General features: G+C 72.6%; 93 protein-coding genes, 1 tRNA gene and 3 pseudogenes (2 of these 97 running past the window's edge). 45 read left to right on the top strand and 52 right to left on the bottom strand.

The genetic code is table 11. From position 1 onward, the window contains the following. On the bottom strand, positions 1-455 hold the 5' portion of the coding sequence (locus AC0VY3_RS06805) for a methyltransferase domain-containing protein (RefSeq protein ID WP_475549208.1). It extends 613 nt beyond the left edge of the window; the window shows 455 of its 1,068 coding nt (coding positions 1-455); the start codon lies at positions 453-455; the stop codon falls past the left edge of the window. Positions 456-575: 120 nt separating this feature from the next. Between AC0VY3_RS06805 and AC0VY3_RS06800 the strand changes: the two genes are divergently transcribed. From AC0VY3_RS06800 to AC0VY3_RS06785, 4 genes are all read left to right on the top strand, one after another. Further along, positions 576-980 (top strand): globin, encoded by a 405-nt coding sequence (locus AC0VY3_RS06800; RefSeq protein WP_030077640.1) that lies wholly within the window; start codon positions 576-578, stop codon positions 978-980. 233 nt (positions 981-1,213) lie between these two features. After that, positions 1,214-4,504: an FtsX-like permease family protein gene (locus AC0VY3_RS06795; protein WP_475549207.1), complete on the top strand. Its 3,291-nt coding sequence runs from the start codon at positions 1,214-1,216 to the stop codon at positions 4,502-4,504. A gap of 1 nt (position 4,505) precedes the next feature. Further along, positions 4,506-7,376, top strand: a complete 2,871-nt coding sequence (locus AC0VY3_RS06790) for a hypothetical protein (protein WP_103508800.1) — start codon at positions 4,506-4,508, stop codon at positions 7,374-7,376. Further along, a complete protein-coding gene (locus AC0VY3_RS06785) occupies positions 7,373-8,395 on the top strand; it encodes an ABC transporter ATP-binding protein (RefSeq protein WP_475549206.1) in 1,023 nt (340 codons plus the stop codon). The genes AC0VY3_RS06790 and AC0VY3_RS06785 overlap by 4 nt, the downstream gene beginning before the upstream one ends. Positions 8,396-8,446: 51 nt before the next feature. On the opposite strand, the gene AC0VY3_RS06780 is transcribed toward AC0VY3_RS06785, so the two are convergent. From AC0VY3_RS06780 to AC0VY3_RS06750, 7 genes are all read right to left on the bottom strand, one after another. Next, positions 8,447-9,148, bottom strand: a complete 702-nt coding sequence (locus AC0VY3_RS06780; RefSeq protein WP_475549205.1) for a DUF8010 domain-containing protein — start codon at positions 9,146-9,148, stop codon at positions 8,447-8,449. After that, positions 9,145-9,567: an acyl-CoA thioesterase gene (locus AC0VY3_RS06775; protein ID WP_030077631.1), complete on the bottom strand. Its 423-nt coding sequence runs from the start codon at positions 9,565-9,567 to the stop codon at positions 9,145-9,147. The genes AC0VY3_RS06780 and AC0VY3_RS06775 overlap by 4 nt, the downstream gene beginning before the upstream one ends. 5 nt (positions 9,568-9,572) lie before the next feature. Continuing rightward, positions 9,573-11,237: an energy-dependent translational throttle protein EttA gene (ettA, locus tag AC0VY3_RS06770; protein WP_103508797.1), complete on the bottom strand. Its 1,665-nt coding sequence runs from the start codon at positions 11,235-11,237 to the stop codon at positions 9,573-9,575. A 125-nt stretch (positions 11,238-11,362) separates the two neighbouring features. Further along, positions 11,363-12,850 (bottom strand): Cys-Gln thioester bond-forming surface protein, encoded by a 1,488-nt coding sequence (locus AC0VY3_RS06765; RefSeq protein ID WP_475549204.1) that lies wholly within the window; start codon positions 12,848-12,850, stop codon positions 11,363-11,365. A gap of 197 nt (positions 12,851-13,047) precedes the next feature. Further along, complete coding sequence (locus AC0VY3_RS06760; protein WP_103508795.1) at positions 13,048-13,509, bottom strand: single-stranded DNA-binding protein; 462 nt, start codon at positions 13,507-13,509, stop codon at positions 13,048-13,050. Positions 13,510-13,621: 112 nt separating this feature from the next. Beyond that, entirely contained in the window at positions 13,622-15,556 is a 1,935-nt protein-coding gene (locus tag AC0VY3_RS06755) for a YfjP family GTPase (protein WP_475549203.1), read from the bottom strand. Continuing rightward, entirely contained in the window at positions 15,553-17,196 is a 1,644-nt protein-coding gene (locus tag AC0VY3_RS06750; protein ID WP_103508826.1) for a dynamin family protein, read from the bottom strand. The genes AC0VY3_RS06755 and AC0VY3_RS06750 overlap by 4 nt, the downstream gene beginning before the upstream one ends. A 306-nt stretch (positions 17,197-17,502) precedes the next feature. On the opposite strand from AC0VY3_RS06750, the gene AC0VY3_RS06745 reads away from it, so the two are divergent. Beyond that, positions 17,503-17,575 (top strand) — tRNA-Arg (locus AC0VY3_RS06745). Between the two features lie 94 nt (positions 17,576-17,669). On the opposite strand, the gene AC0VY3_RS06740 is transcribed toward AC0VY3_RS06745, so the two are convergent. The 4 genes from AC0VY3_RS06740 to AC0VY3_RS06725 form a co-directional block, all read right to left on the bottom strand. Next, positions 17,670-18,425, bottom strand: coding sequence for an ABC transporter permease (locus tag AC0VY3_RS06740; protein ID WP_103508825.1), 756 nt, complete (start codon positions 18,423-18,425; stop codon positions 17,670-17,672). Beyond that, positions 18,422-19,402 (bottom strand): ABC transporter ATP-binding protein, encoded by a 981-nt coding sequence (locus tag AC0VY3_RS06735; protein WP_258047129.1) that lies wholly within the window; start codon positions 19,400-19,402, stop codon positions 18,422-18,424. The genes AC0VY3_RS06740 and AC0VY3_RS06735 overlap by 4 nt, the downstream gene beginning before the upstream one ends. Positions 19,403-19,484: 82 nt before the next feature. Continuing rightward, a complete protein-coding gene (locus AC0VY3_RS06730; protein WP_103508824.1) occupies positions 19,485-20,183 on the bottom strand; it encodes a response regulator in 699 nt (232 codons plus the stop codon). Then, positions 20,180-21,355, bottom strand: a complete 1,176-nt coding sequence (locus tag AC0VY3_RS06725) for a sensor histidine kinase (protein ID WP_103508823.1) — start codon at positions 21,353-21,355, stop codon at positions 20,180-20,182. The genes AC0VY3_RS06730 and AC0VY3_RS06725 overlap by 4 nt, the downstream gene beginning before the upstream one ends. Positions 21,356-21,709: 354 nt before the next feature. Here AC0VY3_RS06725 and AC0VY3_RS06720 point away from each other — a divergent pair, with 354 nt between their 5' ends. Both AC0VY3_RS06720 and AC0VY3_RS06715 read left to right on the top strand, forming a co-directional pair. Continuing rightward, positions 21,710-22,585: a peptidoglycan-binding protein gene (locus tag AC0VY3_RS06720; RefSeq protein WP_103508822.1), complete on the top strand. Its 876-nt coding sequence runs from the start codon at positions 21,710-21,712 to the stop codon at positions 22,583-22,585. 288 nt (positions 22,586-22,873) lie between these two features. Then, positions 22,874-23,464: an N-acetyltransferase family protein gene (locus AC0VY3_RS06715; RefSeq protein WP_475551648.1), complete on the top strand. Its 591-nt coding sequence runs from the start codon at positions 22,874-22,876 to the stop codon at positions 23,462-23,464. A 3-nt stretch (positions 23,465-23,467) separates the two neighbouring features. Here AC0VY3_RS06715 and AC0VY3_RS06710 read toward each other — a convergent pair whose 3' ends face one another. From AC0VY3_RS06710 to AC0VY3_RS06695, 4 genes are all read right to left on the bottom strand, one after another. Continuing rightward, positions 23,468-23,935 carry an anthrone oxygenase family protein gene (locus AC0VY3_RS06710; protein WP_475549202.1) on the bottom strand — a complete coding sequence of 156 codons (468 nt, stop codon included), beginning with the start codon at positions 23,933-23,935 and terminating at the stop codon, positions 23,468-23,470. Between the two features lie 153 nt (positions 23,936-24,088). Further along, positions 24,089-25,693 (bottom strand): vWA domain-containing protein, encoded by a 1,605-nt coding sequence (locus AC0VY3_RS06705; protein ID WP_475549201.1) that lies wholly within the window; start codon positions 25,691-25,693, stop codon positions 24,089-24,091. A gap of 214 nt (positions 25,694-25,907) precedes the next feature. After that, complete coding sequence (locus tag AC0VY3_RS06700) at positions 25,908-26,819, bottom strand: ABC transporter permease (protein ID WP_103508818.1); 912 nt, start codon at positions 26,817-26,819, stop codon at positions 25,908-25,910. Further along, positions 26,816-29,470, bottom strand: a complete 2,655-nt coding sequence (locus AC0VY3_RS06695; protein WP_475549200.1) for an alpha/beta fold hydrolase — start codon at positions 29,468-29,470, stop codon at positions 26,816-26,818. Before AC0VY3_RS06695 ends, AC0VY3_RS06700 begins: the two co-directional genes overlap by 4 nt. 144 nt (positions 29,471-29,614) lie before the next feature. On the opposite strand from AC0VY3_RS06695, the gene AC0VY3_RS06690 reads away from it, so the two are divergent. After that, positions 29,615-30,052, top strand: coding sequence for a GNAT family N-acetyltransferase (locus AC0VY3_RS06690; protein ID WP_475549199.1), 438 nt, complete (start codon positions 29,615-29,617; stop codon positions 30,050-30,052). A gap of 69 nt (positions 30,053-30,121) precedes the next feature. Beyond that, positions 30,122-30,838 (top strand): annotated as a pseudogene (locus tag AC0VY3_RS06685) (phosphatase PAP2 family protein); the annotation flags it as partial. Here the strand turns inward: AC0VY3_RS06685 and AC0VY3_RS06680 are convergent. The 8 genes from AC0VY3_RS06680 to iolC all read right to left on the bottom strand — a co-directional run bounded on the left by AC0VY3_RS06680 (position 30,800) and on the right by iolC (position 40,286). Continuing rightward, on the bottom strand, positions 30,800-31,513 hold the full coding sequence (locus AC0VY3_RS06680; RefSeq protein WP_242743016.1) for a response regulator: 714 nt from the start codon (positions 31,511-31,513) through the stop codon (positions 30,800-30,802). The pseudogene AC0VY3_RS06685 and the gene AC0VY3_RS06680 overlap by 39 nt on opposite strands. Continuing rightward, positions 31,510-32,937, bottom strand: a complete 1,428-nt coding sequence (locus AC0VY3_RS06675) for a sensor histidine kinase (RefSeq protein ID WP_475551647.1) — start codon at positions 32,935-32,937, stop codon at positions 31,510-31,512. The genes AC0VY3_RS06680 and AC0VY3_RS06675 overlap by 4 nt, the downstream gene beginning before the upstream one ends. 125 nt (positions 32,938-33,062) lie before the next feature. Beyond that, on the bottom strand, positions 33,063-33,683 hold the full coding sequence (locus tag AC0VY3_RS06670; RefSeq protein ID WP_475549198.1) for a DUF4291 domain-containing protein: 621 nt from the start codon (positions 33,681-33,683) through the stop codon (positions 33,063-33,065). An 82-nt stretch (positions 33,684-33,765) separates the two neighbouring features. After that, positions 33,766-35,268 (bottom strand): CoA-acylating methylmalonate-semialdehyde dehydrogenase, encoded by a 1,503-nt coding sequence (mmsA, locus tag AC0VY3_RS06665; protein WP_103508812.1) that lies wholly within the window; start codon positions 35,266-35,268, stop codon positions 33,766-33,768. Positions 35,269-35,309: 41 nt separating this feature from the next. Continuing rightward, positions 35,310-37,304, bottom strand: a complete 1,995-nt coding sequence (gene iolD, locus AC0VY3_RS06660; RefSeq protein WP_475549197.1) for a 3D-(3,5/4)-trihydroxycyclohexane-1,2-dione acylhydrolase (decyclizing) — start codon at positions 37,302-37,304, stop codon at positions 35,310-35,312. After that, positions 37,301-38,221 carry a 5-deoxy-glucuronate isomerase gene (iolB, locus tag AC0VY3_RS06655; RefSeq protein ID WP_103508810.1) on the bottom strand — a complete coding sequence of 307 codons (921 nt, stop codon included), beginning with the start codon at positions 38,219-38,221 and terminating at the stop codon, positions 37,301-37,303. The genes iolD and iolB overlap by 4 nt, the downstream gene beginning before the upstream one ends. Then, the gene (locus AC0VY3_RS06650; protein WP_475549196.1) at positions 38,218-39,129 is read right to left on the bottom strand and encodes a Cgl0159 family (beta/alpha)8-fold protein; all 912 of its coding nucleotides are present in this window, start codon (positions 39,127-39,129) and stop codon (positions 38,218-38,220) included. The genes iolB and AC0VY3_RS06650 overlap by 4 nt, the downstream gene beginning before the upstream one ends. Then, a complete protein-coding gene (gene iolC, locus AC0VY3_RS06645) occupies positions 39,126-40,286 on the bottom strand; it encodes a 5-dehydro-2-deoxygluconokinase (protein ID WP_475549195.1) in 1,161 nt (386 codons plus the stop codon). Before iolC ends, AC0VY3_RS06650 begins: the two co-directional genes overlap by 4 nt. 146 nt (positions 40,287-40,432) lie before the next feature. Here iolC and AC0VY3_RS06640 point away from each other — a divergent pair, with 146 nt between their 5' ends. Beyond that, a complete protein-coding gene (locus AC0VY3_RS06640; RefSeq protein ID WP_103508807.1) occupies positions 40,433-41,368 on the top strand; it encodes a sugar phosphate isomerase/epimerase family protein in 936 nt (311 codons plus the stop codon). Between the two features lie 24 nt (positions 41,369-41,392). Here the strand turns inward: AC0VY3_RS06640 and AC0VY3_RS06635 are convergent, their stop codons facing one another. Then, positions 41,393-41,914 carry a DinB family protein gene (locus AC0VY3_RS06635; RefSeq protein WP_181010837.1) on the bottom strand — a complete coding sequence of 174 codons (522 nt, stop codon included), beginning with the start codon at positions 41,912-41,914 and terminating at the stop codon, positions 41,393-41,395. A gap of 224 nt (positions 41,915-42,138) precedes the next feature. Between AC0VY3_RS06635 and AC0VY3_RS06630 the strand changes: the two genes are divergently transcribed. After that, complete coding sequence (locus AC0VY3_RS06630; RefSeq protein ID WP_010064909.1) at positions 42,139-42,330, top strand: helix-turn-helix transcriptional regulator; 192 nt, start codon at positions 42,139-42,141, stop codon at positions 42,328-42,330. Positions 42,331-42,375: 45 nt separating this feature from the next. Here AC0VY3_RS06630 and AC0VY3_RS06625 read toward each other — a convergent pair whose 3' ends face one another. Both AC0VY3_RS06625 and AC0VY3_RS06620 read right to left on the bottom strand, forming a co-directional pair. Continuing rightward, positions 42,376-43,140 carry a class I SAM-dependent methyltransferase gene (locus AC0VY3_RS06625; protein WP_475549194.1) on the bottom strand — a complete coding sequence of 255 codons (765 nt, stop codon included), beginning with the start codon at positions 43,138-43,140 and terminating at the stop codon, positions 42,376-42,378. A 229-nt stretch (positions 43,141-43,369) separates the two neighbouring features. Then, the gene (locus tag AC0VY3_RS06620; protein WP_475549193.1) at positions 43,370-45,694 is read right to left on the bottom strand and encodes an MMPL family transporter; all 2,325 of its coding nucleotides are present in this window, start codon (positions 45,692-45,694) and stop codon (positions 43,370-43,372) included. A gap of 158 nt (positions 45,695-45,852) precedes the next feature. Here AC0VY3_RS06620 and AC0VY3_RS06615 point away from each other — a divergent pair, with 158 nt between their 5' ends. The 3 genes from AC0VY3_RS06615 to AC0VY3_RS06605 all read left to right on the top strand — a co-directional run bounded on the left by AC0VY3_RS06615 (position 45,853) and on the right by AC0VY3_RS06605 (position 49,519). Beyond that, positions 45,853-46,575: a TetR/AcrR family transcriptional regulator gene (locus tag AC0VY3_RS06615; RefSeq protein ID WP_475549192.1), complete on the top strand. Its 723-nt coding sequence runs from the start codon at positions 45,853-45,855 to the stop codon at positions 46,573-46,575. Positions 46,576-46,745: 170 nt separating this feature from the next. Then, positions 46,746-47,063, top strand: coding sequence for a heavy-metal-associated domain-containing protein (locus AC0VY3_RS06610; protein ID WP_103510439.1), 318 nt, complete (start codon positions 46,746-46,748; stop codon positions 47,061-47,063). Between the two features lie 98 nt (positions 47,064-47,161). Beyond that, on the top strand, positions 47,162-49,519 hold the full coding sequence (locus AC0VY3_RS06605; protein WP_475549191.1) for a heavy metal translocating P-type ATPase: 2,358 nt from the start codon (positions 47,162-47,164) through the stop codon (positions 49,517-49,519). Between the two features lie 585 nt (positions 49,520-50,104). Here the strand turns inward: AC0VY3_RS06605 and AC0VY3_RS06600 are convergent. Continuing rightward, positions 50,105-51,403, bottom strand: coding sequence for a citrate synthase (locus tag AC0VY3_RS06600; protein ID WP_030085548.1), 1,299 nt, complete (start codon positions 51,401-51,403; stop codon positions 50,105-50,107). Positions 51,404-51,618: 215 nt separating this feature from the next. Continuing rightward, positions 51,619-53,844 (bottom strand): SF1B family DNA helicase RecD2, encoded by a 2,226-nt coding sequence (gene recD2 / locus AC0VY3_RS06595; RefSeq protein WP_475549190.1) that lies wholly within the window; start codon positions 53,842-53,844, stop codon positions 51,619-51,621. A 154-nt stretch (positions 53,845-53,998) separates the two neighbouring features. On the opposite strand from recD2, the gene AC0VY3_RS06590 reads away from it, so the two are divergent. After that, positions 53,999-54,619, top strand: a complete 621-nt coding sequence (locus AC0VY3_RS06590) for a hypothetical protein (RefSeq protein ID WP_475549189.1) — start codon at positions 53,999-54,001, stop codon at positions 54,617-54,619. 629 nt (positions 54,620-55,248) lie between these two features. Here the strand turns inward: AC0VY3_RS06590 and AC0VY3_RS06585 are convergent. Next, the gene (locus tag AC0VY3_RS06585; RefSeq protein ID WP_475549188.1) at positions 55,249-55,572 is read right to left on the bottom strand and encodes a hypothetical protein; all 324 of its coding nucleotides are present in this window, start codon (positions 55,570-55,572) and stop codon (positions 55,249-55,251) included. A gap of 85 nt (positions 55,573-55,657) precedes the next feature. Next, positions 55,658-55,888 carry a hypothetical protein gene (locus AC0VY3_RS06580; RefSeq protein ID WP_475551797.1) on the bottom strand — a complete coding sequence of 77 codons (231 nt, stop codon included), beginning with the start codon at positions 55,886-55,888 and terminating at the stop codon, positions 55,658-55,660. Here AC0VY3_RS06580 and AC0VY3_RS06575 point away from each other — a divergent pair. Then, a pseudogene (locus AC0VY3_RS06575) lies at positions 55,828-56,139 on the top strand (Scr1 family TA system antitoxin-like transcriptional regulator); the annotation flags it as partial. The gene AC0VY3_RS06580 and the pseudogene AC0VY3_RS06575 sit on opposite strands and share 61 nt — an antisense overlap. A gap of 183 nt (positions 56,140-56,322) precedes the next feature. On the opposite strand, the gene AC0VY3_RS06570 reads toward AC0VY3_RS06575, so the two are convergent. Both AC0VY3_RS06570 and AC0VY3_RS06565 read right to left on the bottom strand, forming a co-directional pair. Further along, complete coding sequence (locus AC0VY3_RS06570; protein ID WP_475549187.1) at positions 56,323-56,970, bottom strand: peptidoglycan recognition protein family protein; 648 nt, start codon at positions 56,968-56,970, stop codon at positions 56,323-56,325. A gap of 116 nt (positions 56,971-57,086) precedes the next feature. After that, a complete protein-coding gene (locus tag AC0VY3_RS06565; RefSeq protein ID WP_475549186.1) occupies positions 57,087-57,968 on the bottom strand; it encodes a lysozyme in 882 nt (293 codons plus the stop codon). 250 nt (positions 57,969-58,218) lie between these two features. On the opposite strand from AC0VY3_RS06565, the gene AC0VY3_RS06560 reads away from it, so the two are divergent. From AC0VY3_RS06560 to AC0VY3_RS06550, 3 genes are all read left to right on the top strand, one after another. Then, positions 58,219-58,926, top strand: a complete 708-nt coding sequence (locus AC0VY3_RS06560; protein ID WP_475549185.1) for a bleomycin resistance protein — start codon at positions 58,219-58,221, stop codon at positions 58,924-58,926. 402 nt (positions 58,927-59,328) lie between these two features. Then, on the top strand, positions 59,329-59,721 hold the full coding sequence (locus AC0VY3_RS06555; protein WP_219821355.1) for an RNHCP domain-containing protein: 393 nt from the start codon (positions 59,329-59,331) through the stop codon (positions 59,719-59,721). A gap of 22 nt (positions 59,722-59,743) precedes the next feature. Beyond that, the gene (locus AC0VY3_RS06550) at positions 59,744-60,163 is read left to right on the top strand and encodes an RNHCP domain-containing protein (RefSeq protein ID WP_164617456.1); all 420 of its coding nucleotides are present in this window, start codon (positions 59,744-59,746) and stop codon (positions 60,161-60,163) included. Positions 60,164-60,219: 56 nt separating this feature from the next. On the opposite strand, the pseudogene AC0VY3_RS06545 reads toward AC0VY3_RS06550, so the two are convergent. From AC0VY3_RS06545 to AC0VY3_RS06530, 4 genes and pseudogenes are all read right to left on the bottom strand, one after another. Next, positions 60,220-60,336, bottom strand: a pseudogene (locus AC0VY3_RS06545) (mycothiol transferase); the annotation flags it as partial. Between the two features lie 231 nt (positions 60,337-60,567). Continuing rightward, positions 60,568-61,416, bottom strand: a complete 849-nt coding sequence (locus tag AC0VY3_RS06540; protein ID WP_475549184.1) for a sugar phosphate isomerase/epimerase family protein — start codon at positions 61,414-61,416, stop codon at positions 60,568-60,570. After that, positions 61,413-62,564 (bottom strand): dihydrodipicolinate synthase family protein, encoded by a 1,152-nt coding sequence (locus AC0VY3_RS06535; RefSeq protein ID WP_475549183.1) that lies wholly within the window; start codon positions 62,562-62,564, stop codon positions 61,413-61,415. The genes AC0VY3_RS06540 and AC0VY3_RS06535 overlap by 4 nt, the downstream gene beginning before the upstream one ends. A gap of 40 nt (positions 62,565-62,604) precedes the next feature. After that, positions 62,605-63,756 (bottom strand): Gfo/Idh/MocA family protein, encoded by a 1,152-nt coding sequence (locus AC0VY3_RS06530; RefSeq protein ID WP_475549182.1) that lies wholly within the window; start codon positions 63,754-63,756, stop codon positions 62,605-62,607. Between the two features lie 109 nt (positions 63,757-63,865). On the opposite strand from AC0VY3_RS06530, the gene AC0VY3_RS06525 reads away from it, so the two are divergent. The 6 genes from AC0VY3_RS06525 (at position 63,866) to AC0VY3_RS06500 (ending at position 74,404) form a co-directional block, all read left to right on the top strand. Continuing rightward, complete coding sequence (locus tag AC0VY3_RS06525; RefSeq protein WP_103510460.1) at positions 63,866-64,984, top strand: LacI family DNA-binding transcriptional regulator; 1,119 nt, start codon at positions 63,866-63,868, stop codon at positions 64,982-64,984. A gap of 114 nt (positions 64,985-65,098) precedes the next feature. Continuing rightward, positions 65,099-65,614, top strand: coding sequence for a hypothetical protein (locus AC0VY3_RS06520; protein WP_103510461.1), 516 nt, complete (start codon positions 65,099-65,101; stop codon positions 65,612-65,614). A gap of 167 nt (positions 65,615-65,781) precedes the next feature. Beyond that, positions 65,782-69,027 carry a type 2 lanthipeptide synthetase LanM family protein gene (locus AC0VY3_RS06515; RefSeq protein WP_475549181.1) on the top strand — a complete coding sequence of 1,082 codons (3,246 nt, stop codon included), beginning with the start codon at positions 65,782-65,784 and terminating at the stop codon, positions 69,025-69,027. Positions 69,028-69,101: 74 nt separating this feature from the next. Continuing rightward, positions 69,102-69,299: a hypothetical protein gene (locus AC0VY3_RS06510; RefSeq protein WP_103511089.1), complete on the top strand. Its 198-nt coding sequence runs from the start codon at positions 69,102-69,104 to the stop codon at positions 69,297-69,299. Positions 69,300-69,378: 79 nt separating this feature from the next. Further along, the gene (locus AC0VY3_RS06505; protein ID WP_103511090.1) at positions 69,379-72,312 is read left to right on the top strand and encodes a helix-turn-helix transcriptional regulator; all 2,934 of its coding nucleotides are present in this window, start codon (positions 69,379-69,381) and stop codon (positions 72,310-72,312) included. 199 nt (positions 72,313-72,511) lie between these two features. Continuing rightward, positions 72,512-74,404: an AfsR/SARP family transcriptional regulator gene (locus tag AC0VY3_RS06500; RefSeq protein ID WP_258047298.1), complete on the top strand. Its 1,893-nt coding sequence runs from the start codon at positions 72,512-72,514 to the stop codon at positions 74,402-74,404. On the opposite strand, the gene lanKC is transcribed toward AC0VY3_RS06500, so the two are convergent. The 4 genes from lanKC to AC0VY3_RS06480 all read right to left on the bottom strand — a co-directional run bounded on the left by lanKC (position 74,391) and on the right by AC0VY3_RS06480 (position 78,961). Beyond that, complete coding sequence (gene lanKC / locus AC0VY3_RS06495) at positions 74,391-77,051, bottom strand: class III lanthionine synthetase LanKC (protein ID WP_475549180.1); 2,661 nt, start codon at positions 77,049-77,051, stop codon at positions 74,391-74,393. The genes AC0VY3_RS06500 and lanKC overlap by 14 nt on opposite strands. 11 nt (positions 77,052-77,062) lie before the next feature. Further along, on the bottom strand, positions 77,063-78,334 hold the full coding sequence (locus AC0VY3_RS06490) for an MFS transporter (RefSeq protein ID WP_475549179.1): 1,272 nt from the start codon (positions 78,332-78,334) through the stop codon (positions 77,063-77,065). A gap of 227 nt (positions 78,335-78,561) precedes the next feature. Next, a complete protein-coding gene (locus AC0VY3_RS06485; RefSeq protein WP_181010725.1) occupies positions 78,562-78,717 on the bottom strand; it encodes a hypothetical protein in 156 nt (51 codons plus the stop codon). An 82-nt stretch (positions 78,718-78,799) separates the two neighbouring features. Continuing rightward, positions 78,800-78,961: a hypothetical protein gene (locus AC0VY3_RS06480; RefSeq protein WP_170994579.1), complete on the bottom strand. Its 162-nt coding sequence runs from the start codon at positions 78,959-78,961 to the stop codon at positions 78,800-78,802. 333 nt (positions 78,962-79,294) lie between these two features. Here AC0VY3_RS06480 and AC0VY3_RS06475 point away from each other — a divergent pair, with 333 nt between their 5' ends. The 9 genes from AC0VY3_RS06475 (at position 79,295) to AC0VY3_RS06435 (ending at position 90,145) form a co-directional block, all read left to right on the top strand. After that, entirely contained in the window at positions 79,295-80,479 is a 1,185-nt protein-coding gene (locus AC0VY3_RS06475; RefSeq protein ID WP_475549178.1) for a radical SAM protein, read from the top strand. A 137-nt stretch (positions 80,480-80,616) separates the two neighbouring features. Beyond that, entirely contained in the window at positions 80,617-81,300 is a 684-nt protein-coding gene (locus AC0VY3_RS06470) for an iron-containing redox enzyme family protein (RefSeq protein WP_258047092.1), read from the top strand. Further along, the gene (locus tag AC0VY3_RS06465) at positions 81,297-81,515 is read left to right on the top strand and encodes an aroma-sacti cluster domain-containing protein (RefSeq protein ID WP_103508274.1); all 219 of its coding nucleotides are present in this window, start codon (positions 81,297-81,299) and stop codon (positions 81,513-81,515) included. Before AC0VY3_RS06470 ends, AC0VY3_RS06465 begins: the two co-directional genes overlap by 4 nt. A 92-nt stretch (positions 81,516-81,607) precedes the next feature. After that, on the top strand, positions 81,608-84,907 hold the full coding sequence (locus AC0VY3_RS06460; protein ID WP_475549177.1) for an adenylate/guanylate cyclase domain-containing protein: 3,300 nt from the start codon (positions 81,608-81,610) through the stop codon (positions 84,905-84,907). 3 nt (positions 84,908-84,910) lie between these two features. After that, a complete protein-coding gene (locus AC0VY3_RS06455) occupies positions 84,911-85,864 on the top strand; it encodes a S8 family peptidase (RefSeq protein ID WP_475549176.1) in 954 nt (317 codons plus the stop codon). Continuing rightward, on the top strand, positions 85,848-86,465 hold the full coding sequence (locus tag AC0VY3_RS06450) for a GAF domain-containing protein (RefSeq protein ID WP_103507328.1): 618 nt from the start codon (positions 85,848-85,850) through the stop codon (positions 86,463-86,465). Before AC0VY3_RS06455 ends, AC0VY3_RS06450 begins: the two co-directional genes overlap by 17 nt. Before the next feature lie 76 nt (positions 86,466-86,541). Next, positions 86,542-87,330 (top strand): sugar phosphate isomerase/epimerase family protein, encoded by a 789-nt coding sequence (locus AC0VY3_RS06445; RefSeq protein WP_103507329.1) that lies wholly within the window; start codon positions 86,542-86,544, stop codon positions 87,328-87,330. A 194-nt stretch (positions 87,331-87,524) separates the two neighbouring features. Continuing rightward, positions 87,525-89,357 (top strand): glycoside hydrolase family 3 protein, encoded by a 1,833-nt coding sequence (locus AC0VY3_RS06440; RefSeq protein WP_475549175.1) that lies wholly within the window; start codon positions 87,525-87,527, stop codon positions 89,355-89,357. Positions 89,358-89,482: 125 nt separating this feature from the next. Next, positions 89,483-90,145: a hypothetical protein gene (locus AC0VY3_RS06435; RefSeq protein ID WP_103507331.1), complete on the top strand. Its 663-nt coding sequence runs from the start codon at positions 89,483-89,485 to the stop codon at positions 90,143-90,145. 78 nt (positions 90,146-90,223) lie between these two features. On the opposite strand, the gene AC0VY3_RS06430 is transcribed toward AC0VY3_RS06435, so the two are convergent. The 3 genes from AC0VY3_RS06430 to AC0VY3_RS06420 all read right to left on the bottom strand — a co-directional run bounded on the left by AC0VY3_RS06430 (position 90,224) and on the right by AC0VY3_RS06420 (position 96,164). Further along, positions 90,224-91,708 carry a S28 family serine protease gene (locus tag AC0VY3_RS06430; RefSeq protein WP_103507332.1) on the bottom strand — a complete coding sequence of 495 codons (1,485 nt, stop codon included), beginning with the start codon at positions 91,706-91,708 and terminating at the stop codon, positions 90,224-90,226. Between the two features lie 159 nt (positions 91,709-91,867). Next, positions 91,868-92,233: a hypothetical protein gene (locus AC0VY3_RS06425; protein ID WP_475549174.1), complete on the bottom strand. Its 366-nt coding sequence runs from the start codon at positions 92,231-92,233 to the stop codon at positions 91,868-91,870. A gap of 151 nt (positions 92,234-92,384) precedes the next feature. Further along, positions 92,385-96,164 carry an ABC transporter ATP-binding protein gene (locus tag AC0VY3_RS06420; protein ID WP_475549173.1) on the bottom strand — a complete coding sequence of 1,260 codons (3,780 nt, stop codon included), beginning with the start codon at positions 96,162-96,164 and terminating at the stop codon, positions 92,385-92,387. Positions 96,165-96,429: 265 nt separating this feature from the next. On the opposite strand from AC0VY3_RS06420, the gene AC0VY3_RS06415 reads away from it, so the two are divergent. Then, on the top strand, positions 96,430-96,795 hold the full coding sequence (locus AC0VY3_RS06415) for a hypothetical protein (RefSeq protein WP_475549172.1): 366 nt from the start codon (positions 96,430-96,432) through the stop codon (positions 96,793-96,795). An 81-nt stretch (positions 96,796-96,876) separates the two neighbouring features. Here the strand turns inward: AC0VY3_RS06415 and AC0VY3_RS06410 are convergent, their stop codons facing one another. The 3 genes from AC0VY3_RS06410 to AC0VY3_RS06400 all read right to left on the bottom strand — a co-directional run bounded on the left by AC0VY3_RS06410 (position 96,877) and on the right by AC0VY3_RS06400 (position 101,195). Beyond that, complete coding sequence (locus AC0VY3_RS06410; RefSeq protein ID WP_475549171.1) at positions 96,877-98,559, bottom strand: thiamine pyrophosphate-binding protein; 1,683 nt, start codon at positions 98,557-98,559, stop codon at positions 96,877-96,879. Continuing rightward, positions 98,556-99,545 (bottom strand): agmatinase, encoded by a 990-nt coding sequence (speB, locus tag AC0VY3_RS06405; protein ID WP_103507337.1) that lies wholly within the window; start codon positions 99,543-99,545, stop codon positions 98,556-98,558. The genes AC0VY3_RS06410 and speB overlap by 4 nt, the downstream gene beginning before the upstream one ends. 138 nt (positions 99,546-99,683) lie before the next feature. Continuing rightward, positions 99,684-101,195 carry a sodium:solute symporter family protein gene (locus tag AC0VY3_RS06400; RefSeq protein WP_475549170.1) on the bottom strand — a complete coding sequence of 504 codons (1,512 nt, stop codon included), beginning with the start codon at positions 101,193-101,195 and terminating at the stop codon, positions 99,684-99,686. A gap of 104 nt (positions 101,196-101,299) precedes the next feature. Between AC0VY3_RS06400 and AC0VY3_RS06395 the strand changes: the two genes are divergently transcribed. From AC0VY3_RS06395 to AC0VY3_RS06380, 4 genes are all read left to right on the top strand, one after another. After that, positions 101,300-102,955, top strand: coding sequence for a PucR family transcriptional regulator (locus AC0VY3_RS06395; protein WP_475549169.1), 1,656 nt, complete (start codon positions 101,300-101,302; stop codon positions 102,953-102,955). Between the two features lie 117 nt (positions 102,956-103,072). Continuing rightward, the gene (locus AC0VY3_RS06390) at positions 103,073-103,342 is read left to right on the top strand and encodes a DUF1905 domain-containing protein (protein WP_457656713.1); all 270 of its coding nucleotides are present in this window, start codon (positions 103,073-103,075) and stop codon (positions 103,340-103,342) included. Positions 103,343-103,596: 254 nt separating this feature from the next. Beyond that, on the top strand, positions 103,597-103,980 hold the full coding sequence (locus AC0VY3_RS06385; protein WP_103512446.1) for a hypothetical protein: 384 nt from the start codon (positions 103,597-103,599) through the stop codon (positions 103,978-103,980). A 35-nt stretch (positions 103,981-104,015) separates the two neighbouring features. Continuing rightward, positions 104,016-104,657: a hypothetical protein gene (locus tag AC0VY3_RS06380; protein ID WP_103512445.1), complete on the top strand. Its 642-nt coding sequence runs from the start codon at positions 104,016-104,018 to the stop codon at positions 104,655-104,657. Positions 104,658-104,806: 149 nt separating this feature from the next. Here AC0VY3_RS06380 and AC0VY3_RS06375 read toward each other — a convergent pair whose 3' ends face one another. Further along, positions 104,807-105,574 (bottom strand): transposase, encoded by a 768-nt coding sequence (locus AC0VY3_RS06375; RefSeq protein WP_475549168.1) that lies wholly within the window; start codon positions 105,572-105,574, stop codon positions 104,807-104,809. A gap of 192 nt (positions 105,575-105,766) precedes the next feature. Between AC0VY3_RS06375 and AC0VY3_RS06370 the strand changes: the two genes are divergently transcribed. From AC0VY3_RS06370 to AC0VY3_RS06360, 3 genes are all read left to right on the top strand, one after another. After that, on the top strand, positions 105,767-106,603 hold the full coding sequence (locus tag AC0VY3_RS06370) for an alpha/beta fold hydrolase (RefSeq protein WP_103512443.1): 837 nt from the start codon (positions 105,767-105,769) through the stop codon (positions 106,601-106,603). Positions 106,604-106,858: 255 nt separating this feature from the next. Further along, the gene (locus AC0VY3_RS06365; RefSeq protein WP_258047363.1) at positions 106,859-107,335 is read left to right on the top strand and encodes a hypothetical protein; all 477 of its coding nucleotides are present in this window, start codon (positions 106,859-106,861) and stop codon (positions 107,333-107,335) included. Between the two features lie 118 nt (positions 107,336-107,453). Beyond that, the gene (locus tag AC0VY3_RS06360; RefSeq protein WP_475549167.1) at positions 107,454-108,404 is read left to right on the top strand and encodes a class I SAM-dependent methyltransferase; all 951 of its coding nucleotides are present in this window, start codon (positions 107,454-107,456) and stop codon (positions 108,402-108,404) included. Positions 108,405-108,429: 25 nt separating this feature from the next. Here the strand turns inward: AC0VY3_RS06360 and AC0VY3_RS06355 are convergent, their stop codons facing one another. Both AC0VY3_RS06355 and AC0VY3_RS06350 read right to left on the bottom strand, forming a co-directional pair. Beyond that, positions 108,430-109,005: a DinB family protein gene (locus AC0VY3_RS06355; RefSeq protein ID WP_475549166.1), complete on the bottom strand. Its 576-nt coding sequence runs from the start codon at positions 109,003-109,005 to the stop codon at positions 108,430-108,432. 199 nt (positions 109,006-109,204) lie between these two features. Next, a complete protein-coding gene (locus AC0VY3_RS06350) occupies positions 109,205-109,915 on the bottom strand; it encodes a GOLPH3/VPS74 family protein (RefSeq protein ID WP_475549165.1) in 711 nt (236 codons plus the stop codon). A 230-nt stretch (positions 109,916-110,145) separates the two neighbouring features. Here AC0VY3_RS06350 and AC0VY3_RS06345 point away from each other — a divergent pair, with 230 nt between their 5' ends. Next, positions 110,146-111,072 (top strand): alpha/beta hydrolase, encoded by a 927-nt coding sequence (locus AC0VY3_RS06345; protein ID WP_475549164.1) that lies wholly within the window; start codon positions 110,146-110,148, stop codon positions 111,070-111,072. Here the strand turns inward: AC0VY3_RS06345 and AC0VY3_RS06340 are convergent. After that, positions 111,056-111,643 (bottom strand): GNAT family N-acetyltransferase, encoded by a 588-nt coding sequence (locus tag AC0VY3_RS06340; protein WP_475549163.1) that lies wholly within the window; start codon positions 111,641-111,643, stop codon positions 111,056-111,058. The genes AC0VY3_RS06345 and AC0VY3_RS06340 overlap by 17 nt on opposite strands. A 69-nt stretch (positions 111,644-111,712) precedes the next feature. Here AC0VY3_RS06340 and AC0VY3_RS06335 point away from each other — a divergent pair, with 69 nt between their 5' ends. Continuing rightward, the gene (locus tag AC0VY3_RS06335) at positions 111,713-112,207 is read left to right on the top strand and encodes a hypothetical protein (protein WP_475549162.1); all 495 of its coding nucleotides are present in this window, start codon (positions 111,713-111,715) and stop codon (positions 112,205-112,207) included. Positions 112,208-112,258: 51 nt separating this feature from the next. Here AC0VY3_RS06335 and AC0VY3_RS06330 read toward each other — a convergent pair whose 3' ends face one another. Further along, positions 112,259-112,894, bottom strand: a complete 636-nt coding sequence (locus AC0VY3_RS06330) for an NIPSNAP family protein (RefSeq protein ID WP_475549161.1) — start codon at positions 112,892-112,894, stop codon at positions 112,259-112,261. A 73-nt stretch (positions 112,895-112,967) separates the two neighbouring features. Between AC0VY3_RS06330 and AC0VY3_RS06325 the strand changes: the two genes are divergently transcribed. Further along, on the top strand, positions 112,968-113,585 hold the 5' portion of the coding sequence (locus AC0VY3_RS06325; RefSeq protein ID WP_475549160.1) for a helix-turn-helix transcriptional regulator. Its footprint extends 417 nt past the window's final position; the window shows 618 of its 1,035 coding nt (coding positions 1-618); the start codon lies at positions 112,968-112,970; the stop codon falls past the right edge of the window.

Here is a 113,585-nt window from a genome sequence, read left to right as displayed (position 1 = left end):
GGGCCGGTGCCGATCTCCAGGACCGTGTCCCCGTCCCGTACGTCGAGGGCGTCGAGCATCAGGGCCATCAGGGACGGCTGGCTGGAGGACGAGACGAGTTCGCCGTCCTTGAGCCGGGTGGCCAGCGCCCCGTCCGCGTACACGCCGCGCAGCCAGCGGGAGCGCCGGCCGGGGTCGGGGTCCTCGCCCCAGAGGCGTTCGTAGCCGCCGATTCCGTACTCGTAGTAGAACGGCACGAACAGATGGCGGGGCACCTCGGCGAAGGCCGTACGCCAGGCGGGGTCGGCGAATCCGCCCCGCGCGGCGATCTCCCGCACCAGGGCCTCGCGCGCCGCGTCCGCCTCGGCGTCGCGGACGGGCGCGTCGTGAGCGGGCCCGTCGCGGACGGGCGGGGAGGGGCCCTGCCGGTGCGCACCCGAGTCTCCTGGGTCTCCCCTGCCTCCCGCGTCTGCCATGTCTCCCATCTCTCCACTGTCCTGCGCCGGAGCCGCGCGGGCGAGCGGCGGACCGGGAGGTTCCCGGCCCTTGGTCCTAGGACCCCTGTCCTCGGCCGGTGCGTCTGCGACCATGGACGGGTGACTGAGATTCCGCGCGACACGCTTCAGGAGCAGACCTTCTACGAGCAGGTCGGCGGCGAGGCGACCTTCCGGCGCCTGGTCCACCGCTTCTACGAGGGCGTGGCGGGCGACGAGCTGCTGCGGCCGATGTATCCGGAGGAGGACCTGGGCCCGGCCGAGGAGCGGTTCGCGCTGTTCCTGATGCAGTACTGGGGCGGCCCGCGCACCTACAGCGACCACCGGGGGCACCCGCGGCTGCGGATGCGGCACGCGCCGTTCCGGGTGGACCGGGCGGCGCATGACGCCTGGCTCGGCCATATGCGGGTCGCCCTGGACGAGCTGGGGCTCGCTCCCGAGCACGAGCGGCAGTTGTGGGACTACCTGACGTACGCCGCCGCCTCGATGGTGAACACCGCGGACTGATCGGTTCCGGGCCGCGGACTGATCGGTTCCGGGCCGCGGCCCGACGCGTTCCGGACCGCTGCGCGACGATCCGTGACCGGACAACTCCGGAATTCGGCGTTCCAACCCCGCATAACGATCACGATCGCATCAAGGTGCGGGGGCAAGCGGTTACCAGAACCTGTTGCCTCTGAAAGCATCACCGGTACGCCGGGGGGCGTGCGCATGCGGTGTTTCCGGGGCTGGGGGATCAGGTGACGGGTTTCGTCCTTCTGCGGGTGAGGGCTCATCGCCTTCTGCTCTCCGCGGCGGTGCTCGCCGTCCTGCTGACCACATCCGTCCTGGCCGCGCTCACCGCGTTCTCCGGTTCCGTGGGCGACGCGGCCCTGCGTCACACGCTCACCCACGGATCGGCCGCGTCCGCCGCCCTGGTCGTCTCCGCTTCGGTGGACCACGAGAAGCGCACGGAGGCCGACGACGCCGTCCGCAAGGCCTCCCGTGACGCGTTCGACGGGCTGCCCGTGACCGTGGGGAAGCTGGAGAGCTCGGGGTCGTACGCACTGCCGCGGAGCCTCCAGGACCCGGCCGCCCGGCGCGGCGAGCCGGACCTCACCCACTTCGCCGCCCTCGACCGCGGCCGGGTGCGGATCACCGAGGGCAAGGCGCCCGCGGCCCCCGACGGCGCCGGACCCGTCCAGGTCGCGCTGCCCGTCGTCGCCGCCGAGGCCCTGAAGCTGAAGCCGGGCGCCCGGCTCACCGTCACCGACCGGCTGCGCGACAAGAAGCAGCGGGTCCTGGTCACCGGCGTCTACGAGGCCGCCGACCGGTCCGACCCGTACTGGCAGCTGGATCCGCTCGGCGGGCGCGGGGTGCGCAAGCTGGCGTTCACGACGTACGGTCCGCTGCTCACCGACCCCTCGGTGCTCGCCTCCGGGTCGCTCGGCGAGGGCGAGACCTCCTGGCTGGCGGCCGCCGACTTCGCCACGCTGACCACCGGCTCCATGGAGGGGCTGCGGAATACGTCGGCACAGGCCCCGAAGGCGCTGACGGCCGCACCGGTCTTCGCGTCCGGTGTCACCGCGCGCACCTCGCTGCCCACCGTGCTCGACCAGCTCGACCGGGCACTGCTGGTCTCCCGTTCCACGCTGATGATCGTCGCGGTGCAGCTGGTGCTGCTCGCCGCGTACGCCCTGCTGCTGGTGGCCCGGCTGCTGAACAGCGAGCGCGACGGGGAACGTGAACTGCTGCGGGCCCGGGGCGGTTCGCGGGGCCGGATCACCTCGTTCGCCGCGATCGAGGCGCTGTTGCTCGCGGTGCCCGCCGCGGTGGTCGCCCCGCTGCTCGCGGGGCCGCTGACCGGGCTGCTGGCCGAGCGCAGCGCCCTGTCCCGGATCGGGCTGAAGGTCGGGGAGGCCTCGACCGGGACCGTGTGGCTGGTCTCGGCGGCCGTCGCGCTGGCCTGTGCGCTGGCGGTGGTGGCCCCGTCGCTGACGGCCGGGGCGAGCGGCCGCAGGTCCCGGGCCGCTGCGCTGCCCGGTCCGGTGCGGGCGGGCGCGGACCTCGGGCTGCTGCTCATCGCGGCGGTGGCGTACTGGCAGCTGGACCGGCAGTCCGGCAGCGGGGCGCTCACCGGCGACCGGACGGGCAACCTCGGCATCGACCCCCTGCTGGTCACCGCCCCCGCGCTGGCGCTGCTCGCCGGAACGGTCCTCACGCTGCGCCTGCTGCCGCCCGCCGCGAAGCTCGCCGAACGGCGTGCGGCCAAGGGCCGGGGGCTGCCCGCGGCCCTGGCGGGCTGGCAGTTCAGCCGCCGCCCGCTGCGCGGGGCGGGTCCGGTGCTGCTGCTGGTCCTGTCGGTCGCGATGGGCATGCTGGCGATCGGACAGAGCGCCTCCTGGAACCGCTCGCAGTCCGACCAGGCCGACTTCGGCTCCGGCGCCTCGGTCCGGCTGGTGGGCGGGCACGGCGGCGGTGCGGCGACGGCCGGCTCCTACAGCGCCCTGGACGGGGTGCGGCAGGCGGCGCCCGCCTACCGGGCGGACGTGGAGGTCTCCGGCGGGCGGATGGCCGAGGTGCTCGCCCTGGACACGGCCCACGCGGACGAGCGGATGCTGATGCGCTCCGACCTCACCGACAAGAGCCCGCGCCGGGTGTTCGAGACCATCGCCCCGGAGCGGGCCGCGCGCCCCGGGCTCGTACTCCCGAAGGACAGCACCCGGCTGAAGCTGGACGTGCGGATCGCCACGGTGCCGTCGAAGGGCTCCGGGGCCGTCGCGGACACGGGCACGGCGCCACCGGTCGTCACCGTGCTCCTGGAGGACCGCTACGGCCTCCCCTACCGGGCCCTGGCCGGTCCCGTGCCCCTGAACGGCCGCCCGGTCGCCGTGTCCGTACCGGTGTCGGCGACGGGCGGTCTGGCCGTGACCGGCATCGAGGTGGACGGCGAAGCGCCGTACGGCCACGCGCAGCAGCGCCGGGTCTCGGTGAGCGACGTCCGGGTGGTCACCGGCTCCGGCGCCGAGCTCCCGGTGCCGGCGAGCGGATCGGTGCGCTGGGACGCGGCCATGACGCTCACCGAGTTCGGTGAGGGCCGGCCGGGCAGACCGCCGGTCCGCAACGGCACGTCGGGCCTGCCGGACTTCACCTACGACACCGGTACCAACAGCGAGGACACCTGGGAGCTGACCAGCGGCCTCCTGCGGATCACCGCCGCCCGGCCGAAGGCCACGGCGGTCAAGGCCGTCGCCACGGACGCCTATCTGAAGAGCACCGACGCGAAGCTGGGCGACGAGATCGACGTCACCCTGGCCGGGAACACCATCCGGGTGACCCTGGCGGAGTCGGTGCGCCGGCTGCCGACCACCGAGGCCGCCGAGTTGTCCGGGACCGCCGACCCGGCGACGCGCGGCGGCGCGCTGCTGCTGGACCTCAAGGCCGTCACCGAGGTCCTGGCCCACCGGCCGACCGCCACGATCGAGGCGAGCGAATGGTGGCTGAGCACCGCCCCGGGTGACGCCGCGAAGGCGGCCGCCGCCCTGCGCGCCCTGCCGGACACCGACCCGGCCCAGGTGCTGGTCCGCGCGGAGGCCGCCCAGCAGCTGGTCGACGATCCGCTGGGGGCGGGACCGCAGGCGGCGCTGCCGGCCGTCGCGGTGGTCGCCGCCGCGCTGGCGGCGGTCGGCTTCGCGGTCAGCGCCTCCGGGTCCCGGCGCGAACGGTCCGCCGAACTCGGTGTGTTGCGGGCGCTCGGTGCTCCGCGCCGCCAGCTGGCCCGCATGATCGCCGCCGAACAGGGGGTGCTGATCGCCCTCGCACTGCTGATCGGGCTCGGCATCGGCACGGTGCTGACCCGGGCCGTCGTCCCGCTGATCGTGCTGACCGGGCAGGCGAACCGGCCCGTTCCACCGGTGCTGGTCGACCTGCCCGCCGGGCAGGTCGCGGCGCTGCTGGCCGGGGTCGCCGCCCTGCCGCTCGTGATCGTCGCGACGATGGCGCTGCGCCGCGGGGACCCGGCGGTCTCGCTGCGCCACCAGGGGGACCACTGATATGAGCAACGACAAGCGGGCGGCCTCCGCCCCGTGGATCCGTACCCGGCTGCGCACCGCGCCCGGTGCGGCGACGGCCCTCGCGGTGCTGGTGCTGGTGACGGCGTTCCTCGCCGCGGCGTTCCCGCGGGCGGTGGACGCGTACGAGACGAAGGGGCTGCGCCACGACATCGCGACGGCGGACGCGGGCCGCAGCACCGTGGAGATCGCCCGCCCGCAGCCCGGTCTCGAACTGCCGCAGGAACAGCGGGAGGCCGAGGCGCGGAGCCCCGAACTGGCGCGGGTCGGCAAGGCTCTGCTGAAGGCCCTGCCCGCACCGCTGCGCGCCGACACCTCGTCGGTCGCGTACGGCGTGCGCACCACGAAGCCGATCGTCGCGAACGAACCCTGGCTGCCGCGGCCCGATGCGAAGCCGCCACAGCTCACGTATGCGGCGCAGTCGGGGCTGAAGGACCACGCGACGCTGTCCTCGGGCGCCTGGCCCACGACGCCGGGCGGGGTGACGGCGGACTCCCGTGCGGTGCAGGGCGCGGTCACCGAGGAGACGGCGGCCGAGCTGAAGGTGAAGGTCGGCGCGACCATCACGCTGCCCACCGCGGCACAGGAACCCGTCACGGTGACGATCACCGGCATCGTGGCTCCGCGTGATCCTCAGGGCAGCTACTGGTCCACCGATCCGCTGCTGCGCAGCCCGTCGCTGGTCCCGGACCCCACGGACCCTTTCCCGGTGCACTTCTGGACCGGCACCGTCCTGCTGGCCGAGGACGCCGGTCCGGTGCTCCTGAGCACGGCCGCCGAGCCTGTCCTCTTCTGGCGGATCCCGCCCGACCCGGCAGGGCTGACCGGCCCCGACGGTTCCCGGCTGACGTCCGCCATCGCCTCGCTGGAAAGCGGCCCCGGGCTGCTGAAGGTGCGGAGGATCGCCGGGGACACCGCGGTGGTCGGCACCGGACTCGGCCACATCGTGGAGTCCAACGCGCGGATGCGCGACGCGATCGGTCCGGTGATCGCGGTCGCCGGCCTCGGCATCGGCTCCGTGGCCGCCGTCGTCCTGCTGATGACCGGCGCCCTGATCGCCGCCCGCCGCCGCGACGAGCTGGCGCTGATGCGCTCGCGCGGCGGTTCGCTGCGCGGCATCGGCGGCCGGCTGCTCGCGGAGACCGCGGTGGCCGTGCTGCCCGCGAGCGCGCTCGGGCTGCTCCTCGCGGTGCTGCTCGTGGGCGAGGGCCGGTGGCGGCCCGCAGCGCTGGCCGCGGCGGGCGTCGGCCTCCTGGTGTGCGTCGCCCTGCCCGTACGCACGACGCTCCAGCACGTCCGGCCCACGTTGCACGGCGCCCGCGAGGACATGGTGAGCGCCCGGCCCTCGCGCCGACGGACGGTGGCCGAACTGACCCTGCTCGTCCTGGCGGTGGGCGCGGTGACGGCGCTGCTGCGTCGCGGTACGTCGACCGGGGGTGGTACCGACCTGCTGGTCAGTGCCGCGCCCGTCCTGGTCGCGCTGATCGCGGCGCTGGTGCTGGTACGGCTGTATCCGCTGCCCCTGCGGCTCGCGGCCCGGCCCATGGCCCGGCTGCGCGGGGCGATCGGCTTCCTCTCGCTGGCCCGCGCCGGCCGGTCATCGGCCGGCGGGGCGCTGCCGCTGCTGGCGCTGCTGCTGGCGCTGGCCACGGCGGCGTTCGGCGGTTCGGTGATCGCGGGCATCGGCGACGCACGGGACGACGCGGCACTGGCGTCCGTGGGCGCGGACGCCCGGGTCAGCGGCATGGGTGAGCGGGCGACGCTGCCGGACGAGCTGGTCCGCACGGTGAGCGGGCTGGACGGCGTGCGGGACGCGGCGCCGGTACGGGTCGAGTACAGCGTGGCGATGCCGGAGGCGGCGGCCGGCGACGACGCCGGTACGGGCACGGACACGGCTGCGGATGCGGGTACGGGCACAGCCGGCGACGACGCGGCGGACGCGGGCGACGCGGCGACCGCGGCCCTGGTGGGCGTCGAGCCCGCCTCGTACGCCCGGCTGGCCCGTACCCACGGGCTGCCCGCCTTCCCGGCCGCCCGGCTGCAGGCCACCGGCCCCTCGGCCCCACTGCCCGAGGGCACGGAGGCCGGACCGGAGCGGATCCTTCCGGCCATCGCCTCTCCGGCGGTGGCGGCCCGTCTGGGCAAGGAGCCGCGCACGGTCCGGACGCTGTCCGGAGACTTCCGGGTCCAGGTCGTGGGGACCACCGCGCACGTCGCCGCGGTCTCCTCCACCGACTTCCTGATCGTGAACGCAGCTTCGCTGGAGCAGAAGGCGCCCACCACCCTGCTCCTCGCCGGCGCACCGGACCCCGAAAAGCTGCGCGCGGCCGTCGACGAGAACGGCGGGAAGTTCGTCGTACAGCTGCGTTCCGAGGAGCGCGCGCGGTACGTGAACACCCCGATGCAGGCCGGGGCCGAGCGGATCTACCTCGCGGCGGTCGCGGCCGGCGCCGGATACGCGCTGCTGGCCGTCCTGCTGTCGCTGCTCCAGACCGCGCCGGAGCGCAGGACGCTGCTGGCACGGCTGCGCACGATGGGGCTCACCACCGCACAGGGCAGGCGGCTGCTGGCCTTCGAGGCGACGCCGCAGGCCCTGCTGGCGGCGGGCGGCGGGCTGTTCACCGGCTGGGCGACCATCGCCCTGCTCTCCCCCGGCGTCGATCTGGTCCCGCTGGCGCTCGCCGGCGTCGCCGGGTCGGACACCGGCCCCGTCGCGCTGCGCACCGACCTCTGGTCGCTGGGGCTGCCGGCCGCGGGGGTCGTGGCGCTCGCGGCGGCGGTCGCGGGCGTGCAGGCGTGGTGGGCGAGCCGCCGCGGATCGATCACCGAACTCAGGGCAGGAGACTCCCGATGACCTCGTCCACCGAGACGGCAGACACGGCCCGCACGGCCGGAACGACGCTGGCGGAGCTGGAGCAGCGGGCCGCGGCCCGCCGGGACCGCCCTTCCTACGGGCACGACGCGCTGATCGCCTGCGACCGGGTGGTGCGGATCTTCACCACGGACGGGGTGGAGGTGCAGGCGCTCCAGGGGCTCGATCTACTGGTCACCGAGGGCGAGTTGATGGCTCTGGTGGGGGCGTCGGGCAGCGGCAAGTCGACGCTGATGAACATCCTGGCGGGCCTGGACGTGCCGACGGCCGGCTCGGCGAAGGTCGCGGGCTGCGATCTGCTGTCGATGGGCCCGAAGGAACGGCTGCGCTACCGCCGGGACGTGGTCGGGTTCGTCTGGCAGCAGACCGCCCGCAATCTGCTCCCGTATCTCTCCGCGATCCAGAACATCACCCTGCCCATGCAGCTGCGCGGAGGTGGCGGCAAGCGCGAACGGGCCGCCCGCGCCGAGTCGTTGCTCACCATGCTGGACATCGAGGACTGCCGCGACCGGCGGCCCCAGCAGCTGTCCGGCGGGCAGCAGCAGCGGGTGGCCATCGCGGTGGCGCTGGCCAACAACCCGTCCGTGCTGCTCGCGGACGAGCCGACCGGTGAGCTGGACTCGGCCACCGGGGAGCAGGTCTTCGCCGCGTTCCGGCGCGCCAACGAGGAGCTGGGCACCTCCATCGTGATCGTCACCCATGACCAGGCGGTCGCGAACGAGGTGCGGCGTACGGTCGCCATCCGCGACGGCCGTACGTCCTCCGAGGTGCTGCGCCGCACGGAGGTGGACGCGGCGACCGGCCAGGAGTCGCAGGTGGCGCGGGAGTACGCGATGCTCGACCGGGCGGGGCGGCTCCAGCTGCCCGCGGACTACACGCAGGCGCTGGGCATGGAACACCGGGTGCTGCTGGAGCTGGAGCAGGACCACATCGGCGTCTGGCCGGACGCGCACGGCGCTCCGGAGAAGCCGGAGCGGTCTTCGGACCCGCGGGAGAAGTAGCGGCGGAGGCGACCGGCCCCCGCCGATCGGTCCGTCAGCCGGTTCGGCGGTTCAGCCGGGCTCGACCGACAGGCCGAGCCCGCCGAGCCCGCCGGCCGGGTCGCGGCGCAGCGCGATCGAGCCGAAGGGCGTCCGCAGCCGCAGCCAGCCGCCCGCGGAGAGCAGCGAGACGGGGAAGTCCGGGTCGGGGCGCAGGAAGCCGAGGGACTGTGCGGCGTGCACAGCGCGCAGAGGCAGGTCCGTGGCGCCGACCGGCCGGGACCAGATCTCGCGTCCGATCCGGTCGCGTTCGGCGCGGGTGCGCAGCTCGTCGGGCAGCGCCTCGTCCCGCGTACGGAATTCGGCGACGGCCGTGTCGAGGGCGGCGCGCAGAGTGTCGGGCCCGGGCAGCCCGGTCTGTTCCCGCCAGGGCCCGCGGGGCGGCAGGACACCGGTCCAGGGCGGCCCGGTGACCGGGGCGGGCAGCGCACCGGCCCGCTGTCCGGAGCCCTCTCCGGAGACGTCGAGGGACTCCAGGAGCTCCCCGGCCGACACCGTGACGTCGAGCGTCTCGGGGCGGTCCAGGCGGGCGGTGCGGATGGCGAGGACCTCGAAGGAGGGCGGACGGCCGAACACGGCCAGTGCGTCGCCGCCGCCGGCCTGCAACCGGACCGCGGCGGCCCGGTCGTAGTGGAGCAGCCGACCGAGGAAGGCGGCGAGATCCGCCGCCTCCCTCGCGTCGGCGAACTGCAGCGACTGCACGGGCACGGTCATGCCGCGGCGGGCTCCTCTGCGAGGTACTGCTGGAGGAAGAGCTTCTCCTCGGCGGAGATCCGCCGGGGCCGCTCCGCCGCCAGGTCGTACGGCACGACGACGGTCGAGGCGCGTACGTACACCTGGTCGGCGTCCTTGATCTCATAGGCGATCGTCAGGGACGCGGCGCCTATCTTCGTGACCCACGACTCGACGGTCACCGGCTCGTGCCGGTGGACCAACGGCCGTACGTAGTCGATCTCGTGCCGGGCCACGACGGACCCGCCGGAGAACGACGGCGAACCGTCCCCGGGCGCCAGCCGGAACATGAAGTCGATGCGCGCCTCCTCCAGGTAGCGGAGGAAGACCACGTTGTTGACGTGGCCGAAGGCATCCATGTCCGACCAGCGCAGGGGGCAGCTGTAGAGGTGACGAGCCAAGACGATCAGCCTCGCGTGAGCTTCTTGTACGTGGCACGGTGCGGACGGGCCGCGTCCGCGCCGAGACGCTCGACCTTGTTCTTCTCGTACGACTCGAAGTTGCCCTCGAACCAGTACCACTTGGAGTCACCCTCGTAGGCGAGGATGTGCGTGGCGACGCGGTCCAGGAACCAGCGGTCGTGGGAGATGACCACGGCCGCACCGGGGAACTCCAGCAGCGCGTTCTCGAGCGAGGACAGGGTCTCCACGTCGAGGTCGTTGGTGGGCTCGTCGAGGAGCAGCAGGTTGCCGCCCTCCTTGAGCGTCAGCGCCAGGTTGAGGCGGTTGCGCTCACCACCGGACAGGACGCCGGCCGGCTTCTGCTGGTCCGGGCCCTTGAAGCCGAACGCGGAGACGTAGGCGCGGGACGGCATCTCGACCTGGCCGACGTTGATGTAGTCCAGCTCGTCCGAGACGACGGCCCAGAGGGTCTTCTTCGGGTCGATGTTGGCGCGGGACTGGTCGACGTAGGAGATCTTGACCGTGTCGCCGATCTTGACCGAACCGCTGTCCGGCGTCTCCAGGCCCTGGATCATCTTGAACAGCGTGGTCTTGCCCGCGCCGTTCGGACCGATGACGCCGACGATGCCGTTACGGGGAAGCGTGAACGACAGGTCGTCGATGAGGACCTTGTCGCCGAAGGCCTTCGAGAGGTGCTCGACCTCGACGACGATGGAACCGAGCCGCGGGCCCGGCGGAATCTGGATCTCCTCGAAGTCCAGCTTCCGCATCTTGTCGGCCTCGGCCGCCATCTCCTCGTACCGGGCGAGGCGGGCCTTGGACTTGGTCTGGCGCCCCTTGGCGTTCGACCGCACCCACTCCAGCTCTTCCTTGAGCCGCTTCTGGCGCTTCTCGTCCTTGCGGCCCTCGACCTTGAGGCGGGTGGCCTTCTTGTCGAGGTAGGTGGAGTAGTTGCCCTCGTAGGGGATCGCGCGGCCGCGGTCGAGCTCCAGGATCCACTCGGCGACGTTGTTCAGGAAGTACCGGTCGTGGGTGACGGCGACGACGGCACCCGAGTACTTCGAGAGGTGCTGCTCCAGCCAGTTCACCGACTCGGCGTCCAGGTGGTTGGTGGGCTCGTCGAGGAGGAGCAGGTCCGGGGCCTCGATGAGGAGCTTGCAGAGCGCCACGCGGCGCTTCTCGCCACCGGAGAGGTTGGTGACCGGCCAGTCGCCGGGCGGGCAGCCCAGGGCGTCCATGGCCTGCTCCAGCTGGGCGTCCAGGTCCCACGCGTTGGCGTGGTCCAGGTCCTCCTGGAGCTTGCCCATCTCCTCCATCAGCGCGTCGGAGTAGTCGGTCGCCATGAGCTCGGCGACCTCGTTGAAGCGCTTGAGCTTGCCCATGATCTCGGCGGCGCCGTCCTGGACGTTCTCCAGGACGGTCTTCTCCTCGTCCAGCTTCGGCTCCTGCATGAGGATGCCGACGGTGAACCCGGGCGAGATGAAGGCGTCGCCGTTGGACGGCTGCTCCAGGCCCGCCATGATCTTCAGCACCGTGGACTTACCGGCGCCGTTGGGGCCCACGACACCGATCTTCGCGCCGGGCAGGAAGTTCAGATTGACGTCATCGAGAATCACCTTGTCGCCGTGCGCTTTGCGCGTCTTGCGCATGGTGTAGATGTACTCAGCCAAGAGAAACCGTCCGGCAGCAATAGAGGTGTGGGCAGATACACCCATCTTGCCTGACACCCGCCCCCGGACGGAAACCCGTCCACCCACCGACACCGGAGCACCGGTCACCTCATGCGCGTGGGCGCTCACTCACCGTCGGCACCCGGCTGCTTCCGACGGAGGAGGAAGACCGCGCCGCCACCCACGACGAGCAGTCCGATGGCGACCGCGGCGAGCATCGGGGTGGCGCTGGAGCCGCCGGTCGCGGCGAGATCGCCCTCCAGCCCCGAGGTGGTGGAGCCGGTGGTGGCCGGGACGGACTGCTGGGCGCTCTGCGTGCCGATGTCGTTGCCGTCGGCGTCCTCGCTCTCCCGGTCCAGCACGCTGCCGCTGGTGGCGCAGTCGAGCACCCCGGTGAAGGTCCGGGCGAACCCGGCGGGCCCGGTGATGGTGACGTCGTACGCCTGGTCCTCGGCGACCGGGACCGTGACCGTGCGGGTGGCCCCGGCGGCGACGGTGTGCTCGGTGCCGGCCAGTTCGAAGGTGAACGGCTGGTCGCCCCGGTTGGCGACCGTGACGTCCACACCGCCCGCGGCGCAGTTCTTCCGGGCGGTCAGTGCGGGTGCGGCGCCGGTCTCGGCCCAGGTGGCGCTCGCCCGGGCGCTGACCGTGGACTCGCTGGAGCCGGCCAGGATCTGGGTCTGGGTGCGGCCGGCCCCGGCGAAGGCCCGGCCGACCGGCACGGAGGTGGTGGCCTGGACCGCCAGGGAGGCGGTGCCGTCGGCGGTGTCCTTCGGTACGGCGAAGTAGAGCCGGTCCCCGTCCGCCGCCGCGGTGACGGGGGCGCCCTTCTCGTCCGTGATCGCGATGCCGCTGGCCGCCGCGTCCACCGGGGGCGACACCGAGACCTGGTCCGCGTCGGTGCGTACGGTCACGGGGCCGAGCCGCTCACCGGCCCGCCCGGCGACGGCGGCCGGTTCCAGGGTCAGCGAGGCCCGCGGCTCCTTCGTGTCGCGGGCGCTGCGCTGCAGCCAGTCGGCGAGCTTCTCCGCCTGCTTGTCCGATGCGGTGACATCGGCGTTGTCCGAGTAGCGCCAGATGGCGACCTGGGTTCCGGCGGCGGCGGTCCGCTCGGTCAGCGGGCCGGTGCCGGCCGCGTCGGCGAGCGCGGCCAGGTCGTCGACCCGGGGGTAGGAGTGCTGGAGGATCCAGCGGATCTTCCCCGCGTTGCGGTTGCCGCCGAGCGAGGTCTCGGCCCAGGGGGTCTCCACATACTTCGCCTGGTCCTGGGTGGGGTTGTGGAGGTCGACGCAGTAGGTCTTGAGCTTGCCGCCGCCGTCGACGGTCATCTCGAACAGCCCGGCCGGCAGTTCCTGGGTCCGGTCGGGCGCCCCGTTCTTCCCCGCGATGCGGAGCACGGCGCTGTCGAAGGTCTTCAGCCCGTCGAGCACCGCGGCCGCGCCGCCGTGGTGCCGGCCCGGGTCGTCGGCGGCCGCGGGTCCGGCGCCGACGAGTGCGGTAGCCGCGACGAGACCGGAGAGCAGCAGTGCAGCGACCGGGCGGAGGATCCCGCGGCCCGGAGGCGCCCCTGTCGTGCCGGACGACGCAGCGGACGCTGAAGACGCAGAAAACACAGAATTCCCCTCCGGGCGAGGCCCTCGCGCGTGGTGCGCGTGTGGGGAATGCCTCGCCAGCAGACCCAAGTGACCCATGAGCACTGGGAATCCTAAAGAACGGGCGAAGGGCAGTCCCCCGTACTGCCCTTGCACAACCATTCCGAATCGGAATCGTTATCGCGGGATGCCGTCGACCATGGCGCCGATCAGCCTTTTCAGGACACTGCCGCCATTGCGCCTCCGTGTTCCGGCTGTTTCGGCGACGCCTCCGCGTCGCCGTCCGTGACCCGTCCCGGACGCTCCGTCAGAACGGTTTCGGTTCTGGCCGCCCGGCGGAAGGCGGCCGTTCCCCTGCTCAGGTCGTGGCCGATGGCGACGGCCTCGACGTCGACGAACGTCCTTCGCTGACCGGCCTGTTCCTCCTCGCGAACCTTCAACCGGCCGTGCACGACCAAGGGTTCTCCGACCGAAACGGAACCGGCGAGATTCGTGGCGAGCGTGCGCCAGGACCAGACGGTGTAGAAGCTGGTGCGGCCGTCGGCCCAGAGCTGTTTCTCACGGTCCCAGCGGCGCGGAGTGACGGCGAAACGGAATCGCGCCATTCCGCCGGTGGGCGTCTCCCGGAACTCCACCGCCGTGGCGGCGTTTCCCACCAGGGTCACCAAGGTCTCGTTCATTTTCCCGCCCCCGTTTTCCTTGTCGCACCGCTTCGTACGGAGTCGGGCGACTCCGTACCGTGTGCGATCTCCATGGTGGACGCCGGGCGGGAATCGCGTCGGGGCCTGTGGACTACCGGCCGGTTGTGGAAAACTTCGTCACCGTCACATACCGCTCGCGCACTTCCCGGTAGCGCACCAGCTCGGCCGCGACGGGGTCCAGGACCCTGGCCCGGCCGCACCCGGCCGCCGCCTCGCGCAGCCGTCGCTCGGCGTCCTGCCCGTACCGTCGGGCCGGCCCCCGGATGGCCGCGGCGCAGGACCACTCCACCAGCGGGCCGCCGACGACTCCGGCCAGCATGATGAGCGCGGGCGTGACGAGACCCGGCTCCAGGACGCCGATGATCTGGCCGACCAGCCACAGGCCGCCGAAGATCTGGAGCAGCGTCATCGACACCTGGGCCAGCACCGCGGCCGGCCACCACTTCGGCCGGGGCGGCTTGGCCGGGCGGCCACCGGGCGGGGGGCCGGCGACGGCGGCCCGGCCCGCCTCCGTTCCCCCGCCCCGCTTCGACGGGGCAGGGCCTCCGGCCTTGACCGCCAGTTCGTCCAGCGCCTCGGGCAGCCCCTGCGCCCCGGTGAACGCGGCCTCGCGCACCGCCTGCGCCCAGGGGCCCGGCAGCCCGTCGGCGGCGTCGTCCGCGACGATCCGTACCGCCTGCTCGACCCGCTGCCGGGCCGTCAGTTCCTCCTCGGGCGGGATGAGCGCCTGGCCCATCCGGTCCAGGCTGCCGGGCAGGCCCCGGTTCTCGTACCAGCGCCAGAGCCGCAACCACGGTGTCCCGCAGGCCCGGCTCGCGTTGCGGCGCCACTCGCGCTCGGCGGCCTGCCCTGCGGCCGCCGCGCCGACGGCCTCGGCCAGCCGGTCGGTGAACTCATCGCGGGCCCGCTCGCCGAGTCCGGGCCGGCCATCGGCCACGTACACCGGGCGCAGCCGCGCCGCCGCCGCGTCGATGTCGGCGGAGAGCCGGCGGGTGGCGGCCGTGCGGTCCTGGACGAAGCGGCCGACCATCTCGCGGAGTTCGGGCACGCCGTCGCCGGTGAGCGCGGACAGGGACATGACGGTGGCGCCGGGTTCGCCGTGCTCGCCGAGCGCGATGCCGTCCTCGTCGAGGAGGCGGCGCAGATCGTCCAGGACGAGGTCGGCGGCCTCGCCGGGCAGCCGGTCGGTCTGGTTGAGGACGACGAAGGTGACCTCCGCGTGTCCCGCGAGCGGGCGCAGATAGCGCTCGTGGAGGGCGGCGTCGGCGTACTTCTCCGGATCGACGACCCAGATCACCGCGTCGACCAGGGCCAGGACCCGGTCCACCTGGTCGCGGTGTTCGGTGGCGGCCGAGTCGTGGTCGGGCAGATCGACCAGGACGAGCCCCTGGAGCGCCTCGTCGAAGGCGGCGGGCCCGGGGTGGGGCCTGCGCCGCAGCCGGCCGGGGACGGCGAGCCGGTCCAGCAGTCCGGCGGCCCCGTCGGTCCAGCTGCACGCGATGGGCTGGGAGGTGGTGGGCCGGCGCAGCCCGGTGTCGGAGATCGGGGCCCCGGCGAGCGCGTTGAACAGGGTCGACTTGCCGCTGCCGGTGGCTCCCGCGATGGCGATGACCGTGTGCCGCGAGGAGAGCCGCTGACGGGCGGCGGCCTCGTCCAGCACACGGCCCGCCTCGGCGAGGGTGTCCCGGTCGAGCCGGGCGCGGGAGAGTCCGACGAGTTCGCGCAGGGCGTCGAGCCGGGAGGGCAGCGGCCCGTCGGCAGGGGCGTACGCCTCGACCTGCGGCTGGGCCTCGTCCTGGTCGGGCGTACGCGGTGCGGACTCCCCGGCCTCGCGGGCCTCGGCCGCCGCGGCGCGCCGGGCGATGAGCCCGTCGTCCCAGCGCCCGGGTCCGGCCCCGTCCGAAGTCCCCGTCCCCGCGCCCGTACCTTTCCCCTCGCCGTTCCCCGTGCCTCTCCCCCTGCCCTTCCCCTCGCCGTTCCCCTTGACGTTCCCCGGGCCCTGGTCCTCGTCCGTGACGGCAGTCATCGCTGCCACCTCTCCTTCTGCAGTACGGAAAGCGCGGCGATCAGTTCGGCCTGGGGTTCGGGGGCCACGTCGAGGGCGTCGAGCGGGGCGAGACGGCGGTCGCGTTCGCCGCCGAGTACCTGGTCGAGATAGGTGGTCAGCAGCTCACCGCCCTTGTCGCGCAGGCGCAGCGCGCCCTGGGCGCCGATGCGTTCGGCGAGCTGCTCCCCCGCCGTACGGGCGCGCCGTCCGCCGAGGAGAGCGGCGGCGAGCAGTGCGGCGACGCTCTCGGGGGCGGGCGCCACGCTGCGGTCGAGCTGGCGCACCTCCTCCTCGGCCAGCTCCTCCAGGACCCGCCGCCACCGGCGTACGGCGACGGCGATCCGCCCTTCGACGTCCTCGGCGGGCCCCCAGCCACCGGCCTCCCGCCCGGCCCCCTCGAACCGGAACAGGGCCCCGGCGGGCTCGCGGCGCCACTGGGTGCGGATCTGTTCGTCGGCGGCGGAGACCGAGCACTGGAGCAGGGCCACCAGGCTGTCGACGAGGGCTTCGAGGAGTTCCTCGGGCGAGCTGTAGAGCGGGTAGCCGCGCCACCGGGTCCGCGCGTCCCCGGAGAGCACCGCTCCGCTCTTGAGGCGGCGCCTGATCCGGGCGGCCTCCTTGCCGTACGCGTCCTCGACCACTCCGGTCAGCCGTACGGAGGCGGCGTACTGGGCGGCGACGGCGGAGGCCAGTCCGGGCATCCGTACGTTGAGCGACTCGATGACGCCGGAGGCCGTGCGCCCCACCGCCTGCTGCCGGGCGGCGGGGTCCTGGGCCCGGTGGGCGAGCCAGGCGCGCAGCGGGGCGACCGCGGTGGTGGGGAGCAGTCCGCTGCCGCCGCCCGCGGACTCGGGGAGTTCGGGGATGGTGAACCGGGGTACGTCCCCGAGTCCGGCCCGGGTGAGCAGCGCCGCGTACTGCCGGGACACCTCGGCGATCACCTGGTGGGGCACCCGGTCGAGGACGGTGACGAGGGCCGCGTCGTACTCCTTCGCGGTACGCAGCAGATGCCAGGGCACCGCGTCGGCGTAGCGCGAGGCGGTGGTGACCATCACCCAGACGTCGGCGGCGCAGATGAGTTCGGCGGCGAGGACCCGGTTGCGGACGACGAGCGAGTCGATGTCGGGGGCGTCCAGCAGCGCGAGCCCGCGGGGCAGGCTCACCGCGGTCTCCACCCGCAGCGCGGTCTCCTCGTCCGCTCCCCGTGCGGCGAGGTCGTCGAGCCCGTCCGGGTCGGGCGCCTGCCCCGGCGGCAGCCAGATCCGGGTCAGCTGCGGCAGGACCCGCACCCCGGCGAACCAGTGGTGATCGTCCGGGTGGCAGACCAGCACCGGGGTCCGGGTGGTGGGCCGCAGCACCCCGGCCTGACTGACCCGGCACCCCACCAGCGAGTTGACCAGCGTGGACTTCCCGGCCCCGGTGGATCCGCCGATCACGGCGAGCAGCGGGGCCTCGGGGTCCTTGAGGCGTGGCAGGAGGTAGTCGTCGAGCTGGGCGAGGAGTTCGACCCTGGTCTGCCGGGCGCGTTCGGCCCCCGGCAGGGGCAGTGGAAGACGCACGGCGGCGACACGGTCGCGCAGGGCGGAAAGTGCGTCGATGAGCTGAGGCCGTACGTCCATGGTCACCACATGCGAAGAATGCCCAATTTTGAAGCCTTTTTGAAGCGTATAGACCCCTCTGCGCGGCGGTTCCACCCTCTGGACAGAGTCAGGACAGAGGGGACGAGTGGGGCAGGGGCATAACGAGTACACAACACCCGGCGCGTGGAAAGCGAAAACCGATGCAGGAATCGCACCTACCTGCGATTATCGTTTCGCTTCACCGAACCTCCACATCGTGCCACGCAGGTGAAGCAACCGGGTCCAGGGGATCGGAGCCCTATCCTTGTCCCGGCACGGCCACGGAACCACCGATCAGGACTCCCGGCCCCCGTAGCTCAGTGGATAGAGCAGGCGCCTTCTAAGCGCTTGGCCGCAGGTTCGAGTCCTGCCGGGGGCGCACGACCGCACGACCGTGAGGCCCTCCGCGCAGGAGGGCCTTTTCGTCGCTCGGAGGACGTTAGCGAGCACGGCGTCATGGCGGCGTAAGCGAGCTACGCGTCCCGCCGCCGCAGCAGCACCAGTGCGCCGAGCGCGAGCGCCGTCGTGCAGGCGGCGACCAGGAGCAGGGAGGGCCAGGGGCCCAGACTGCCCACCGTGCCGGCGGCGGCGTCCGAGGTCTGGGTGAGCTTTTCCAGGGCGGCCGTCGGCGAGAGGCCGGCGATCCAGCGTTCGGCGTCGCCGAAGAGCGGGCCGAACAGGGACGGCAGGAGCAGCAGGCCGATCACTGTGGTGACCGCGCCCGCCGAGTGCCGTACGAGGGTGCCGACGGCGAGACCCAGTACGGCCGCCACCGCGAAGGACGCGGCGATCCCGAACAGGGCGGGCAGCGGCTCGCCCTGGGCGTACCGGCCGTCGGGGAGCATGGCGTCGCCGACGAGGTAGGCGGCCGTGCAGGAGGCCAGGGCGAGGACGTACATCACGCCCGCCACCAGGGCGGCCTTGGCGGCGAGGACCGCGGTGCGGCTCGGCACGGCGGCGAACGTCGTCCGGATGGTGCCGCTGCTGTACTCCCCCGTCACCACCAGCGCGCCCACCACCGCCGCCAGCATCTGGGCGACGACGGAGAGGGTGAGGCTGCCGCCGAGGACCGTGTCGTCGGACTGGAGGCTTCCGGTCGTGGCGACGAACACCGCGCCCAGAACCGGGAGTACGGCGGTCGCCACGGTCGTCCACACCGTGGAGCGCACGCTGCGGAACTTGATCCACTCGTAGGCCATGGCCTGGGATCCGAGAGCGGGTGTCGTCATCGGACTGTCTCCTTCCGGCCGGGCGCGGCGGCCCGGTCATCGGCCCTGTCCTCGGCCCTGTACTCGGCCCGGTCCTCGGCCCTGTACTCCACCGAGGACTGCGAGAGCGCCGTGTAGACCTCCTCCAAGGAGGAGTGGGCGGGGGTGAGTTCATGGACGGCTACGCCGTGGTCGCGGGCCAGGTCGCCGATGGTGGCCGTGTCCGGTCCTTCGACCCGCCAGCCCCCCGTGGCGTCCAGACGGACCCGTGCACCCGCCCTTTCCAGCAGCGCCCGGAGCCTCTGCGGTTCGGGGGACCGTACGAGCGTGTGCGCGCGGGAGTTGGTCTCGATGAAGTCGCGCATCGTCGTGTCCGCGAGGAGCCGGCCCTGCCCGATCACGACGATGTGGTCGGCCGTCAGTTCCATTTCGCTCATGAGGTGGCTGGAGAGGAAGACCGTGCGGCCCTCCGCCGCCAGGGACCGCATCAGTCCCCGGATCCAGCGGATGCCCTCGGTGTCGAGGCCGTTGACCGGTTCGTCGAGGATCAGCACCTCCGGGTCCCCGATCAGCGCCGCCGCGATGCCGAGCCGCTGGGCCATGCCGAGCGAGAAGCCCTTGGTGCGCCTGCGGGCCGTCGCGGCGGGCAGGCCCACCAGGTCCAGCACCTCCTCGACGCGGCGGCGCGGGATGCCGTTGCTCGCGGCGAGTCCGGCCAGGTGGTGGTAGGCGGAGCGGCCGCCGTGGACGCCCTTGGCGTCGAGCAGCGAGCCGACCGACCGCAGCGGTACGGGCAGGTCGGCGTAGGCCTTTCCGCCCACAGTGACACGCCCCGCGCTCGCGGAGTCCAGGCCGAGGATCAGGCGCATCGTGGTCGACTTCCCGGCGCCGTTCGGGCCGAGGAAGCCGGTCACCCGGCCGGGCCGGACGGTGAACGACAGCCGGTCGACAGCGGTCCGCCCGCCGTAGCGTTTGGTGAGTTCCGTTGCTTCGATCATGCGGCCGACGCTACGAGCGTGCCCCGGGTCGCGAATCCTCCGGCGGGAGCCGGGGCCTACTCCCGCCGGAGTACGGCCCGCTTCAGCGTTCGCCCGCTCTGACCAGGCCCGTTTCGTACGCCATCACCACCAGCTGGGCCCGGTCGCGGGCGCCCAGCTTCGTCATGGTCCGGCTCACATGGGTCTTCGCGGTCAGCGGACTCATGATCAGCTCCTTGCCGATCTCCTCGTTGGACAGCCCGGCGGCGACGAGCGCCATGACCTCGCATTCCCGGCCGGTGAGGACGGCGAGCCGTTCGGCGCCCGCCGCCTCGGGGGCCTTCAGCCGGGCGAACTCCTCGATCACCTGACGGGTGACGGCGGGGGCGAGCAGGCTCCGCCCCGCCGCGACGTCACGGATCGCGGCGCGCAGGTCGTCCGGCTCGATGTCCTTGAGCAGAAAGCCCGCGGCACCGTGGCGGAGGGCCTCGAAGACGTACGCGTCGACCTGGTACGTGGTGAGCATGACCACGCGGACCCCGTCGAGGGTGCGGTCGGCGGCGATCAGGCGGGTGGCCTCCAGGCCGTCGACCCCGGGCATCCGGATGTCCATCAGCACGACGTCCGGGCGGGTCGTGCGGACCGCCTCGACGGCGCGGGCCCCGTCGGCGGCCTCCGCGACGACGACCAGGTCGTCGGTGAGGTCGAGCAGGGCGCGGAATCCGGCCCGTACGACGGTCTGGTCGTCGGCGAGGACCACGCGGACGGGCCTGCTCCCGCCCTCTGGCGCAGGTCGTGTCATGGCGTCGCTCCCTCGGCCGGCAGCACGGCGTGAACGCGGAATCCGCCGCCCGGCACCGGACCGTACGTGACGCCGCCGCCCACCGCGACCGCCCGTTCCCGCATGCCGATCAGGCCGAAGCCCCGGTCGGCGGGCGGTGCGGCGGACGGCGACACGGGTGGGCCGTCGTCCACCACCTCCACGGTCAGCCGGCCGGCGGCGCGGGTCACCGACACCGCCGCATGCCGCGCCGCCGAGTGCCTCACCACGTTGGTCAGCGCCTCCTGCACGATCCGGTACGCCGTGGCCTCGACGACCGCCGGGAAGGCGGCGTCCCCCGTGTCCCGGCGCAGGCTGACCCGTACCCCGCCCGCCTCGACCCCCGCCACCAGCTCGTCCAGCTGGTCGAGGCGGGGCGCCGGGGCCGTGGACTCCGCCTCGCGCAGGACGGAGAGCGTGGCGCGCAGTTCCCGTACGGCTTCCTTGCCGGAGGCGCGCACCTGCGTCATCGCCCGCCGTGACACCTCCGGCGCGGCGTCCAGCGCGTCGAGGGCCACCCCGGCCTGCACGGTCATCGCGCTCACCGTGTGCGCGAGGATGTCGTGGATCTCCCTGGCCACCCGCACCCGCTCCTGGCGGACCCGGCGGGCGGCCTCCCGTTCCCGGTCCTCCTCGGCCCGGGCGGCGCGCGCCGCGTACGCCGCCAGCAGCTCCCGGCGGGTCCGCACCACCTCGCCCAGGAGCAGCGGAACGAGCGGCCAGACCATCTCCAGCACCGGCAGCCCCTGCGGGTTGACCACGTCCCGGCCGACCTTCAGCGCCACCGCACCCGAGACCGTCGCGGCGATCAGCCCGGTCCACAGCGTGCGCCGGCGGTCGCCCAGCACCGCGACCGTGTACAGCGCCACGATCACCGGGAGGTTCAGCAGTTCACCGATGTGCCCGTGCAGCGCCCACCCGGCACACGCCGCCCCGGTCGCACAGACCACCGGAACAGGCCAACGGCGGCGGCACACGAGCGCTGCCAGCGAGACCGCCAGGAGGGTCCAGGTCAGTGCGTCCGCCTGACGGTAGCCGGGTTCGTTGACGGCCGCGTCGGCGGTGGTGAGCGCCCCCACCACCGCCACCACCAGCAGATCCGCGACGATCGGCGGCAGGGCGCGCGCACGGGCGGCCAGGCGGTCGAAGGTCATCACCCCCTCACGGTAGAAGGCGGGGCGTCCGGCCGCATACGACAGCGGGAGTAGCCACGGGAGTGGCGTCGGGAGGCTCCGGCGGCCACGCACTTCGGGCAGGAGTTCGGGCAGACCCGGACGGGAGTTCGAGCCCGGTGAAACCTTCCGCCCGACGGGACGTTCGGCGGGTCCCGGAAGCGGGCAAATCGATCAGGGGGCCCGAAGGCGGAATCCCCACCACAGGCGCTCCCGACCGCCCCGACATCCGGCGGGAGTACGCGGCTCCGCGCCGCCGTCCGTCCACCGTTCCCGCCGCCCCCCACACCGAAGCGCCCGCGTGACCTACGCACCATCAGGGAAAGGAGCGCCGCGATGGCGACGCCACTGTCCGCCGACAAGCTGCTCAAAGCACTCCGTGACGAAGGCCTCCGCGTCGTCGAACACCGGAGCTGGCGTACCAACAACCGGAACCACAAGGGTCCCTGGGGCCCCACGCACGGGGTGATGATCCATCACACCGTCACCTCGGGCACCGCGGCCTCCGTCGAGCTCTGCTACAACGGCCACTCCGCCCTGCCCGGTCCGCTCTGCCACGGGGTCATCGCCAAGGACGGCACCGTCCACCTCGTGGGGAACGGGCGGGCCAACCACGCCGGACTCGGCGACGACGACGTCCTGCGCGCCGTCATCGCGGAGAAGGCGCTGCCCCCGGACAACGAGGCCAACACCGACGGCAACCGGCACTTCTACGGCTTCGAATGCATCAACCTCGGCGACGGCAAGGATCCCTGGCCGGCGGCCCAGCTGCTGGCGATCGAGCGGGCCGCCGCTGCCGTCTGCAGGGCGCACGGCTGGTCGCAGCGGTCGGTGATCGGGCACCTGGAGTGGCAGCCGGGCAAGGTCGATCCGCGTGGGTTCACCATGAACTCGATGCGCACCCGGATCGGCAAGCGGCTCGGCGGCGCCCCGGACGGGCCCTCCAAGCCGCCGCCGAAGCCGACCTACGAACCATTCCCCGGGGCCGCGTTCTTCAAGGTCGGCCGCAACAGCGCGATCGTCACGGCGATGGGCAAGCGGCTGGTGGCCGAGGGGTGCGGACGGTACACGGTGGGTCCGGGTCCCGCCTGGTCCGAGGCCGACCGGAAGTCGTACGCCGCATGGCAGCGCAAGCTGGGCTACTCGGGCTCCGACGCGGACGGCATTCCCGGGAAGAGCAGTTGGGACCGGCTGAAGGTGCCCAACGTGTGACGGGTACGGGCAGTGGGCCCGGCGTGCCCGGTGTACCGGCGTCGCCCGGCTCTCCTCCCCGCGGGAGGAGAGCCGGGCGCAGGTCAGCGGTTGAAGCCGCTGCCCAGGTGCGCCGTCGTGGCGAAGGGTTCGAGTGGCCGCTCGCACTCCTCGCGACCGGTGTACCGGGTGAAGGGCCCCTGCCTCGTACCGCAGTTCACGCTCTAAGGTTTCCTCGCCGATGCGGCGACGGGCACGTGTGCCCGGCGACCTGGCGATGGTCCGCTCATGACTGCGAAGGACGGTGCGATGACGGCCGAGGTGCGAACGGTGCGGGCCGGAGAGCTGGACCGGTACGCCGATGGGATCCGCGAGGTGTACGCGCGGGCGTTCGCGGCCCCGCCCTGGAACGAGGATCCCGCGACGGCCGACGCCTATGCGGAGCGGCTCGCACGGGACGCGCTGCGGCCCGGGTTCACCGTGGCGGTGGCGACGGCCGGGGGTACGGTGACCGGTTTCGCCACGGCCTGGATCACCCCGGAGGCCTTTCCGGCCGACCGCAGCTACGGGCAGGTCGCCGAGGCGCTCGGGCCCGGGCGCACGCGGGCGTGGCTGTGCGGCGCGCTGGAGGTGAACGAACTGGCGGTCGCGCCGGAGGCCCACGGCGCGGGGCTCGGCACGGCACTCCTGCACGCGGTGACCCAGGCCGCCCCGGACGGCCGTTGCCGGCTGCTGACCTCCGTACGGGCCGAGGCGGCGCTGCGCCTGTACGAGCGGACCGGCTGGCGGCGGTTCGACACTCCCTTGCCCGGCGCGGCCGCCCTCGTCGTGCTGCTCGGCCCCCGCCACCCGCAACGGGCCGAGGCGGACGGGCGGGCGGGCGGGCGGGCGGGCGGCTGACTCCTACAGCGTGACCGCCAGCAGGACGCACGCCACCAGGTTGAACGCGGTGCGCACCTGGTGGAAGGTGTTCCAGCGGGACTCGAAGGCCGCGCGGGCCGCGCTGTCGTCGCCGCCCTCGGAGGCGGCGAGGGCGCTGTTGAGCGGGACGTTGCCGGCGATGGTCACCAGGTGGCTGATGACCACGCAGATCAGCGCTCCCAGGACGGCCGGCCCCGTGGTCTCGTTGTGCTCGCCGAGGCCGGTGAAGAACGCGGCGGCGGGAAGCGCGACGGCTCCGACGAACAGGACGAGGAAGACGGGTCCGGGAACCTTCTCGTTGAAGCGGCGCATGGCCGCTGTGAACTGTTTGTCCGTCAGCTCGGCCAGACCGGGCATGACCGCGATCAGGAAGGTCAGCATGAAGCCCGCGTAGAGGCCGTTGACGATCGCCGAGAGCACCAGGAACAGGGAGGTCATGGCGGACATCATGACCTGCGAGGGTAACCCCGCACCGGCCTTTTCCGCATGAATGTACGAGCCCGGCGAGGTGCACCGGGGAGAGCCGGGGCGGAGCGCACCGGGGGCGCGAGGCAGGAGCGCCCGGCCCGGCCAGGTGCCCGCTGCCCCGCCCAGCCCTTCGCCTCAGCCGATCTCGCCCTCGCTCGATTCCGGTCCGTCGTCCGTGCCGGCGCCGCCCTCCAGCCGGTCGGCCTGTCCGATGGCCGTGGCCAGCTTGCTGACGGCGCTGTCCTCGGTCGTCCCGGCCAGTGCGGACGCCCGGGAGGCGAGTTCACCGAGGCCGGGCGCGCCGGGCAGGTCGCCGTGGCGCAGATGGTCGGCGAAGTACGCGGCCACGGCCGCCACTTGCAGCCGGTCGTGCTCGCCGCTCCACAGCGGGCCGTCGATCGCCCCGGTGGTGACCGTTCCGGTCTTCTCCTGGGCCTTGCGGGTCTTGGGGTCGAGCCAGCGCACGGTGGCCTTGGCCACGGTGCCGGACGCGCCCTCGCGCAGCCGTACCGCGTACAGAGCGGTCACCGTGTGGCCGGGGCCGACCTCGCCGCCGTCGACGCTGTCGTCGCGGAAGTCCTCGTCGGCGACCTTGCGGTTCTCGTAGCCGATCAGCCGGAACTGCTGCACGGTCTTCCGGTCGAACGCCACCTGGGCCTTGGCGTCGCGGGCCTGGATTTCGAGGTGGGCGGGCAACTGGTCGACGAAGACCTTGCGGGCCTGCTCCTCGTCACCGACGTAGGTGGTGTTCCCGTCGCCCTTGTTGGTGAGCTTTTCCATGAACGCGTCGCCGTAGTCGCTGCCGACGCCGACGCCGAAGAGGGTGATGCCGTACTCGCGGCGGGCGGAGTCGATCTTCTTCAGGATGCCCTCGGCCTCGGTGTCACCGGTGTTGGCGAGGGCGTCGGAGAGGAGCACCACCCGGTTGGTGGCGCCTTCACGGTGGCCGTCGACGGACTTCTCGTAGCCGAGGGTGATGCCCGCCTCGACGTTGGTGGACTGCGCCGGCCGCATCTCCTCCACCGCGTCCTTGATCCGGTTCCGGTTGCCCTTCACCCGGGTCATCGGCAGCCGGGTCTCGGCCTCGTTGCTGAAGGTGACCAGGGCGATGGAGTCGTCGTCGCGCAGTTCGTCGGTGAGGATGTTCAGCGACTTCCTGACCAGGTCGAGGCGGCCGGTCTCGGCCATGGACCCCGAGATGTCGACGACGAACGTGAGTGCGGCGGGGGGCCGTTCGGCGGTGGACGGGGCGGCCTCGGTGGCCAGCCCGACCCGTAGCAGCGACCAGTCGGAGGATCCGGTTCCGCCGCCCTTCGCGATCTTCCCGTCCTTCCCGGTGTCGATGCGCGCACCGTCGACGTTCACCGAGAAGCCGGGGCCCTTCGGCCGTTCGTACCCCTGGCGGAAACTGTTGACGAACTCCTCGGGGCGTACGTCCTCGGCGCTGGGCAGACCTCCGTCGCCGAGGGTGCGGCGTGCGTAGCCGTAGCTGGCGGTGTCCACGTCCAGGGCGAAGGTGGAGAGATAGTCGGGCGCCTTGACGTCCGGCGCGGCGGAGGCCCCGTTCTCCCCGGACTGCCGGCCCTTCTCGGGCACCGCCGCGTCCGGCGCGGGCTGCCCGCCGCCGGTCGATCCCTGCCCGTTGCGCTTGCCCGAGCTCAGATCCCGGGTGGTCCCCGAGCCGCCGTCGCTCGCGCCGCAGGCGGTGATCAGCAGGGCGCCGGCCAGGAGCAGTGCCATGCCTCCGGCCCGGCGCCCCACCCGGCCCCCTGCACGCTCTTCGTTTCGTCGGCTGATCTGATCCATGTGCAACCCCCCACGTCGTCACGGTGTCCTCGACACCTGTGAATGTGACGTACGGGACCGCCGACCGGAGTCGACGAAAGCGTTGCGGAACCATCTCGATGCGGCAACAGCGGGCCGTCCGCGGACGGAAACCCGCGGAACATCAGGTTCAGGACACGATGTCCTTACGACTGAACCCCCGGAAGGCCAGCGCGAACAGAATCAGGGCATAGGTCACTGATACGGTCGCGCCCTTGATCATGCCGCCCCACTCCAGTTGCGGCTGGAGCGCGTCGGCCCAGGCGAACTGCCAGTGCGCGGGCAGGAAGTCGCGCCAGGAGCCGAGTGCGGTGACCGCGTCGAGCACGTTGCCGACGATGGTGAGGCCCACCGCGCCGCCGACCGCGCCGAGCGGGGCGTCCGTCTTCGTGGACAGCCAGAACGCAAGGCCAGCGGTGACCAGTTGGGAGACGAAGATGAACGCCACGACGATCGCGAGGCGCGGCACCGTGTCCCCGGCGGCCAGCGCTCCCCCGGTGGGCAGTTTCAGCGGCCCCCAGCCGTAGGCCGCCGTGCCCGCCGCCAGCGCGACGAGCGGCAGCAGCACCATCGCGGCCAGGCTGAAGCCGAGCGCGACGACGAGCTTGGACCACAGCAGCCGGACGCGGGGCACGGGTGCGGCCAGCAGATAGCGCAGCGAGGACCAGCTCGCCTCGGAGGCGACGGTGTCCCCGCAGAACAGGGCCACCGGCACGACCAGCAGGAATCCGGCCGAGACGAACAGCGAGGTGGCGGCGAAGTTCGCGGCGGACTCGGTCGCCACGTCCATCAGGTTGATCCGGCTGCCGCCGCCCCGGCCCCCGCCGCCGTCCTCGCCGTCCGGCGTGCCGCCGATCGCGAAGGCGATGATCAGGATGAACGGGAGGGCGGCGAGCACCCCGCCCATGAGCAGGGTGCGGCGGCGGCGCAACTGGCGCATGGCCTCGACGCGGAGGGGAAGCGTGCGCCCGGCGCGGTAGCCCGCGGCCTCCGGGTGCTCGGTCTCCACCCGGACCGCGGGCGGCTGGACGGGGGCGCTCATGCTGCTCCTCCGGAGATCAGGGTGAGGAAGGCGTCCTCCAGGCGGCGGTGCGGTCCGACGCCGGTGACCGGGACGTCGAGCCGGACGAGGTCGGCGACGAGCCGCGAGGTGGTGGCCCCGTCGAGGCGGACGAGGAGCCCCCGCCCGTCGTCGGTGCGGACGGCGGAGCCGATGCCGGGCAGCGCGGCGACCTTCTCCGCCAGCGGCTCGGACACCTCCTCGGCCGTGGTCACCAGGATCATGTCGCCGGATCCGGTGATCTCGGCGACGGGTCCGGCCTGTACGAGCCGGCCCCGGTCCATGACGACCAGGTGCGTGCAGGACTGCTCGACCTCCGAGAGGAGGTGGCTGGAGACGATGACGGTCCGGCCCCCGGCCGCGTACCGGATCATCACGTCCCGCATCTCGCGGATCTGCGGCGGGTCCAGCCCGTTGGTCGGCTCGTCCAGGATCAGCAGATCCGGCATGCCGAGCATGGCCTGCGCGATGGCGAGCCGCTGCCGCATGCCCTGGGAGTACGTCCGCACTGCACGGGCCAGCGCGTCGCCGAGGCCGGCGATCTCCAGGGCCTCGTCGATGTGGGAGTCCTCGGCGGGCCGGCCGGTGGCCTGCCAGTACAGATCGAGGTTGGCGCGCCCGGAGAGGTGCGGCAGGAAGCCCGCCCCCTCCACGAACGCCCCGACCCGGGACAGCACCGGGGCGCCCGGCCGGATGGCCTGCCCGAAGACGCGGATCTCGCCCTCGTCGGGGGTGATGAGCCCCATGAGCATGCGCAGGGTGGTCGTCTTGCCCGCGCCGTTGGGCCCGAGGAGTCCGAGGACCTGGCCCTTCTCGACGCGGAAGGACAGCTCGCGCACGGCGTACCGGTCCACGGACTTCGCGTACTTCTTCGAGAGCCCGGTGATCTGGAGCGGTACGTCGGTGAGTTCGGGGTCCGGGGCGGGCGTCGCGGTCCGCCGCCGGGCGGTGAGCAGGAGTGCGGCCGCGATGACGAGGGCGGCGGCCGGGAGGCCCCAGGTCCACCAGGGGAGGGCGGCCGCGGCGGTCTTCACGGCGGGTGCGGTGGGGACGCTCAGCGGTCCGTCGAGGGTGACGCTGTACGTGGCGGGCTCGGCCGGGGAGGCGTAGCCGAGGTCCGTCGCGGAGAACACGAGGCGCAGCCGGTGTCCGGCGTCGAACTCGTGGTCCACGGCGGGCAGCGCCAGCTCGACCGGTTTGCCCTGCCGACCGGGGGTGATCCGGTAGGGGGCGACGAGCTGGTGGGGCAGCACCTGCTGCCTGCCGTCCGGCGACACGTCGTACACCTTGCCGAAGAGCACCGCGTCCCGGTCGCCGCTCGCCGTCACGTTCACCTTGACGGTGGGCGTGCCGGTGACGCGTACGGAGGTGTCCAGCGGCGCGGACTCGAACCGGCCGAACTGCCCGGGGAAGTCGAGCGAGAGCCCGACGCCGAGGGAGGAGAGCTGGGCGAGTCCGCCGCCGACGCCGGGCACGGCGGAGATGGCGGGCGGCGCGGCCCCGGCCGGGTTGCGGAAGGTCTTGGTCCCGCCGCCGAGCGCGATGTCCCGGCCGCCGCTGCGCAGCCCCGGGTAGGTGTCGCTGCTCGCCCCGCGCAGGAGGGCGGCGCCGTCGGTGGAGTCGACGCCTCCGGTCCGGCTGACGCGGAAGGCCGGCCCGGTGGCGGTGCCGGTGTCCTCCTTGAGATACCGGTCGAACCAGGAGCCGACCCGCCCCTCCACCCGGCTCGTCTCGCTGTCGCCGCCGTCGTGCCCGCCCGAGATCCAGTCGACGGACACGGGTGCGCCGTTGGCGCTGATGGCCTTCTGCATGGCGTCGGCCTGGCCGAGCGGGAACAGGGAGTCGGACTGCCCCTGGAGGAGCAGTGAGGGCACCTTGATGCGGTCGGCGACGGCGGACGGCGACCGCTCGGTGAGCAGTTTCACCGCTTCGACGTCGGGCTTCCCGCTGACGGCGACCCGTTCGTACATCTCGCAGAGCCGCTTCTCGAACTTCTCGCAGCCGCCGCCGGTGGTGATGAAGATGCCGGCCCAGAGCTTCTTGAAGACCCCGTCGGGGAAGAGGGCGTCGGCGAGGTTCCAGTAGGTGATCACGGGCGCGATGGCGTCGACCCGTTCGTCGTGCCCGGCGGCGAGCAGGGAGACGGCCCCGCCGTAGGAGGCGCCGGTGAGCCCGACCCGGGGGTCGCCCTTGCCGTCCAGCTCCACGTCGGGCCGTGTCGCCAGCCAGTCGATGAGCCGGGAGACGTCCTTGACCTCGTGGTCCGGGTCGTTGAGGGAGATCTTCCCGCCGGACTTCCCGAATCCGCGCGCCGACCAGGTCAGCACGGCGTATCCGTCGGCGGCCAGCTTCTCGGCCTGGGCCCTTACGTCGTTCTTGCTGCCGCCGAACCCGTGCCCGATGAGCACGGCGGGCCGCTTACCGGAACCCTTGGCGTGGAAGTACGAGGTGTCGATCGGCACCCCGTCCATGCGCAGGATCCGGTCCTCGCGCTGCACGGCGGGCGGGCCGTCGTCGGCGACGGCGGACCAGGTGCCGCCGCCCACGAGCACGGCGAGCGCGGCGCCGACCGCGGCCCACCGGCCAGGTGTACGGGGCAGCAGGCGCCGCCATCGAGCAGTAGGGGTCTCCATCCCTCGACCCTAAACGGAGGACGCAAGCCGGTTGAGTGCCGCCAGGGGGAGGTGAACGGCATCCCTGAGAGGTACGCTCCGCCCCCGCCGTACTCCGGACGCGGTACGGAACCCGTACGGAAACCCTTATCCCAGGAGGCCATTGTGGACATTCGCCGCGCCACGACCGTCACGGAGCTGCTGGCCGCCGGCCACCTCTTCGACGCACCGCCCCGCGAGGTCTGGGCCACCCGCTTCCTCGCCGCGGACGGTCACGTGATGCTGATCGCGTACGTGGACGGCGTCCCGGTGGGCCTCGTCTCGGGCATCGAGATGCTGCACCCGGACAAGGGCACGGAGATGTGCCTGTACGAACTCGGCGTCGACGAACCGTTCCGCCGCCGGGGCATCGGCAGGGCCCTGACGCTGGCGCTCGTGGACCTCGCCCGGGAGCGGGGGTGCTACGACCTGTGGGTCGGGGTGGAACACGACAACGCGGCGGCCCTGGCGACGTACGGGGCGGCGGGGGCGCGGGACGACGGCGGGTTCCGGGGGCTGGTGTGGGAGTTCGGGGACACCACCGCGGACGGGAGTCAACCCTGACGTTCGTCGGGGGGCGCTCCTGCCCTTCGGCCCCCGCGCCTGGCGGTCGTCCCTCCGTACGTTCGCCGTATGGCACAGCACACACGACAACACCACTGGCCCACCAGGCTATTCGGGTCGTTCGCCCTGACGGCGACGGCGGCGGCCGTGATCACGATGCTCTCCCCGGGAGGGCTGGGGCGGCCCGGACCGACCGAGGTCACGGTCGGGGCGTCCGTGTCCGCGTACCGCTCACTGACGGAGGCGGCCGGCGATGCCCCGGGGTGGGTGGGCCACCTGCTGGAGCTGTCGTCGGAGGCCACCCTGATCGTCCTCGGCCTGCTGCTGCTCGGGGTCTGCTGGACCGCCCTGCGCCGGAGGGATCCGGACACGGTGGCGGGGACCGTGCTCATCGGCGTCGGGACCGTGGTGGCGTACGCCGTCAGCGAGGCGCTGAAGCTGGTCGTCGACGAGGAGCGGCCGTGCCGTGCGCTGGACGGCGCCGAGGCCGTCGCCGCGTGCCCGGAACCGGGCGACTGGTCGTTCCCCAGCAACCACGCCACCCTGGCCGCCGCCCTCGCGGTCGGGCTCGCCGTACGGCGGCCCCGACTGGCTGCGGTGACCGTGCCGTTGGCGGTGGCGGCGGCACTGCTGCGGGTCCTGGTGGGGGTCCACTACCCGCACGATGTGCTCGCCGGCGCACTGCTCGGCGGTGCGGTGGTCACCTCGGTGCTCCTGGTGCTGGTGCGCCCCGCCGGTCTGCTCGCCTCAGCGCTGCTCGGGCGGTGGTGGGGGCAGGATCCCGGCCTCGTGGGCGACGACGGCGGCCGCGGCCCGGTTGTCGACGCCGAGGCGGGACAGGACGGAGCTGACGTGCGCCTTGACCGTGCCTTCGACCAGGTGCAGCCGCCGGGCGATCTGCCCGTTGGAGAGTCCGCCGCCGAGGTGCGCCAGCACTTCGCGCTCCCTGGGCGTCAGCCCGGCGACCCGCTCCCGGGCGGCGTCCCGCCGTTCGGCCAGGGCTCCGGCCCCGGTGGACGCGAGGTGCGCGACCACCCGGGCGGCGACCTTCGGTGAGAGGTAGGCGGCACCGTCGGCCACGGCCCGGACCCCGGCGACCAGTTCCTCGGGCTCGCCGGACTTGATCAGGAATCCGGCGGCCCCGGCTCCCAGCGCCCGAAGGATGTAGTTGTCCTCGCCGAAGGTGGTCAGCATGACGACGCCGGTGTCGGGCAGGGTGCGCCGGATCTCGGCGGCCGCGTCGATGCCGTTGGTGCCCGGCATCCGCACGTCGAGGACGGCGACGTGCGGGCGGTGTGCCCGGACCAGCTCCACGGCCTCGTGCCCGTCGGCCGCCTCGGCGACGACCTCGATGCCCGGGTCGGTGGCGAGCACGGCGCGTACCCCGGCCCGGATCATGGGCTCGTCGTCGGCGACGAGCACCCGGACGGGTCCGGCCGCCGCCGTGTCGGCCCGGCTCATCGGGCGCTCACGGGTGTCAGCGCGTCGCGGGAGACCAGCCTGCCGTCCCGGAAGCAGAGCCGGTACGCGTCTCCGGACCGGTCGTCGAAGCGGTCGGCGGTCATCGCGTAGAACTCGCACGTCACTCCCTGTTCCTGCCGTTCGTCCTTTTCCTCCGGTCCGGCGGGCGTCGGCCGCGCCGTCGTCTGGCGGTCAGGCAGCACCTTCTGGATCTCCGACCGATCCTGCCCCACCCGAAGGCGGGCGTAGTCGCCCGGGTCGAGGACGGACCGGGACGCGGCCACGGTCTCCCACGTCCCGACCACGGCGAGCAGCACGGCGCCCGCCGCCAGAGGCACGGTCAGCGCGGTGAGCAGGGTGCGGCGGACGCGCCGCCGGGCCCGCCGGTAGCCCGGGGGCGCGGGGCTCTCCCGGTTGTCGGTGGGCCACGGCGGGATCTGCGCGGGGGGCTGGTGGGGCAGCCGCGCGGAGACGGTGAAGCCGCCGTCACGGGGGCCGTGGTCGAGGGAGCCGCCGACGTGGCGGACGCGTTCGTCGAGCCCGATGAGCCCGCGACCGCCGTTGCCGGGAGGTGGGCCGGAAGGGTGCGCGGGCGGTTGCCCCGACCGTACGCCGGCCCCGGCCGCAGGGGCCCCGTTGCGGACGGCCACCCAGGTCTCCCTCGCCGTGTGCGACAGTTCGACGCTCACGGACGCCCCGGGCGCGTGCTTGGCCGCGTTCGTCAGGGCCTCCTGCACGACCCGGTGCGCGGCGCGCCCGACGGCGGGCGGCAGCCCCGACGCGTCGCCGTGCACGGAGAGTTCGACCGGGAGTCCGGAGGCGGCCGCGTCCCCGACGAGCCGGGCGATGTCGAAGTCACCCGGCCCCTGGGGCGGGCTTTCGCTCTCCTCGCGGAGGACGCCGATGACCTCGCCGAGGCGTTCCACCGCTGCCGCCGCCCGGCCCCGGATGTCCTGGGCGGCCCGCCGGTGCTGCTCGTCCAGGCCGGGCGCCAGTTTCAGGGCCCCGGCCGACAGGGCGATCAGGCTGAGGTCGTGGCCGAGCACGTCGTGCATGTCCTGGGCGATCCGGGCCCGCTCCAGCAGTCTCGCCTGCTCGGCGACCAACTGCCTTTCCCGTTGCATTTGTTCGGCCCGCTCCCAGCCGGCCCGGACCAGCTCCCGGTACTGGCGGGAGAACCGCCCCACGAACCAGGGCACCAGCACGGCGAGGACGATGACCGCGATGAACTGCGTCGCGAGCGTGAGCAGGGACGGCACGAAGGCCACCGCCACCGCCCCGGCCGCCAGGGCACCGGTCAGGAACAGGACAACGGTCCTGCCGCGCCCGGGCCCCCGTCCGGCGGCGAACGCGGCGATCGCGGTCGGCAGGCCCCACCACCACCCCACCAGGCTCAGCGCGCCGAACGCCGCCGTGGCGGGCACCAGCAGACCCCCCGGGTCCGCCCACCGGAGGCCGGGCCGCCCGCCGGCGGTCCTCTTCACGAGGGAGAAGCTGTTCACGAGGGAAAGGTTACGGAGGCCGGGGGCCCTGCCGGCACTGCCGGAAGTCACCTACCCGGCGCCGCGGGACCGTCCCGCACCGGCCGGGGCGCGGCGAGGCCGAGCGGGGTCTCCACCGGCAGCAGGGCGGCGGCCCGGTCCCGCTCCCCCGCCCGGACCGCGACGTGCACCTCGCGGGCGAGCGGGGTGACGTCGCGTACGGACACGGTCCACTCGTCCGCGTACCGCCGGGCGGCCTCGCCGCTGAGGCCGAGCTGGAGGGAGCGGTACGGGAGCGGGTTCAGGTCGAGGTCGCGTTCGGGGTCCCACTGGACCCGGGCCGGGGCGGTGCGCAGACTCCGCTTCCAGGACGCCTGGTCGGGGTGCACCTCGCGTACGTAGTGGGAGAGTTCGGCGTGCGCGAGGGCCCACTCCAGGCCGCTCCGGTCGATCTCGACGGCGAGGACGACCTCCTGGCCCTCCTTCGTGCCCCATCCGCAGCGGTACATCATCCACAGGAAGCTGGGCTTGATCCAGGTCATCCGGTCGCGCTTCCAGGCTTCGGGGAACCGCCCGTCGCGGGCGGCGGGCAGCCCGATGGCGGGGCGGTACGCCTGGTAGACGGTGACCGTGGTGTGGGTGTGGAGTGCGCGGATCTCGTAACGGGGCGGGTGGGGCGGGGTGTTCATGTGCCCCAGGATGCGGGACGCAGGCGCGCCCGGGCATCCGGTTTTCGCCGGATGGCCGGGCGCGGCCGGGAGGGTGCGTCGGTCAGTGGTTGCGCGGGAAGCCCAGGTCGACGCCTGCCGGGGCGTCGGCCGGGTCGGGCCAGCGGGTGGTGACGACCTTGCCGCGGGTGTAGAAGTGCACGCCGTCGTTGCCGTAGATGTGGTGGTCGCCGAAGAGCGAGTCCTTCCATCCGCCGAAGGAGTGGTAGCCCACCGGGACCGGGATCGGGACGTTGACGCCGACCATGCCGGCCTCGACCTCCAGCTGGAAGCGGCGGGCCGCGCCGCCGTCGCGGGTGAAGATCGCGGTGCCGTTGCCGAACGGCGAGGCGTTCATGAGGGCGACGCCGTCCTCGTACGTGTCGACGCGGAGCACGCACAGCACCGGGCCGAAGATCTCGTCCTTGTACGCGTCGGAGTCGGTGGAGACCTTGTCCAGGAGGGACAGGCCGATCCAGTGGCCGTCCTCGAAGCCCTCGACCGTGTGGCCCGTGCCGTCGAGGACGACCTCCGCGCCCTGGGCGGCGGCGCCCGTGACGTAGGAGGCGACCTTGTCGCGGTGGGCGGCGGTGATCAGGGGGCCCATCTCGGAGGCCGGGTCGTTGCCGGGACCGATCGTGATCTTCTCGGCGCGCTCACGGATCTTGGCGACCAGCTCGTCGCCGATCGCGCCGACCGCGACGACGGCGGAGATCGCCATGCAGCGCTCACCGGCGGAGCCGTACGCCGCCGAGACCGCCGCGTCGGCAGCCGCGTCCAGGTCGGCGTCCGGCAGGACGAGCATGTGGTTCTTCGCGCCGCCCAGCGCCTGGACCCGCTTGCCGTTGGCGGAGGCGGTGGCGTGGATGTAGCGGGCGATGGGGGTGGAGCCGACGAAGGAGACGGCGGCCACGTCGGGGTGGTTCAGCAGGCCGTCCACCGCGATCTTGTCGCCGTGCAGGACGTTGAGGACGCCGTCCGGAAGGCCCGCCTCCGCGGCCAGCTCGGCCAGCAGGTTGGCGGCCGAGGGGTCCTTCTCGCTGGGCTTCAGCACGAACGTGTTGCCGCAGGCGATGGCCAGCGGGAACATCCACATCGGCACCATGGCCGGGAAGTTGAACGGGGTGATGCCCGCGACGACGCCGAGCGACTGGCGGATCGAGGAGACGTCGACCCGGTTGGACACCTGGGTGGACAGCTCGCCCTTGAGCTGGGTGGTGATCCCGCACGCCAGCTCGACGATCTCCAGACCGCGGGCGACCTCGCCCAGCGCGTCCGAGTGCACCTTGCCGTGCTCGGCGGTGATCAGCGCGGCGATGTCGTCGCGGTGGGCGTCCAGCAGCGCGCGGTAGCGGAAGAGGACCGCGGTGCGCTGGGCGAGCGAGGAGGTGCCCCACGTCGCGTACGCGGCCTTCGCCGCCGCCACGGCCGCGTCGACCTCCTCGACGGAGGCGAGCGCCACCTGCGTGGTGACCGCGCCGGTGGCCGGGTCGGTGACCGGACCGTACTGACCCGACGTGCCCTCCACTGTCTTGCCGCCGATCCAGTGGTTGACGGTCTTCGTCATGACGTACTCCTTCAGGCTTCAGGCAGGCGTGGGGGCCGGTCTCACAGGTGGCGGCGTCGGGCGGCGACCTGCCGGTCGTACTCCTCCCGGGCCTTGACCGCCGCCGGTCGGCTCGCGGTTTCGGCTACCGGAACATCCCACCACGCCTGTGCCGGAGGCGGGCCCGACACTGTGTCGGGCGTTTCGGTCTCGACGTAGACACAAGTGGGGCCCTCCGCGTCGCGCGCCTCGGAGAGGGCTTTGCGCAGGTCGTCGACGGTGGTGGCGCGCAGGACCCGCAGGCCGAGGGAGGCCGCGTTGGCGGCCAGGTCGACGGGGAGCGGCGGGCCGGTGAAGCCGCCGTCGGCGTCCCGGTGGCGGTAGGCCGTGCCGAAACGCTCGGCGCCGACCGCTTCGGACAGGCCGCCGATGGAGGCGTACCCGTGGTTCTGGAGGATCAGCAGTTTGAGCGGCAGGTTCTCCTGGACGGCGGTGACGATCTCGGTGGGGTTCATCAGATACGTGCCGTCGCCGACGAGCGCCCAGACGGGGCGGCCCTCACGGCCCTGGCTTCCGGTCGCGAGCAGGACGCCGATCGCGGCCGGGATCTCGTAGCCCATGCAGGAGTAGCCGTACTCGACGTGGTACTGGTCGCGGGAGCGGGCGCGCCAGAGTTTGTGCAGGTCGCCGGGGAGGGAGCCGGCGGCGTTGATGAGGATGTCGTCCTCGGTGACCAGGGTGTCCAGGAGGCCGAGGACCTGGGTCTGGGTGGGGCGCGCGGCGGGGTCGGGGGTGGCGAAGGATGCTTCGACCCGTTCCTCCCACGCCTCCTTCGCTCCGGTGTACTCCGTCTCGTACGCCGGGTCGACCCGGTAGCCGCGTCCGGCGAGCGCCGCTGTCAGCGCCTCCAGGCCCGCGCGGGCGTCGGCGACCAGGGGGAGGGCGGCCAGCTTGTGGGCGTCGAAGCCGGTGATGTTGAGGTGGAGGAAGCGGACCGCCGGATCGGCGAAGAGCGTGCCGGACGCGGTGGTGAAGTCGGAGAAGCGGGTGCCGACGCCGATCACCAGGTCGGCGGTGCGGGCCAGTTCGTCGGCGGTGGCGGTGCCGGTGTGGCCGATGCCGCCGACGTCGGCCGGGTGGTCGTGCCGGAGCGCGCCCTTGCCGGCCTGGGTGGAGGCGACCGGGATGCGGGTCGCGGCGGTGAACGCGGCGAGCGTCTCCTCGGCGGCGCTGTGCCGGACCCCGCCGCCCGCGACGATCAGCGGGCGGCGGGCGGAGCGGATCGCCCGTACCGCCGCTTCCAGTTCGAACGTGTCGGGGGCGGGCCTGCGGACGTGCCAGTCGCGTTCGGCGAAGAACTCCTCCGGCCAGTCGTACGCCTCCGCCTGTACGTCCTGCGGCAGCGCGAGCGTGACGGCCCCGGTCTCGGCCGGGTCGGCGAGGACGCGCATCGCCTGGAGGGCGGCCGGAATCAGCGTCTCCGGCCGGGTGATCCGGTCGAAGTAGCGCGAGACCGGGCGCAGACAGTCGTTGACGGACACGTCACCCGCGTACGGCACTTCGAGCTGCTGCAGTACGGGGTCGGCGGGCCGGGTCGCGAAGGTGTCGCCGGGCAGGAGGAGGACGGGCAGGCGGTTGATCGTGGCGAGCGCGGCCCCGGTGACGAGGTTGGTGGCCCCCGGGCCGATGGACGTGGTCACCGCGTGCGCCGAGAGCCGCCCCGACTGGCGGGCATACCCCACGGCCGCGTGCACCATGGCCTGTTCGTTGCGGCCCTGGAGGTAGGGCATGCGGTGCCCGGTCCCGTTGCCGGTGCCGGGGGTGGTTCCGCCGGGGCCGCCGCCCGCCGCCGCTTCCACGAGCGCCTGGCCGATGCCCGCGACATTGCCGTGGCCGAAGATGCCCCAGGCGGCGCTGATGAGCCGCTGCCGACGGCCGTCGCGCTCGGTGTACTGCCGGGCCAGGAAGGCCACCAGCGCCTGAGCGGTGGTCAGTCGCCGGGTGGGACAGTGGGGGTTCGCGGTACTCGTCGGGCTCGCGGGACTCGTCGGGCTCAAGGCGTTACCTCCGGGCCGGGCGACGGATGCGCCGTGTACAGCGGGAGTCTGGCGTCGATCGGCTCGCCCCGCCAGGTGTCGCGGATCCAGCGGTGGTCGGGATGGTCGCGGATCAGCCAGGCGCGCTCCTCCCCGGGCCCGGCCATCACGTTCAGGTAGTACAGCGTCCGGCCGGGCGGGGCGATGGACGGGCCGTGCCAGCCGTCGGGGATGAGGACGGCGTCACCGCTGCGCACTTCGGCGAGGACGTCCGTACCGCCGTCGCGCGACGGGGAGACGCGGTGGTAGCCGAGACCGCCGTCCTGCACCTCGAAGTAGTAGATCTCCTCCAGTTCGCACTCCTCGCCCGGCACGTGCTCGTCGTGTTTGTGGGGCGGGTAGGAGGACCAGTTGCCGCCGGGGGTGAGGACCTCCACGGCGATCAGCCGGTCGCAGTCGAAGGTGTCGGCGGCGGCGAAGTTGTTCACCTGCCGCGAGCAGGTCCCGGAGCCGCGCAGCTCGACGGGTACCTCCGGCGCGGGGCCGTAGCGAGCGGGGAGTCGTCGCTCGCACTTCGCTCCTGCCAGGGCGAAGCGGCCTCCTGCGCCGGAGGAGATCTGTGCGTGGGCGTCGCGCGGTACGTAGGCGAAGTCGGACACCCCGCTGAACACGCTTTCCCGGCCCAGCAGTTCAAAGGTCTCGCCTGCTGTATGCACCGTACAGCCACCGGCCAACGGCAGGACGATCCATTCACTACTGCCGGTGACGAGCGTGTGAACACCGCCCGGCTCCAGCTCCAGCACCCGCAGGGACGAACGATCCCAGCCGGCCCGAGCGGGGTCGATGTCGAGGGCGTACGCCCCGCGCGCGGCGCTGCCCGCCGGAAGGTGGAACACGGGCTGCTGTCCTCGGTCAGGAGGGGGATGATGCGTCGTCATGCCCCCTCCCTACCCGTCCGGAGCAGCCCTACGGCGGTGTCGACGGCGCTGGTCACGTCCCCGTCGACCGGGTAGAGCAGCGAGCGTCCCACGACCAGCCCGCGCACGGTGGGCAGCCGCAGCGCGTCGCGCCACTTCCCGTACGCGGCGTCCTGGTCCTCGCCGACCTCGCCGCCGAGCAGGACGGCGGGCAGCGTGGAGGCCTCCATCGCCCGGCCCATGGCGTCGGGGTCGTCGGTGACGGGGACCTTGAGCCAGGTGTACGCGGAGGTCCCCGCGAGGCCCGACGCGATGGCGATGGAGGTCGCCACGGCTGCGGCGCCGAGGTCGTTGCGGAGTCGGCCGTCGACGCGGCGGCAGAGGAACGGCTCGACGAAGACGGGCAGCCGGTGCGCGGCCATCGCGTCGATGGTCCGGGCGGCGGTGTGCAGGGTGTCCAGCGAACCGGGGTCGTCGTGGTCGATGCGGAGCAGCAGCTTCCCGGCGTCGAACCCGTGGCGGACCAGGTCGTCGGGGCGGTATCCGGTGAACCGGTCGTCGAGCTCGAACGCGGCGCCGGCCAGCCCGCCGCGGTTCATCGAGCCCATCACGATCTTGTCCTCCAGGGCTCCGAGCAGGAGGAGATCGTCCAGGACGTCGGCGGAGGCGAGCACTCCGTCGACGCCGGAGCGGGAGAGGGCGAGGCAGAGCCGCTCCAGCAGCTCGAAGCGGTTGGCCATGGCGAGCGACCGGTCCCCGACGGCGAGCGCGCCGCGCGCGGGATGGTCGGCCGCGATGATCATCAACCGGTCGCCGGTGGTACGGATCAGCCGCCGCCGCTTCCGTCGCGCGGCGGCCTCGGCCACGGCTTCGGGCCGCTCGGCGCGCAGCCGGACCAGCTCGGAGAGCGAGGGCGCGAGCGGCGTCATGAGTCGGCTCCGGTCCGGCGGGCCGCAGGGGTGTCGGGGTCCGGCGGAGCGCCGGGGTCGGCCGGAGCACCGGGTTCGACCGGAGCGCCAAGGCCGACCGGGCCGCCGCGGTCCGTCGGAGCGCCGGGGTTCGCCTGGGCCTTCCGGGTCGCCTGGGCGTCGAGGTCCGCGGTGACGGCGCCGGCCTTGAGGGCTCGCTCGACCTCGTCCGGGAACGGCATCGCGGACGAGCAGGCGAGCCGGGAGGCGACGATCGCGCCAGCCGCGTTCGCGTACCGCACGAGGCGGTCCAGCGGCCACCCGGCGAGCAGTCCGTGGCAGAGCGCGCCGCCGAACGCGTCCCCCGCGCCGAGGCCGTTGACCACCTCCACCGGCAGCGGCGGGCAATCGGCGGTGGTGCCGTCGCGGTGGACGGCGAGCACACCCTTCGGCCCCTGCTTGACGACGGCGAGCTCCACCCCGGCCGCGAGCAACGCGCGGGCCGCCGCGTACGGTTCGCGTTCGCCGGTCGCGATTCGGCACTCGTCGACGTTGCCGACGGCGACCGTGGCATGGGCCAGCGCCTCGCGGTACCGCGCGGGCGCCTCGGTGCTGTCGTCGCCCCCGTCCCAGAACATCGGCCGCCAGTCGAGGTCGAAGACGGTCGCCGTCGCCGTACGCGGCACATCCGCCGGGCCGGTGCCGCGCGCGTCGAGGGCGGCCAGCGTGGCGGACCGGCTCGGCTCAGCGCTGAGTCCGGTGCCCGTCATCCAGAAGATCCTGGCCGCGCGCACCGCGTCCAGATCGAGGTCCGGCGCGTGGATCTCCAGGTCGGGGGCCTTGGGCTGCCGGTAGAAGTAGAGCGGGAAGTCGTCCGGGGGGAAGATCTCGCAGAAGGTGACCGGGGTCGGATACTCCGCCACGGCCGTCGCCCAGCGGGCGTCCACGCCGAACCGTTCCAGTTCCTGTTGGAGATACGTGCCGAAGGGGTCCTGCCCGGTCCGGGTGATCACGGCCGTACGCCGCCCCAGTCGGGCCGCCGCCACCGCCACATTCGTCGGGGAGCCGCCGAGGAACTTGCCGAACGTCTCGACCCGGGCGAGCGGGACCCCGACCTCCAGCGGGTAGAGGTCCACCCCGATCCGTCCCATGGTGATCACGTCGTACGGCTCAGGCATACGCATCCCTTCGGACCGCCGGTCCGCCCCGCCGGTGGCCGGCTGGTCCCAGGTCTAGCCCCCTCCCGGGAACCCTGTCAATATTTTGTCCGGACATTCGGACGAACTCTTGACACCCTTCCGCACCCGCCACGAGGCTGGGCGTTATGACCCCCTCCGTCCGCTCCTCGGCCCGCATCCGTATCGGCTCGGCTCCCGACTCCTGGGGCGTGTGGTTCCCCGACGACCCGGAGCAGGTGCCCTGGCAGCGCTTCCTCGACGAGGTGGCCGAGGCCGGGTACGCGTGGATCGAGCTCGGCCCGTACGGCTATCTGCCCACCGACCCCGCCAGGCTGGCCGACGAGACCCGCAGCCGGGGGCTCACGGTCTCCGCCGGCACCGTTTTCACCGGATTGCACCACGGACCGGACGTCTGGGACCGGACCTGGGCGCATGTCGCGGACATCGCCGGACTGACCCGGGCCATGGGCGCCGAACACCTGGTCGTCATCCCCTCCTTCTGGCGCGACGACAAGACGGGCGAGGTGCTGGAGGACCGCACGCTCACGCCCGCCCAGTGGCGGGACCTGACGGCCCAGACGGAGCGGCTGGGCCGGGAGGTCCGGGAGCGGTTCGGGCTGCGGATCGTCGTCCATCCGCACGCCGACACCCACATCGACACCGAGGAGAACGTCAGCCGCTTCCTCGACGCCACCGATCCGGACCTGGTCTCGCTCTGCCTGGACACGGGGCACTACGCCTACTGCGGCGGCGACAGCGTCAAGCTCATCGAGACGTACGGGGAACGCATCGGCTACCTCCATCTCAAGCAGGTCGATCCGGAGATCCTGGCGGCGGTGGTGGCGGAGGAGGTGCCGTTCGGCCCGGCGGTGGCCCGGGGTGTGATGTGCGAGCCGCCCGGCGGAGTCCCCGCCCTGGAACCGGTCCTGGACGCGGCCCGCGCCCTGGACGTCGACCTGTTCGCGATCGTGGAGCAGGACATGTATCCGTGCCCGCCGGACAAGCCGTTCCCCATCGCGCGCCGCACCCGCGAGTTCCTCCGCTCCTGCGGCGGCACCCGCTCGCCCGGCTCGGCATCCTGAGGCCTCCGCCCCGGGGCCTCCGGGTCAGACTCCCGTGCGCCCGTCGACGCGTTCGCGGATCAGGTCGGCGTGGCCGCAGTGCCGGGCGTACTCGCCGATCATGTGCGTGTAGATCCAGCGCAGCGTGACCTGCCCGCCCATGAACGGGCTGGTGTCGTCGAGCGCCCGGGCCGCGCAGTTCTGCCGGGCCGTCGCCACCTCGGCCTCCCACCGCGCGAGCGCCTGCTCGTGGGTGGAGTCCTCGGCAGGCTCCCAGCCGCCCGCGTGCCCCTGAGTCCCGTCGCCGCCGGCCGGAGGGGCGAAGAGCGGTGGGACGTCCTCCTGGGCCAGCACCCGGCGGAACCAGTTCCGCTCGACCTCCGTCAGGTGCTGGAGCAGTCCGAGCAGGGTGATCGGCGAGGGCGCGGCGGCCGCCTGACGCAGGCCCTTCTCGGGCAGGTCGGCGCACTTCTGGACGAGGGTGGCGCGGTAGAAGTCGAGCCAGCTCTCCAGAGAGGTGCGTTCGTCGGCGAGCAGAGGGGGCATCGGGCGTTCGGAAGTGCTCATGTCCCTCGTCGTGGCACCCGGGTCAGACAGTGGCCGCGATACGCGACACCGGCCCAGGTTCATCCTTTCTGCCACAGCAGTAACCGTTTCGGTACACATATCTCCGTTACGCGGGTTTTCTGTCACAGCCGGTCGACGGCCCCACCCCGCCTGCCGCCCAAGGTCGTTCAACCGAGCACAGGCTGAGTGATCGTCGGCTTGAGAAGTGCAGAGAGGTGTCACCGATGACGGACAGAACGCTCTGGTCCTACAAGGACATTGCCGCGCACATCCAGGTCCAGCCGGACACCGTCCGCTCCTATCGCAAGCACGGGCTCCTTCCGCCGCCCGACCAGGTGAAGAACGGGAAACCGTATTGGTACGGCGACACCGTCCGCGCCTGGGTCGCCTCCCGGCCCCGCAACAGGGGCCGTTGACGCCCGGCGCGGACCCCTCGGCCGCCCGGCCGTTCCGGCTCCTCGCTACTCCTGGCCGGCGGCCCTGCGAAAGAGGGCCGTCCAGAGGAACGGCTCCCCGAAGAGCGGGGATTCGGGTGCCTCGTCGTTCATCCGGCGCAGTTCCATCTCCTCCGCCTCCGTCAGGCCGGAGAAGACGTGACGCAGCTCTTCGTCCGTATAGGCGAGCCCCCCGTGCAGACCGCCCGTCAGGTAGAGCTCGGCGTCCGGCAGTTCCGAACCCATCCCGCCCTCCCCGGCGGCGAAGCAGGTGAGCGCGAAGTGACCGCCGGGCGCGAGGCAGCGCTCCAGGAGGGCGAGGTAGCTGATCCGGCGGTGGGGCGGCAGGTGGTGGAAGCAGCCCGAGTCGTAGATCAGGTCGTACGGCCCGGCCAGGGGCGCCCCCGTCGCCGTCAGGGCGAACGCGTCACCGAGGTGGAACCGTATGGAGTCGGCCCCCGCCTTCTCCGCCCGCTCCCGGGCCCAGGCCAGCGCCGCCGGGGAGAGGTCGACCGCGTCGACGTCGAAACCGAGCGACGCCAGGTGCAGCGCGTTGCGGCCGGGCCCACAGCCGAGTTCGAGCGCGCGGCCAAAGGCGATCCGCCCCTGGCGGAGATAGGCGTCGAGGTTCTCGTCGGGCTTGTCCGCGAAGAACGGCACCGGCTTCGACCGGTCCGCGTAGAACTCGTCCCACCAGGACGCGCCGCCGGCCGTCCACCGGTCCGCCTCCGGGGCGAACAGGCCGTCCATCAAAGCCAATACGTCGTCTGTCGTACGAACGTTCCGGTCCATCCGGGCCCCCTTTTCCGTTGCGGAAATTTTAGGCTCGATGAGCATGAAAGCCCAGGTCAGCGTCGCTTTGCCGATGCTGTCGGCGGGCCTTTGGCGCCTTCCGGGGCGGACGGGGAGCGCCGCCCCCGCCCGCCATCCGTTCGGTGCCACGCGGTCCCGTCACGCGGCGCCCCGAGGCCATTCCCGGCTTCCCCGAGGGCTGTTTCCGAACCGGTTTCCGTCGTCGGTCTCAGCGTCTCGCCGGTTCGGCGATCTCCGCGCCCGCGCCCGATATCCCCTCGGCCTCCGCCGTGGACCCGGCGCCCCGGTGGCCGCCCCGGTCGCCCGGAGCCTCCGGAGCGGCGGGACCGGCCGGGGTCGAATCCCCTTCGCTCAGGCCGAACGTGCGATGGAAGGCCCGCAGAGGCGCGGGGGCCCACCAGGTGGAGCGGCCCATCAGCTTCATCACCGCCGGGACCAGCAGGCTGCGCACCACCATGGCGTCCATCAGGACGGCGAGGGCGATACCGAGCCCCAGCATCTTGGTGTTGGTGACCCGCGAGGTGCCGATGGCCACCATCACGACCGCGAGGATCACGGCGGCCGCGGTGATCAGCCCGCCGGTGTGGCGGAGTCCGAAGGTGACGGAGTGCTCGTGGTCGCCGGTGCGGTCGTACTCCTCCTTGATCCGGGATATCAGGAACACCCCGTAGTCCATGGAGAGTCCGAAGGCCACGCAGAACATCAGGACGGGCAGCGTCGTCTCGATGTCGCCCGTGCTGGTGAAGGCGAGCAGTCCGGAGAGATTTCCGTCCTGGAAGACCCAGACCACGGCTCCGAACATCGCGGTCAGGCTGAGGGCGTTGAGCACGACCGCCTGGAGCGGGATGAGCACGCTGCCGGTGAGCAGGAAGACCAGGAGCAGGGTCACGAGCACGATGATCGCCAGCGCCCAGGGCAGCCGGTCGGCTATGGCGTCCTTGGAGTCGACGAGGACCGCCGCCGTGCCCGTCACCGAGGTGTCGAGGGAGGAGGCGGAGGGCACCGCCCTCAGGTCCCGTACGAGCTGCTGGGTCTCCTCGCCGACGGCTTCGCCCTCGGGCAGCACGCTGTAGTAGGCGACGGAGTCCGCGGTGACCGGGCCGTCGACCCGCAGGACGCCGGGCAGTTGCTCGATGCGGCTCTTCAGCTCCGTGTACTCGGCGGGGGAACCCTGTCCCTCCGCCAGCACCTCCAGGCCGCCACCGGGGCTGCCCGGGAATCCGTCACGGATGTGTTCCTGGACGACCCGGGACTCCGCGCCGGCCGGCAGCTGACGGTCGTCGGCCGTGCCGAACTTGACGCCCAGGAAGGGCAGTCCGAGCAGCAGGAGCCCGACGGTGGTGACGACGGCGAAGACGGGCGCCCTGCGCATCACCAGCGCCGCCAGCTTCGCCCAGCCCCGGCCGGGCGAAGCGCCCGCTCCCGTGGCCGCGCTGTCGCCTTCGGGCGAGGCGTCCTTCCTGCGGCGGCGCAGCAGCCGGCGCAGGTCCAGCGAGTTGATCCGGTGGCCGAGCAGGACCAGCGCCGCGGGCAGCAGGATCAGCGCGGCAGCGGCGGCCAGCAGGACCACGGCGATCCCGGCGTAGGCGAAGGACCGCAGGAAGTACTGCGGGAAGACCAGCATGGCCGACAGCGACACGGCCACGGTCAGCGCGGAGAACAGCACCGTACGCCCGGCGGTCCGCAGGGTCGTGCCCACCGCCGTCCGGGGGCCCGCCCCGCCGGCCAGCTCCTCGCGGAAGCGGCGGACGATGAACAGGGCGTAGTCGATGGCGAGTCCGAGGCCGAGGGCCGTCGTGAGGTTCATGGCGAAGACCGAGACGTCGGTGAACTCCGTCAGGCCCCGCAGCACGGCGTTGGTGCCGAGGATGGCGACGATGCCGACGCCGAGCGGCAGCATCGCGGCCACGGCACTGCCGAAGACCATGACCAGCAGGACGAGCGTCACCGGCAGGGCGATCAGCTCGGCCCGCAGCAGGTCCTCCTGGATGATCGTCTGCATCTCGTGCTGCACGGCGACGGGCCCGCCGATGGAGACCGTCACCGGTCCCCGCTCCCCCGCGAAAGCGGGGGCTATCCGGTCGAGGGTCTCACCGGCGGTCTTCTCGTCGCCCCCGATCCGGGCGGCGATGATCGCCTCGCGGCCGTCCTCGGAGCGCAGCGCGGGCGATTGCGTCCCCCAGTAGGATCCGATGCCCGAGATCCCCTGCTCGGCCTCCAGCCGCTCGACGAGGCGGGCGGCCTCGGCGGCCACCGCCGGGTCGTCGACGGTCGCGGAGCCGCTGTCCACCAGCAGGAGCAGATTGGGCTGGGAGGCGGGGAACTCCCGCGCCAGCGCCTCGGTCGCGTAGGTCGACTCGGCGTCGGGGGCCTGCCAGCCGCCGCTGCCCATCCGGTCCGCCACCCCGCTCCCGGCGAACACGGCGAGTGCGGTGATCACCAGCGCGGCCAGCAGCGCGAGCCGCGGCCGGGCGGTGACGAACCGGGTCCAGCCGCCGACCGAAGGCGGCGCGGAACGGTTGACTTCGGACATGGTGCGGTGTCCCCTTCACCGAGACCCGGGCAGCACAAGGCAGCATGGGTCGGTCGTTGCCACTTACCCTGGCAAACACGAGTCGTCGCTCGCGTTCCACTAGAATGCGAGCGACCACTCGTGTTTGTCAATCGCATCATGAGAGCCGGGGATTGACCGTGTCGGAGGCCAAAGCCACCAAGGGCGCCGCAGCGGACGGAGCGGACGGCGGATCCACCGCCCGTGCGGCCGACGGGGCGCCGGGCCCCGCCCGCCCTCGCCGCCGCCAGGCCCGCGGCGAGGCCCGTATCGCCCAGCTGCTCCGGGCCGCCGCCGACGTCTTCTGCACCAGCGGCTACACCGCGTCCAGCACCAACGCCATCGCCCGCGAGGCCGGGGTGTCGCCGGGCACGCTCTACCAGTTCTTCCCGAACAAGGAGGCCATCGCCGTCGAGCTCGGCGACCAGCTGCTCAACCGCTGGCGGGACACCTACGGCGCCGCCTTCTCGCAGAGCCATGTCGAGCTGCCGCTCGACCGCATGCTGGACGCCATCCTCGACCCGCTGATCGCCTTCAACTGCGAGAACCCGGCCTTCTCCGTCCTGATGCACGGCTCGGAGATCCCCGGCCGGATCACCGAGGAGCACGACACGCTGCACGCCACGATGCTGACGCGGGTCGAATCGGTGCTCGCCGGCTACCTCCCGGACGCGCCCGCCGAGCAGGTCCACCGGATCGCCGACATGACCTTCATGATCTTCAAGGCCGGGCTGGACCTGATCATGGCCCACGAGGGCGAGGAGCGCGAGGCCTACATCCAGGAGCTGAAGACGGTCATGTTCCGCTATCTGGATCCCCTGGTCTGCGACGCCGCGCCGCAGGGGACCCCGCACGCGCCATAGACCACCTCCGGCTGTCGGCCCGAACCGCCACCGGCCGACACATGGCCCCGCCGGGGCACATTCATACCCCCTAGGGGTATAGTGTGGCGTAGACGGGGCGCCACGGAGGCCTCTGCGGCCCCATGCGCCCCGCCGTGCCGCCGAAACGTGTTCGCGAAGAGGAGAACGTCATGACCGCCGAGACCGAGACCGCCCAGTCCACCGGCTCCTGCTGCTCGCCCGCCGGTTCCTGCCACGACGGCGCGGCCGACGTACGGATCGAGGGGACCGACGCGGTCACCGCCGTGTACGAGGTCAAGGGCATGACCTGCGGCCACTGCGAGGGCGCCGTGTCGGAGGAGATCTCCGCACTCGCGGGCGTGACCTCGGTCGCGGCCGTCGCCGCCACCGGCCGGGTCACCGTCACCTCCAAGGCCCCGCTGACCGAGGACGCCGTCCGTGCCGCGGTGGACGAGGCCGGGTACGAGCTCCTCGGCCCGGCCGCCTGAGGGCCGGCCCGCAGCAGCACCCCGTTCGTCGTCGGGCCGGCCTCACCAGCCGATACTGGTGGGGTACGGCCCGACCCGCGTTTCCCTGGAGTTCGGACATGGCCAGCACAGCAGCAGCCGATCACCCGGCCGCCGACGCCTCCGAGGCCGAGCTCATGATCGGCGGGATGACCTGCGCCTCGTGTGCGGCCCGCGTCGAGAGGAAGCTCAACCGGATGGACGGCGTCACCGCCACCGTGAACTACGCGACCGAGAAGGCCCGCGTCACGTTCGGGGAGGGGCTGGAGCTGGGCGACCTCGTCGCCACGGTCGAGAAGACCGGCTACACGGCCCGCCCCGTCACCCGACCGGAACGGAAGGCACCGGCAGCGGAAGCCACACCGGCACCGAACACGGAAGCGAAAGCAGAAGCAGAGACACAACCGGAACCGGAACCCGAAGCGGAAGCGGAAGCGGAAGCAGCCCAGGACGGTGTCGCGGAGCCGGACGGCTCCACCGACTCGCTCCGGCAGCGTCTCGTTGTCTCCGCCGTGCTCGCCGTCCCCGTCGTCCTGCTCGCCATGATCCCGGCCCTCCAGTTCGACTACTGGCAGTGGCTGAGCCTCACCCTCGCCGCGCCCGTCGTCATCTGGGGCGGCCTGCCCTTCCACCGCGCCGCCTGGACCAACGCGAAGCACGGCGCGGCCACGATGGACACCCTGGTCTCGCTCGGCACGCTCGCCGCGTTCGGCTGGTCGCTGTGGGCCCTGTTCCTCGGCGACGCGGGTATGCCCGGCATGCGCCACGGCTTCGACCTCACCGTCTCGCGCGCCTCCGCCACCTCGACGATCTACCTGGAGGTGGCGGCCGGGGTCATCACGTTCATCCTGCTGGGCCGCTACCTGGAAGCCCGCGCGAAGCGGAAGTCCGGCGCGGCACTGCGGGCGCTGATGCATCTGGGCGCCAAGGATGTCGCCGTACTCAGGGCGGGCAGGGAGGTACGCGTTCCGGCGGGCGAGCTCGTCGTCGGCGATCGCTTCGTCGTGCGCCCCGGGGAGAAGATCGCGACGGACGGAACCGTCGTCGAGGGCTCCTCCGCCGTGGACGCCTCGATGCTCACCGGCGAGTCCGTACCCGTCGAGGTCTCGGCCGGCGACACCGTCACCGGAGCCACCCTCAACGCCGGCGGACGCCTCGTCGTCGAAGCCACCCGCGTCGGAGCCGACACCCAACTCGCCCGCATGGCCCGCCTCGTCGAAGACGCCCAGAACGGAAAGGCATCAGCCCAACGCCTCGCCGACCGCATCTCCGCCGTCTTCGTCCCCATCGTCATCGCCCTCGCCCTCGCCACCCTCGGCTTCTGGCTCGGCAACGACGCCGGACTCACCGCCGCCTTCACCGCCGCCGTCGCCGTCCTCATCATCGCCTGCCCCTGCGCCCTCGGCCTCGCCACCCCCACCGCCCTCATGGTCGGCACCGGCCGCGGCGCCCAACTCGGCATCCTCATCAAAGGCCCCGAAGTCCTGGAAACCACCCGCCGCGCCGACACCATCGTCCTCGACAAGACCGGCACCGTCACCACCGGCCGCATGACCCTCCAGACCACCCACACCACCCACACCACCACCGAAGCCGAAGCCCTGCGCCTCGCCGGAGCCCTCGAACACGCCTCCGAACACCCCATCGCCCAAGCCATCACCACCGCCGCGACCGACACCACCGGACCTCTCCCCACCCCCGACGACTTCCAGAACATCCCCGGACTCGGCGTCCAGGGCGTCGTCGAGGGCCACGCCGTCCTCGTCGGGCGGCCCCGCCTCCTCACCGATGCGGCGATCCCGCTCCCGGCCGAGCTGTCCGAGGCCCTGGCGGAGGCCGGGGAGCACGGCCGTACGGCGGTCGTCGTGGCCTGGGACGGCGAGGCGCGAGGTGTGTTCGGGGTGGCGGACGCGGTCAAGGACAGCAGCGCGGAGGCCGTCGCCGAGCTGCGCGCCCTGGGCCTCAGGCCCGTCCTGCTGACCGGCGACAACCTTGCGGTGGCGGAGGCCGTGGCGCGCGAGGTGGGCATCGACGAGGTCCTTGCGGAGGTGCTTCCGGAGGACAAGGTGAACGTCGTGAAGAGCCTTCAGGCGGAGGGCCGGGTCGTCGCCATGGTCGGCGACGGGGTGAACGACGCCGCCGCGCTGGCCACGGCAGATCTGGGGCTGGCGATGGGCACCGGGACGGATGCGGCGATCGAGGCGAGCGACCTCACGCTGGTTCGTGGAGATCTCAAGGTGACAGCTGACGCAATCCGCCTCTCCAGGCGTACGCTGGCCACCATCAGGGGCAACCTCTTCTGGGCCTTCGGGTACAACGTTGCTGCTTTGCCCCTGGCTGCAAGTGGCCTGCTCAACCCAATGATCGCGGGAGCCGCCATGGCGTTTTCGTCCGTGTTCGTCGTCACGAACAGCCTACGGTTGCGTGCCTTCACGTAACTTCCACAAAGAGATTTAGATCACACCGGATTCAGGGTAACCATCCGGTGGGTTCGTGAGTCTTAGAGTGCGATGCCAAGGATGTCTTGGGGGACGTCCGATGGAGTGTCTTGGGGGACGCTCCTGTGGCAAGCGTTTGGCCGGGGCACGTGCACCGGGGAGCTTTGAGCGGCCCTCCCGTGCGTACGTACCCCGGCGGATCGCAGCACAACAAGGGAACACAACAGAACACGGGAGCCACGGCTCCCTGCCAGACGCCCGGCCGGATCCCGTGGGGGGAATCCGCTCCGGGATATGGGAAGCGCCCTGACCGTCGACCCGTGGGGGGATCGGCGGCGGGGCGTTTCTCGCTTTCCCGGCCCCTCCCCCTCCCCGCCACCCCTTCCCCTCCCCGCTTCTCCTTCTCCTCCCCGCTTCCCCTCCAGAACGCCGAATCGCCCCGGACACCGCGCTCTGTGCGAAGCGCGGTACGCGGGGCGAAGGCAGTCGGCCGAAGAGGCCGGGCACTACGGGCGGTACGGGTTCCAGCGGTGCGGAACCCTGCGGTACGAGGTCCGGATCAGCGGCCTCGACACGAGGTCCGGGTCAGCGGCCCTCGACAGGGACGAAGTCGCGCAGGACCTCGCCGGTGTAGATCTGGCGCGGGCGGCCGATGCGGGAACCCGGCTCCTTGATCATCTCGTGCCACTGGGCGATCCAGCCGGGAAGCCGGCCGAGCGCGAAGAGCACGGTGAACATCTCGGTCGGGAAGCCCATGGCCCGGTAGATCAGACCGGTGTAGAAGTCCACGTTGGGGTAGAGGTTGCGCGAGACGAAGTAGTCGTCGGAGAGCGCGTGCTCCTCCAGCTTGAGCGCGATGTCGAGCAGCTCGTCGGACTTGCCGAGCGCGGACAGCACGTCGTGGGCGGCGGCCTTGATAATCTTGGCGCGCGGGTCGAAGGACTTGTACACCCGGTGGCCGAAGCCCATCAGGCGGACGCCGTCCTCCTTGTTCTTCACCTTGCGGATGAAGGAGTCGACGTCGCCGCCGTTGGCCTGGATGCCTTCCAGCATCTCCAGCACCGACTGGTTGGCGCCACCGTGCAGCGGGCCCCACAGCGCCGAGATGCCGGCGGAGATCGAGGCGAACATGTTCGCCTGCGAGGAGCCGACCAGACGCACGGTGGAGGTCGAACAGTTCTGCTCGTGGTCCGCGTGCAGGATGAGCAGCTTGTCCAGCGCCGAGACGACGACCGGGTCCAGCTCGTACTCCTGGGCGGGGACCGAGAAGGTCATGCGCAGGAAGTTCTCGACGTACCCGAGGTCGTTGCGCGGGTAGACGAACGGGTGGCCGATCGACTTCTTGTAGGCGTACGCCGCGATCGTCGGCAGCTTCGCCAGCAGGCGGATCGTCGACAGGTGACGCTGCTGCTCGTCGAACGGGTTGTGGCTGTCCTGGTAGAACGTGGACAGCGCGCTGACGACCGAGGACAGCATGGCCATCGGGTGGGCGTCGCGCGGGAAGCCGTCGAAGAACCGCTTGACGTCCTCGTGCAGCAGCGTGTGCTGGGTGATCTCGTTCTTGAAGGTCGCCAGCTGGTCGACCTGCGGAAGGTCGCCGTTGATCAGCGTGTACGCGACCTCGAGGAACGACGAGCGCTCGGCGAGCTGCTCGATCGGGTATCCGCGGTAGCGCAGAATGCCCTGCTCACCGTCGAGGTACGTGATGGCGGATTTATAGGCGGCGGTGTTGCCGTATCCGCTGTCCAGCGTCACCAGGCCGGTATTGGCCCGGAGCTTCCCGATGTCGAAGCCCTTGTCGCCGACGGTGCTGTCGATCACCGGGTAGGTGTACTCGTCATCGCCGTACCGCAGTACTACAGCGTTGTTGGTGTGCTCGCTCACGTCATCCCTCACCGACGTAGTGCCTCTTCTTCGAGGTGCCCTGACTGTCTTCCACCCTCCCCCATTCGGCTCAGGAGAGTGCACTCGGGGTCGTCCATTGGACCTACTGACGGCACTGAGTGCCGCCAACTTACTCATCCTGCCCCCTTGACTGCGGTTCCGGAAGACCTCCGTGATGTTTCCCACCGATTTGATCGATCATTTTTGTGCAGGGGTCACGAGAAGTCTTCTCCCGAGCCGCCCCGGAGCCGGAAATCCAGTGCCGTGCAGCGTCTGCCTGCGGAAACCGTGCGGACCGCCTGGCCGATCGCCTTACGGGACCCGACCAGCACGACGAGCTTCCTGGCCCGCGTCACGGCGGTGTAGAGCAGATTCCGCTGGAGCATCATCCAGGCGCTGGTGGTGACGGGGATGACGACGGCCGGATACTCGCTGCCCTGGGAGCGGTGGATGGTCATGGCGTACGCGTGGGCCAGCTCGTCCAGCTCGTCGAAGTCGTAGCCGATCTCCTCGTCCTCGTCGGTGCGGACGGTGAGCTTCTGTTCGTCCACGTCGAGGCCGGTGACGACGCCGACCGTGCCGTTGAAGACGCCGTTCTCGCCCTTGTCGTAGTTGTTGCGGATCTGGGTGACCTTGTCGCCGACCCGGAAGACCCGGCCGCCGAACCGCTTCTCGGGGAGGTCGGGGCGGGCCGGGGTGACGGCCTGCTGGAGCAGCCCGTTCAGCTGGCCCGCACCGGCCGGGCCCCGGTGCATCGGGGCGAGCACCTGCACGTCACGGCGTGGATCGAGGCCGAACTTGGCCGGAATGCGGCGGGCCGCGACATCGACGGCGAGCTTGCCCGCGTCCTCCGTCTCGTCCTCCACGAAGAGGAAGAAGTCGCTCAGCCCCTCGGTGAGCGGCGGCTGTCCGGCGTTGATGCGGTGGGCGTTCGTAACGACGCCGGACTGCTGGGCCTGGCGGAAGATCCGGGTGAGCCGGACGGCCGGGACCGGGCCGCCCTGCGCGAGCAGATCGCTCAGCACCTCCCCCGCGCCGACCGAGGGCAGCTGGTCGACGTCACCCACGAGAAGGAGGTGGGCACCGGGTGCCACCGCCTTCACCAGCTTGTTGGCGAGCAGCAGATCGAGCATCGACGCCTCGTCCACGACGACCAGATCGGCGTCCAGCGGCCGGTCCCGGTCGTAAGCCGCGTCCCCGCCCGGCTTCAGCTCCAGCAGCCGGTGCACGGTGGAGGCCTCGGCCCCGGTCAGCTCGGCAAGGCGCTTGGCGGCGCGCCCGGTGGGGGCGGCGAGCACCACCTTGGCCTTCTTCGCCCGGGCCAGTTCGACGATGGACCGGACGGTGAACGACTTCCCGCAGCCGGGCCCGCCGGTCAGGACGGCCACCTTCCGGCTGAGCGCGAGGCGTACGGCCTCCTCCTGCTCGGGCGCGAGCGAGGCCCCCGTACGCGTGGCGAGCCAGGCCAGGGCCTTGTCCCAGTCCACGTCCTGGAAGGCCGGCATCCGGTCCTCGCCGGTGTTCAGCAGCCGTCTGAGCTGCCCGGCGAGGGAGAGCTCGGCGCGGTGGAAGGGGACGAGGTAGACCGCCGTGACCGGTTCGCCGCCCTCCGGAGACGGCACCTTCTCCCGTACGACGCCCTCCGGATCGGCGGCCAGCTCGGCCAGGCACTCGATGACCAGCCCGGTGTCGACCTGGAGGAGCTTCACGCCGTCCGCGATGAGCCGTTCCTCGGGCAGGAAACAGTGCCCCTGGTCGGAGGACTGGGACAGGGCGTGCTGGAGGCCGGCCTTGACCCGCTCGGGGCTGTCGTGCGGAATGCCGACCGCCTGGGCGATCCTGTCGGCGGTGAGGAAGCCGATGCCCCAGACGTCGGCGGCCAGCCGGTAGGGCTGGTTCTTCACGACGGAGATGGAGGCGTCCGCGTACTTCTTGTAGATGCGGACGGCGATGGAGGTGGAGACGCCGACACCCTGGAGGAAGACCATGACCTCCTTGATCGCCTTCTGCTCCTCCCAGGCCGCCGCGATCATCTTCGTGCGCTTGGGGCCGAGGCCGGGGACCTCGACGAGCCGCTTCGGTTCCCGCTCGATGATGTCGAGGGTGTCGACACCGAAGTGGGTGGTGATCCGGTCGGCCATCACCGGCCCGATGCCCTTGATCAGCCCGGATCCGAGATAGCGGCGGATGCCCTGGATGGTGGCGGGCAGCACGGTGGTGTAGTTCTCCACGGTGAACTGCTTGCCGTACTGGGAGTGCGAGCCCCAACGGCCCTCCATCCGCAGCGACTCGCCGACCTGCGCGCCGAGCAGCGCACCGACCACGGTGAGGAGATCCCCGGCTCCGCGCCCGGTGTCGACGCGGGCGACCGTGTACCCGTTCTCCTCGTTGGCATAGGTGATCCGCTCCAGGACACCTTCGAGGACGGCCATGTTGGACATGACCCGACGCTACCGGGTGCCGCTGACAGCCCGCGGACCCGGCCGTCGGCCGGATGCCCTTCCGGCGGAACCACCGGCGGACGCACCGGCGTCGGTAGGAACAGCCGAGTGCACCACGCCGACGTGGACGCAGTGGGGAGCGGTCGAGATGGGCATGGGGGACGGAGATGCCGACGGCGCCGGACCGGCGCGTACGGCGGACGCGCTGCCGAAGGCTCCGCTGAAATGGCCGACCGGCAAAGAGTGGATGGCGATCGTCGGCTTTCCCCTCGTTCTCAATTATCTCTTCTGGATGCTCGGCCGCGACGTCCTGTACGCGGTGATCGCCGGGAAGTCCGCGACGCTCACCTACGCGGGGCAGTGCATCGAGGGCGGCGGCCACACAGGGCCGCCGCCCTCCTGCTACGGCCGGTGGCAGTTCGCCGATGGCAGCACAGGCTCCGGAACGATCCACGCCTCGTCGATCGACCACGGCGACACCGTCTTCGCCTCCGAGGACCATGCCTACTCCTCGCTCGGCTCCGCGTGGAGCGTGGCGGGGCCCTTCTACGCAATCATGATCATGCTGGTGGTGATGAACACGGTCATGTGGGTCAACCACTACCGGAAGGACCGCCGGGAACGGACACGGCAGCTGCGGAACCCGTCCGCTGACGAGCCAGGGCCAGAGCCAGAGGACCCCGGGCCCGAACCCGAGCCCGAACGAGCCGACCACCCCGGCTCTTTGGAGGAGCGCGACGAGGAAACCACCAAAGGCGGGAAGGAGTCCGGATAGCGCCCGCGGTTCCGTCTACCCGTGCACAAGTTCCTAGGCCGATCACCGGTACGAGGTAGGCGGCGGTCCGCGCGGGCGCCTGGACCCCGGGCACTGTCGAGGCCGCCCTGCGCCTCAGCCCGTACGAGGAGGACGAGGCACTGGAGGCCGAACCGGACGTGGACGCCGCGAAGGACGCGCTGGAGGCGTACCGGCCGGTGCTGCGGCGGGCGTTGCGGGACGGGTTGGCATCGGTCGCACGGCCTGATGGTGGTGGTGCTACTGCTCCGCGTCGAGTACGGACGCCACAGCCAGGGCGATGCGGTCGATCCAGTTGATCGCGTCTCTGACGTCGTGCTCGGTGACAGGCCGCCGCAGCTTGAGGTCGCCGTCCATCAAGTCCGCTTCGTGCGCGCTCCTGTTGCGTCGTCGACGTCCACCGTCGCCGGCTGCAATGGGGCCAGGGAGCGTCCCGCGTCCACCATCCTGCGCATAGGCCATGTTCGTGGTGAACGCCTCGAGCTGGCTCGTGGCCGGCCTGGGAATGGCCGTTCTGAAGCCCCCGTACTGTCGGAAAACCCGCTCTCGCTGCTCTGAACTGCGTCAACAGGTTTGGCGACGGTAAGGGGCTCGTCAAGCCGATTCATGGCTCACGGAAGGCCTTCGTCCGGTTTGTGTCCCTCCGTGCGTGGTTCGGGCCGGCCCGGCAGGATCGCGTCAAGCCGCGAGCCACGGCTTTCAGCTACGCGCACGACCTGGTGCAGCGGCTCGGTGAGCCGTCCGGCGAGGAAGCGGACCTGCGGTCCGGTGACCTCGTCGTCGGCCAGCAGATCGGCGGCGTGGCCGAGCAGTTCGTCCGCCATGTCGAGCTGTTTGCTTTCGACTTCGTCGGCCTTCCGCGAGACATAGCCGGTGCCGTCCCCCACGACGTAGCAGGGTTTCCCACCCACGTCCGTCCACGGCAGCAGCCGCATCGGGGAGGCTTCGGCGCGCTCACTGCCCATCCTCACGCCGCGCCCCCACTCACCCGGCCGAGGTGCAGACCGTGGGCAACGATCATCAGCGCCGCGCCCCGGATGCGCCGCCGCCTCGCCTCGGCGGCGCACTCTGCTCGGCCACCTGCCGCTCGTGCGCCACGAAGTACGGGCGCACCAACGGACTGTCCTCGCCACGCGGAGGTCGCTCGCCGGTGCGGTAGGCGGTCGGTCCGCCGACGCAGGCACAGGAGTAGGGGGAGACGTAGGCGTACGGGTCGAGCGAGTGCCGTTGACGCCGTACGGAGATCAGCAATCGCCGGACCCCAGGTGATGGCCGCGCAACTGCGGAAGATTGCGGACATGGCCGAGGCCGGACGGCTCCGACTACATGTTCTACCGTTCGATGTTGGGGCCCACTCTCTCCAGGAGAGCCTTCTGACGCTGATGAGCTTCACGAACTCCGCGCCGGTGGCCTACGTCGAAGCCTTCCAAACGGGCAACCTGATGGATGATCCACGCTTGGTTGAGTTCAGTCGCACCGCCTACGATCTCGCTCCGGGCGATGAGGCCCTACCGACGTGACCCGGCCGGGGCCACCGAGCCGATGTCACACGCGGGACAGGAACGCCGCCCGCAGGTCCCGGTCACGCAGCAGCCCCAGAGTCTCTTCCTCGCCGAGGAACGGCAACAGTGCGCTCGCCCAAGGGGCCAATGCCGGACGTGTTGGCGGAGCCGTCCGTGCCCGGCTCAGCCCATGCTCGCCGCGACCTCGCTGCGAAGCTGTGGCAGCTTGTCGTGGAGTACGCCCGGGCAGAGGGTGTCGCCGAAGTCCTTGTGTCCGTAGATGCGACTCGGCGCGATGCCGTACTGGTCACAGGTGTACGCGCAGAGCGCCACCAAGACCTCCCACTGCGCCCGGGGCGGCTGTGCGCCGTCGTGGTACGCGCCTTCGTTGGCGATCCCGATGCCCGCTCCGTTCTGGCCGGAGGTGTGCGCGCCCAGGACGAAGTCCCTGCCGGCCCGCAGGGTGCTGAGGCTCTGGTGGCGGCCCTCGGTGATCCAGCCGCCCCGGCTGACGAGGAAGTGGTAGCCGGTGTCGGTCCACCCGTTCTTGTCCATGTGCAGGTCCTGGACCCAGTGGGCGTGTTCGTGGGCCTGGGCACGGGAGACGTCGGAGGTGTTGGCACTGACCGTGTGGTGGACGACGATCATGGTCGGCCGCTTCCCCACCAGTTCGACCGGGCTCCGCGGCGGGCGCGCATTCCACCGGGACGTGCTGTCGATGTCCGGCTCGACGGCGTCGAGGGCGTGGGCCGCGCTCGGCAGGGCGGCCGCGGCCAGGCCGCCGGAACCGGCGAGGAGGATGTGGCGGCGGGACGGCTGCGGAAGGTTCACGGCGGGCTCCTGGTGTGTGCGGACAGCAGTAGTGACAACGGCGGTGACGGCGACGGGTGGCGGCGGTACGCCGGGTGAGCCGGCGCACTCACCCGGCCGTCACGAGGGCGGGTCCGCTACGCCGTGTTGTTGGCGAGGGCTTGGAGCCGGGCGAGGCTGCCGTTGAACTTGTTGCGGTCCACGTCGCCGGAGACTCCGCTGACCCGGCCGGTGGCCGAGTACTGCCAGATCGTCCAGGTGGGGAAGCCGCTGGGGATGTTCGGACTGCTGGTTCCCCAATGAGCTACCCAGAGGGGTGACTTGGCGGCCATGCCGGTCCAGTTGCCGGTGCAGGTGTTCCACCAGCCGGCGGTCGTGTAGATGACGACATCCCGGGTGGTGCGCGCCTTGTACGTGTTGTAGAAGTCGTTGATCCAGGTGCGCATCTGGGTCGTGGAGCGGCCGTAGCACATGGCGCCGTACGGGTTGTGCTCGATGTCCAGCACCCCGGGGAGGGTCTTGCCGTCCTTGGACCAGCCTCCGCCGTTGCTCGCGAAGTAGGCGGCCTGGGTCGCCCCGTTGGAGATGTCGGGGCGGGCGAAGTGGTAGGCGCCCCGGATCAGACCGGCGTTGTAGGAGCCGGTGTAGTTGGCGTTGAAGCGGCTGTCCTTGAAGGACGTACCCTCGGAGGCCTTCATGTAGGCGAAGTCGATGCCCGCGGCCTTCACCGAACCCCAGTTGATCGACCCCTGCCAGTGCGAGACGTCGATGCCCTGAACGCCGCTGGTGTCCATCGGCGTCACACCGCCCGCCGCCGAGGACGCGAGGCCCTGCTCGATACGGGTGCCGGCGCCCATCCACGCCTGTCCGGACCGGACCGGCTCATCGGGTGAGGGTGGCGCGGCGACGGCCGTGCCCGTGCTGGTCAGGATCAGCGCCGCGGCGCTACCGAGAGCTCCGGCCAGCAGGGCTCCTCGGGATCTCTTGAGTCGGCGGGACGGAGAACGGTACGCGAGCATGGCCACCTCCGGGCATGTTGACGAGGACGGGATGCGCACGGCATGGCATCCGAGTGGCATCCGATCATCGAATGCCATGCACATGTCACGAGTAAGGCACGGGCAGGGAAAGGCGTAAAGGGGCCATTTGGTATGGACCTGTGCCGCCGCCCTCCACCTGCGAGAACGCGCCGGAGCGGCGAGAATTTTCATTTCTGAAGACAGAGACCGCCGTTGACCGAGGTAATCAAATTTGACTAGGGTGCGTCGCGTGACCGAGACGACGATCCCTCTGCTGCCCTGCCGGACCTCGCTGATCGAGACCGCCGTCGACTTCTACACCGCCCTGGGCTTCGAGACGACGTACCTGCAGAAGAGCCCGTACGCGTACGCCGTCGTCGAGCGGGGAGCGGTCGAACTCCAGCTGTACGGCATGAAGGACTACGACCCGGCGTCCTCCCACTCCGGGTGCTACATCCTCACCGACGATGTGGACGGACTGCACGCGGCGTTCCGGGCGGGGCTCAAGGCGGCCTACGGGCGCATCCCGACGCGGGGGCTGCCGCGCATCGGTCCGCTGAAGGACATGTCGTACGGGGTGCGGCAGTTCCTGATGACCGACCCGACCGGCAACACGATCCGGATCGGCCGCCCGATCAGCGAGGACCCGAGCCACCGGCCCGCCCCGAAGGGGACGTTCGCCCGTGCGCTGCACATGGCGGACCTCTTCGCGGACTCCAAGCAGGATCTGCCGGGCGCGGCGAAGATCATCGACCGGGTGCTGGGGCTGACGGACGAGCGCCCGACCCCGGTGCAGCGCCTGCGGCTGCTCGTCCTGCGCGGGGACATCGCCCAGCGGATGGGCGAGATGGAGCGGGCGGCGGGGCTGCTGAAGGAGGCGGAGGGAGCCCAACTCGACGCGGAGGACAGGGCATCGGCGGCCGATGCGCTGGCCAGGCTGGTGGAGCTGCGGGGCTGAGGCGGGGAGGGGGAGGGAAAAGAGAGGGAAAGGGAAAGGAGAGGCGGAAGGGGAAGGCCGGGCCGGCAGTCGGCTAATTCGGTGGCCGGTCCCGCGGCCGCCTTGTTACGGTGCTCGCTCCTCGACCGCGGACCCGACCGCGGGTGATCTCTGGGCGCGAGCCCTGGAAAGCAGTTGATGTATGCCCCGGACCGTGACTCCGAGCCTCCCTCGTCGCGCCTGTGACGCCGGGGTGACCGGGGCCTGACCGTCCGCGGCCGCCGTACGCGGCCGACTGCTGACACCTCACGACCGGCTGCCGTCCCGCAGTCGTCCGGCCCCGCTCCCCGCACGCCCCTGACACGAGGGGTGCTCGGTACTTCCCTGCTGCTTCGTTCCTCATCCTCGGCAAGGAGTATCCGGGTGTCTCACGACAACCCCCAGCACCGCTCAGGCATGTCCTCCTCATCCTCGGTGTCCTCCCTGGACACCTTCACCTGCGTCCGCTGCGGACTGACCGTCGCCGCGTACGCCCCCGACGGCAGCCGGCGCAATCACTGCCCCAGCTGCCTGCACTCGCAGCACCTCGTCGACCACGTCGAGGGCGGCCGCTCCGACTGCGAGGGCCGGATGGCACCGATCTCCATCGCGGTGCTGCGCACCGGCGACTGGATGGTCGTCCACCGCTGCACCCGGTGCGACGAGCTGACCTCGAACCCGGTCTGCGGGGACGACAACCAGCTGATCCTGATGCGGATGGCCGTACGTCCGCTGGCCCAGCCGCCCTTCCCGCTCGAAGCCTTCGGTGACCTGTGAACCGGGCGATCGGGGGGCTGCGATGACGCGCCGCAAGCCCCGGCGGGCTTCAGGACGCCGTCCGCAGCGGGCCAAGGACGTACTGCACGGGCCGGCCGGGGCGCGCGGCGACGCGTTCCGGTGCGTCGGCTGCCGGCTCGACGTCCCGCTGGCGGCGCCGGGCACCGCCCACCGTAATCACTGCCCGTCCTGCCTGGTCAGCCTGCATGTGGACGGCCGGGTTCCGGGTGACCGGGCGGCAGGGTGCCGTGGCCGGATGGTGGCCCTGAGCCTGTCGGTGCGGCAGGACGGGGAGTGGATGCTCATCCACCACTGCCTCACGTGCGGACGGCTCAGCGCCAACCGCATCGCGGGCGACGACAACGCGCTGGCGCTCGTCCGGCTGGCGCTGCGACCGCTCGCGGACGCGGAGATCCCCGTCCGGGCGATGCTCGCGCTGTGATCCCGAGGGCCGCCCGGCACCCGCCGGGCGGCCCCCGGTCAGCCCCGCCCCTCAGGTCACCCCGGGTCCTCGCCCGTCAGACCGTCGACCGATTCCCGGATCAGGTCGGCGTGGCCGACATGGCGGGCGTACTCCTCGATGAGGTCCAGGAGGATACGGCGGAGGTTCGGGCCATTCTTACGCTGCGTCGCTCTCCGTCATGGCGGCAGATCCTAACGAACGGCGGGAGAAGCGGAATGGGGCCCGGCCTCGCGGCCGGACCCCCCTCGCTTTCCCCTCCCGTCGGGCCTTCCCGTTCCCCCCGGACCCCTCCCCGGAAGTCCCGACGCCATGTGTGACACGGGAGGGTACGCAAAGGTTGCAGCCTTTTACGATCTCTTTACCTTCGGTGGCGTGCGCGCCTCTCAGCAGGCATGTTGCACATAGCGGTCCGCCACTTCCGCCAGCGCTTCCGTGCCGTCGCGGGCCCACAGCGCCTCGTTGAAGATCTCCACCTCGATCGGCCCTTCGAACCCGGCGTCCGCCACCCAGCGGCGGAACGCGCGGAAGTCCACGCTCCCGTCGCCCAGTTGGCCCCGGCCCAGCAGGACGCCCGCCGGGAGCGGGGTGATCCAGTCGGCCAGCTGGAAGGAGTGGATGCGGCCGCCCGCACCCGCGCGGGCGATCTGGGCGGGCGCCCGGTCGTCCCACCAGAGGTGGTAGGTGTCGACGACGACCCCGACCTGCTCGGCCGGGAAGCGCTCCGCGAGGTCCAGTGCCTGGGCGAGGGTGGAGACCACGCAGCGATCGGCGGCGTACATCGGGTGGAGCGGTTCGATCGCCAGGCGTACGTCGCGCGCCGCCGCGTACGGGGCCAGTTCCGCCAGCGCCTCGCCCACCCGCTCGCGGGCCCCGTGGAGGTCGCGGCTGCCGGGCGGGAGGCCGCCGGAGACCAGGACCAGGGTGTCGGTGGACAGGCCGGCCGCCTCGTCGATCGCCGCCCGGTTGTCGTCCAGGGCGCGGGCGCGCTCGGCCGGGTCGAGGGCGGTGAAGAAGCCGCCCCGGCAGAGGCTGGTGACCTCGATCCCGGCGTCGGCGAGCAGCCGTGCCGTGCGCTCGACGCCGTACTCCTGCACCGGGGCCCGCCACAGGCCCACCTTGTCGATGCCCGCCTTGACGCAGCCCTCGGTGAGCTCGGGCAACGACCACTGCTTGAGCGTCTCCTGATTGATGCTCAGGCGGGACAGACCGCCGCCGCCGTTGTCGTTCGTCATCGTGCACCTCCGTGGACCGCCAGATGGGCTCGCATACGGTGCTCGGCCAGATCCGGGTCCGGGAACAGGCCCAGCCGGTCGGCCAGTTCGTACGCCTTCGCCAGATGCGGCAGCGAGCGGGCCGACTGGAGGCCGCCCACCATCGTGAAGTGGTCCTGGTGGCCGGCCAGCCAGGCCAGGAACACCACACCCGTCTTGTAGAAGCGGGTGGGCCGTCGGAAGAGGTGGCGGGAGAGTTCGACGGTGGGGTCGAGGAGGGCCCGGAAGCCGTCCACGTCACCCGTGTCCAAGACCCGTACCGCGTGTGCCGCCAAGGGGCCCAGCGGGTCGAAGATGCCCAACAGGGCGTGGCTGAAGCCGCGTTCGTCGCCCGCGATCAGTTCCGGGTAGTTGAAGTCGTCGCCCGTGTAGCAGCGCACCCCGCCCGGGAGGCGGCGGCGGACGTCGATCTCGCGGGCCGCGTCCAGGAGGGAGATCTTGATGCCGTCGACCCTGTCCGGATGCTCGGCGATCACCTTCAGGAAGGTGTCCGTGGCCGCGTCCAGGTCCGAGGTGCCCCAGTAGCCCTCCAGGGCCGGGTCGAACATCGGGCCAAGCCAGTGCAGGATCACCGGTTCGGACGCCTGGCGCAGGAGGTGGGCGTAGGTGGCGAGGTAGTCCTCCGGGCCGCTCGCCGCCCGGGCCAGCGCGCGGGAGGCCATGAGGATCGGCTGGGCGCCGTGCTCCTCGGCCAGGGCCAGTTGTTCCTCGTACGCGACCCTGACCTCGGCCAGGGTGGGCGCGGTGCCGTCGTCGGGCAGCTGGTCGGTGCCGACGCCGCACGCGATCCGGCCGCCCACCGCCTTCGCCTCGGCGGCCGAGCGGCGGATCAGCTCGGCCGCGCCCGCCCAGTCCAGGCCCATCCCGCGCTGCGCGGTGTCCATGGCCTCCGCGACGCCCAGGCCGTGCCCCCACAGGTGGCGGCGGAAGGCGAGCGTGGACTCCCAGTCGACGGCCGCCGGGTCGCCGGGGGCGATGTCGGCGTACGGGTCGGCGACCACATGGGCGGCCGAGAAGACCGTACGGGAGGCGGGGGCGGCCGCGCCCGGCGCGAGGTCGAGCGGGGTGGTGCGGGGCGTGTAGGGGCCCTGCGGGAGGTGGATCGTCATGTCAGCGGCCTCCGGCGGCGCCGCGAACCGGTCGCGCGGGTCACAGGGTCAGCTCCGGGACGTCGAAGCGGCGGCCCTCGGCGGACGACTTCAGGCCCAGCTCGGCCAGTTGGACGCCCCGGGCGCCGGCCAGCAGGTCCCAGGTGTACGGGCTGTCCAGGGCCACATGGCGCAGGAACAGCTCCCACTGCGCCTTGAAGCCGTTGTCGAACTCCTCGTTGTCCGGGATCTCCTGCCACTGGTCGCGGAACGACTCGGTGACCGGGAGGTCCGGGTTCCAGACCGGCTTCGGGGTCGCCGAGCGGTGCTGGACACGGCAGTTGCGCAGGCCGGCCACGGCGGAGCCGTGCGTGCCGTCGACCTGGAACTCCACCAGCTCGTCCCGGTTGACCCGGACCGTCCAGGAGGAGTTGATCTGCGCGACCGCCCCGCCCGCCAGCTGGAAGATGCCGTACGCGGCGTCGTCGGCGGTCGCCTCGTACGGCTTGCCCTGCTCGTCCCAGCGCTGCGGAACATGCGTGTGCACCTGGGCCGTTACGGAGGTGACCTGGCCGAACAGCTCGTGGAGCAGGTACTCCCAGTGCGGGAACATGTCGACGACGATGCCGCCGCCGTCCTCCGCGCGGTAGTTCCACGAGGGCCGCTGGGCCTCCTGCCAGTCGCCCTCGAAGACCCAGTAGCCGAACTCCCCGCGCACGGACAGGATCTCGCCGAAGAAGCCGCCGTCGATCAGGCGCTTGAGCTTGCGCAGACCCGGCAGGAAGATCTTGTCCTGGACGACGCCGTGCTTGATGCCCGCGTCGCGCGCGAGCCGGGCCAGGTCGAGGGCGCCCTCGACGTCCGTGGCGGTCGGCTTCTCGGTGTAGACGTGCTTGCCCGCCGCGACGGCCTTCTTGATCGCCTCCACCCGGGCCGAGGTGACCTGGGCGTCGAAGTAGATCTCGACCGTGTCGTCCGCGAGCACCGCGTCCAGGTCGGTCGACCACTCGGTCAGGCCGTGCCGCCCGGCGAGTTCCTCCAGGGCGTGGGCGCGGCGGCCGACGAGCACGGGCTCGGGCCACAGGACCTCGCCGTTGCCGAGATCCAGGCCGCCCTGTTCGCGGATCGCGAGGATCGAGCGCACCAGGTGCTGTCGGTATCCCATGCGTCCCGTGACGCCGTTCATGGCGATGCGCACTGTCCTGCGTGTCACGAAGGTCCCTCCATACAGCCGTAGCAAGCGCTTTCTATCGGAGATGACGCTAGCCTGCCGACAGCGGCCGGACAAGAGGGGGCCGCACGTGACCTCACGGAGGACAGCGATGACAGTCACCCTGGCGGATGTGGCGGCCCGCGCCCGGGTGTCCCCGGCCACCGTCTCCCGCGTGCTGAACGGCAACTACCCGGTGGCGGCCTCGACCCGGGAACGGGTCCTGCGCGCGGTGGACGACCTGGACTACGTGCTCAACGGGCCCGCCAGTTCGCTCGCCGCGGCCACCTCGGACCTGGTCGGCATCCTGGTCAACGACATCGCCGACCCGTTCTTCGGGATCATGGCGGGGGCGGCCCAGACGCAGATCGGCGGGCCCGGGGACGGTTCCGGACGGGCGGGCGGCGAGAAGCTGGCCGTCATCTGCAACACCGGCGGCTCCCCGGAGCGCGAACTCACCTATCTCACGCTCCTCCAGCGCCAGCGCGCCGCCGCCGTCGTCCTCACCGGCGGCGCGGTCGAGAACCCGGCGCACCAGGCCGCGATGTCGGCGAAGCTGGCGAAGCTCGCGGACGCCGGCACCCGGATCGTCTTCTGCGGGCGGCCCCCGCTGCCCGAGGGCGACGCGCTCGTCGCCGCGCTCGCGTTCGACAACCGCGGCGGCGGACGCCGGCTCACCGAGCACCTGATCTCGCTCGGCCACCGCAGGATCGGTTACGTCGCCGGGCCCCCGGAACGGACCACCACCCGGCACCGTCTGGAGGGCCACCGCGAGGCACTGCGCGCGGCGGGGCTGGACGCGGCTCCGGACGGCGGGCCGGACATCGGGCCCGACAGTGCGGCGACCGGCTCCGGGGATCAGGACCGGCTCACCGTGCACGGCCCCTACGACCGGCGCTCGGGCTACGAGGCCACCCTCGAACTCCTGCGCAGGGCACCGGATGTGACCGCGATCGTGGCCGCCAACGACACCGTGGCGCTGGGTGCGTGCGCGGCCGTACGGGACCAGGGCATGCGCATTCCCCAGGACATCTCGGTCGCGGGCTTCGACGACCTGCCGTTCTCGGTGGACGCGGTACCGGCCCTCACGACGGTTCGGCTGCCGCTCTTCGAGGCGGGCGCGCGGGCGGGACGGCTCGCGATGGGCAAGGAGAACCCGCCGCCGGGCGGCATCGCGACGATCGCGGCGGAGCTGATGATCCGGGGGTCGACGGCCGCGCCTCGGGGGTGAGGCGCGTCGGAGGCGGCGGGGCGGCCGCCGGCCTGTCCCGGCACCGGCGGGGCCCTGGGAGGAACGTGCCGGTGTGCGACGGCGCTCCGTCCCATCTCGTCTACGGTCGGCTTCATGACCAGTGACGACGTAATCGCGCCTGAGGCCATCCGCGCGGCGTGGGACTCCTACCGGGTCCTGGAGAAGCGGACTCCGGACAGGGAGCGCCAGGAAGCACGGCGGCGGTTCCAGGCCGCGGTGGACGCCCACGGGCGCGCGGAGGTGTCCCGGGGGACCGTGTTCCTGGTGGGCGTGCTGACCGGACTCCTGATCGCCGAACAGTCCGGCGGCGAGACCCGTCTTGATCCGCTCGGCGATCTGATCCCCGCCGTGATCCGCAGGCTGCCCGCCTTCGAGTCGGCCGACCCGGCTCAGGTTCCGATGGCCACCGGCGTCCTCATGGCCGCCGCGATGGGCATGGACACCGTGGAGTGGCGCGACCGGTTCGGGCGGATTCCGCCGGAGGAGGCCCTGGTGCACGGCTTCGTGCTGTGGCTGCTCGCCGACCTCTTCGACTCCCTGGTCGGGCAGCCCGGCGGCATCGATCGCACGATGCGGGAGACCTTCGACTCCATGGCCGCCGGACAGTGACCCTGCCGGCGGCCGATTCGCCCTGAATCACCGCCCGTCGACCCGCCGTGCGGGCCGGGACGCGAAAGATGGGGGTGACTCCCCCATGCGCCCGGCCCGCTCCCCCAGCACGATGGATCCGGGCGGCCCGACCGGGACCGGGCCCAGGAGCGGGGAGGTGCGGAGCGGTGGCGGAGAAGGATCTGATCGACAGAGGTACGAGTCGTCGCCTCGCCCCCGTCGCCGCCGCCGTCGCGTACGGCGACGACCCGGCCGTGTCCGCCGCGCCCCCCTCCTCGTTCGAGGGCGCGGCCGGAGAGCCGTGGTGGCTTCCCGGTGTCGTCGGCGGCAGGCCCTCCGACGAACCCCGCTGGGCGGTCTTCGCCCGGCAGGCCGTCGCATCGGCGCCGCGCGACGTGGTGGTCGCCGACCGCGCGTACCCCGGGCTCAGCGGTTTCGGGCCGGTCCTCGCGCCGTTCGTCGAGGCGGCGGCGGAGCGGCTGCGCAGCACGCTCGCGGAGGAGGCGCCCACGGAGGAGGACGGTCCTGCGGTGGACGGTCCCTTCGCGGACAGCTCTCCGGTGGACGGCTCCTCGCCCGTACTCGGCGACTTCCGGCGGCAGTTGACGCGTCGGCTCTCCCGGATCGCGGCACGCACGCTCGTGACGGAGCTGCACGAGGCCCGGCGGCTGGGCCGGTTGAGCGGCGAGGGAACCGAGGAGCGCTTCCGGGACTTCGTGCGGCTGACCGGCCGTCGCGACGGTCTCGCCGAGCTCGTCACCGGCTACCCCGTCCTGGCCCGCCTCCTCGCCACGGCCTGCCTGAACGCGGGCGACGCGTTCGCGGAGATGGCCGTACGGCTCGCCGCCGACCGGCACCTGTTCGCCCCTGCCGGGGTGCTCGGCCACCGGGCCGGCTCGCCGGACGGGGCGCTCGGCGGGAGCGCGGGGCCCGGGGTGCTCACCGGCGTCGAGGCCGGGGCGGGCGACAGCCATCGCGGAGGGCGGTCGGTGATGCTGCTGCGCTTCGCCGACGGCACCCGGCTGGTCTACAAGCCGCGCCCGCTCGCGGCGCACCGGCACTTCAACTCCCTGGTCGAGTGGTTCGGTTCGCTGCCGGGCGCCCCCGAGCTGCGGGTGCTGCGCGTCCTGGACCGGGGCGAGTACGGCTGGGCCGAGTTCGTCGAGGAGCGGCCCTGCGACTCGGTGGCGGAGACCCGGCGGTTCTACCGGCGGCAGGGTGCGCTGCTCGCCCTGCTGCACGCGCTGGACGGTACGGATCTGCACCACGAGAACCTGATCGCCTGCGGCCCGCACCCGGTCCTGGTCGATGTGGAGACCCTGTTCCACCCGCCGCTGGGGCCCGCCCGGTCCGCCGATCCGGCCGCCCGGGCCCTGCACGACTCCGTCCACCGGGTGGGCCTTCTCCCGCAGTTGCTCGTCGGGGACACCTCCGCGCTCGACATGTCCGCCATCGGCGGCGGCCGGGCCGCCTCGTCGCCGATCGAGACCGCCGACTGGGCGGAGCCCGGAACCGACCGGATGCGGCTCGTGCGGCGGGCGGGCCGGTTCACCGAGTCCGCCAACCGGCCCCGGCTGGGCGGCGTGGCGGCCGATCCTTCCGCGTACACCGACGCCCTCTGCGACGGATTCCGCGCCGGGTACAACGCGATCAGCGAGCACCGGAACGAACTCCTCGGCGAGGCCGGGCTGTTGTGGCTCTTCGCCGCCGACGAAGTACGTGTCGTGCCGCGCCCGACCTGGACGTACACGACGCTGCTGGACGAGTCGACCCACCCCGATCTGATGCGGGACGCCGCCGAACGGCACCAGGTGCTGTCGCTGCTGCGCACCCCGCTCCTGGGCATGCCCGCGCTGCCCGGCGTGGAGGACGAGGAGATCGCGGAGCTGTGGTGCGGTGATGTGCCGGTGTTCAACACCCGGCCGGGCGGCACGGAGCTCTGGAGCGGCACCGGGCGGCCGGCTGCGGGGCCGGCCCCCGCCCGTTCCTCGCAGGACACCGCCGCGGCCCGGCCCCGCCCTGCCGCGACCCCGCACGATCCCGCCCTCCTCAGCGGGCTGGCGCGCGTCGAGGCGAAGGTGCGCGCGATGGACACCGTGGACCGGCAGGACCAGGAACGGATCATCCGGTCCGCCATGGTGAGCACCTCGCCCGAGCCGCCGCACCGGGCGGTTCCGGGCGGCCGGGCCCGGAGCGCGGCGACCGCGCCGGAGCCCGAGCAACTGCTGTCCGCCGCGAGGTCGGTGGGCGACCAGCTCGTCTCCCTCGCCTACCGGCACGAGGGCCGCACCAACTGGATCGGCCTCGATCTGCTCGGCGAGCGCTACTGGCGGCTCACGCCGATGGCGGCGGACCTCGCGGGCGGCTACACCGGCCCCGCGCTCTTCCTCGCCCAGCTGGCCGCGCTCACCGGCGCCGCCCGGTACGCGGAGGCGGCCCGTGAGGCGCTCGCCCCGGTCCCGGGGCTGCTGGACGCGCTGCACGGGCGGGCCGACGAGCTCGGGCCCCTGGGCTCCGGAGCCTTCGCGGGCCTCGGCGGCATCGCGTACGCGCTGACCGAGGTGGGCACGCTGCTGGGCGACCGGAAGATCCTGGAGCTGGCGGGCCCGGCCGTCCGGCTGAGCTGTGCGGCGAGCATGACCGAGGACGGGTACGGGGTGCGCGGCGGGGTGGCGGGCGGGCTGGTCTCGCTGCTCGCGGTGTACCGCGCCACCGGCCGCCCGGAGGCCTGGCGTGGCGCCGAGCGCTGCGCCGAGCGGATCGTCGCCGCGCCGCTCCCCGACTCCGCGGGCTTCTCCGACGGGGCGGCGGGGATCGGCTGGGCGCTGCTGCGGTTCGCCGGGGCCGGGGGCGGCGTACGGCACCGGAGCGCCGGTCTGCGGGCGCTGCGCCGGGCGGCGGCCACCGCCGGCGCCACCGCCGTCGCGGCCCCCGGGGCCCGTGCCGGAGCGGTCGGCGAGGCCACCGCCCTGGCGGAAGCCGCGGCGGCGAGGCCCACGGAGTCGGCCGCCGGGCCCACCTGGTGCGACGGGGCGGCCGGGATCGCGCTGGCGGTCGCGGACAGCCACGACGCACTGGCGGACCCGGAGCTGGCCGGCTGGCTGGCGGCGCGCTCCGGCGAGCTGGCGGACATCGGTCCGCTCGCCGACGACAGCCTGTGCCACGGCGAGTCGGGGCTGCTCGAACTCCTCGGCCACCGGGCGCTGCCCGCCGCACGGCCCGCGTGGGTACGCCGGGCCGGGATGCTGCTGGCCGCCGCGGACCGGGCGGGACCGCAGTGCGGTACGCCCGGCCGGGTGCCGCACCCGGGGCTGCTCACCGGGCTCTCCGGGATCGGCCACGGGCTGCTCCGGGCCGGGTTCCCCGACCGGATCGGCTCCGCCCTGCTCCTGCGCCCTTCCCGGGCACCCTGACCCACCCCAGCACCTTCCCGATGACCACGCACTGTTGCTGAGTTCCACACCAACCACCAGAGGATGAGGCAGAGATGAAGCAGTCCCGCGAATCGGCCCTGCAGGCGTCCGGCGACATCGCGCACGAGGGCTCGCCCGAGCACCCGGCCGGGCAGATCTCCCTGGGCTCCACCGGGGGCCTCGGTGCGCGCAGCAGACTCCTCAGCGCCTCGGAGGGCGAGAGCGGCTACAGCCACGATCTCCCCTGGACCACCATGACGGCCCCGTGGTGACCAGATCCGGCCAACTCGACGCCAATTGAGCTGAATTGGTCCGCTGCCGTGGGAGTTGCCACTCCAGTAATGTGCGGCCATGCGAGCCACTTCGCCGGTCATCGTCGGGCGGGACGAGCAGATCGGACTGCTGAGCAGCGCCCTGGACGCCGTACAACGGCGTTCGGGGCGCGCGCTGTTCTTCCTCGGGGAAGCCGGTATCGGTAAGTCCCGGCTGGTGGGCGAATGCGCCTACCGGGCTTACGGATCGGGCATGCCGGTGCTGCGCGGCCGGGCCACCTCCACCGGGCTCGTCGTCCCGTTCCGCCCGCTCGCGGAGGCGCTGGCCTCGCGGTTCCGGGCGGCGGGCACCCCGACCGATCCGGAGCTCGCGCCCTACCATCCGGCGCTGGCCCGGCTGGTCCCGGAGTGGCGCAAGGGCGGGTCGCCGGGTTATCCGGAGACGGTCGTCGAGCTGGCCGAGGCGCTGCTGCGGCTGCTGTCCGTGCTGGGCAGGGAGACGGGCTGCGCGATCCTGCTGGAGGATCTGCACGACTGCGACACGGAGACCGTCGCGGTCGTCGAGTACATCATCGACAACCTCGCCGATCTGCCGATCCTGTTCCTGGGCACCCTGCGCCCGGAGCCGGGCGCCGCGCTGGACCTCGTACGCTCCGCCGAGCGCCGCCACACCGCCGGCGTGCGGGAGCTGGGCCCGCTGCACGACGCCCAGGTGCGGGCGCTGACCGGTGCGTGCCTGGAGGCGCGGCCCCAGGAGATACCCGAGGCGGTGCACCGGCGGCTGGCCGAACGCGCCGCGGGCAACCCGTACTTGCTGGAAGTGCTGCTGGCGGACCTGCTGGACACCGGCCGGCTCCGGCGGACGGACGACGGCTGGGAGGCGGCGGAGCAGCCGGACGCCTCGGTCCCCTCGGACATCGTCCGCAGCTGGGCGCGCAGGCTGGAGCGGCTGGACGAACCGGTGCGGGACCTCCTACTGGCGTCGGCCACTCTGGGCAGCCAGTTCTCGGTGACCGTGCTCCAGACCGTCACCGGTTTCGAGGACCGGGCCCTTTTCACCCATCTGCGGTCCGCGGTGGAGGCCGGTGTCATCGCCCCGGACGGCGCGGCCCCCGACCGCTACACCTTCCGGCACTCGCTCACCGCCGAGGCCCTGATCTCCTCGCTGGCCCCGGCCGAACGCGCCTCGCTGGCCCGCCGCGCCGCCGGGGCCATCGAGCACTCCGGGGAGCCGCTGGACGAGGACGGGCGGCAGCTCGTGGCGTCGTTGCAGCTGGCCGCGGGCAACCGGGCGGGGGCGGCACGCCAGTTCGCGGAGGCGGGAAGACGGATGCTCGCTTCGGGGGCGCACGGCTCCGCCGTGGTGCTGCTGGAGCGGGCGCACCCGCTGGCCGCCGAGGGCGACCGGGCCACCGTCGCCGAGTCGTTGGCGGTCGCCCGTGCCGAGGGCGGCGATCTGGACGGCGCGCTGGCACTGGCGGACGCGCTGCCGCCGGTTCCGGCGCGTTCCGAGGCCGCCGCCCGCCGCGGGCAGACCCATGTCGAACTCGCCTGGGCGGCGGTCATGGCGGAGCGCACCGCCGACGCGGCACTCCAGGTGGAAGCGGCCCGGGCCCTGCTCGGCGCGTCGCCGCCGCCAGGCCGCCGGGCCGCGCTCGCGGTGGTCGACGGATATCTGGCGCTGCTTCCCGGCCATGAGCCCGGGCACGGGCAGAAGCCCCCGGACCCGGCGGAGGCCGAGCAGGCCGTGCGGGAGGCGGCGGAGACCGCCGAGGCCGAAGGGCTGCCTGTGGTCGCCTGCCAGGCCTGGCAGTTGCTGGCGCTGCTGCGGCGCGAGGAGGGCTTCGACGCCGCGGACGCCGCACTGGAGCGGATGCTGTCGATCTCCACCGAACACGCCCTGCCGGTCTGGCGGGTGGAGGCGCTGGTGCGGCTCGGCGCCAACGCGTTCATGCGGACCGGGGACGCCTCCCGGCTGCTCTCCGCGCGGGCGGCCGCCACCGAACTGGGCGCGCTGCTGCTGACCCGTACGGTCGACGGGCTGCTCGCCATGAACGCGGTGCTGTGCGCCCGGTGGGAGGAGGCGCAGGAGATCGTCGACCGCTCGGCGGAGGCCAGCGCCCGGGTCGGCGATCTGTCGGCCCACCGCTATCTGCTGCTGGCCGGGGCGACGATGGCCGCGCACCGGGGGCGGCGGCGGGAGATGGACCGGGCGCTGGCCGCGTTCCGGCGGGCCGGGGGCGAGCAGTCGCTGCTGGTGCCGCTGCGGTCGGGGCTGTGCCGGGCGTTCGGGGCGCTGCTGGAGGAGGACCGGGAGCGGGCGGTGGCCGGTCTGGACGAGGCGCTGGCATGGGAGTTGGACCATCCGAGCTACTACTACCTGAGTGGGCGGTACGGGCTGCGCCCGCTGCTGCGGGTCCTGGCGGGCGAGGCGGACCGGGCGGAGCTGGAGGAGGCGCGGGCGGCTCCGGGCGGCTGCCTCGCCTGGAACCGGCAGTTCCTGGACCTGGCGGACGCGGTGCTGCTGGGGCGGGCGGGTGACCCGGCCGGGGCGGCCCGGCTGATGGCGTCCTTCGGGGTGCGCTCCGCACCCTTCCCCGTCGCCCACCACCTGGGGCTGCGGCTGGTCGCGGACGCGGCGCGGGCGGACGGGTGGGGCGAGCCGGTGGCATGGCTGCGGACCGCCGAGGAGTACTTCTACGGTGCCGGGGTGCAGCCGGTCGCCTCCGCGTGCCGGGCGGCGCTGCGGCAGGCCGGGGCGAGTGTGGGCCAGCACCGGGGCGGCTGGGACCGGATCCCGTCGCCGCTGCGGACCAGCGGGGTGACCCCGCGCGAGTACGAGGTGTTCGTGCTGCTGCCCGAGCGGCCCGGGAACCAGCAGATCGCCCGGCGGCTGTCCATCTCGCCGCGCACCGTGGAGAAACACATGGCCAGCCTGCTCAGCAAGACGGGGCGCGCGGACCGGGCTGCGCTGTGCGAGTTCGCGGCCGAGTGCGCCGGCGAGGCGGTCTGAGGAGCCGGGGTGGGCGCAGCCTCCGCACCCGGGCCATGGGGGCCGGGGTGGGCAACATGGGGGCGTCGGGCGGTTTCGGTCGGGTGCGCGGCCGGAAAATGCGGGCGGGGCCCCGATGTGCGGGGGCCGGCCCGGCAGCAGGATCGGGGTGTGCGTACGGCCCACTCCGCCGCCCGTCCCCGTTATCGGAGGCCCGCTGATGACCCGACCTCCCGCCCGTACCGGTTCCGCAGGTGCGGTGTACTTCTCCCTGCTCGGCCCGCTCACGGCCCGGCTGGACGGCCGCGAGCTGCCGCTCGGCCCGCGAAAGCAGCGCCTGGTCCTCGCCACCCTGCTGGCCCGCCCCAACACTCCCGTACCAGTCGATGTGTTGACCGACGCGGTGTGGCCGGACGACCCGCCCCGCACCGCCCGGAAGAACCTCCAGGTGTACGTCAGTGCCGCCCGCGCCCTCCTGGGCCCGGCCGGGGACGGGGGCCGGGACCGGGTGGTGCACGGCTGCGGGGGCTATCTGCTGCGGATCGCCGAGGGCGAGCTGGACACCCTGCGGTTCGGGTCGCTGGCCCGGGCGGGCCGGGCGGAGGCCGGACGGGGCGATCTGCGGGCCGCCGCCCGGCTGTTGCGGGAGGCGCTGGACCTGTGGGAGGGGCCGCCGCTGAACGATCTGCGGGACTCCGCCGGGGTGGCCGAGGAGGCGGACCGGCTGGAGGCCCGCTGTCTGACGGTCTACGAGGACTGGGCGGAGGCCGAGATCGAACTGGGCCGGGCGGCCGTCGCGGTGGACGGGCTGCGGGACCTGGTGGAGCGCCATCCGCTGCGGGAGCGGCTGCGGGCCGCCTGGATGAACTCGCTGCACCAGTCCGGCCGGCAGGCCGAGGCGCTGGCGGTGTACGACGACTACCGGCAGCTGATGGCACGGGAGTTGGGCCTGGAGCCGAGCCCGGCGATGGCGGCGGTGTACCGCTCGATGCTCGGCCGGGGGCGCGAGGCCCGGCGGCCCGCCGCCGCCCGGGAGGCGGTGAGCGCGGTGGCGCTGCCCGCCTGTACCGGGGCCTTCACCGGTCGCCGCGACGAACTCCGCGATCTTCTCGATGTGCTGGGCGGCGAGGAGCGCGTGGTGGTCGTCTCGGGTCCGGCCGGGGCGGGGAAGTCGGCGCTGGCGGTCCGGGCGGCCCATCTGCTCGCCGACCGGTTCCCCGACGGCCGCGTCCATGTGCGGGTGCGCCGGGAGGACGGTACGGCGCGCGGCCGGGCGGAGGTCCTGGCGGAGCTGGGGAGGCTGTGCGGGGTGCCGGAGGGGAGCGCCGCCCGCGAGGACGCCTGGCAGGAGTGGCTGGCCCGGCACCGGGCGCTGGTCGTCCTGGACGACGTACCGGACGAGACGTCCGTACGGGGGCTGCTGCCACGGTCGGGTTCCTGCTCCGTACTGGTCACCGCCCGGGGGCAGTTGGCCGGGCTCGCCCCGGTGCACCGGATCGCGCTGCCGGTGCTGGCGGACAGCGAGGCCCTGGAGCTGCTGGGCAAGCTGATCGGGATCGGGCGGCTGCGGACCGACCCGGCGGCGGCGTTGCGGATCGTCCGGGCCTGCGGGTCGCTGCCGCTCGCGGTGGAGGTGAGCGGGATGCGGCTGGCGGTGCTGCGGCATCTCCCGCTGGCGGAGTACGCGGCCCGGCTGGAGGATCCGTCGGCCGCGCTGGACGAACTGGTCGCCGGGGACGTCTCCGTACGGCACCGGGTCGCGTCCGGCTGGCAGGACCTGGCGGACGGCGACCGGTGGGTGCTGGGGCGGCTGGCCGGGCTCGCCGAGGCCGGGGGCTTCACCCTGGACCGGGCCACGACGGCGCTGGGCTGCGGGGAGCGGGCGGCGATCCGGGCCGTCGAGTCGCTGATCGACGCCGGTGCGGTGACCTCGCCCGCCGGAGAGGTCACCGCACACGCCGCGCTGTACGAGGTGCCGCGGCTGCTCGGCCTGTACGCCCGCGAGCGCGGGGCGTCGGGGCGGGGCGGTGGCCTGCCCGCCGACACCCGCGTGCCCTCCGTGCCCGCCCACACCGGCACGCCTGTGGCGGCCGGTCCGCTCAGCCCAGGGTGAGCAGCTTCAGCAGATCGTGCGGGCGGTCGACGGCGAGGGTTCCGCGGGCGGGCCCCTCGGTCTCCGTCCCGTCCGCACCGGCCAGGAAGTGCAGGGCCAGCAGCAGCCCGGCCGCCCCGGTGGCCAGGTCGGCGGAGCAGCGTCGCAGGCCCGCCCCGGGCACCAGCAGCCGGTCGCCGTCGGCGATCAGGTGCCAGGACAGGTTACGTACGGATGCGAGCACCCCCGGTCCGGCCGGGCCCCGCTCCAACTGGCGGGCGGTGGCGACGAGTCCGGCCCGGCCGGTGAAGAGCCCCGGCTCCCGGACGAACTCGTTGGTGCAGCCCTTCTGCACCCCGGGCAGCAGCGCGGCGAGCGCGGGTGCTTCGTGCCGGGCCAGGTAGGCGTGGGCGACCAGGGCGAAGCCGCCGCTGCCCTGGTCGAGGTAGAGCAGGTGGCGGCGGCCGTCCTTGACCTGGACGGTGCCGTCGGGCATCGCGACGCAGTGGCCGGAGTCCCGGTACAGGGCGGTGCGGGCGGCGCGCAGCAGCCACTCCTCGCCGGTGAGCGCGTGGAGTTCCAGGTGCAGCAGGGCGACGCCGCTCAGTCCGCGCAGCAGCCCGGCGGAGGGCGGGGCGGTCAGGCCGCCGCCCGCCCCGCCCTCGCCCCGGACCAGGCAGTCCAGATCCCAGGCGGTGCGCAGGGCCGTCTCCAGCAGCTCCGGGTCCGGGGCTGTGGCTGGGCTCGGAGCCGGAGCACCGTCCACCGCGTCCACGCCCAGGGCCGACGTGCCGGCCGTGGCCAGGCGGAGCGCCGCCAGGGCCGTGCCCGCGCGGCCGGTCAGCAGGTCGGCGCAGGCGGAGGGGTGCGCGGCGGCGGCGGCCCGGGCGAACAGCTCCCGTGCCTCGTCCGGGCGGCCGAGCCGGGCCAGCACCACGGCGGTGCCCGGCAGTCCGTCGAACAGGCCGCCGGGCGACGCCGGGTCGCGATGGCGGGCGGCGTCCACGAGCCAGTCCGTCCAGGCGTCCGGGACCGGGGCCCCGACACGGTGGAGCGCGTACAGGACACCGGCGGCCCCGTGCGCCAGGTCGCTGCCGCCGGTGGCGAAGGACTTGGGGTCGCCGGGGAAGAGCCGGTCGCCGCGCTCGGGCGTCGCGCCCGCGTGGATTCCGGCGAGCAGCCGGGTGCGCAGGCCCGCCCAGTCGGGGGCGGGGCCGTCGAGGAGGGCCGTGATCTCGCGCTCCCGGTCGTCCGCCACGGTCCGCAGGACGGCGGGGCGGCGCGGGCCCGCGTCGGACGCCAGGGCGTACCTCCGGCGGGCCCAGCGTTCCAGGGTCAGGGCCTTGGCCCGGTCGTGCCCGGCCAGCTCCATGAGCGGCATCAGCATGCTGAGCCAGGTCGCCCAGAGGGCATAGCCGTCGGCCTCGGCGCCGGGGGTGCCGACGGGCGCCTGGAGGCCCGGCGCACCCGCCAGCGGGGTGTCCTGGTCGTCGAGGCCGACGGCGTACTCGAAGTCGATGAGGGCCACGCGGCCGTCGGGGCGGACGATGATGTTGTTGGGGTGCAGATCGCCGAAGCGCAGGCCCCGGGCGTGAACAGCCGCCAGCGCACGGGTGAGTTGTCCGGTGATCGAGTCCACCCACGCGGTGTACGGCGCGAGTTCGGCGGGCGTTCCCGCCCCGCGCACGAGGGCGAAGCGGGCGACGACCTCCTCCAGGAGGGTGTTCCCCTCGATGTGCTCCTCGATCAGGAAGTGGTGTTCCCACACGGTCGTCACCCCGTGCACCTTCGGTACGCAGTCCAGTCCGGCCAGCGTGGTCAGGGCCCGGTGCTCGCGGTGCAGCCGTGTCACCGCGTCGTCGCCCGCCCCGTCGAGCCCGCAGTGCGGCCGGGCCTCGCGGAGCACCACCTGCCGGCCGGTGTCCCGGTGCCGGGCGAGGTAGATGCCACCGGCGTTGGAGAACTGGAGGGCCTTGGTGACGGTGTACGGGAACGCGGCGTCCCCGGCGGCGGCGCGGGCGGCCAGGTGCGGGCGCAGCGCCCCGGGCACGGTGACCCACGGCGGCACCCGGAACACCACGCCGCGCTCGTCGGGCACCAGGTGGCCCGACGGATGGCGCAGGGCGGGCACCCGTTCGCCGTTCGCGTCCCGGCACCAGCGGGCGGTGAACGCCCCGTACCGCACGTGGACCGGGGTGTCGCCGATACGGAGGTCGCTGAGGATGTACGGGCCGCTCCGGCCCGCGAGGACCCGGGTCAGCTCGTCGAGCAGCCGCAGGAAGACGGTCTCGTCCGGCGGGTAGAGCGTGAGGAACTTCCCCGCGCCGGAGCGGGACATGTACTTGCCGGACATCAGCAGCAGCGCCTGCTCGCTGCGGAGGAACTTGAACGGCACCCCGTGGGCGAGGCAGACCCGGGTGGTGTCGCGCAGCGTCGCCTCCGCCTCCTCCGGGACCGTGGAGACATGGATCTTCCAGCCCTGCGCGGCCGGTTCCCCGCGCTCCGGCACCATCGAGGTCCACAGGCCGCCCGGGGTCCGGCACCAGCCCTCGGGGGGCGGGGCGGAGTCCAGGGGGTAGCGGGTCCCCTCGTCCCGCAGCCGGGCCGGGGTGTCGTAGTACGTACGGTCGGCGAGGCAGTAGAGCTGGGTCTGCTGCGGTCCGGGCACGGCGGTTCTCCTCAGAGTGCGCCGGGACGACCGGCGGTGTCGTGGGCGGGTCGGGGCTCTTCCGCCGGGCGGCCGGGTACCGGGACCGCCCCGGCGCGTACGGAGGGGGCGAACGTCACCACGGCCGCCGACACGGCCAGCACGCACCCGGTCACCCCGAAGGCGGCGCTGCTGCCCAGGGCGGTCAGCAGCGCGCCGCCCGCCAGCGGCCCGAACGGCTGGACCACCGAGGACAGGAAGGAGGCCGCGCTCTGCACCCGGCCGAGCCGGTCCTCCGGGGTGACGATCAGCAGGGTGGAGAGGAAGCCGATACTGGCGACCGTCGACAGGCCCATGCAGAGCGCGCACAGCAGGCCGGCCAGCAGCGGACTGCTGACCCAGGCCAGCGCGGCGGCCGTCGAGACACAGCTCCAGCAGGTGATGACGATGAGCGTCCGGACATGGCGGTCGGGCGCCAGCCGGGGCGCGAGCAGGGCGCCGACGAGGGCGCCCGCCGATACGCAGGTGATGACGAACCCGCCGCCGAGGCCGGAGCGCCCGCCCTCGGAGAAGACGGCGAGCGCGGTGAAGGTGAGGGCGCCGAACGCGAAGTTCATGCCGAGGCCGAAGACGAGCAGCACCGTGCGCAGGTAGGGCAGCTGCCACAGGAAGGTGAGCCCGGCGGTGAGCTCCCGGCGGCTGAACACCGAACCGGCCTTGGTCCTGGCCTCCGAACGGGTCCGCACGAGGGCCACGCAGACCGTCGAGAGGAGCAGTCCGACGAACTGGGCGATGAACGGCAGGGCCTGGTGCACGCCGAACAGCGCACCGCCGACGAGCGGGCCGACCAGCCGGACCGTGGAGGTGCGCGCCTGGAGCCGGGCGGTCGCCGTGCCCATCTGGTCCGGTGGCACGACCGCGCGCATCAGACCGAAGGCGGCGGGGGCGTAGACGCTGTTCAGCACGGCGCCCGCGGTAGCGACGAGCAGGACGAGCGCCATGGGGGCGTGCCCGTTCCACACGGCGAGGGTCAGGGCGGTGACCGCCGCCAGGCTCCCCACGTCGCACAGCCGCATCAGCCGGCGGCGTTCGACCCGGTCGGCCATCACCCCGCCGGGCAGCATCGTGATCAGCACGGCGCCGACGGACACGGTCCCCACCGCGCCGGCCTGCACGGCGGATCCGGTCTCCCGGAGGATCAGCAGGGGCAGCGCGAGGGCGCCCATCTGGCTGCCCAGAACGGCGAAGAGGCCGCTCATCCAGAGCAGCCGGAAATCCCGGTTGGAGCGGAGCGGCGTGGCCATCGGGGGCTCCCGGAGGTCGTCGGGCAGGGCGGTGCAGGACATGGGTGAGGTGGCGGGGCAGGGGTGCACGAAGCGCGGCGGGGCGGCTCCGGTGTTCGCGGAGCCGCCCCGTACCGCCTGTCCGCCTGTCCGCCTGTCCGCCGGCCGGGCGCCGCGGCGGCGAGGCGTCGGCCTCGGCCCGCCGCGGCGCACGGCCCGGTGTGCTCGGCGCCGCGCTGCGCCTGCGGTCAGCGCTGCGATTCGACGACGCTCAGCACGCTGATGCAGTTGCCGTCGGTCGTGTCGCCGCCCTGGACGGAGGTCTCCTGGAGGTCCAGCACGGAGTGCGCCTCGACCTCGGGGGTCTCGTTGGCGTCGTCGGCCGGCTGGGTGTTCTCGGACATGGTCGTCTCCATCCACTCGTCACTGCGGAATGACCGGGAACCCCCTGGCCGCAGAAGGGCCTTGGGCGTCCGGTGTGCGGGGTCAGTTCTCGACGACGCTCAGCACGCTGATGCAGTTGCCGGGGGGCGCGATGATGTCGCGGTCGCCGTGGACGGCGGTCTCCTGGAGGTCCAGGACGGAGTGCGCCTCGACCTCGGGGGTCTCGTTGGCGTCGTCGGCGGCGGGCTTCGTGTTCTCGGACATGGTGGTCTCCATCCACTCGTCACTGCGGGACCCGGGGCCCGTGGGGAACGCCCCTCGGTGTCCGGTGCGGCGGGCCGGTGCCTGCCGTTGCCGAGAAAGTTAGGAAGCCGGGCCTGGCGATCGCTTCGGCGGCGGTATGGCGGCGGTATCGGGCCAGTTCGGGCCCGTCCGGAGTGAGCCGAGCTCGCCTCCGGAGCCTCCGGCGACGGTGCGGGGATCCGTCCCGGCCTGGGCCCATACCGCCTCCGAAGCGATTCCGGACCGTCCGCGAACCGGTTCCGCACAGCCTGGGTACGCGCCCGACGCGCACCGGCCCCGAAGGAGGCGGCCCGCATGGAACTCGCCGAACTCGTCGCACGGCGGCCCTTCCCGGCCGCAGGTCTGCTCATCGGCCTCACCCGGCGCTGCCCGTTGCGCTGCGCGCACTGCTCGACCGGGTCGGACCTGTTCACCCGACAGGAGCCGGACGGCGGTCAACTGGAGCGCTTCGTCGGCTCGTTCACCGAGGAGAACCGGCCCGACGTCGTCATGCTCACCGGCGGGGAGCCGCTGCTGCTGCCCGCGCTCGCCGAGCGGCTGAGCACGCTGGCGCGCCGCGCCGGGTCCCGTACCGCGCTGCTCAGCGGCATGTTCTTCGCCCGGAGCGGAAGCGGCCGAAGCGGCCGCGGCCGGAGCGGCAACGCCCGCGCCGGGGGCCGGTTCGGCGGGCTGAGCGGCGGTCGGCGTGGCGCGGCGGTTCCGCCCGCGATCCTGCGCGCGATCCGCTCGGTCGACCATTTCTCGGCCTCCCTCGACGTCCACCACGAACGCGAGGTCCCGCGCGCCGACGTGTTCCGCGCCCTGCACCGGATCCGGGAGGAGGGCGTGGCCGTGAGCCTGCACCTCACCGGGACCGGCGCGGCCGACCCGTATCTCGCCGGCCTCACCCGGGAGGTGGAGGAGGAGTTCGGCGGACAGGTTCCGTGCCTGGTCAACGAGGTGCGGCCGTTCGGCCGGGCCGCCGCCTGGGCCCGGCCCGCCCGTACCGGCCCGGACCCGGCGGCGGCGTCGCCGTGCTCGATGGCCGCCTGGCCGGTGGTCGCCTTCGACGGCCGCGTGCTGGCCTGCTGCAACCAGGACACCGTCGACCGGCGACCCGTCCCGGCCCATCTGGACCTCGGGCACATCGACGCCGACGACTGGGCGGCCGTACGCCGCCGGGCGCTGGAGTCCCCGGTGCTGCGGATGCTCCGCACGGTCGGGCCCACGCATCTGGCCGCCCGGTACGGCTCCGGTCCCCCGGCGGGCTCCTACTGCGACGGCTGCCGGGCGCTGGGCGACGACGAGGCGGCGGTGGCCGGGGCCCGGGCGGTGGCGGGCGGGGCGGCCGGGGCGCTGCTGGACCTGACGGCGGCGGTACGCGGCTCCCGCGAGGGCGCGCAGGGCGTCGTGCGCCGCCACGGCTGCGCGGCGTACGCACCGCTGGTCGTCGCGGGCGGGCGGGCCCTGCCGGAGAGCGACGCGGAGGACGTCCGATGAGCGCGACGGCCGGGAGCACGACGGCCGGGGACACGGCGGCCGGGAGGACGACGGCCGGTGGGACGACGGCCGGGAGGACGCGGGGCGCACCGCTCGGGCGTGCCGGGGCCTCCGCGCGCCTGCGGGTCAAACTCCTGCTGCTGGAGCCGGAGTTCCGGGACGCGACGCATCACATGTGGCGCGCCGAAGGGCTGTTGCCGCGCTATCGGACGTATCTGGGCACCATGCACGCCGTCATCCGCGCCTCCGTCCCGCTGATGGAGCTGGCCCTGCACCGGGCCCGCCGACGGGCTTCCTCCGGCGACCCGTTGGCGGCGCCGCTCGCCGCGTATCTGGAGGAGCACATCCGGGAGGAGGAGGGCCACGACGACTGGCTGCTGGAGGACCTGCGTGCGGCGGGCGGCATGCCCGAGGACGCGCTCGGCCCGCTGCCCTCACCGCTGGTCGCCTCGCTCGTCGGGTCCCAGTACTACTGGATCGAGCACCACCACCCGGTAGCCCTGCTCGGCTACATCGCCGTACTGGAGGGCTACGCGCCCGCCCCCGGCCTCACCGGCCGGATCGCCCGGCTGACCGGGCTGCCCGCCGCCGCGCTGCGGACCGTACGGGAGCACTCGGTGCTCGACACGGAGCACCTGGACGAGCTGTACGCGCTGCTGGACCGGCTGCCGCTCGGCCGGGGGCAGGAAGCGGCCGTGGCGGTCAGCGCGCTGCACTCCCTCGACGCGCTCACCCGGCTGTTCGTCCGGCTCGGGCGCTCCGCACCGGCGCCGTCGCTGCGGGGAGCCGGACCTGTCCCACCGATGGGAGTCACACCATGACCGGACCACCCGAGAACGGCGAACGGCCCGTGCTGCCCGACGCGTTGTACGAAGCGGGCTTCCCCGTGGACCTCCTCACCGAGGAGCAGCGCGAGGTGCTGAGCGGGCTGACGCCGGAAGAACTGGCGCTGCTGCTCGATGTGAAGAGCCGGCTGGACGCCGTCGGTCCCGAGGTACAGGCGCACGGCGAGATCGCCGGCGGCGCGCTGTTCTGACCGGCGACCGATCAGCGGTACGGGCCCGTAGCCGGCCGTCGAGCGCCGGAAGCGGGCCCGTACCCGCCCGACATCGGAGAGAAGGACCCGCCATGAACTGCCTCTCGTGCCGGCAGGATCTGCCGCCGACGGCCCGTTTCTGTTCGTCCTGCGGAACGCCGTGCGCGACCGCCGCGACTGCCGCGGGCGCCACGGACACCGCCAACGCCCCGACTGCCGCGACCGCTTCCGCCGTCGCCCCGGCCGGTGACGAGCGCAAGCCGGTGACCGTGCTGTTCTGCGATCTCGTCGGGTCCACCGCGCTGTCCGGGGTGCTCGACCCGGAGACGCTGCGCACGGTGACGCTGCGGTACTTCGAAGCGATGAGCGCGGAGATCGTGGCGCGGGGCGGCACTCCGGAGAAGTTCATCGGGGACGCGGTGATGGCGGTGTTCGGTGTGCCGGTGGTCCGTGACGACGACGCCCGCCGGGCGCTGGCGGCGGCGCTCGGGATGCGCCGGGCGCTGGCCCGGCTGAACGAGGAGCTGAACGCCACCCTCGGCATCGAGCTGGCCACCCGGATCGGCGTCAACACCGGTCAGGTGGTAGCGGGTTCGGATGCGACCGCCCGGCAGGCCCTGGTCTCCGGGGAGACCGTCAACATCGCCGCCCGGCTGGAGCAGAACGCGGGCCGGGGCGAGATCCTGATCGGCCCGGGGACGCTGCTCGCCGCCGGTCCGACGGTGCGCGCCGAGCCCACCGGGCCGCTGCGGCTGAAGGGCAAGCGGGACAGCGTGGAGGCCTACCGGCTGCTCGCGCTGGGCGCGGACGACCCCGAGCTGCTGCGCCGCTTCGACGTCCCCTTCGTCGGCCGCGACGCCGAGCGGCAAGCACTGGACGCCGCCCTGGAGCGGGCCGCGAACAGCGGCGGGGCCGGGCTGCTGCGGGTCACCGGGGAGGCGGGCATCGGCAAGACCAGGCTGGTACGGGAGTGGCTGGCGGAGCGGTCGGCGTCCGGCGCGCTGGTCTACGGGGCGGGGCGGTGCCGCAGTTACGGGGACCACGGCACCCTCGCGGCGCTGGCCGACGCGGTCCGTTCGCTGGTCGGTCTCCCGGCGGTTCCTCCTGCGGGTCCTGCGGCGGTTCCTCCGGCGGCGGGCGGGCCCACGTCCGTACCCGGCCCGGCGGACGGGGCCGACGGGCTGGCGGTCGACGACGCGATGGCCCTGCTCTCCGGGGGCCTGCTGCGCGACGGCACGCCGAACGCGCCCTTCGAGGACATGTGCGCGGCCCTGACGGCGGTCCTGGCGCGGGCCGCCCGTATCCGCCCGGTCGTGCTGGTGCTGGACGACTGGCACGCGGCGGCCCCGCTGCTGGTCCGCACGGTGCACCGGCTGACGGACGGCTCCGGGTGCGCGGGCGTGCTGGTGCTCTGCGCCGGACGGCCGGACGGGCCGGACGAGGACGGCGAGCCCCCGGCCGGTGCGGGGCACCTCCAGCTCACCGGCCTCCCCCACGAGGAGGCGGCCCGGCTCGCCGCCGGTCTCGCCGGTCCGAACGGCGGGCCGGCCCCGGTGGACGACCGGGTCCTGGCACGGGCCGGGGGTAATCCGCTCTACCTGGAACAGCTCCTGGTCGGCGACCGCGAGGACCCGGCGACCGCTTCCCGCCCCGGCGGCCCGGCCCCCGACGAGGATCTGCCGCCCACGCTCCAGGCCCTCCTCGGCGCCCGCATCGGGGCGCTGGCCAGGGCGGAGCGCGGGGTCGTGGACCTGGCCGCTGTGATCGGCCGGGAGTTCACCGCACCGGAACTGGTCCGGCTGGAGTTCTCCGTACAGGCCGGGGAGGGCCACGGCCCCGGTCCGCTCGCGGGCGCGGCCGCCCCGGAGCACCGGCGGCGCGTCGAGGAGGCGTTGGCGGTGCTGGGCCGCCGCAGGCTGGTGGAGTCGGGGCCGCCGGGCGGCCGGGAGGAGGCGGCGTACCGGTTCAGCAGCGGGCTGGTCCACGAGGTGGCTTACGCCTCGCTGTCCAAGCGGGCCAAGGCGGACCGCCATGCCTGGGCGGCGGAGCTGCCCAGCGTGCTGCGCGCCGGCGACGGTGCGGTGGGCGGCCATCTGGAGCGCGCCTACCGCTACCGCGCCGAGCTGGGCCTGCTGGACGACGCGGCCCGGCGGCTGCGCGACCGGGCCGCCGCCGCGCTGGGCCGGGCCGGGGCGCAGGCCGCCGCCCGGTCCGATCTGCACTGGGCGCACGGGCTGCTGGAACGCGCGGTGGACCTGTGCCCCGGCGACCCGGCGGCGACGCGGCGGCTCGGCGAGGTCCGCCTCGCGCTGGGCCGCACCGGCGAAGGGGCCGAACTGCTGCGCCGGGTACGGGACTCGGGGGCCGACGCGGTGGAGGCCGCGCATGCCCGGCTCGCGCTCGCGGTGCTGGATCCGGGCGCCGGACCCGGCCCCGCCGCCGTGGCCCGTACCGTACTGCCGGTCTTCGAGGCGGCCGGTGACTCGACCGGCCGGGCCCGCGCGCATCTGCGGCTGGCCCAGCAGTTCCAGCGGTCCGGGCGGCACGAGGAGGCGGAGCGGGACCAGGCGCGGGCCCTGGAGCACGCCGTGCTGGCCGGTGCGGAGCCGGAACGGGCCGGGGCGCTCGGCGCGATCGGCATCTCGTTGTGGCGCGGTCCGGTTCCGGTGCCCGCCGCGGTGGTCCGCTGCCGGACGCTGCTGGCGGCGCACGGTGCGGGCCGGCCCACGGTCCGGGTCACCCTCAACTGCCCGCTGGCGGTGCTGTACGCGCTCCAGGGCCGGACCGAGGAGGCGCAGGGCTGCCTGGCCGAGGCGGAACGGCTGGCCGGGAAGCTGGGGTTCGCGGAGGCGGAGGTCTTCCTGCCGGTGTTCCGGGCGACGGTGGAGGCGCTGTCCGGCCGGAGCGCCGCCGCACTGGAGCTGCTGGGCCGGGCGGACGCGGCGGCCCGGCGCACTGGGGCGGCCGGGATGCGGACGGCGGTGGCGCTGGACGCGGCCCGCCTGGAGCTGGACGAGGGCCGCGAGGACCGGGCGGCCGCCCGGCTGGCGGGCGTCGGCGACACCTCGGGGCTGAGCCGTGCGGACACGGTGGATCTGGCGGGGCTGCGGGCCCGGCTGGCGGCGCGATCCGCACCCGAGGAGGCGGCCGGGCACGCGGACCGGGCGGTCCGGGCCTCGCTGCTCACCGATTCACCGCTGGTGCAGGCGACGGCCGAGCTGGACCGGGCGCACACGCTCGCCGCCCTGGGCCGGTGGCCGGAGGCCGGGGCATCGGCCCGGTCGGCCGGGGCGCACTTCACCGGCAAGGGGCATCTGCCGGGGGTGCGCCGGGTCTCCGGGTTCCTCGCGCACCCGCCCCGGGCCATGGCCACGACGAGGGAGAGGAGCTGACCGATGACGACCACGGAACCGGGAAGGGCACGGACGGGGACGAGGCCGGGACCGGGAGGGACCGGTACGGCGGCCCCCGGAGGGCGGCGCACCGGGCCCGGGCAGGGGCTGACCTGGAGTCTGCGCGGGCGCGGACCGCAGGACGTACCGGTGCTCGCGGACGCCGGACCACCGCTCGGCCGCCCCGCCGGGCCCGCCACCGGACGCGGCGTACGCGTGTGCGTGGTGGATTCGGGGGTGGAGCGGGACCATCCGCTGATCGGCCCGCTGGCCGGTTCCTGGGTGGTCGTCAAGGACGGGGAGAGCGGGGAGATCGCGGTCGAGCCGACGACCACCGGGGACACCTGCGGGCACGGCACCGCGTGCGCGGGCATCGTCCGCCGGACCGCCCCGGAGTGCGAGATCCACAGTGTGCGGGTGCTCGGGGAGCGGTTCTCCGGCACCGGCGACGTCCTGATGGCCGGGCTGCGCTGGGCGGTGGAGCAGCGCTTCGACGTGGTCAACCTCAGTCTGTCGACGACCCGTACCCGGTTCGCGCAGGAGCTGCACAGCCTGGCCGACAGCGCCTACTTCGCCCGTACGGTGATCGTCGCCTCGGCCCACAACACCCCGGTGGAGAGCTTCCCCTGGCGGTTCGCGTCGGTGATCTCGGTGGGCAGCCACCAGGAGGACGATCCCGAACTGCATCTGTACAACCCGGATCCCCCGGTGGAGTTCTTCGGCCCGGGCCAGAACGTGACCGTGCCGTGGCTGGGCGGCCGGACGATCCGCACCACGGGGAACAGCTTCGCCACGCCGTACGTCGCCGGGCTCTGCGCCCGCGTCCTGTCCGCGCATCCGCGGATGACGGCCTTCCAGCTCAAGAACGCCCTCTATCTGTCCGCGGCCAATGTGCGCCACGCACCGCGTCCTTCTTCCACTCCGGCAGGAGATACCCGTGATGACTCCGAGAACTGATTCCGCCGCCTCCTTCTCCGCCACCGCCACGGTCGCCGACGCGCCGCGCAGCGAGCTGCTCCAGTCGGTCGTCGACGTGGCCCGCGCCATCTTCGGGGCCGAGGCCAGTTCGGTCTTCCTGCTCGACGAGGAGGCGGACGAGCTGGTCTTCCAGGCCGTGTCCGGGCAGGGCGAGGAGTTCCTCGTGGGCCGCCGGTTCCCGGCCGGGCGCGGGATCGCCGGGTGGGTGGCGACCTCCGGCGAGCCGATGGTGGTGGACGATCTGAGTGCCGATCCGTCCTTCGACCGTTCGCTGGCGGAGTCGACCGCGTATGTGCCGAACGCTCTGATGGCGGCCCCGCTCATCAGCGATGCCCGGATCCTCGGCGTACTGGAGGTGCTGGATCCGTCCCCGCAGGCCCGGTCGGGCGTCCGTGAGCTGGATCTGCTCGCGATGTTCGCCCGGCAGGCCGCCGCAGCCCTGCGGGTGCTCACCCCGGAGCGGGTGCGCGAGGCCGAGGAGCGCGCGGTGTCGGCCGGGGGCGCGCTGGAGGGGGCGCGGCGCGAGGACGCGCTGAAACTGCTGGGTAGCCTGGAGCGACTGCTGCGGGGGGTCGGCTGAGGCGGCCGCCCCCGGGAGTAGCCACCGGCCCGGCGGGCAGGAGCGGGGCGTCGGCACCAAGGGAAGGACACGCACGATGAAGCTCGCTTTCTCCACGCTCGGAGTGCCCGGTACGCCGGTCGCCGAGGTCGTCCGGCTCGCCGCCGACCACGGCTACCAGGGGGTGGAGCTGCGCGTCCATCCGGAGGAGCCGGTGCACCTGGGGCTCTCGTCGCTGGAACGGGCCGATGTGGTCGAGGCGTTCAAGGCCGGCGGGGTGGAGATCCTGGCCCTCGCCGGTTATGTGAAGGCGGCGGCCGAGGGCGACGACGAGGCGGTCATCGCGGAACTGGCCGAGCTGGTGAAGCTCGCCCGCGACCTGGGCGCGTCCTACGTCCGGGTGTTCCCCGGCGGCGGCGACCAGGAACAGGCGGAGGCCGACGCGACGGCCGCCCGGCGGCTCGGGGCCGCCGCCCCGGCCGCCGCCGACATGGGCGTGAGCATCCTGCTGGAGACCCATGACTCGCACCGGGCGGGCCTCGACGTCGCCCGGGTCGTCGCCACGGTCGGGCATCCCCGGGTCGGCGCGATCTGGGATGTGCTGCACACCTGGCTCGCCGGTGAGGAGCCGGCCGCGAGCCGTGCGGTGCTGGCCCCGCACCTCGGCTACGTACAGGTGAAGGACGTCGCGTCGGCGGAGGACCTCACTCCGCTGGCACCGGGGGCCGGGGCGCTTCCGCTGGCGGAGTGCCTGGACGGGCTGGATCCGGAGACGTGGGTGTGCTGGGAGTACGAGAAGCGCTGGCACCCGGGGGCGGCGGAGCTGCCGGGTCTGCTGGGCGCGGGGCGTGAGCATCTGCTGCGGCTCGGAGCACCGAAGCAGTAGCGGATCCGGCGGGGTGAGCGGAAGGACGCCCCCAGGTCCCGGGCCGAGTCCGGGTCCGGGTCCCGGCGGGGCCGTGGACCGGGGGCCGTTCGCGTGTCGGTGCTGCCGTGAGTGGCCCGGCCCCTTGACCGGAAGTTACTTTCCCTATAAGCGTACTTCCTTGGAAGTTTCTTTCACCCCGGGAAGGAGCTCACGTGCCCCACCGCACCTCAAGACGCACCCTCCTCACCGCCACCGCCGCCGCCACCGCCGCAGCCGCCACCGGCGTCCTCGCCGCCCCCACCGCCGCCTCCGCGCACTCCGCGGACGGCTTCACCGACCACCGGCTGCGGCGGATCATCGCCGGGATGAGCCTGGAGGAGAAGGTCGGCCAGCTCTTCGTGATGCGGGTCTACGGGCACTCCGCCACCGAGCCCGACCAGGCCGACATCGACGCGAACCTCAAGGAGATCGGGGTTCGCACCGCCGCCGAGCTGATCTCCACGTACCACGTCGGCGGCATCATCTACTTCACCTGGGCGCACAACACTCGCGACCCGCACCAGATCGCCGACCTCTCCAACGGCCTCCAGCGCGCCGCGCTCGCGGAGCGCCACCGGGTGCCGCTGCTCGTCTCCACCGACCAGGAGCACGGCATCGTCTGCCGGGTCGGCGAACCCGCCACCCTGCTGCCGGGCGCGATGGCGCTCGGCGCGGGCGGCTCGCGCTCCGACACCCGGCGGGCCGCCTGGATCGCGGGCGCCGAACTGGCCGCGCTCGGCATCAGCCAGAACTACGCGCCGGACGCCGACGTCAACGTCAACCCGGCCAACCCGGTCATCGGCGTACGCTCCTTCGGCTCCGACCCCGACGCGGTGGCCGCCCTGGTCGCCGCGCAGGTGAAGGGCTACCAGGGCGCGGGCGTCGCCTCGACCGCCAAGCACTTCCCCGGTCACGGAGACACGAACACCGACAGCCACACCGGACTGCCCGTCATCAACCACACCCGCGCCCAGTGGGAGGAGCTGGACGCCCCGCCGTTCCGCGCCGCGATCCGGGCCCGGATCGACTCGATCATGACCGCGCACATCGTGGTCCCCGCACTCGACCCGTCCGAGGACCCGGCCACGCTCTCCCGGCCGATCCTCACCGGCATCCTCCGCGAGGAGCTGGGCTACGACGGGGTGGTGGTCACCGACTCGCTCGGCATGGAGGGGGTACGCACGAAGTACGGGGACGACCGCGTGCCGGTCCTCGCCCTGCTGGCGGGCGTGGACCAGCTGCTCAACCCGCCGAACCTCTCCGTCGCCCGGAACGCCGTACTGGAGGCGGTGCGGAGCGGCGAGATCAGCGAGGCGAGGATCGAGGAATCGATCCTGCGGATCCTGCGCCTGAAGAACGGACTCGGTCTGTTCCGGAACCCGTTCGTCAGTCACCGGGGCGTCGAGCGCACGGTGGGCAGCCGCGCCCACCGGGCCGCCGCCGACCGGATCGCCGAGCGCACGACGACCCTGCTCGCCGACCCGGGCACGCTGCTGCCGCTCTCCCGCCGCACCCACCGCAAGCTGCTGGTGGTGGGCGCCGATCCGGCCTCGCCGTCCGGGACGACGGGCCCGCCGACCGGCACACTGGCCCACACCTTCGGCGAACTGGGCTTCACCACACGGGCGTTGTCCACCGGTACGGCTCCGGACCAGGCGAAGATCGCCGAGGCGGTCGCCGCCGCCGAAGGCAAGGACGCGGTGGTCGTGGCGACGTACAACGTCACCGCGAACAGCTCACAGCGCACACTCGTCACGGCCCTCGTGGCGACCGGCGTCCCGGTGATCACCATCGCCGTCCGCAACCCGTACGACGTCGCCCACCTCACCGGCACCGGAGTCGCGGCGAGCCTCGCCGCGTACTCCTGGACCGATGTCGAACTGCGCGCCGCCGCCCGGGTGATCGCGGGCCGCGCCGATCCTGAGGGCACCCTCCCGGTTCCGGTGCAGCGCGCGGACGACCCCACGCAGGTGCTGTATCCGGTGGGCCACGGACTGACGTACTAGCCCTACGGCGACCGGACGGCACCGGCATCCGGCCGCAGACGCAAAGCGCCCGCGCAAGTGGCGTGGCCCCGCTCCGGCGGGCCGCGCCGGGTGTACGTCTTTACGGACGTATCGGGGGTTTCTTCATGGATGAGCACGCTTCCCCGGGGGCCCGGCGCCGGCCGCCCGCCCCGCTGCCGGTCCTGGGCGCGGTCCTGACGGTCGCCGTCGCCGTGGCCGCGCTCCTGCTGACGGCCTGCCGGGCCCCGGGCGACGGGACGGTCACCGACGACCGGGGGCCCGTACCCGCACAGCCCGGCCCGTCACCGTACGGCGTGGTCTTCCTCGGGCCCGGTGACTGCAGTTCGCGGGGGCCGGAGATCCGGGAGGTGTCCTGCCGCAGCGAGAAGGCGGCGGCCACCGTCCTGGCCCGGCACCTCGGCACCCCGGACTCGGGCCCGCCCTGCCCCGGCCCCACCGACTTCGTCCTGCATGTCTCCGAGACGGGCACCGGGGCCCGTTCCCGGCTCACCACCGGCTATGCCTGCATGCGGAATCTGGAGCCCCCGCATCCGGGCGACCCGGGGCAGGGCGGCGGCCCGCTGACCGTGGTCGGGGACTGCGTCACGGCGTCGCGCGCGGGCCAGGTCACGGAGACCGCCTGTGAGGACACGGGCGGACGCGCCCCGCGCTACCGGGTGGAGTCGGCGGTGCAGCGGCGGGCGCAGTGCCCCGGCACCACGGATCTGTTCGTCGCGCTGGGCGGGGACAGGCCGGTGGGCTGCGCCCGCAGGTCACCGGGAAGGTGACCGGCGGACCCAGCCCACGTGGGTGACGCCGAGGCCGGGCGACGCCGGAACCGGACGACGTCGGAAACCGGCTGACCGCTACGGGCGCAGGGTGGCCTCGTCGCGCTCGATCTCACCGTTGCGCTGGTCCAGCTTCGTGTCGAACTTCGCCAGCGGCTTCGCCTTCGACGGGTCCGCCTCGACGGCCGCCGGAGCGACACCCGCCCAGCGCAGGATGGCGGCGGTGGCCTTCGCCTTCTGCGCCTCGGGGAGACCGGAGACCTTCGAGCCGTGGTTGCCGCCGGGGACGGTGTAGACGGCACTGTCCTTCGCGCCGCGCCCGAGGCGGAACGGCTCCGCGCTCCACGGGTCGTTCTCGCCGTTGACGTACAGCATCCGCCGGGCTTTGTTCCTGACCCAGCTGTCGATGTCCCGCATCGCGCCCCGGTCGAACTTCATCGGGATGGAGCGGGGCACGAAGTTGCGCGGGGGCTGGTAGCCGTAGCGGCTCAGGTTGCCGAGCCAGGGCTGCTTGATGTCCGGCGACCCGAGCTGGGTGCCCGCCTGGTAGTAGTACGGGGTGTACCTCTCCAGGCCCTGGTCGGCGTAGGCGGAGAAGCCGGAGATGGCGTCGACGGAGTTCCAGATGTCGTCGTCGGTGGCCTTCTTGGCGTCGGCCGGCAGGTCCACGCAGTCGGCGACCAGGCTGTACTGCCAGAACGCCCACACGTAGTCCATGACCGTGGCCTCGTAGGCGCGGTCGAGCGAACCGATGGTGTTGAACGTCCAGCCGTTGGCGGCGGCCTGCTCCTTGTACTTCTTCTGCAGCGGGGCCCGGCGGATCAGCGCCTCGCGCTGCACACCGGCCAGCTTGTCGCGGCACTCCTTGGTGCCGACCTTGCGGAAGAACCGGTCGTACGCCGAGTCCTCCTTGTTGTAGACGTCGTTGGGCGCGACGTAGGCGACGACGCCGTCCATGTCCTTCGGGTAGAAGCGCTCGAAGTACGTGGCGGTCATGCCGCCCTTGGACCCGCCGGTGGCCAGCCACTTCTTGTCGTAGATCTTCTTCAGCGCCGTGAACACCCGGTGCTGGTCGCTGGCGGCCTGCCAGATGTCCAGCTTGGACCAGTCGGCCGGGGCCGGCCGGGACGGGGTGAAGAAGCGGTACTCCAGCGAGACCTGGTTGCCGTCGACGATCTGCGTCGGCTCACTGCGGCTGGGGTTGGTCGAGACGTTGTAGCCGCTGGTGAAGAAGACCGTCGGGCGGGAGACGTCCTTGTGCAGCAGGGTGACGCGCTGCTGGAACGTGCCCTTGGACGGGCGCCGGTGGTCGACCGGCTGGGTGTAGTTGAGGACGAAGTAGCGGTAGCCCGCGTACGGCTTCTCCTCGATCAGACTCATGCCCGGGATGGCCAGGATGCGGTCCTTGATGTCCTCGTTGCTCGCTTCGCCGCCGACGGCGGCGCCGCTGCTCCGCTTCGCGGCCGGCTCCGCGGCGGTGGCCGCACCGGCCGAGGCCCCCGTGGCTCCGACCGTACCTATGAGCACGGCGAGCGAGAGAACCCCTGTGAGTGACTTGCGCATGCACTCTCCCCTTGATTCACAACAGTCGCCGTGAACTTATCGGGGCAACACACGCCACGCCAGACCTGGTTGTCCGTGTCAACGGAGAAGTCGGCGCGAGCTCGACGGAGAAGTCGGCGCGAGCTCGACGGAGAAGTCGGCGCGAGCTCGACGGAGAAATCAGCAGAGGATCCATCCGGTGGAGACGGACTTCTTGCCGATCCCGCCGGTGGCCCGGACGCAGCGGTTCAGCGCGTTGACCGTGACCGGCCCGGCCATCTTCGTGTACGAGCCCTTGTCGGAGACGGTACGTCCGCCGCGCGGCTGGAGCGTGACGCTCATCGTCCGCCGTTTGCCGGGCTTCTTCGCGACGGTCACCGCGCAGACGTGGGCGCGGCTCTTGTAGACGCGCAGCTCTCCCGTGGAGAACCCGATCGTCTTCGCCGGACGGCCGGTGCAGGCGGAGGCGGCCTGTGCGGTGCCGGGGACGCCGAGGAGGGGGACGAGTCCGAGCAGCAGGGGCAGGACGAGGAAGCGGACCGGCATCGACCGCTTCCTCGCGGCCGTCGGTCTCGCGGTCGCCGGTCTCGCCGGTCCCGCAGCTATGTCGAACACATTCGCCCCCACCTGACGTCTGTACGCACCTGTGCGTTCCTGACTACGACGCAGCAGACGGGTGGGAGGTTGCACGGCGGGCTCAGACGCCCGCCGGTTCGTCCTCCCCTATGCCTTCGCCGATGAAGGTGCGCCACAGCCGGGCGTACCGCCCGTCCCGGGCGAGCAGTTCGTCGTGTGTGCCGTCCTCGACGACGCGCCCGTGGTCCATGACCACGACGCGGTCGGCACGGGCGGCGGTGGTCAGCCGGTGGGCCACCACCAGCGTGGTGCGGCGGCCGGTGAGCCGGTCGGTGGCCTGGTTGACCAGGGCCTCGGTGGCGAGGTCCAGGGCGGCGGTGGCCTCGTCCAGGAGCAGCACGTCGGGGTCGACGAGCTCGGCGCGGGCCAGCGCGATGAGCTGGCGCTGTCCGGCGGAGAGGTTGCGGCCGCGCTCGGCGACCTCGTGGAGGTAGCCGTCCTCCAGCGTGGCGATCATCTCGTGCGCGCCGACCGCGCGGGCGGCGGCCTCCACCTTGGCGTCGGTGGCGTCGGGCAGCCCGTAGGCGATGGCGTCGCGGACCGTGCCGGCGAAGAGGTACGCCTCCTGCGGGACGACGCCGAGGCGGTGCCGGTAGGCGGTCATGTCGAGGTGGCGGAGGTCGGTGCCGTCGGCGGTGACCCGGCCGCCCGTGGGGTCGTAGTACCGGGCGACGAGCTTGACCAGGGTCGACTTCCCGGCCCCGGTCTCCCCGACGAACGCCACCGTCTGGCCGGCCGGGATCCGCAGGTCGACGCCGGTGAGGGCCTCCTCGTCGGAGCCGTACGCGAAGGAGACGTCCTCGAACGCGATCTCGCCGCGCAGCGAGAGCACGTCGAGCGGTTCGTCCGGGTCGGCGGTGGAGGTGGGTTCGCGCAGCAGTTCCTGGATGCGGCCGAGCGAGACGGTGGCCTGCTGGTAGCCGTCGAAGACCTGGGAGAGCTGCTGGACGGGGGCGAAGAACAGGTCGATGTAGAGGAGGTAGGCGACCAGCGCGCCGACGGTCAGCGTGCCGTTGTCGATCCGGCCCGCGCCGACGATCATCACCGCGGCGGCGGCGACGGAGGCCAGCAGCTGGACGAACGGGAAGTAGACGGAGATCAGCCACTGGCCGCGTACCCGGGCCTGGCGGTAGCTGTCGCTGCGCTCGGCGTAGCGGGCGGACCCGTCGTGCTCGCGGCCGAAGGCCTGGACGATCCTTAGACCGGCGACGGACTCCTGGAGGTCGGCGTTGACGGAGCTGATGCGGGTCCGGGCCAGCTCGTACGCCTTGACGCTGCTGCGCCGGAAGAAGAAGGTGCCGACGATCAGCACGGGCAGGGTGGCGAAGACGACCAGGGCGAGCTGGATGTCCAGGACGAGCAGCGCGACCATGATCCCGAAGAAGGTGACCACGGAGACGAACGCGGTGACCAGGCCGGTCTGCAGGAACGTGGAGAGCGCGTCCACGTCCGTCGTCATCCGGGTCATGATCCGGCCGGTCAGCTCGCGCTCGTAGTAGTCGAGGCCGAGGCGCTGGAGCTGGGCGAAGATCTTCAGGCGGAGCGAGTAGAGGATCCGTTCACCGGTCCGGCCGGTCATCCGGATCTCACCGGTCTGGGCGATCCACTGGACGAGCACGACGACCAGCGCGACCGCGGAGGCCGCCCACACCGCGCCGATCGAGATCTGGCTGACGCCCTCGTCGATGCCGTGCCGGATCAGGACCGGCAGCAGCAGGCCCATACCGGCGTCGACGGCGACCAGCCCGAGGCTGATGAGCAGGGCCGCCCCGAAGCCGCGCAGCAGCCGGCGCAGCCCGTAGGACTCCTCCGGGCGCACGGCGGCGGCCTCGTCGACCTCGGGGGTGTCGGTGGCGGGCGGCAGGGCCTCGACCTGGGCGAGCAGTTCGGGCGTGGCGGGCATACCGGCGACAGTGGTGTCCCGCTCCTCCTCCTTGCGGATCCACAGCTCGGGGGTGATGCCGCGTTCCGCGTCGAACTCGGCGTCCAGCTCCTCCTGGAGGGCGCGGTCGTCCTCCAGGTCCGTCCCGGTGCGCGGCGGCCGGTGGCCGGGCGAGGTGCCGCCGAGCTCGTCGGGGTCGGTGAGGAGGCGGCGGTAGAGCGCGGAGGTGCGCTCCAGCTCCTGGTGGGTGCCGATCGCGGCGAGCTTCCCGCCGTCCAGGACGGCGATGCGGTCGGCGAGCTGGAGGGTGGAACGCCGGTGGGCGATGAGCAGGGTGGTGCGGCCCGCCATCACCTGTTTCAGCGCCTCGTGGATCTCGTGCTCGACGCGGGCGTCGACGGCGGAGGTGGCGTCGTCGAGGAGGAGGAGCCGGGGGTCGGTGAGGATGGCGCGGGCGAGGGCGACGCGCTGGCGCTGGCCGCCGGAGAGGGTGAGCCCGTGCTCGCCGACGGTGGTGTCGTACCCGTCGGGCAGGTCGGAGATGAACCCGTGGGCCTGGGCGGCGCGGGCGGCCGCCTCGATCTGCTCCTGGGTGGCGCCGGGGAGGCCGTAGGCGATGTTGGCGCGGACGGTGTCGGAGAACAGGAAGCTGTCCTCGGGGACGAGTCCGATGGCGGCGCGCAGGGAGGCCTGGGTCAGCTCGCGGACGTCGTGGCCGCCGATGAGGACGGCCCCGTGGGAGACGTCGTAGAAGCGGGGCAGCAGGAGCGAGACGGTGGACTTGCCGCTGCCGGAGGCGCCGACGACGGCGACGGTCTCGCCGGGTTCGACGGTGAGCGAGAATCCGTCCAGGACCGGGCGTTCGGAGGCTCCGCTTCCAAGGTCCGTGTCTGTGGCGGAGGCGGAGCGAGGCGGAGCGTACCCGAACCGTACGTCGTCGAACTCGATCCCGGCCGGGGCGTCGGCGGGCAGTTCCTTCGTACCGTCCTGCATGGACGGCTCGGTGTCGATCAGCTCCAGGACGCGTTCGACACCGGCGCGGGCCTGCTGGCCGACGGTGAGGACCATGGCGAGCATCCGGACCGGGCCGACGAGCTGGGCGAGGTAGGTGGAGAAGGCGACGAACGTGCCGAGCGTGATCTCGCCCCGGGTGGCCAGCCAGCCGCCGAGGGCGAGCATGGCGACCTGGCCGAGGGCGGGCACGGCCTGGAGGGCGGGGGTGTAGCGGGAGTTCAGCCGGATGGTGCGCAGCCGCCCGGCGAACAGCCGCCGCCCGACCTCGCGGAGCTTGCCGGTCTCCTGGTCCTCCTGCCCGAACCCCTTGACGACCCGGACCCCGGAGACGGCCCCGTCGACGACTCCGGCGACGGCTGCGGCCTGGCTCTGGGCGTACCAGGTGGCGGGGAAGAGGCGGGTACGGGAGCGGCGGGCGATGAACCAGAGGGCGGGGGCGACGGCGATCGCGACGAGGGTCAGGGGCAGCGAGAGCCACGCCATGATCACCAGGGAGATGAGGAAGAGCAGGACGTTCCCGATGGTCATCGGGAGCATGAACAGCAGGCCCTGGATCAGCTGGAGGTCACTGGTGGCCCTGCCGACGACCTGCCCGGTGGACAGCTCGTCCTGACGCTTCCCGTCGAGCCGGGTGATGGTCGCGTACATGTCCGTACGCAGATCGTGCTGGACGTCGAGGGCGAGCCGGCCGCCGTAGTAGCGGCGGATGTAGGTGGCGATGTAGACGAGGACGGCCGCGCCGATGAGCAGGCCGGTCCAGACCGCGAGGGAGCGGGTGTGGTCGGTGACCACGTCGTCGATGATCACCTTGGTGATGAGCGGCACGAGGGCCATGACGGCCATGCCGGCGAGCGACGAGCCGAGAGCGAGCACGACGTTCCGCCGGTACCGCCACGCGTACCCGGTCAGCCGCCGGCCCCACCCCTGTTGCTCTGCGCCCGTCACGCGTTGCCTCCCCGTCCCGTTCGACCCGTCCCGTTCGATCTTCCGGAGGCACCAACACGGCGGAGAGCGGATTTCATCCCTCCGCAACAATCGGGGCGGCAAACCGGGCCGATGGGCGGGGCGGGTGGGGCCGGGGTCCTAGGACCGGTTCACGGCCCCGGCCCGGCGGGTAGTAGCCCGCGGCAACCCGGCAGCTCCCCGGCCGGCACATCTCGAAGGGCATCCCGAAGGCCATCCCGCAGGGCATCTCGAAGGGGCAGGAACCATGGCGATCGACCGGCTCACCGAGGCCTACCGTTGCGGACAGCTCTACGCGGCGCTCGCCGCACTGGAGCGTCTCGGCGGCGGCGCGCATCATCCCCTGGACGACCCGGCGAGGCGACGGCAGGTGTCCACCGAACCGCGCAAGCACCTCGCCCCGCACCTGTGGAAGGCGACCCGGTCACTGGTCGACGCCACCGGCCAGGGCCGGGGGAAGCCCGCCGCGGTGATCTTCCGGCAGCTGCCGGACCTGCTGCCGCTCCGCCGGGAGCTGCCCGGGGAGATCCGGGACCCGGTGGAGCGGGCGCGGTTCCAGGAGGGCGTCACGGCGCAGGAGGCCGCGATCGGCAAGGCGCTCGCGGAGCTGTGAGCGGGCGGGCGGTCCCACCGGCCCGCCCACCCCCACACGCGCCCACCCCCACACGCGCCCGGCCTGCAGATGTCGCCCGGCCTACAGGTGCGTCGGCTCGAACATCCGCAGCAGCGCCGGAAGCACGACGACCGAAGGCCCCGGGGCCGCCAGCGCCTTGCCCAGGTCGGCGGCGAGCGAATCCGGTGTCGTACGGACGGCCGGTACGCCGAAGGACTCGGCGAGCGCGACGAAGTCCGGGCGGGACAGCTCGGTGGCGGTGGCCTCGCCGAAGGCCCCCGTCATGTACTCGCGCAGGATGCCGTAGCCGCCGTCGTCGACGATCAGCCAGGTCAGCGGCAGGTCGTACTGACGCGCGGTGGCCAGCTCCGCGATGGAGTACATCGCGCCGCCGTCGCCGGAGACCGCGAGCACGGGCTTCGTCGGGTCGGCGGCGGCCGCGCCGACGGCCGCCGGGAAGGCGTAGCCGAGGCCGCCCGCGCCCTGGGCGGAGTGCATGGTGTTGGGGCGCCGGGCGTCGAAGGCGGACCAGGCCCAGTAGGCCAGGATCGTCATGTCCCAGAAGCTGGGCGCGGCATCGGGCAGCGCCTCGCGGACGGCGGCGAGGACCTGCTGCTCCAGGGTGAGTTCCTGGGCCTCGATCCGGACCCGTACCTTCTCCAGCACCGTGACCACGCGTTCGGCGGCGGCCGGGTCCTCGCGGCGCTCGACGGCCTCCAGGAGGTCGGCCAGCGCCTCGCGGGCGTCGGAGTGGATACCGAGGGCGGGGTGGTTGGACTCCAGCTTCCCGGCGTCCGCCTCGATCTGGACCACCCGGCCGCGCGGTCGGAAGGTGTGGTAGTTCGAGGAGAGCTCACCGAGCCCGGAGCCGACGACGAGCAGGACGTCCGCGTCCTCCAGGAAGTCGGTGGTGTGCCGGTCCTCCAGCCAGGACCGCAGCGACAACGGGTGCTCCCAGGGGAACGCGCCCTTGCCGCCGAAGGTGGTGACGACCGGCGCGTCGATCTTCTCGGCCAGCGCGAGGAGCTTGCCGGAGGCGTCGGAGCGTACGACTCCGCCGCCCGCGATGATCACGGGCCGCTCGGCGTTCGCCAGCAGATGCGCGGCGGCGATCGTCAGCTCGGGGCGCGGGTAGAGCTCGCGCGGGGTGGCGTCCATGACGCTGACGACCGGCAGTGTCGTCTCGGCCAGCAGCACGTCCTGCGGGATCTCCACCCAGACCGGCCCGTGCGGGGCGGTCAGCGCGGACTCCCAGGCGGCGGCGATCGCGGACGGGATCTGGGACGCGGTCCGCACGGTGTGGACGGACTTCACGATGTCGCGGACGGAGGCCTGCTGGTCGCGCAGTTCGTGGAGATAGCCGTGCCGCCCGCCGCCGAGTCCGGCCGTGGGGATCTGGCTGGAGATGGCGAGGACGGGGGCGGAGGCGGCGGCCGCCTCCTGGAGCGCGGCGAGCGAGGTGAGCGCACCGGGCCCGGTCGAGAGCAGGAGCGGGGCGACCTCCCCCGTGATCCGGCCGTACGCGTCGGCGGCGAAGCCCGCGTTGTTCTCGACGCGGAGTCCGACGTACGAGAGGGAGGAACGGCGCAGCGCGTCGAACATGCCGAGCGCGTGCTGGCCGGGCAGCCCGAAGACGGTGGTCGCGCCGAGGCCCTGGAGGGACTCGACGACGAGGTCGCCGCCGTTGCGGCCGGCCGGCGGGTTCAGTACGGCGGCGGCCTGGGCGGCGGTGAGCTGCGGCCGGTCGTCGTGGTCGTGGCTCACTTGGCGACCTCGGCTTCCTTTGCTTCCTTCTGCGCGGCGATCTGCCGGGACATGATCGTCGTCAGCTCGTACGCGGCGTGGGAGGCGGCCACGGAGGTGATCTCGGCGTGGTCGTACGCGGGGGCGACCTCGACCAGGTCGGCGGAGACGAGGTGGCAGGAGGAGAGCCCGCGCAGGATCTCCAGCAGCTCGCGGGAGGTGAGACCGCCGGCCTCGGGGGTGCCGGTGCCGGGGGCGTGCGCCGGGTCCAGGACGTCGATGTCGATGGAGATGTACAGCGGCCGGTCGCCGATGCGCTGACGGAGCTGGTCGGCGATCTCGTCGACGCCGCGCCGCATGACGTCGGCGGAGGTGACGATGCCGAAGCCCATCTTCTCGTCGTCGGTCAGGTCCTGCTTGCCGTAGAGCGGGCCGCGGGTGCCGACGTGGGAGAGGGCTGAGGTGTCGAGGATGCCCTCCTCGACGGCCCGCCGGAACGGGGTGCCGTGGGTGTACTCCGCGCCGAAGTAGGTGTCCCAGGTGTCCAGGTGCGCGTCGAAGTGGAGCAGGGCGACAGGCCCGTGCTTCTTGGCGACGGAGCGCAGGAGGGGCAGGGCGATGGTGTGGTCGCCGCCGAGGGTCATCAGGCGTGCGCCGGTGCCCAGGAGGTCGTCGGCCGCGCCCTCGATGGTCTCGACGGCCTCGTTGATGTTGAACGGGTTCGCCGCGATGTCGCCGGCGTCGGCGACCTGGGCGAGGGCGAACGGGGAGGCGTCCTGGGCCGGGTTGTACGGCCGCAGCAGCCGGGACGCCTCACGGATGGCGTTGCCGCCGAAGCGGGCGCCGGGCCGGTAGGAGACCCCGGTGTCGAAGGGCACGCCGACGACGGCGACATCGGTCCGGCCGACCTCGTCGAGCCGGGGCAGCCGGGCGAACGTCGCGGGCCCGGCGTACCGCGGGACGCGGGAGGAGTCGATGGGGCCGCGCGGCGAATCGGTGCTGCTCATGAGGGGTGTGCCTTTCCTTCGGTTTCTTACGGTGTCAAGTGTGCGGGCTCCGGCGGCCAAACCCAGCCCGTCCGGCGATTGAGGACGTCCATCCCCAGCCCGCCCGGCGATTGAGGGCATCTTTGAGCTCAGCCAAACTCAGCCAGTCCGGCGATTGAGGACATCGGTGGGCTCGGCCGGATCCGGCGCAAGGGTTCCGTCCTCGAACGCCGGACGGGCTGGATGGCCCGCCAACCGCTCGCGCCACGCGTCCAGCACGGCCGCATCCGTAGGCGGCGTGGCCAGCGACACGACCACGTACACGGCCAGCGACGCCAGCAGCCCGTAGTAGATCGGCTGATTGGCGAGGATCCCGTAGTGCCACATCAGCCCGACCACCGCGACACCCCCCACGCACACCGCCGACAGCGCCCCTGCCGCCGTACCGCGCCGCCACAGCAGCCCGCCGATGATCGGCACGAGCAGTCCGCCGACCAGCAGGTTGTACGCGACGGTCAGCGCCTGCACCACATCGTTCAGCGCGATGGCGATCAGGATGACCGCGACGCCCATGATCAGGATGAACGCCCGGTTCCCCTTGACCTCGTCGTGCGGCTCGTCGCCACCTCCGCCCCGGCCGACGGCCCCGCGCAACCGGGACCAGATGTCGTTGTTGGCGACCGTGGCGCAGGCGATCAGCGCGCCCGAGGAGGTCGACATCACGGCGGCCAGCGCCGCGGCGAGCACCAGCCCGCGCACGCCCACCGGCAGCTCGTCCTTGACGATCGTCGCGAAGGCCGCGTCCGCACTGGCCAGGTTCGGGTACATCACCTTGGCGGCGGTGCCGATGACCGCCCCGGCGATGGCGTAGACGAGACAGTACGTACCCGCGACCGTCCCGCCCCAGCGCGCCGTCGTGTCACTGCGCGCGGTGAAGACGCGCTGCCAGATGTCCTGCCCGATGAGCATGCCGAAGGTGTAGATCAGCACGTACGTGAAGATCGTCTCGCCGCCGATGCCGAGCGGGTCGAAGTACTCGGTCGGCAGCTGGGCCTTCATCTCGCTGAAGCCGCCCGCCTTGACGACGGCGATCGGCAGCAGGAGCAGCAGCACCCCGATGGTCTTGACGACGAACTGGACCATGTCGGTGAGCGTGATCGACCACATGCCGCCGAGCGTCGAGTACGCGACGACGATCGCTCCGCCGAGGACGATCGCGACGGTGCGGTTCACGTCGAAGAGGACGTCGAAGATGGTGGCGTACGCGATGGTCGAGGTGACCGCGAGCATCAGGGTGTACGCCCACATCACGACGCCGGAGATGATCCCGGCCCGACCGCCGTAGCGCAGGTCGAGCATTTCGGAGACGGTGTAGACCTTCAGCCGGGCGATCCGCGCCGAGAAGAAGACGGAGAGCGCGAGGAGCCCGAGGCCGATGGTGAAGACCATCCACGCGCCGGAGAGGCCGTACTGGTAGCCGAGCCCGACACCGCCGATGGTGGACGCGCCGCCGAGGACGATCGCGGCCATGGTGCCGGAGTACATGCCCGGTCCGAGGCGGCGTCCGGCGACCAGGAATTCACTCTTGGACTTGGCGCGGCGCATGCCCCACCAGCCCATGGCGAGCATGCCGGCCAGGTAGACGACGATCACGGCGTAGTCGACAGCCATGGGCTTCCCTCCGTCTCGCGCAAACAGATGTGCGTGCGAGGAAGACGGTAGGTGGCCGAAAGCCGACGCTGAAGTGTACGTTTCCTCCATTTCCTACGCACGGAATGGATGAACCATCCATGCCAACCCCGACCTCGCCCCCACCTCCGGCCTCACCCTCGGCCTCACCCTCACCGCCCGGCCCGCCGACCCCGCCCATCCCGCTGGCGGAACTCCTGTCCAGGGAGGAGCTGGGCCTGCGCCGGATCGCGGGCCCGGCCGACGCCGATCTGCTCTGGGTGCACACCTCGGAGATGGCGGACCCGTATCCGTACCTCCTCGGCGGCGAGCTGCTGCTGAGCGCCGGGGTGCTACTGACGGACCCGGACCACTACGTCGGCCGGCTGGTGGAGGCGGGGGCGGCGGCGCTGGGCTTCGGGGTGCGCCCGGTGCACGAGACGGTGCCGGCCGCGCTGATCGAGGCGTGCGACCGGTACGGCCTGCCGCTGCTGGAGGTGCCGCCCGAGACCCCGTTCACCACGATCGCGCGGGCGGTGTGGCGGCTGATGGCCGAGGCACGCCACCGCGAGCTGCGCCGGGTGACCCGCGCCCAGCAGGCCCTGGCGACGGCCGCGGCCCGCCCCGACCCCGTACCGGCGGTGCTCCACCAGCTCGCGGCGCAGCTCGGCGGCCGGGCGGCCCTGCTGACGGCGCGGGGCGAGGAGCTCCACGCGGCGGGCCGCGCCCCGGGCGAGGAGACCCCCACGGCGGGCCGCCGACCGTCCGAGGGGACCTCCGCGGCGGGCCGCCACCCCGCACCGCGGACGGCGGCGGCCCTGACCCGGCTGGCCCGGGTGGTGGCCCGCGAACGCCCCGGCGCCCCCACCTCGGCCACCGACACACACGGCGACACACACCTGGCCGCGTACGCGCTGGGCGGCGCCGAAGGCCTGGTCCTGGCACTCGCGACCCGGCGGCGGGAGCCCGGCGACCACACGGTGGCGGGCATCGCGGTGGTCCTCCTCTCCCTCCTGGCCGCCCCGCACCAGGGCGCGGACGCGGCGGGCCGTTCGGCGGCCCTGGTCCGCATGCTCCTGGGCGCCTCCCCCGCCGAGGTGGCCCCGCTCCTCGGCGCCACCGGCCCCTGGACGGTGATCCACGCCCGCCGTACGAACGGCGCCCCGGCGGACGCCCTGACCGCCGGTGCCCTGGGCGCGTCGCTGGGCACGGCCCTGGTCGACGCGGGACGCGGGGACGGCGAGCCGGTACGGGTACTGCTGCCGAGCGCCCCAGGAACGAATCCGGTTCCGCCCCCCGCCAAGCCCGACACGCATGCACGCACCGCCACGGCTACCGCCACCGCCCCCGAACCGGCCCGGGTCACCCCGCAGCCGGGCTGGACGCTCGGCGCATCCGCCCCCACCCCCGTCACCGCTCTCGACGCCGCCGACCACCTGGCCGCCCGCGCCCTGGCCCACGCACAGGCGACCCGGGCCACGCTGACGACGGACGCGCCCGCGAGCGGCCTCGCCGCCCTGGTCCCGCCCGAACAGGCGGCCGCGCACGCCCGCGCCCTCCTCGCCCCGCTCACCGCGCCGCTGGCCGACACCCTGCGCTGCTGGCTCTCGCTCCACGGCAACTGGGATCGTACGGCGGTGGCCCTGGCCGTCCACCGCAACACCGTGCGCCAACGCATCGGGCGGTGCGGGGAGTTGCTGGGCATGGACCTGGACGACATGGACGTACGGACGGAGCTGTGGTTCGCCCTGCGACAGGGCTGAAACCGCAGGACACAGGGGCCCTTCGACCGCTCTCCGCGCCCGCCGATGAGTTTCCGCGTCCGCCCACGTCCTACTGGTGAACACCACGGTGAGGGAAGGAAAGGAAGGGAATCGACGATGGACAAGCAATTCACCGCGACCTTGCGGAAGAGTCCGAGCAAGGGCGGCTGGACCTACGTCGTGTGGCCCGAATCGGCAGAGTTCTTCGGCACCCGTGGCCTGGTGAAGGTCCGGGGCACCATCGACGGCCATCCGTTCCGGAGCTCGTTCATGGCCCTGGGCGACGGTACGCACAAGCTGCCGGTGAAGGCGGACGTACGCAAGGCGATCGGCAAGGAGGAGGGGGACAGCGTGACGGTCCACCTGGAGGAGCGCATCGCCGGATGACCAGGGGCGGACCAGGGCGCTGGACTCCGCGCCGGGCGGCGACGCGAGCGCGAGCGCTGTGGCCGTCCTGGCTCCGGCCGCCAACGAGGCGGCCGTGGCGTTCTACCGATCGGCCGGATTCACCGTCGTACGCGACAACCGCGACAACCGCGACTGGCCGCGCCCCGGCCGGGCGTTGAACACCGCGCATCAATTCAGTTGTCGACGCGCTCCCCGCCATCGATTCTGAACTCCGGACAATTCAGGAGGCCACGATGGGGCTCACGCTGTTCCCCGGAGACGACGATGTGACCAGCCCGGACATATCCTGGTCCTACACCGGATTCAACATGTTCAGGGAGTGGCTGGCAAAGGCCGAGGGGTTCACCCTTTCCGAGATGCACGGATTCGACGGAGACCGCCCGTGGAGCAGCGTCACCACAACGCTGGCACCGCTGCTCAACCATCCGGATGACGATGGCCCGGACCTCACGCCCGCTCAATGCGCTTTCATGCTGCCCCGGTTGGAGGCAATCGCCGACGAGCAGCGGCACGACGCCGGCGATCCAGTTCTCGAACGACGCATCGATGACACCCGCCAATTGGTCGCCGTCATGAGGTTCTGTCTGACCAAGGACGTCGCGATCATCTTCGGCTGATAAAGCTCACCGCCCGCCGTCTACGCTTTACCGCCATGGGCATATGCATGGACGTGCTGATCGTCGACTGGGACCACCTCATGTCGGTACCGGAGGATCAGCACTACGCAGTGCTGTACGAGGCCACCGACTCGGTGGACGAGGAGTGGTGGGCCGGCGGGCCGGACCAGCCGCCGTCCGTCGAGCCCCAGTGGTTCTGGCCCGCCCCGCCGGCCGCCGGCTGGTTCGGGAAGTTCGACTTCGGGGCTGTCGGCTCCTCGTACAAGGATCACTTCTGGGCGAGTGAACGGTGGGAGGAGATCCGGGCGTTCGTCGAGCCGGGGCTGCGGTCGGGCGTGGACCGGTTCATCGATCCTCTGTTCTGGGGCGGGCTTGCGTACATGCCCGATCAAGAGGGCGTCCGGGAGGCGTCGGCGCTCGCGGCGGTGGACGAGGCCCCTGCGTACGCCAACCATCTGTTGTGGTGCCGGCCGTCCACCGTCTCCTCGCTCAAGGTTCTCTGGGATTCCGTCGGCCCTGAACTGGACCTGATGCGTGGCCCGTTCGAGCAGCACTCCCGTGCCGACTTCGGGCGGATCAATGACTTCGACGCCTTCGCCGGGCTGATCCGAGGGTGGGGTCACGTCATCGGGCAGGCCGAGCTGCGTGGTTGGGGTGTCGTCGGGTTGCGCTGTTGAGGGCGGGCGGGCGTGGAACGGCGCCCGGCGTGAGCGGGTGTGTTCGGGGCTGCTCCTTTTGTCCGTCGGTGGCTCACCTACTAAAGGGCTGTCCCGTAAATGATCTCTGACGGACGGGAACGTGGGAGGCGATCAATCCGGCCGCTTATCTAGCCGGAGAGGTTGAGGTTGTGCAGCCGGGCGATGCCGAGCATGGCGTGGTGGACACCATCGCCTTTGAGGCGGCAGTCACGGAGGATCTTCCAGTTCTTCATGCGGGCGAAGACGTGCTCGACCCAGGCGCGGACCTGCTTGTGGGATTTGTTGTGGGCCTCCTTCCAGTCGGGCAGCGCCTCGGCTTTGCGGCGCCGGTGAGGCATCACGAGTCCGGTGCCCGGATAGCCGCCGTCGGCGATGGTGATGGTCGTGCCAACGGCAGCCTTGGCCCCTGACTCCTCCCATGCCTTGCAGTCATTGCGGTTGCCGGGTACTGGGCGGCCCACCAAGACGACGTGGCGAGTGTCAGCGTCGATGACGACCTGGTGGTTGGTGGAGTACCGATAGTTCTTGGACCGCTCGGCGATGGTGTGGTCTCTGGTGGGCACGAGTGTCCCGTCCACGATCAGTACGGTGCCCTTGTCGAAAGACCTGCGTGGCCGGAGCGCGATCATCGGCCCGAGATGGTCGATGATCCGGTCTGCTGCGGACTTCGACACACCGAAGAGCAGTGCGAGTCGCCGCATCGTCAAGTTTGTTCGCCAGTAAGCCGCGACCAGCAACGTCCGGTCCTCCAGAGGCAGGCTCCACGGCCGCCCTCTACCGACGGCGTCCGCACCCTCGCGCCGCAGAACCGTCACCAGCTTGCCGAAGGAACGCTGGCTCAGCCCGGTGAACGGGGCTATCCGGGACGGCTGCGATGCCGTAATCACACCAGTCACAACTGGATCATCCCAGTTGCCGCTGCCGCCCCATGCCCTCGATTCTGCGTGAGGGGGTTCGTCCTCTCCGAGATGCGAGGACTTCGGCACCGAAAGCCTGGCGCACCGATGAGTTTCCTGCACTGCGGGGGTCCTATTGGCAGCAACGCACACCACAGCAGTACGGCCCCTACGTGAACCGGAGAGACGAACATGGCAACAGCGCGAGAGCAGTCGGCCGGAGCCGAGGCCCGAGTCACCTCCGCCGACGGCACCGAGATCGCATTCGAGCAGTCGGGCCGCGGGCCGGCCGTCGTCCTGGTTGCCTCGGCACTGGCAGACCGCTCGGACACAGCCAAACTCGCGACTCTCCTCGCCCACCACTTCACTGTGATCAACTACGACCGGCGCGGACGCGGTGCCAGCGGGGACGCCGCTACTTACGCCCCCGACCGCGAGATTGAAGACATCGCCGCGTTGGTCGAACACGTCGGCGGTTCGGCGTCGCTGTTCGGCTCGTCCTCCGGAGCGGTCCTCGCCCTGCGCGCGGCCGCGGCCGGAGTCAACGTCGACCGCCTGGCTCTGTACGAGCCGCCGTTCGTAGTCGGCGAAGGCGACGACGGACCGCCTAAGGACCTCGCGCAGCAGATCACCGCGTTGCTTGCGGAGGGCCGGCACAGCGACGCGGTCAAGTACTTCATGACCAGGGTGCAGGGCATGCCCGGCATCGCCGTGTTCTTCATGAAGCTCATGCCGAAGATGTGGGCAAACCTCACCAAGTTGGCCAGCACTCTCCCCTATGACATCGCGGTCATGGGCGATACTCAGCAAGGCAAGCCGCTCGATGCCGAGGAGTGGAAAGGGGTGGCCCTACCCACCCGCGTGCTGACCGGTGGCAAGAGTCCAGCCGCATTCCAGCGCGCCGCCCTCGCCGTCACCGAGATCCTGCCGCAGGCCGACCACCGCACTCTGCCCGGACTCAACCATGGCGCCGTCGTCATGGCTCCAAAGAAGATCGCCCCGCAGATCATCGAGTTCATCAAGGGATGAGCTTGTCGTTCGAGCGGTTCGGCGGCGCTTGGCACCCCTTCTGGCACGCGAAGCGGAGCACGCCCCATCCCCAACTGACCGCCGAGCCCCGAACGACCACGACTTGCGGGACAGCCTTTAGGCGCTCACGTAGGAGCCCCTCAGCCCGGCCGGCTGCCGAAGCGGACCGGGGACGGCTTCGCGCCCAGGCTTGCCTCGCCGAAGGAGACGCTGCCCTTCGTCACCGGGCCCGAGCGGCTGCCCTTGAGGACCTCGATGTACTCCGTGCCCGATGACGCCTGGTACCTGGAACTGGATCTCGTGGCCGGGCAGCGGATGCTCGTGACCGCGATCGTCCCCGACGAGGATCCGGCGCGGGAACCCACGGTGTGCTTCAACCCCGAGGCCGGGCACGCCGACGTCCCGTACGAGGTCATGCGCTGGTTCATGCGCCAGGTCGATGAAGAGATCCGTACCTCCCGTGCCTGGATGCGGCTGAGACCGGAGCTCGTCGAGATCATCCAGCGGCTCCGCCAGGAGCACATGGGCGCCATCGACGACGAGAGCTTTCCCCGGGTTCTGGCGGACGTGCGCACCACGGTCTCCGAGGAAGACCTCCCCGCCGTTCTGGAGGCGGCCTTCGGGCGGAAGCCTGACGGCACCACCATGGGCACCACCACGGACACGGGCACTGCTCACGGGCTCGCTGGGTTTCCCGTCCCAGCTGGGCGCACACCCCGTACCGGCGGGTGAGATCCATCCGGCCCGCCCTCTGTTCCGCCTTGCGCGCGGGGCCGCCGCGACCGCCTCCTTCTTGCGCTATCGGCAAGTCCATATGCGCCTTGCGCAATCCAGTCGTACGCTCGACAGCATGGCTCACGACGCGCACACCACGGCCCCCGCCCACCGTCACGATCACAGCCACACCCACGGCAACGGCAACGGCAACGGTCACAGCAACACTCACGACAACGCCCACGGACATGGCCACAGCCACACCCACGGCTCCGACGCGACGCCCAACGGTCTGCCCGAGATCCTCGACCTCGACGCCGCCCTCTTCGCGCCCCGTCTGACCGCGCTCACCGGGCGTATCGCCTGTCTGGCCGGTGACGACGTCCGGCACATCGTCGACCTCGGCTCGGGCACCGGGACCGGCACCTTCGCCCTGCTGGAGCAGTTCCCGACCGCCCGCGTGACCGCCGTCGACAGTTCGCCCGCCATGCTGGAGCGGCTCACCTCCGCGGCCCGTGACCGGGGTCTGGGCGACCGTGTGCGCACACTGGAGGCCGACGCCGGTGCGGGGCTGCCCGGGGTCGTCGACGCCGACCTCGTCTGGGCGTCGGCGTCCCTGCACCACCTGGACGACCCCGCGACCGCACTCGCGGGTATCCGCGCCGCGCTGCGTCCCGGAGGGCTGCTGGCCGTCGCCGAGGTGGACGGGATGCCGAAGTTCCTTCCCGAGGACGGCCCGTGGGGTGAGCTGGAGGCTCGTTGCCGCGAGGCCCTCGACGGTCTGCATGCCGAGCGGATGCCGCACCGCGGTGCCGACTGGGGCTCTCTCCTCGCCGCCGCCGGCCTCTCCGTCGAGCAGGAGCGCGCCGAGCGGTGGGAGCTGCGCGCCCCGCTGCCCGAGGGGGCGGGGCGGTACGCCTTCCTCGTCTTCGAGCGGATCCGCGGCACCCTCGACGGGTACGTCGGTGCCGAGGATCTGGCCGCGCTCGACCGGCTCGTCGGCGTCGGGCCCGAGGACGTACGCCACCGCGACGACCTCGTCGTACGGTCCACGCGCGAGACGTGGATGGCCCGCCGCCCCGCCTGAGAACCTTCCACGTCGTTCGCGTGCGTCAGCGTGTGGCCGACCTCGCGGTCCGCTCGATCTTCGCGCGGTGGGCCGCGCGGGCTTCCTCGTCGATCGGCCGCTCCTGTTCGGCGCGCAGCCCGGTCCGGCCGTCTATGCCCTCGCGCAGGATGTCGGCTTGCCCGGTGTGCCGGATGGTCTCGCCCAGGACATGGACCAGGACGGCGAACAGGTTCGTGTGGGTATAAGGCTCCGGCCACCACGGCACATGACCGGGGGCGTCGAGGGAAAGCTCGTCGATCGTCGCGTCCGAGTGTTCCCACGTACGCCGGTAGAAAACGATGATCTCTTCGCGGGTCTCGTCCTCCGCCGCCCACTGGTCGCTGCCGTCGGAGTCCTGCCACCGGCACAGCGGTTCCGGGGAAGGCCGGTCGAAGACCTCGCCGAAGTACCTGGCCTCGACGGAGGCCACGTGTTTGACCAGGCCGAGGAGGTTGGTCCCGGTCGCCGTCAAGGGTCGGCGGACGTCGTACTCGGACAGGCCGTCGAGTTTCCAGAGCAGCGCCTGGCGGTCCCGCCGCAGTCTCCCGTGCAGGTTGTCCTTCGCGAAGTCATCGATCATGCGGCGCGAGCCTATCTGTCGAGCCGGTCGGTGAGGGGCGGTGAGGGCAGCCCCGCCAGCGCGACCAACGGGACCACCAGTCGTTCCCGGGTACGTGGCCGCAGGAATCGGCCCACCAACAGGTCGCCGACCAGCATGCGGCTGACGGCTGGTGTCTGATGGCTATCGGCACGCTGTTCGGGGTGCCGTCGGACAGCCCCTAACTGGTCGCCGCGACGACCGTACCCGCCGAGATCGCCGCCACCGTCCGCATCACCGCCGCGTTCACCGCCTCCGCGCCCCAGCTGCTCTGCTCCAGCTCCTTCGCCCGCTTGTAGACCTGGCCGGACCACGGGATGGAGCGGTGCAGGGTCGGCAGCGTGCCGCTCGCGGAGAGCAGTCCCGTCAGAGCCGCCGTACGGTCGTCGGGTTCCGCGCCGTCGATCAGGACGGCCCGGACCTTCTCCACCAGCGCCTTCTTGTACCCGGTGTCCGCGACCGTCGTCGACGTCGTACGGAACAGGCCCAGCGTCTTCTTGGTCTCCTGGCGCAGCATGCCCCGCTCCACGAGCCGGTCGAGCACCGTCTCCCGCTTCACCACCCCCGTACCGATCTCGATCAGCAGGGTCTGTACGCCGCGCACCCGCTCACCGACCTTCGCCTGAGCGGCCCGGAGCAGCGGATCCGACGGCGTACGGCTGCTGACGGCGTGGACCTTCACGCCGTTCAGTCCCTGGTCGTTCTCGTCGGCCGCGATGTGACCGCCGAGGCCCAGCTCCACGAGGACCGCGCCGCCCAGGGTGTAGTACAGCGTGCCCTCCCCCGCGATGGCCCCGGACTTGTCGTCCATCATCAGCAGCGTCAGGTCTTCGACGATGAGCAGATCGTGCTCGTTGTACTCGATGTGCTCGTTCTCGTTCCGCTTCTGCATGGTCCGTTTCCAACCGTCGGGTTCGGCAACGCGGGCTTTCGTTCACGCTAGGCCCGGAAGGGCGCGGAGAGCCCTGCGTCCTGTCACCACTGTTCATGACAGACGTCATGTCCGGCTCCACGACAAGGCCGCCCGGCCTCGCGGCCGCGCCGATAGCATCCAGTTGCAACCCACATGGCCGAGACAGCTGGTCGAGACGGCCGACCGATACGGCCGAGAAGGAGCGACGCGTGCGATTCGCCCTGGAAGCACTGTTCGCCGACGTGCCCGCCGAGCAGATCGCCGAAGCCCGCGCCTTCTACCGGTCGAGAGTCGCAGGCCGTGGTCCCGCCACCTTCGAGGAGCTGGAAGGGGCGCGGGCGAAGAAGCCCGCACCCCGCGCCGTCGTTCCCCCGGCCGTCGAAGAGACCGTCGAGGCCGCCGGAGTACGCGTCCCGGTCCGGATCTTCCTGCCTGCCGACGGTCCGCCCCGGGGCGTCTGCCTGGACATCCACGGCGGCGGCTTCTACCTCGGCACCTCCGCCCAGGACGACGCACGCCACCGCGCGCTCGCGGACGCCCTCCGGATCGCCGTCATCGGCGTCGACCACCGGCTCGCGCCCGAGCACCCCTGGCCCGCCGCCCCCGACGACTGCGAAGCGGTGGCGCTCTGGCTCGTCGAGGAGGCCGAGGCCCGCTTCGGGACATCACGGCTGGCGATCGGCGGAAGCTCGGCAGGAGCGACCCTCGCCCTGGCGACCCTGCTCCGGCTGCGGGACCGGGGCGTCGCCGACCGGTTCACCGGGGCCGCGCTCCGCTTCGGCACCTGGGACCTGAGCGCGCGGACCCCGAGCGGCCGCCTCATCGCGGACGAGTACTTCATCCAGGCGTACGTCGGCCACGTGCCGGAACGCGACCGCACCCTTCCCGACATCTCGCCCCTCTACGCCGACCTGAGCGGCCTTCCTCCGGCGCTGCTGGTCGTCGGCGGCGACGACATCCTGCTGGAGGACAACCTGACCATGGCCGGGCGGCTGTCGGCGGCCGGCAACGACGTCGAACTGCGCGTCTACCCCGCAGCGCCCCACGGCTTCACCGGCCACCCCACCGCCCTGGCCGCCACCGCGATCGACGGCGTCAACTCCTGGCTGCGCGACCGGATCAGCGGTCGCCCCTGACCCTGGCGTGCAGATGCATGTCGGGCCGGCCGTCGTCGTGCACGGCCGCGTTGCGCTTGGTGCCCTCCAGCCGGTAGCCGGCCTCGGTCGCGACCCTGCACGAGGCGGCGTTGCGCGTCGAGTGGTCCAACTCCAGGCGGTGGAAGCCGATGTCGTCCAGGGCCCACGCGCTGAGCACCACGAGCGCCCGGGTGGCCACCCCCGCTCCACGGGCGGCCGGGAGCACCCAGTACGCGGCGTTCGGCACGCCGTCGTCGAAGTTCAGGCGGCGCAGCGCCATGCGGCCGAGCACGTCACCGTCCTCGCGTACGACGGCGAAGTGGCAGCCCTTCTCGCGCTCCCAGTCCTGGCGGTACCCGTCGAACCACGCCTCCACCTGGGCCACGGTCGAAGGGCGGCGCGTGTGCCAGCGCCGGGTCTCCTCGTCCTGGTACACGGAGAGGAAAGCCGCCGCGTCGGCCCGTTCCCAGGGGCGCAGCAGCAGACCGTCGCCCGCCGGGAGCACGGGTTGCGGGGCGTCGGAGAGGCAGCCGGATGCCATGGCGGGAGGCGTCGACAACGTACGGATCACGGCTCATGGTCACCCGGCGGCGAGCCCGCGCGTCAAGGCCGTTCCCTCACGCTCTCTACGCTCGGGGACATGAACAGCTTCTACGGCGGTGACGGCCGCTGTCTGGAGATGACCAACGGCGGCACCGCCGTGTTCGTGGACGTACTGATGCTCTCCGTGTCCACGCTGGCCCGTGAGCCCTGGGACTTCCGCTTCGCCGCCCTGCTGACGCTCCAGGACCAGAGCATGACGGGGCGCGGGGTCGTCGGCTTCGACCTGGCGGACCTCTCCTGGGGTGACACGCCGCAGGAGCGGTCCGCGGCGAAGGACTTCGTGCTGCGCGTCCTCGATCTGGTGCTCACCCGCCACCGGTGGGAGGAGCTGACGTACGAGCCGTCCCGGGCGGAGGGCTGTCTGCGTACGTACCGGGCGATGGTGGAGGCGTTCGACCCCGCGACCGCGAAGGCCGGTGCGGACGTCCTGCCCGGGCCGCAGAACGCCGCGATGGCCTCGTGCGTACGTCACCGGGTGCTGGGCGGGCTGCCGTTCTGGGATGTGTGCGTGTTCTGCTCGGCCGGAGTCTGAAGCACCGTGCGACGCGTGGCCGGGCCGGGCCGGTCACCCCGGCCACCCCGGTCACCCGTCCACACGGCTCAGGCGCAGCCGCTGCGGCGGACGGCTCAGGCGGTCCGAAAGATCTGACAGGACCGGCAGGTCTGCCGGCTCCTCCGCCGTGAACCAGACCACCACATCCTCGCCGGTCCGCACCGGCAGAGCCGGAAAGGTGTTCTCCGCGTGCTCGGTACGCAGGATCTCCGGCGGCACCGCCCCGGCCGGCAGCTCCACGCTCAGCCGCCGCTCGACCTGGTCCGCGAAGGCCGCCGGGCCGAGCGGGTGGCAGATGGTCGCGACGACCACCCGGGCCCCGGCCGGATCGGGCACCGCCGGGCCGCGCAGCAGCAGTACGTCGTCCGAGTCCACCATCGTCGCGTTGGCCGCGTCCCGGTGCGCGCGCCAGACCGGGCCGCCGTAGAAGGCGTGCAGCGCACGAGCGCGTTCCGCCATGCCGGGGAAGCTGCGCAGCCAGACGAAGCGGTCCGGGTCGTCCAGGTCCCGGAACCGGCCGCCGACGCGGATACCCGCCTCCTCCTGACCGGTCACGAACTCCCGCTCGAACAGCTCGATCAGGGTGTCCCGGGCCCCGGGATGCAGCGTGTACTGCCGGAGTTCGACGACGGACGAACGGTGCTCGGTCAGAGCCGTGTAGTTCATGGCCGCAGGCTAGAACCGACCCCCTGACACCTTCTGTCAGTGGATCTCCCCCCACCCGGGCATAATCCCCGCCATGCGCGCCGGACGGCTCATCTCCTTCCTCCTGCTGCTCCAGAACCGGGGCCGTATGACAGCCCACGAACTGGCCGAGGAGCTGGAGGTGTCGGTCAGGACCGTCTACCGCGATGTCGAGGCCCTCGGCGCGGCCGGCATCCCGCTGTACGGCGACGCCGGGCACGGCGGCGGCTACCGCCTCCTCGACGGCTACCGCACCCGGCTGACCGGGCTCACCACCGACGAGGCCCGGGCCGTCTTCCTAGCCGGGCTCCCCGGCCCCGCCGCCGAACTCGGTCTCGGCGAGGTGCTGGCCGGGGCCCAGCTCAAGCTGCGGGCCGCCCTCCCCGACGGGCTGCGGGAGCAGGCGGTACGCGTCCAGGAGCGGTTCCACCTCGACGCACCGGGCTGGTACGGGAACGCGGACGAGACGCCCCACCTGACCGCCGTCGCCGCCGCCGTCTGGAACCGGTACGCGATACGCGTCCGCTACCGCCGCTGGAAGGCCCCCACCGAGGTCGAACGCCGCCTGGAACCGTACGGGCTGGTCCTCAAGGCCGGACGCTGGTACCTGGTCGCGGCTGCGGACGGCGGCTCCCCGCGCACGTACCGGGTCGACCAGATCCTCGAACTCCAC

Source organism: Streptomyces sp. iso_384, from assembly GCF_056172905.1.
This window is presented reverse-complemented; position numbering and strand designations above follow the sequence as displayed.

What these genes read in the sequence shown, in the direction of transcription:
- AC0VY3_RS06730 (WP_103508824.1), bottom strand. Translation starts at nt 20,183, where the DNA reads ATGACACGACCTGCGCCAGAGGGCGGGAGCAGGCCCGTCCGCGTGGTC.
- AC0VY3_RS06335 (WP_475549162.1), top strand. Translation starts at nt 111,713, where the DNA reads ATGAACAGCTTCTACGGCGGTGACGGCCGCTGTCTGGAGATGACCAAC.
- mmsA (WP_103508812.1), bottom strand. Translation starts at nt 35,268, where the DNA reads ATGACGAAGACCGTCAACCACTGGATCGGCGGCAAGACAGTGGAGGGC.
- AC0VY3_RS06480 (WP_170994579.1), bottom strand. Translation starts at nt 78,961, where the DNA reads ATGTCCGAGAACACGAAGCCCGCCGCCGACGACGCCAACGAGACCCCC.
- AC0VY3_RS06415 (WP_475549172.1), top strand. Translation starts at nt 96,430, where the DNA reads ATGGCGATCGACCGGCTCACCGAGGCCTACCGTTGCGGACAGCTCTAC.
- AC0VY3_RS06760 (WP_103508795.1), bottom strand. Translation starts at nt 13,509, where the DNA reads ATGAACGAGACCTTGGTGACCCTGGTGGGAAACGCCGCCACGGCGGTG.
- AC0VY3_RS06620 (WP_475549193.1), bottom strand. Translation starts at nt 45,694, where the DNA reads ATGTCCGAAGTCAACCGTTCCGCGCCGCCTTCGGTCGGCGGCTGGACC.
- AC0VY3_RS06380 (WP_103512445.1), top strand. Translation starts at nt 104,016, where the DNA reads ATGGGCATATGCATGGACGTGCTGATCGTCGACTGGGACCACCTCATG.
- AC0VY3_RS06565 (WP_475549186.1), bottom strand. Translation starts at nt 57,968, where the DNA reads ATGCTCGCGTACCGTTCTCCGTCCCGCCGACTCAAGAGATCCCGAGGA.
- AC0VY3_RS06475 (WP_475549178.1), top strand. Translation starts at nt 79,295, where the DNA reads ATGGAACTCGCCGAACTCGTCGCACGGCGGCCCTTCCCGGCCGCAGGT.
- AC0VY3_RS06385 (WP_103512446.1), top strand. Translation starts at nt 103,597, where the DNA reads ATGGGGCTCACGCTGTTCCCCGGAGACGACGATGTGACCAGCCCGGAC.
- AC0VY3_RS06525 (WP_103510460.1), top strand. Translation starts at nt 63,866, where the DNA reads ATGACAGTCACCCTGGCGGATGTGGCGGCCCGCGCCCGGGTGTCCCCG.
- AC0VY3_RS06750 (WP_103508826.1), bottom strand. Translation starts at nt 17,196, where the DNA reads ATGGACGTACGGCCTCAGCTCATCGACGCACTTTCCGCCCTGCGCGAC.
- recD2 (WP_475549190.1), bottom strand. Translation starts at nt 53,844, where the DNA reads ATGTCCAACATGGCCGTCCTCGAAGGTGTCCTGGAGCGGATCACCTAT.
- AC0VY3_RS06725 (WP_103508823.1), bottom strand. Translation starts at nt 21,355, where the DNA reads ATGACCTTCGACCGCCTGGCCGCCCGTGCGCGCGCCCTGCCGCCGATC.
- AC0VY3_RS06390 (WP_457656713.1), top strand. Translation starts at nt 103,073, where the DNA reads ATGGACAAGCAATTCACCGCGACCTTGCGGAAGAGTCCGAGCAAGGGC.
- AC0VY3_RS06535 (WP_475549183.1), bottom strand. Translation starts at nt 62,564, where the DNA reads ATGACGATCCACCTCCCGCAGGGCCCCTACACGCCCCGCACCACCCCG.
- AC0VY3_RS06605 (WP_475549191.1), top strand. Translation starts at nt 47,162, where the DNA reads ATGGCCAGCACAGCAGCAGCCGATCACCCGGCCGCCGACGCCTCCGAG.
- AC0VY3_RS06540 (WP_475549184.1), bottom strand. Translation starts at nt 61,416, where the DNA reads ATGACGAACGACAACGGCGGCGGCGGTCTGTCCCGCCTGAGCATCAAT.
- AC0VY3_RS06630 (WP_010064909.1), top strand. Translation starts at nt 42,139, where the DNA reads ATGACGGACAGAACGCTCTGGTCCTACAAGGACATTGCCGCGCACATC.
- AC0VY3_RS06445 (WP_103507329.1), top strand. Translation starts at nt 86,542, where the DNA reads ATGAAGCTCGCTTTCTCCACGCTCGGAGTGCCCGGTACGCCGGTCGCC.
- AC0VY3_RS06585 (WP_475549188.1), bottom strand. Translation starts at nt 55,572, where the DNA reads ATGCGGCTGCTGCCGTGGACGGACGTGGGTGGGAAACCCTGCTACGTC.
- AC0VY3_RS06670 (WP_475549198.1), bottom strand. Translation starts at nt 33,683, where the DNA reads ATGAACACCCCGCCCCACCCGCCCCGTTACGAGATCCGCGCACTCCAC.
- AC0VY3_RS06720 (WP_103508822.1), top strand. Translation starts at nt 21,710, where the DNA reads ATGGCGACGCCACTGTCCGCCGACAAGCTGCTCAAAGCACTCCGTGAC.
- iolB (WP_103508810.1), bottom strand. Translation starts at nt 38,221, where the DNA reads ATGACGACGCATCATCCCCCTCCTGACCGAGGACAGCAGCCCGTGTTC.
- AC0VY3_RS06715 (WP_475551648.1), top strand. Translation starts at nt 22,874, where the DNA reads ATGACGGCCGAGGTGCGAACGGTGCGGGCCGGAGAGCTGGACCGGTAC.
- speB (WP_103507337.1), bottom strand. Translation starts at nt 99,545, where the DNA reads ATGAGCAGCACCGATTCGCCGCGCGGCCCCATCGACTCCTCCCGCGTC.
- AC0VY3_RS06425 (WP_475549174.1), bottom strand. Translation starts at nt 92,233, where the DNA reads ATGCCGGTCCGCTTCCTCGTCCTGCCCCTGCTGCTCGGACTCGTCCCC.
- AC0VY3_RS06755 (WP_475549203.1), bottom strand. Translation starts at nt 15,556, where the DNA reads ATGACTGCCGTCACGGACGAGGACCAGGGCCCGGGGAACGTCAAGGGG.
- AC0VY3_RS06460 (WP_475549177.1), top strand. Translation starts at nt 81,608, where the DNA reads ATGAACTGCCTCTCGTGCCGGCAGGATCTGCCGCCGACGGCCCGTTTC.
- AC0VY3_RS06485 (WP_181010725.1), bottom strand. Translation starts at nt 78,717, where the DNA reads ATGTCCGAGAACACCCAGCCGGCCGACGACGCCAACGAGACCCCCGAG.
- iolC (WP_475549195.1), bottom strand. Translation starts at nt 40,286, where the DNA reads ATGCCTGAGCCGTACGACGTGATCACCATGGGACGGATCGGGGTGGAC.
- AC0VY3_RS06680 (WP_242743016.1), bottom strand. Translation starts at nt 31,513, where the DNA reads ATGAGCCGGGCCGACACGGCGGCGGCCGGACCCGTCCGGGTGCTCGTC.
- AC0VY3_RS06365 (WP_258047363.1), top strand. Translation starts at nt 106,859, where the DNA reads ATGTACTCCGTGCCCGATGACGCCTGGTACCTGGAACTGGATCTCGTG.
- AC0VY3_RS06370 (WP_103512443.1), top strand. Translation starts at nt 105,767, where the DNA reads ATGGCAACAGCGCGAGAGCAGTCGGCCGGAGCCGAGGCCCGAGTCACC.
- AC0VY3_RS06355 (WP_475549166.1), bottom strand. Translation starts at nt 109,005, where the DNA reads ATGATCGATGACTTCGCGAAGGACAACCTGCACGGGAGACTGCGGCGG.
- AC0VY3_RS06625 (WP_475549194.1), bottom strand. Translation starts at nt 43,140, where the DNA reads ATGGACCGGAACGTTCGTACGACAGACGACGTATTGGCTTTGATGGAC.
- AC0VY3_RS06350 (WP_475549165.1), bottom strand. Translation starts at nt 109,915, where the DNA reads ATGCAGAAGCGGAACGAGAACGAGCACATCGAGTACAACGAGCACGAT.
- AC0VY3_RS06400 (WP_475549170.1), bottom strand. Translation starts at nt 101,195, where the DNA reads ATGGCTGTCGACTACGCCGTGATCGTCGTCTACCTGGCCGGCATGCTC.
- AC0VY3_RS06650 (WP_475549196.1), bottom strand. Translation starts at nt 39,129, where the DNA reads ATGACGCCGCTCGCGCCCTCGCTCTCCGAGCTGGTCCGGCTGCGCGCC.
- AC0VY3_RS06450 (WP_103507328.1), top strand. Translation starts at nt 85,848, where the DNA reads ATGACTCCGAGAACTGATTCCGCCGCCTCCTTCTCCGCCACCGCCACG.
- AC0VY3_RS06465 (WP_103508274.1), top strand. Translation starts at nt 81,297, where the DNA reads ATGACCGGACCACCCGAGAACGGCGAACGGCCCGTGCTGCCCGACGCG.
- AC0VY3_RS06455 (WP_475549176.1), top strand. Translation starts at nt 84,911, where the DNA reads ATGACGACCACGGAACCGGGAAGGGCACGGACGGGGACGAGGCCGGGA.
- AC0VY3_RS06430 (WP_103507332.1), bottom strand. Translation starts at nt 91,708, where the DNA reads ATGCGCAAGTCACTCACAGGGGTTCTCTCGCTCGCCGTGCTCATAGGT.
- AC0VY3_RS06590 (WP_475549189.1), top strand. Translation starts at nt 53,999, where the DNA reads ATGGGGGACGGAGATGCCGACGGCGCCGGACCGGCGCGTACGGCGGAC.
- AC0VY3_RS06790 (WP_103508800.1), top strand. Translation starts at nt 4,506, where the DNA reads ATGAGCAACGACAAGCGGGCGGCCTCCGCCCCGTGGATCCGTACCCGG.
- AC0VY3_RS06510 (WP_103511089.1), top strand. Translation starts at nt 69,102, where the DNA reads ATGAAGCAGTCCCGCGAATCGGCCCTGCAGGCGTCCGGCGACATCGCG.
- AC0VY3_RS06785 (WP_475549206.1), top strand. Translation starts at nt 7,373, where the DNA reads ATGACCTCGTCCACCGAGACGGCAGACACGGCCCGCACGGCCGGAACG.
- AC0VY3_RS06695 (WP_475549200.1), bottom strand. Translation starts at nt 29,470, where the DNA reads ATGGAGACCCCTACTGCTCGATGGCGGCGCCTGCTGCCCCGTACACCT.
- AC0VY3_RS06500 (WP_258047298.1), top strand. Translation starts at nt 72,512, where the DNA reads ATGACCCGACCTCCCGCCCGTACCGGTTCCGCAGGTGCGGTGTACTTC.
- AC0VY3_RS06330 (WP_475549161.1), bottom strand. Translation starts at nt 112,894, where the DNA reads ATGAACTACACGGCTCTGACCGAGCACCGTTCGTCCGTCGTCGAACTC.
- AC0VY3_RS06610 (WP_103510439.1), top strand. Translation starts at nt 46,746, where the DNA reads ATGACCGCCGAGACCGAGACCGCCCAGTCCACCGGCTCCTGCTGCTCG.
- AC0VY3_RS06700 (WP_103508818.1), bottom strand. Translation starts at nt 26,819, where the DNA reads ATGAGCGCCCCCGTCCAGCCGCCCGCGGTCCGGGTGGAGACCGAGCAC.
- AC0VY3_RS06395 (WP_475549169.1), top strand. Translation starts at nt 101,300, where the DNA reads ATGGATGAACCATCCATGCCAACCCCGACCTCGCCCCCACCTCCGGCC.
- AC0VY3_RS06435 (WP_103507331.1), top strand. Translation starts at nt 89,483, where the DNA reads ATGGATGAGCACGCTTCCCCGGGGGCCCGGCGCCGGCCGCCCGCCCCG.
- AC0VY3_RS06705 (WP_475549201.1), bottom strand. Translation starts at nt 25,693, where the DNA reads ATGGCACTGCTCCTGGCCGGCGCCCTGCTGATCACCGCCTGCGGCGCG.
- AC0VY3_RS06635 (WP_181010837.1), bottom strand. Translation starts at nt 41,914, where the DNA reads ATGAGCACTTCCGAACGCCCGATGCCCCCTCTGCTCGCCGACGAACGC.
- AC0VY3_RS06640 (WP_103508807.1), top strand. Translation starts at nt 40,433, where the DNA reads ATGACCCCCTCCGTCCGCTCCTCGGCCCGCATCCGTATCGGCTCGGCT.
- AC0VY3_RS06735 (WP_258047129.1), bottom strand. Translation starts at nt 19,402, where the DNA reads ATGATCGAAGCAACGGAACTCACCAAACGCTACGGCGGGCGGACCGCT.
- AC0VY3_RS06360 (WP_475549167.1), top strand. Translation starts at nt 107,454, where the DNA reads ATGGCTCACGACGCGCACACCACGGCCCCCGCCCACCGTCACGATCAC.
- AC0VY3_RS06520 (WP_103510461.1), top strand. Translation starts at nt 65,099, where the DNA reads ATGACCAGTGACGACGTAATCGCGCCTGAGGCCATCCGCGCGGCGTGG.
- AC0VY3_RS06505 (WP_103511090.1), top strand. Translation starts at nt 69,379, where the DNA reads ATGCGAGCCACTTCGCCGGTCATCGTCGGGCGGGACGAGCAGATCGGA.
- AC0VY3_RS06740 (WP_103508825.1), bottom strand. Translation starts at nt 18,425, where the DNA reads ATGACGACACCCGCTCTCGGATCCCAGGCCATGGCCTACGAGTGGATC.
- AC0VY3_RS06550 (WP_164617456.1), top strand. Translation starts at nt 59,744, where the DNA reads ATGACGCGCCGCAAGCCCCGGCGGGCTTCAGGACGCCGTCCGCAGCGG.
- AC0VY3_RS06780 (WP_475549205.1), bottom strand. Translation starts at nt 9,148, where the DNA reads ATGACCGTGCCCGTGCAGTCGCTGCAGTTCGCCGACGCGAGGGAGGCG.
- AC0VY3_RS06710 (WP_475549202.1), bottom strand. Translation starts at nt 23,935, where the DNA reads ATGATGTCCGCCATGACCTCCCTGTTCCTGGTGCTCTCGGCGATCGTC.
- AC0VY3_RS06490 (WP_475549179.1), bottom strand. Translation starts at nt 78,334, where the DNA reads ATGGCCACGCCGCTCCGCTCCAACCGGGATTTCCGGCTGCTCTGGATG.